Source organism: Nocardioides sp. PD653-B2 (assembly GCF_002117935.1).
Classification (GTDB): domain Bacteria; phylum Actinomycetota; class Actinomycetes; order Propionibacteriales; family Nocardioidaceae; genus Nocardioides.
The window spans coordinates 1-115,343 of the sequence record NZ_BDJE01000004.1 but is presented as its reverse complement, the minus strand read 5'-3'; the positions used below and the strand labels follow the sequence as shown (position 1 = coordinate 115,343).

General features: G+C 68.2%; 103 protein-coding genes, 2 tRNA genes and 3 pseudogenes. 55 read left to right on the top strand and 53 right to left on the bottom strand.

Annotation, left to right across the window (positions count from 1 at the left end):
* Positions 1–802: 802 nt before the first annotated feature.
* The gene (locus PD653B2_RS01245) at positions 803–2,167 is read right to left on the bottom strand and encodes an aminomethyltransferase family protein (protein ID WP_207559291.1); all 1,365 of its coding nucleotides are present in this window, start codon (positions 2,165–2,167) and stop codon (positions 803–805) included.
* An 890-nt stretch (positions 2,168–3,057) separates the two neighbouring features.
* Between PD653B2_RS01245 and PD653B2_RS01235 the strand changes: the two genes are divergently transcribed.
* Positions 3,058–3,498, top strand: a complete 441-nt coding sequence (locus PD653B2_RS01235; RefSeq protein ID WP_133058913.1) for a hypothetical protein — start codon at positions 3,058–3,060, stop codon at positions 3,496–3,498.
* A gap of 281 nt (positions 3,499–3,779) precedes the next feature.
* On the opposite strand, the gene PD653B2_RS24695 is transcribed toward PD653B2_RS01235, so the two are convergent.
* The 5 genes from PD653B2_RS24695 to PD653B2_RS01210 are packed head-to-tail and all read right to left on the bottom strand — an operon-like array spanning position 3,780 to position 8,612.
* Positions 3,780–4,022 carry a hypothetical protein gene (locus PD653B2_RS24695; protein ID WP_165763274.1) on the bottom strand — a complete coding sequence of 81 codons (243 nt, stop codon included), beginning with the start codon at positions 4,020–4,022 and terminating at the stop codon, positions 3,780–3,782.
* Positions 4,023–4,040: 18 nt separating this feature from the next.
* A complete protein-coding gene (locus PD653B2_RS25815) occupies positions 4,041–4,484 on the bottom strand; it encodes a helix-turn-helix domain-containing protein (protein WP_278247428.1) in 444 nt (147 codons plus the stop codon).
* A 42-nt stretch (positions 4,485–4,526) separates the two neighbouring features.
* Positions 4,527–5,732: an L-2-hydroxyglutarate oxidase gene (gene lhgO / locus PD653B2_RS01220; RefSeq protein WP_085870499.1), complete on the bottom strand. Its 1,206-nt coding sequence runs from the start codon at positions 5,730–5,732 to the stop codon at positions 4,527–4,529.
* A 17-nt stretch (positions 5,733–5,749) separates the two neighbouring features.
* Positions 5,750–7,144 carry a dihydrolipoyl dehydrogenase gene (gene lpdA / locus PD653B2_RS01215; RefSeq protein WP_085870498.1) on the bottom strand — a complete coding sequence of 465 codons (1,395 nt, stop codon included), beginning with the start codon at positions 7,142–7,144 and terminating at the stop codon, positions 5,750–5,752.
* 13 nt (positions 7,145–7,157) lie between these two features.
* The gene (locus PD653B2_RS01210; protein ID WP_414689148.1) at positions 7,158–8,612 is read right to left on the bottom strand and encodes an NAD-dependent succinate-semialdehyde dehydrogenase; all 1,455 of its coding nucleotides are present in this window, start codon (positions 8,610–8,612) and stop codon (positions 7,158–7,160) included.
* 194 nt (positions 8,613–8,806) lie between these two features.
* On the opposite strand from PD653B2_RS01210, the gene PD653B2_RS01205 reads away from it, so the two are divergent.
* The 3 genes from PD653B2_RS01205 to PD653B2_RS01195 all read left to right on the top strand — a co-directional run bounded on the left by PD653B2_RS01205 (position 8,807) and on the right by PD653B2_RS01195 (position 14,051).
* A complete protein-coding gene (locus tag PD653B2_RS01205; RefSeq protein WP_085870654.1) occupies positions 8,807–10,981 on the top strand; it encodes an alpha-ketoacid dehydrogenase subunit alpha/beta in 2,175 nt (724 codons plus the stop codon).
* A complete protein-coding gene (locus PD653B2_RS01200; protein WP_085870496.1) occupies positions 10,981–12,360 on the top strand; it encodes a dihydrolipoamide acetyltransferase family protein in 1,380 nt (459 codons plus the stop codon). Before PD653B2_RS01205 ends, PD653B2_RS01200 begins: the two co-directional genes overlap by 1 nt.
* Before the next feature lie 284 nt (positions 12,361–12,644).
* Complete coding sequence (locus PD653B2_RS01195; RefSeq protein WP_085870495.1) at positions 12,645–14,051, top strand: NAD-dependent malic enzyme; 1,407 nt, start codon at positions 12,645–12,647, stop codon at positions 14,049–14,051.
* A 229-nt stretch (positions 14,052–14,280) separates the two neighbouring features.
* On the opposite strand, the gene PD653B2_RS01190 is transcribed toward PD653B2_RS01195, so the two are convergent.
* Complete coding sequence (locus PD653B2_RS01190) at positions 14,281–15,621, bottom strand: FAD-dependent oxidoreductase (protein WP_085870494.1); 1,341 nt, start codon at positions 15,619–15,621, stop codon at positions 14,281–14,283.
* 854 nt (positions 15,622–16,475) lie between these two features.
* Positions 16,476–16,814, bottom strand: a complete 339-nt coding sequence (locus PD653B2_RS01185) for a hypothetical protein (protein WP_085870493.1) — start codon at positions 16,812–16,814, stop codon at positions 16,476–16,478.
* A gap of 556 nt (positions 16,815–17,370) precedes the next feature.
* On the opposite strand from PD653B2_RS01185, the gene PD653B2_RS24560 reads away from it, so the two are divergent.
* Positions 17,371–17,706, top strand: a complete 336-nt coding sequence (locus tag PD653B2_RS24560) for a hypothetical protein (RefSeq protein WP_133058914.1) — start codon at positions 17,371–17,373, stop codon at positions 17,704–17,706.
* Positions 17,707–17,857: 151 nt separating this feature from the next.
* Here PD653B2_RS24560 and PD653B2_RS01180 read toward each other — a convergent pair whose 3' ends face one another.
* The 7 genes from PD653B2_RS01180 to PD653B2_RS25510 form a co-directional block, all read right to left on the bottom strand.
* On the bottom strand, positions 17,858–19,954 hold the full coding sequence (locus tag PD653B2_RS01180; protein ID WP_133058915.1) for a chorismate-binding protein: 2,097 nt from the start codon (positions 19,952–19,954) through the stop codon (positions 17,858–17,860).
* Positions 19,929–20,729 carry a dihydropteroate synthase gene (gene folP / locus PD653B2_RS01175; RefSeq protein ID WP_085870491.1) on the bottom strand — a complete coding sequence of 267 codons (801 nt, stop codon included), beginning with the start codon at positions 20,727–20,729 and terminating at the stop codon, positions 19,929–19,931. The genes PD653B2_RS01180 and folP overlap by 26 nt, the downstream gene beginning before the upstream one ends.
* Before the next feature lie 543 nt (positions 20,730–21,272).
* Positions 21,273–22,160 carry a formyltetrahydrofolate deformylase gene (purU, locus tag PD653B2_RS01170; RefSeq protein ID WP_085870490.1) on the bottom strand — a complete coding sequence of 296 codons (888 nt, stop codon included), beginning with the start codon at positions 22,158–22,160 and terminating at the stop codon, positions 21,273–21,275.
* 33 nt (positions 22,161–22,193) lie between these two features.
* Entirely contained in the window at positions 22,194–23,462 is a 1,269-nt protein-coding gene (locus PD653B2_RS01165; RefSeq protein WP_085870489.1) for an aminomethyltransferase family protein, read from the bottom strand.
* Positions 23,463–24,030: 568 nt separating this feature from the next.
* The gene (locus tag PD653B2_RS01160; protein WP_242665075.1) at positions 24,031–24,390 is read right to left on the bottom strand and encodes a hypothetical protein; all 360 of its coding nucleotides are present in this window, start codon (positions 24,388–24,390) and stop codon (positions 24,031–24,033) included.
* Positions 24,391–24,554: 164 nt separating this feature from the next.
* Entirely contained in the window at positions 24,555–29,846 is a 5,292-nt protein-coding gene (locus PD653B2_RS01155; protein ID WP_242665074.1) for an SNF2-related protein, read from the bottom strand.
* A gap of 50 nt (positions 29,847–29,896) precedes the next feature.
* Positions 29,897–30,049, bottom strand: a complete 153-nt coding sequence (locus PD653B2_RS25510; RefSeq protein WP_242665073.1) for a hypothetical protein — start codon at positions 30,047–30,049, stop codon at positions 29,897–29,899.
* A 454-nt stretch (positions 30,050–30,503) separates the two neighbouring features.
* Between PD653B2_RS25510 and PD653B2_RS01150 the strand changes: the two genes are divergently transcribed.
* The gene (locus PD653B2_RS01150) at positions 30,504–31,787 is read left to right on the top strand and encodes a DUF1173 domain-containing protein (protein WP_085870487.1); all 1,284 of its coding nucleotides are present in this window, start codon (positions 30,504–30,506) and stop codon (positions 31,785–31,787) included.
* Here PD653B2_RS01150 and PD653B2_RS01145 read toward each other — a convergent pair.
* The 7 genes from PD653B2_RS01145 to PD653B2_RS01125 all read right to left on the bottom strand — a co-directional run bounded on the left by PD653B2_RS01145 (position 31,780) and on the right by PD653B2_RS01125 (position 36,871).
* On the bottom strand, positions 31,780–32,697 hold the full coding sequence (locus PD653B2_RS01145; protein WP_207559293.1) for a hypothetical protein: 918 nt from the start codon (positions 32,695–32,697) through the stop codon (positions 31,780–31,782). The two genes, PD653B2_RS01150 and PD653B2_RS01145, sit on opposite strands and share 8 nt — an antisense overlap.
* Positions 32,698–32,890: 193 nt before the next feature.
* Entirely contained in the window at positions 32,891–33,049 is a 159-nt protein-coding gene (locus PD653B2_RS24685; protein ID WP_165763285.1) for a hypothetical protein, read from the bottom strand.
* 20 nt (positions 33,050–33,069) lie between these two features.
* Positions 33,070–34,122, bottom strand: coding sequence for a DUF4192 domain-containing protein (locus PD653B2_RS01140; RefSeq protein ID WP_085870652.1), 1,053 nt, complete (start codon positions 34,120–34,122; stop codon positions 33,070–33,072).
* 174 nt (positions 34,123–34,296) lie between these two features.
* Complete coding sequence (locus PD653B2_RS01135; protein WP_133058916.1) at positions 34,297–34,728, bottom strand: hypothetical protein; 432 nt, start codon at positions 34,726–34,728, stop codon at positions 34,297–34,299.
* Between the two features lie 118 nt (positions 34,729–34,846).
* Positions 34,847–35,524 (bottom strand): hypothetical protein, encoded by a 678-nt coding sequence (locus PD653B2_RS01130; RefSeq protein WP_085870485.1) that lies wholly within the window; start codon positions 35,522–35,524, stop codon positions 34,847–34,849.
* A complete protein-coding gene (locus PD653B2_RS24680) occupies positions 35,521–35,685 on the bottom strand; it encodes a hypothetical protein (protein WP_165763284.1) in 165 nt (54 codons plus the stop codon). The genes PD653B2_RS01130 and PD653B2_RS24680 overlap by 4 nt, the downstream gene beginning before the upstream one ends.
* Before the next feature lie 130 nt (positions 35,686–35,815).
* Positions 35,816–36,871: a tyrosine-type recombinase/integrase gene (locus PD653B2_RS01125; RefSeq protein WP_165763283.1), complete on the bottom strand. Its 1,056-nt coding sequence runs from the start codon at positions 36,869–36,871 to the stop codon at positions 35,816–35,818.
* Positions 36,872–37,222: 351 nt separating this feature from the next.
* On the opposite strand from PD653B2_RS01125, the gene PD653B2_RS01120 reads away from it, so the two are divergent.
* Positions 37,223–37,283, top strand: a tRNA-Ser gene (locus PD653B2_RS01120).
* A gap of 213 nt (positions 37,284–37,496) precedes the next feature.
* Here PD653B2_RS01120 and PD653B2_RS01115 read toward each other — a convergent pair.
* Complete coding sequence (locus tag PD653B2_RS01115; protein WP_085870483.1) at positions 37,497–38,291, bottom strand: MBL fold metallo-hydrolase; 795 nt, start codon at positions 38,289–38,291, stop codon at positions 37,497–37,499.
* A gap of 97 nt (positions 38,292–38,388) precedes the next feature.
* Between PD653B2_RS01115 and PD653B2_RS01110 the strand changes: the two genes are divergently transcribed.
* Complete coding sequence (locus PD653B2_RS01110; RefSeq protein WP_085870482.1) at positions 38,389–39,372, top strand: Ig-like domain-containing protein; 984 nt, start codon at positions 38,389–38,391, stop codon at positions 39,370–39,372.
* On the opposite strand, the gene PD653B2_RS01105 is transcribed toward PD653B2_RS01110, so the two are convergent.
* On the bottom strand, positions 39,369–40,094 hold the full coding sequence (locus PD653B2_RS01105; protein ID WP_085870481.1) for a sterol desaturase family protein: 726 nt from the start codon (positions 40,092–40,094) through the stop codon (positions 39,369–39,371). The two genes, PD653B2_RS01110 and PD653B2_RS01105, sit on opposite strands and share 4 nt — an antisense overlap.
* Complete coding sequence (locus tag PD653B2_RS01100; protein WP_085870480.1) at positions 40,091–40,819, bottom strand: FadR/GntR family transcriptional regulator; 729 nt, start codon at positions 40,817–40,819, stop codon at positions 40,091–40,093. The genes PD653B2_RS01105 and PD653B2_RS01100 overlap by 4 nt, the downstream gene beginning before the upstream one ends.
* 161 nt (positions 40,820–40,980) lie before the next feature.
* Between PD653B2_RS01100 and PD653B2_RS01095 the strand changes: the two genes are divergently transcribed.
* The 4 genes from PD653B2_RS01095 to PD653B2_RS01080 are packed head-to-tail and all read left to right on the top strand — an operon-like array spanning position 40,981 to position 43,950.
* On the top strand, positions 40,981–41,724 hold the full coding sequence (locus PD653B2_RS01095; protein WP_242665094.1) for an SURF1 family protein: 744 nt from the start codon (positions 40,981–40,983) through the stop codon (positions 41,722–41,724).
* A 9-nt stretch (positions 41,725–41,733) separates the two neighbouring features.
* A complete protein-coding gene (locus PD653B2_RS01090) occupies positions 41,734–42,078 on the top strand; it encodes a DUF3817 domain-containing protein (protein WP_085870478.1) in 345 nt (114 codons plus the stop codon).
* Between the two features lie 7 nt (positions 42,079–42,085).
* Positions 42,086–42,934: a patatin-like phospholipase family protein gene (locus PD653B2_RS01085; RefSeq protein ID WP_085870477.1), complete on the top strand. Its 849-nt coding sequence runs from the start codon at positions 42,086–42,088 to the stop codon at positions 42,932–42,934.
* Positions 42,931–43,950 carry a 1-acyl-sn-glycerol-3-phosphate acyltransferase gene (locus PD653B2_RS01080; RefSeq protein ID WP_085870476.1) on the top strand — a complete coding sequence of 340 codons (1,020 nt, stop codon included), beginning with the start codon at positions 42,931–42,933 and terminating at the stop codon, positions 43,948–43,950. The genes PD653B2_RS01085 and PD653B2_RS01080 overlap by 4 nt, the downstream gene beginning before the upstream one ends.
* Positions 43,951–44,047: 97 nt before the next feature.
* Here PD653B2_RS01080 and PD653B2_RS01075 read toward each other — a convergent pair whose 3' ends face one another.
* Positions 44,048–44,671, bottom strand: coding sequence for a DLW-39 family protein (locus PD653B2_RS01075; protein ID WP_085870475.1), 624 nt, complete (start codon positions 44,669–44,671; stop codon positions 44,048–44,050).
* Positions 44,672–44,838: 167 nt separating this feature from the next.
* On the opposite strand from PD653B2_RS01075, the gene PD653B2_RS01070 reads away from it, so the two are divergent.
* Together PD653B2_RS01070 and PD653B2_RS01065 are read left to right on the top strand one after the other, a co-directional pair.
* Positions 44,839–45,351, top strand: a complete 513-nt coding sequence (locus PD653B2_RS01070) for a peptidylprolyl isomerase (protein ID WP_085870474.1) — start codon at positions 44,839–44,841, stop codon at positions 45,349–45,351.
* A gap of 10 nt (positions 45,352–45,361) precedes the next feature.
* Positions 45,362–46,285, top strand: a complete 924-nt coding sequence (locus PD653B2_RS01065; RefSeq protein ID WP_085870473.1) for a rhomboid family intramembrane serine protease — start codon at positions 45,362–45,364, stop codon at positions 46,283–46,285.
* Between the two features lie 313 nt (positions 46,286–46,598).
* On the opposite strand, the gene PD653B2_RS01060 is transcribed toward PD653B2_RS01065, so the two are convergent.
* Entirely contained in the window at positions 46,599–47,108 is a 510-nt protein-coding gene (locus PD653B2_RS01060; protein WP_242665072.1) for a cell division protein CrgA, read from the bottom strand.
* Between the two features lie 49 nt (positions 47,109–47,157).
* On the opposite strand from PD653B2_RS01060, the gene PD653B2_RS01055 reads away from it, so the two are divergent.
* A complete protein-coding gene (locus PD653B2_RS01055) occupies positions 47,158–47,970 on the top strand; it encodes a DUF881 domain-containing protein (protein WP_085870650.1) in 813 nt (270 codons plus the stop codon).
* Here PD653B2_RS01055 and pknB read toward each other — a convergent pair.
* Genes pknB through PD653B2_RS01020 form a run of 7 tightly spaced genes read right to left on the bottom strand, consistent with a single transcriptional unit; the run spans position 47,939 to position 56,595 of the window.
* Entirely contained in the window at positions 47,939–49,741 is a 1,803-nt protein-coding gene (pknB, locus tag PD653B2_RS01050; protein ID WP_085870472.1) for a Stk1 family PASTA domain-containing Ser/Thr kinase, read from the bottom strand. The genes PD653B2_RS01055 and pknB overlap by 32 nt on opposite strands.
* Positions 49,742–49,758: 17 nt before the next feature.
* On the bottom strand, positions 49,759–51,222 hold the full coding sequence (locus tag PD653B2_RS01045) for a serine/threonine-protein kinase (RefSeq protein ID WP_085870471.1): 1,464 nt from the start codon (positions 51,220–51,222) through the stop codon (positions 49,759–49,761).
* Complete coding sequence (locus PD653B2_RS01040) at positions 51,219–52,691, bottom strand: peptidoglycan D,D-transpeptidase FtsI family protein (protein ID WP_085870470.1); 1,473 nt, start codon at positions 52,689–52,691, stop codon at positions 51,219–51,221. The genes PD653B2_RS01045 and PD653B2_RS01040 overlap by 4 nt, the downstream gene beginning before the upstream one ends.
* Positions 52,691–54,094, bottom strand: a complete 1,404-nt coding sequence (locus PD653B2_RS01035) for an FtsW/RodA/SpoVE family cell cycle protein (RefSeq protein WP_085870469.1) — start codon at positions 54,092–54,094, stop codon at positions 52,691–52,693. The genes PD653B2_RS01040 and PD653B2_RS01035 overlap by 1 nt, the downstream gene beginning before the upstream one ends.
* 2 nt (positions 54,095–54,096) lie before the next feature.
* Entirely contained in the window at positions 54,097–55,416 is a 1,320-nt protein-coding gene (locus tag PD653B2_RS01030; RefSeq protein WP_085870468.1) for a PP2C family protein-serine/threonine phosphatase, read from the bottom strand.
* A 4-nt stretch (positions 55,417–55,420) separates the two neighbouring features.
* Positions 55,421–55,888, bottom strand: a complete 468-nt coding sequence (locus PD653B2_RS01025) for an FHA domain-containing protein FhaB/FipA (RefSeq protein WP_085870467.1) — start codon at positions 55,886–55,888, stop codon at positions 55,421–55,423.
* A 2-nt stretch (positions 55,889–55,890) separates the two neighbouring features.
* The gene (locus PD653B2_RS01020; RefSeq protein WP_085870466.1) at positions 55,891–56,595 is read right to left on the bottom strand and encodes an FhaA domain-containing protein; all 705 of its coding nucleotides are present in this window, start codon (positions 56,593–56,595) and stop codon (positions 55,891–55,893) included.
* 205 nt (positions 56,596–56,800) lie between these two features.
* On the opposite strand from PD653B2_RS01020, the gene PD653B2_RS01015 reads away from it, so the two are divergent.
* Positions 56,801–56,883, top strand: a tRNA-Leu gene (locus tag PD653B2_RS01015).
* Between the two features lie 172 nt (positions 56,884–57,055).
* On the opposite strand, the pseudogene PD653B2_RS25505 reads toward PD653B2_RS01015, so the two are convergent.
* Positions 57,056–57,977: pseudogene (locus tag PD653B2_RS25505) on the bottom strand (IS481 family transposase); the annotation flags it as partial.
* 397 nt (positions 57,978–58,374) lie between these two features.
* Here PD653B2_RS25505 and PD653B2_RS01005 point away from each other — a divergent pair.
* Entirely contained in the window at positions 58,375–58,557 is a 183-nt protein-coding gene (locus tag PD653B2_RS01005; protein WP_133058917.1) for a hypothetical protein, read from the top strand.
* Positions 58,558–58,990: 433 nt separating this feature from the next.
* On the opposite strand, the gene PD653B2_RS01000 is transcribed toward PD653B2_RS01005, so the two are convergent.
* A complete protein-coding gene (locus PD653B2_RS01000) occupies positions 58,991–60,151 on the bottom strand; it encodes a glycerate kinase (protein WP_085870464.1) in 1,161 nt (386 codons plus the stop codon).
* 299 nt (positions 60,152–60,450) lie between these two features.
* Between PD653B2_RS01000 and PD653B2_RS00995 the strand changes: the two genes are divergently transcribed.
* The 12 genes from PD653B2_RS00995 to PD653B2_RS00940 all read left to right on the top strand — a co-directional run bounded on the left by PD653B2_RS00995 (position 60,451) and on the right by PD653B2_RS00940 (position 73,965).
* Positions 60,451–62,001, top strand: a complete 1,551-nt coding sequence (locus PD653B2_RS00995; RefSeq protein WP_165763281.1) for a sugar ABC transporter ATP-binding protein — start codon at positions 60,451–60,453, stop codon at positions 61,999–62,001.
* Between the two features lie 110 nt (positions 62,002–62,111).
* Entirely contained in the window at positions 62,112–63,080 is a 969-nt protein-coding gene (locus tag PD653B2_RS00990) for an ABC transporter permease (RefSeq protein WP_165763280.1), read from the top strand.
* A 23-nt stretch (positions 63,081–63,103) separates the two neighbouring features.
* Entirely contained in the window at positions 63,104–64,162 is a 1,059-nt protein-coding gene (locus tag PD653B2_RS00985; RefSeq protein WP_085870461.1) for a sugar ABC transporter substrate-binding protein, read from the top strand.
* A gap of 63 nt (positions 64,163–64,225) precedes the next feature.
* Positions 64,226–65,233, top strand: coding sequence for an amidohydrolase family protein (locus PD653B2_RS00980; protein ID WP_085870460.1), 1,008 nt, complete (start codon positions 64,226–64,228; stop codon positions 65,231–65,233).
* Positions 65,226–65,576: a NifU family protein gene (locus tag PD653B2_RS25985; protein ID WP_085870459.1), complete on the top strand. Its 351-nt coding sequence runs from the start codon at positions 65,226–65,228 to the stop codon at positions 65,574–65,576. Before PD653B2_RS00980 ends, PD653B2_RS25985 begins: the two co-directional genes overlap by 8 nt.
* Positions 65,569–66,528 carry a dihydrodipicolinate synthase family protein gene (locus PD653B2_RS00970; RefSeq protein ID WP_085870458.1) on the top strand — a complete coding sequence of 320 codons (960 nt, stop codon included), beginning with the start codon at positions 65,569–65,571 and terminating at the stop codon, positions 66,526–66,528. The genes PD653B2_RS25985 and PD653B2_RS00970 overlap by 8 nt, the downstream gene beginning before the upstream one ends.
* Complete coding sequence (locus PD653B2_RS25980; RefSeq protein ID WP_085870457.1) at positions 66,525–66,875, top strand: carboxymuconolactone decarboxylase family protein; 351 nt, start codon at positions 66,525–66,527, stop codon at positions 66,873–66,875. Before PD653B2_RS00970 ends, PD653B2_RS25980 begins: the two co-directional genes overlap by 4 nt.
* 22 nt (positions 66,876–66,897) lie before the next feature.
* Entirely contained in the window at positions 66,898–67,650 is a 753-nt protein-coding gene (locus PD653B2_RS00960; RefSeq protein ID WP_085870456.1) for an SDR family NAD(P)-dependent oxidoreductase, read from the top strand.
* Between the two features lie 38 nt (positions 67,651–67,688).
* Positions 67,689–68,450: an SDR family NAD(P)-dependent oxidoreductase gene (locus PD653B2_RS00955; RefSeq protein WP_085870455.1), complete on the top strand. Its 762-nt coding sequence runs from the start codon at positions 67,689–67,691 to the stop codon at positions 68,448–68,450.
* Between the two features lie 42 nt (positions 68,451–68,492).
* Positions 68,493–70,442 carry an FAD-dependent oxidoreductase gene (locus PD653B2_RS00950; RefSeq protein WP_345775735.1) on the top strand — a complete coding sequence of 650 codons (1,950 nt, stop codon included), beginning with the start codon at positions 68,493–68,495 and terminating at the stop codon, positions 70,440–70,442.
* Positions 70,443–70,892: 450 nt separating this feature from the next.
* Positions 70,893–72,317, top strand: coding sequence for a sugar ABC transporter substrate-binding protein (locus PD653B2_RS00945; RefSeq protein WP_133058918.1), 1,425 nt, complete (start codon positions 70,893–70,895; stop codon positions 72,315–72,317).
* A gap of 85 nt (positions 72,318–72,402) precedes the next feature.
* The gene (locus tag PD653B2_RS00940) at positions 72,403–73,965 is read left to right on the top strand and encodes a sugar ABC transporter ATP-binding protein (protein WP_085870452.1); all 1,563 of its coding nucleotides are present in this window, start codon (positions 72,403–72,405) and stop codon (positions 73,963–73,965) included.
* Between the two features lie 17 nt (positions 73,966–73,982).
* On the opposite strand, the gene PD653B2_RS24555 is transcribed toward PD653B2_RS00940, so the two are convergent.
* Positions 73,983–74,177 carry a hypothetical protein gene (locus tag PD653B2_RS24555; RefSeq protein ID WP_133058919.1) on the bottom strand — a complete coding sequence of 65 codons (195 nt, stop codon included), beginning with the start codon at positions 74,175–74,177 and terminating at the stop codon, positions 73,983–73,985.
* A gap of 1 nt (position 74,178) precedes the next feature.
* Between PD653B2_RS24555 and PD653B2_RS00935 the strand changes: the two genes are divergently transcribed.
* Positions 74,179–75,021, top strand: a complete 843-nt coding sequence (locus PD653B2_RS00935) for an ABC transporter permease (protein WP_133058920.1) — start codon at positions 74,179–74,181, stop codon at positions 75,019–75,021.
* A 44-nt stretch (positions 75,022–75,065) separates the two neighbouring features.
* Here the strand turns inward: PD653B2_RS00935 and PD653B2_RS00930 are convergent, their stop codons facing one another.
* The gene (locus PD653B2_RS00930; RefSeq protein ID WP_165763278.1) at positions 75,066–75,746 is read right to left on the bottom strand and encodes a GntR family transcriptional regulator; all 681 of its coding nucleotides are present in this window, start codon (positions 75,744–75,746) and stop codon (positions 75,066–75,068) included.
* Between the two features lie 291 nt (positions 75,747–76,037).
* Here PD653B2_RS00930 and PD653B2_RS00925 point away from each other — a divergent pair, with 291 nt between their 5' ends.
* The 4 genes from PD653B2_RS00925 to PD653B2_RS00910 are packed head-to-tail and all read left to right on the top strand — an operon-like array spanning position 76,038 to position 80,559.
* Entirely contained in the window at positions 76,038–76,982 is a 945-nt protein-coding gene (locus tag PD653B2_RS00925; protein WP_207559296.1) for an amidohydrolase family protein, read from the top strand.
* A complete protein-coding gene (locus PD653B2_RS00920; RefSeq protein ID WP_085870448.1) occupies positions 76,979–77,302 on the top strand; it encodes a NifU family protein in 324 nt (107 codons plus the stop codon). The genes PD653B2_RS00925 and PD653B2_RS00920 overlap by 4 nt, the downstream gene beginning before the upstream one ends.
* A gap of 58 nt (positions 77,303–77,360) precedes the next feature.
* Positions 77,361–78,857: an aldehyde dehydrogenase family protein gene (locus tag PD653B2_RS00915; RefSeq protein ID WP_242665071.1), complete on the top strand. Its 1,497-nt coding sequence runs from the start codon at positions 77,361–77,363 to the stop codon at positions 78,855–78,857.
* Between the two features lie 49 nt (positions 78,858–78,906).
* Positions 78,907–80,559, top strand: coding sequence for an FAD-binding protein (locus PD653B2_RS00910; RefSeq protein ID WP_085870447.1), 1,653 nt, complete (start codon positions 78,907–78,909; stop codon positions 80,557–80,559).
* 69 nt (positions 80,560–80,628) lie between these two features.
* Here PD653B2_RS00910 and PD653B2_RS00905 read toward each other — a convergent pair whose 3' ends face one another.
* Both PD653B2_RS00905 and PD653B2_RS00900 read right to left on the bottom strand, forming a co-directional pair.
* Complete coding sequence (locus tag PD653B2_RS00905) at positions 80,629–82,329, bottom strand: aldehyde dehydrogenase (NADP(+)) (protein ID WP_133058921.1); 1,701 nt, start codon at positions 82,327–82,329, stop codon at positions 80,629–80,631.
* Positions 82,247–82,969, bottom strand: a complete 723-nt coding sequence (locus tag PD653B2_RS00900) for a ribonuclease activity regulator RraA (protein ID WP_085870445.1) — start codon at positions 82,967–82,969, stop codon at positions 82,247–82,249. Before PD653B2_RS00900 ends, PD653B2_RS00905 begins: the two co-directional genes overlap by 83 nt.
* Before the next feature lie 114 nt (positions 82,970–83,083).
* Between PD653B2_RS00900 and PD653B2_RS00895 the strand changes: the two genes are divergently transcribed.
* Genes PD653B2_RS00895 through PD653B2_RS00880 form a run of 4 tightly spaced genes read left to right on the top strand, consistent with a single transcriptional unit; the run spans position 83,084 to position 87,385 of the window.
* Positions 83,084–84,478: an MmgE/PrpD family protein gene (locus PD653B2_RS00895; RefSeq protein ID WP_085870444.1), complete on the top strand. Its 1,395-nt coding sequence runs from the start codon at positions 83,084–83,086 to the stop codon at positions 84,476–84,478.
* A gap of 17 nt (positions 84,479–84,495) precedes the next feature.
* Positions 84,496–85,716, top strand: coding sequence for a CaiB/BaiF CoA transferase family protein (locus PD653B2_RS00890; protein ID WP_085870443.1), 1,221 nt, complete (start codon positions 84,496–84,498; stop codon positions 85,714–85,716).
* 41 nt (positions 85,717–85,757) lie between these two features.
* Positions 85,758–86,597: a mycofactocin-coupled SDR family oxidoreductase gene (locus PD653B2_RS00885; RefSeq protein ID WP_085870442.1), complete on the top strand. Its 840-nt coding sequence runs from the start codon at positions 85,758–85,760 to the stop codon at positions 86,595–86,597.
* A gap of 11 nt (positions 86,598–86,608) precedes the next feature.
* Positions 86,609–87,385: an enoyl-CoA hydratase/isomerase family protein gene (locus tag PD653B2_RS00880; RefSeq protein WP_085870441.1), complete on the top strand. Its 777-nt coding sequence runs from the start codon at positions 86,609–86,611 to the stop codon at positions 87,383–87,385.
* A gap of 115 nt (positions 87,386–87,500) precedes the next feature.
* On the opposite strand, the gene PD653B2_RS00875 is transcribed toward PD653B2_RS00880, so the two are convergent.
* The gene (locus PD653B2_RS00875) at positions 87,501–88,619 is read right to left on the bottom strand and encodes a LacI family DNA-binding transcriptional regulator (RefSeq protein WP_133058922.1); all 1,119 of its coding nucleotides are present in this window, start codon (positions 88,617–88,619) and stop codon (positions 87,501–87,503) included.
* A 98-nt stretch (positions 88,620–88,717) separates the two neighbouring features.
* Here PD653B2_RS00875 and PD653B2_RS00870 point away from each other — a divergent pair, with 98 nt between their 5' ends.
* On the top strand, positions 88,718–89,914 hold the full coding sequence (locus PD653B2_RS00870) for a CaiB/BaiF CoA transferase family protein (protein ID WP_085870439.1): 1,197 nt from the start codon (positions 88,718–88,720) through the stop codon (positions 89,912–89,914).
* Between the two features lie 48 nt (positions 89,915–89,962).
* Positions 89,963–90,730 (top strand): enoyl-CoA hydratase/isomerase family protein, encoded by a 768-nt coding sequence (locus PD653B2_RS00865; RefSeq protein WP_165763277.1) that lies wholly within the window; start codon positions 89,963–89,965, stop codon positions 90,728–90,730.
* Between the two features lie 119 nt (positions 90,731–90,849).
* Here PD653B2_RS00865 and PD653B2_RS24675 read toward each other — a convergent pair whose 3' ends face one another.
* The gene (locus PD653B2_RS24675) at positions 90,850–91,005 is read right to left on the bottom strand and encodes a hypothetical protein (protein WP_165763276.1); all 156 of its coding nucleotides are present in this window, start codon (positions 91,003–91,005) and stop codon (positions 90,850–90,852) included.
* Between the two features lie 177 nt (positions 91,006–91,182).
* On the opposite strand from PD653B2_RS24675, the gene PD653B2_RS00860 reads away from it, so the two are divergent.
* The 4 genes and pseudogenes from PD653B2_RS00860 to PD653B2_RS25495 all read left to right on the top strand — a co-directional run bounded on the left by PD653B2_RS00860 (position 91,183) and on the right by PD653B2_RS25495 (position 93,704).
* On the top strand, positions 91,183–91,422 hold the full coding sequence (locus PD653B2_RS00860) for a hypothetical protein (protein WP_207559297.1): 240 nt from the start codon (positions 91,183–91,185) through the stop codon (positions 91,420–91,422).
* Between the two features lie 71 nt (positions 91,423–91,493).
* Positions 91,494–92,675 (top strand): annotated as a pseudogene (gene mftD / locus PD653B2_RS00855) (pre-mycofactocin synthase MftD).
* 79 nt (positions 92,676–92,754) lie between these two features.
* Positions 92,755–93,039 (top strand): annotated as a pseudogene (locus PD653B2_RS25810) (creatininase family protein); the annotation flags it as partial.
* Between the two features lie 107 nt (positions 93,040–93,146).
* Positions 93,147–93,704, top strand: a complete 558-nt coding sequence (locus PD653B2_RS25495; RefSeq protein ID WP_165763273.1) for a hypothetical protein — start codon at positions 93,147–93,149, stop codon at positions 93,702–93,704.
* A 368-nt stretch (positions 93,705–94,072) separates the two neighbouring features.
* On the opposite strand, the gene PD653B2_RS00845 is transcribed toward PD653B2_RS25495, so the two are convergent.
* On the bottom strand, positions 94,073–94,450 hold the full coding sequence (locus PD653B2_RS00845; protein WP_133058924.1) for a hypothetical protein: 378 nt from the start codon (positions 94,448–94,450) through the stop codon (positions 94,073–94,075).
* 146 nt (positions 94,451–94,596) lie between these two features.
* Here PD653B2_RS00845 and PD653B2_RS00840 point away from each other — a divergent pair, with 146 nt between their 5' ends.
* Both PD653B2_RS00840 and PD653B2_RS00835 read left to right on the top strand, forming a co-directional pair.
* Positions 94,597–95,835: a D-arabinono-1,4-lactone oxidase gene (locus PD653B2_RS00840; protein WP_085870436.1), complete on the top strand. Its 1,239-nt coding sequence runs from the start codon at positions 94,597–94,599 to the stop codon at positions 95,833–95,835.
* Positions 95,832–96,497 (top strand): hypothetical protein, encoded by a 666-nt coding sequence (locus PD653B2_RS00835; RefSeq protein WP_085870435.1) that lies wholly within the window; start codon positions 95,832–95,834, stop codon positions 96,495–96,497. Before PD653B2_RS00840 ends, PD653B2_RS00835 begins: the two co-directional genes overlap by 4 nt.
* Before the next feature lie 3 nt (positions 96,498–96,500).
* Here the strand turns inward: PD653B2_RS00835 and PD653B2_RS24665 are convergent, their stop codons facing one another.
* Positions 96,501–96,665: a hypothetical protein gene (locus PD653B2_RS24665; RefSeq protein WP_165763275.1), complete on the bottom strand. Its 165-nt coding sequence runs from the start codon at positions 96,663–96,665 to the stop codon at positions 96,501–96,503.
* 50 nt (positions 96,666–96,715) lie between these two features.
* The gene (locus PD653B2_RS00830; RefSeq protein WP_085870434.1) at positions 96,716–97,189 is read right to left on the bottom strand and encodes an SRPBCC family protein; all 474 of its coding nucleotides are present in this window, start codon (positions 97,187–97,189) and stop codon (positions 96,716–96,718) included.
* Between the two features lie 108 nt (positions 97,190–97,297).
* Between PD653B2_RS00830 and PD653B2_RS00825 the strand changes: the two genes are divergently transcribed.
* Positions 97,298–97,780, top strand: a complete 483-nt coding sequence (locus PD653B2_RS00825) for a glutathione peroxidase (protein WP_085870433.1) — start codon at positions 97,298–97,300, stop codon at positions 97,778–97,780.
* A gap of 9 nt (positions 97,781–97,789) precedes the next feature.
* Positions 97,790–98,266, top strand: a complete 477-nt coding sequence (locus tag PD653B2_RS00820) for an SRPBCC family protein (RefSeq protein WP_085870432.1) — start codon at positions 97,790–97,792, stop codon at positions 98,264–98,266.
* A gap of 3 nt (positions 98,267–98,269) precedes the next feature.
* Here the strand turns inward: PD653B2_RS00820 and PD653B2_RS00815 are convergent, their stop codons facing one another.
* Together PD653B2_RS00815 and PD653B2_RS00810 are read right to left on the bottom strand one after the other, a co-directional pair.
* Positions 98,270–100,630 carry an MMPL family transporter gene (locus tag PD653B2_RS00815; protein WP_085870431.1) on the bottom strand — a complete coding sequence of 787 codons (2,361 nt, stop codon included), beginning with the start codon at positions 100,628–100,630 and terminating at the stop codon, positions 98,270–98,272.
* 47 nt (positions 100,631–100,677) lie between these two features.
* On the bottom strand, positions 100,678–101,271 hold the full coding sequence (locus PD653B2_RS00810) for a TetR/AcrR family transcriptional regulator (RefSeq protein ID WP_089503859.1): 594 nt from the start codon (positions 101,269–101,271) through the stop codon (positions 100,678–100,680).
* Between the two features lie 130 nt (positions 101,272–101,401).
* On the opposite strand from PD653B2_RS00810, the gene PD653B2_RS00805 reads away from it, so the two are divergent.
* Positions 101,402–102,775 (top strand): NAD-dependent malic enzyme, encoded by a 1,374-nt coding sequence (locus PD653B2_RS00805; protein WP_085870430.1) that lies wholly within the window; start codon positions 101,402–101,404, stop codon positions 102,773–102,775.
* A gap of 23 nt (positions 102,776–102,798) precedes the next feature.
* Here PD653B2_RS00805 and ppgK read toward each other — a convergent pair whose 3' ends face one another.
* Both ppgK and PD653B2_RS00795 read right to left on the bottom strand, forming a co-directional pair.
* Positions 102,799–103,545: a polyphosphate--glucose phosphotransferase gene (gene ppgK / locus PD653B2_RS00800; RefSeq protein ID WP_085870429.1), complete on the bottom strand. Its 747-nt coding sequence runs from the start codon at positions 103,543–103,545 to the stop codon at positions 102,799–102,801.
* Positions 103,546–103,600: 55 nt separating this feature from the next.
* Entirely contained in the window at positions 103,601–104,380 is a 780-nt protein-coding gene (locus tag PD653B2_RS00795; protein WP_085870428.1) for an NYN domain-containing protein, read from the bottom strand.
* 66 nt (positions 104,381–104,446) lie between these two features.
* Between PD653B2_RS00795 and PD653B2_RS00790 the strand changes: the two genes are divergently transcribed.
* The 4 genes from PD653B2_RS00790 to PD653B2_RS00775 all read left to right on the top strand — a co-directional run bounded on the left by PD653B2_RS00790 (position 104,447) and on the right by PD653B2_RS00775 (position 109,088).
* Positions 104,447–105,208 carry a maleylpyruvate isomerase family mycothiol-dependent enzyme gene (locus tag PD653B2_RS00790; protein WP_242665070.1) on the top strand — a complete coding sequence of 254 codons (762 nt, stop codon included), beginning with the start codon at positions 104,447–104,449 and terminating at the stop codon, positions 105,206–105,208.
* Between the two features lie 44 nt (positions 105,209–105,252).
* The gene (locus PD653B2_RS00785) at positions 105,253–106,929 is read left to right on the top strand and encodes a vWA domain-containing protein (RefSeq protein ID WP_085870426.1); all 1,677 of its coding nucleotides are present in this window, start codon (positions 105,253–105,255) and stop codon (positions 106,927–106,929) included.
* Between the two features lie 77 nt (positions 106,930–107,006).
* Complete coding sequence (locus PD653B2_RS25805; protein ID WP_085870425.1) at positions 107,007–108,437, top strand: fatty acid desaturase; 1,431 nt, start codon at positions 107,007–107,009, stop codon at positions 108,435–108,437.
* A gap of 75 nt (positions 108,438–108,512) precedes the next feature.
* The gene (locus PD653B2_RS00775) at positions 108,513–109,088 is read left to right on the top strand and encodes a TetR/AcrR family transcriptional regulator (protein ID WP_242665069.1); all 576 of its coding nucleotides are present in this window, start codon (positions 108,513–108,515) and stop codon (positions 109,086–109,088) included.
* Between the two features lie 26 nt (positions 109,089–109,114).
* Here the strand turns inward: PD653B2_RS00775 and PD653B2_RS00770 are convergent, their stop codons facing one another.
* Positions 109,115–109,975, bottom strand: a complete 861-nt coding sequence (locus tag PD653B2_RS00770; RefSeq protein WP_085870423.1) for a GTP-binding protein LepA — start codon at positions 109,973–109,975, stop codon at positions 109,115–109,117.
* A gap of 64 nt (positions 109,976–110,039) precedes the next feature.
* Between PD653B2_RS00770 and PD653B2_RS00765 the strand changes: the two genes are divergently transcribed.
* The gene (locus PD653B2_RS00765) at positions 110,040–111,434 is read left to right on the top strand and encodes an MFS transporter (protein WP_089503852.1); all 1,395 of its coding nucleotides are present in this window, start codon (positions 110,040–110,042) and stop codon (positions 111,432–111,434) included.
* Positions 111,435–111,474: 40 nt separating this feature from the next.
* Complete coding sequence (locus tag PD653B2_RS00760) at positions 111,475–112,323, top strand: methylenetetrahydrofolate reductase (RefSeq protein ID WP_085870421.1); 849 nt, start codon at positions 111,475–111,477, stop codon at positions 112,321–112,323.
* Here PD653B2_RS00760 and PD653B2_RS00755 read toward each other — a convergent pair.
* The 3 genes from PD653B2_RS00755 to PD653B2_RS00745 all read right to left on the bottom strand — a co-directional run.
* Positions 112,320–112,949 (bottom strand): pyridoxamine 5'-phosphate oxidase family protein, encoded by a 630-nt coding sequence (locus PD653B2_RS00755; protein ID WP_085870420.1) that lies wholly within the window; start codon positions 112,947–112,949, stop codon positions 112,320–112,322. The two genes, PD653B2_RS00760 and PD653B2_RS00755, sit on opposite strands and share 4 nt — an antisense overlap.
* Before the next feature lie 100 nt (positions 112,950–113,049).
* The gene (locus PD653B2_RS00750; RefSeq protein ID WP_085870419.1) at positions 113,050–113,706 is read right to left on the bottom strand and encodes a DUF1638 domain-containing protein; all 657 of its coding nucleotides are present in this window, start codon (positions 113,704–113,706) and stop codon (positions 113,050–113,052) included.
* On the bottom strand, positions 113,645–115,343 hold a 1,699-nt coding region (locus PD653B2_RS00745; protein WP_123061209.1), incomplete at its 5' end, for an ASKHA domain-containing protein. The genes PD653B2_RS00750 and PD653B2_RS00745, both read right to left, overlap by 62 nt.

Here is a 115,343-nt window from a genome sequence, read left to right as displayed (position 1 = left end):
TGCGATCCGACCGCGGCCACCATGGTGGCCCTCCGCCAGTACCGAGCAGCACGACCCGCGTCCGTGACTTCGCGTGTGATCGGTGGTACCTCGGCGTCTCAGTGGCCGCCTGCGCCTGACCTTCACTGGCAACGAACGGGCTGGCCACGGCTGCCGCAGCGGCAACGAGCAGCACCGAGCGTCTGGGATGGGCGCCGAGTAGGGAATCCTGACCGTGCACTGACGACTTCCTTGGCTTCCTAGATGAGTGGGCTGGTCCGTACCGTCGCCCGCACCGGGAACTCCTTGTGGTCCTCGGTGCTGGCTCGTAACTGTGCGCCCGTGGGATTGCCCCACACGACGGTCACTCCGTACCGTCGATCGCACGGCCGCGCACTACAACCAAGTCCTGGCCGGCAACGAGCTCATCGGCTTCAGCAACTGGACCGGCTACACCGTCAACCACGGCCACTGGATCTCCCTCGGCATGTTCGACACCGGATCGAGTAGGTCGCGACGGGCGTGGTGGGGAACAGCGCGTGGTCCGGGGCCTGGGTGAAGGCCTGCTTGCAGAGCGCGGCGACGTCGTCGTCGTTCCACACGAGCCAGACCTTCTTCTTGTCGGGCCGCTCCTTGATCCGCTCGAGAGCATCCCGGTCGATGAAGTCGTGATCGAAGTTGACGACGTGGCCGTAGCCGAGGTCGTAGGGGGTGACGTAGTAGTCCTCGACGTTGTTGGGACACGAAGCTGGCGCCCGGGGAGATCATCGCCTCGAACCCGAAAGCGGTGCGGCCGCCCGATAGCATCGAACGGACGGCACACTCAAGACTGCCACTCGGGCGCCGATGTTGCGATCGTCGCTCGGATGGGGATCTGGACGTGGGGCTCGACGTGCGGACGGTGGGAGCCGCCGTTGGCCTCACCCCAAAGAATGGTGACCTCCGCGCCGTCGCGCACCTTGTCCTCGTCGATCATCCCCATTGACGTGAACCCGCGGACGTTACGGCTGTAGGCAGTCCAGGTGGAAGCCCCGACGACGGTGTCGTTGACCAGGACCGCGTCGTACTGACAGGTAGAGTAGATGGGGTTCGGCACAGAGAAGAGCTTGGTCGGCGAGTCAGAGAACAGGCTTCGCGCCCATGTCTGCGTGACGTCCTCGCTATTCCAACGCAGCCAGACCTTCCGACGATGTGGCCGGTCTGCGGCGGCCCGCAAGGCCTCAGCTCCGATGAAGTCGCGATCAAGCTTGATCACCTTGCCGTAGCCGACGTCCCACGGGGTGACGTAGTAATCCTCGATGTTGTCGGAAGCGAAGCTCCCACCGAGTGAGATATTGGCTTCGGGGGCAAGGCTCGGGAGGAACTCCCGGTAGGGCTGCATCTGGTCGCTAGAATAGATGGCCGGAAGAGGCAGCGGGAGCCACCCGTCCGGAACGCCCGTGGTCGAGTAGGAAAGGGCGCCACCCTCCTTCAGGCCGAACTCCTCACCCGCGGCGAACAGCGCCGCCTTGACCTCGTCGCGGTATTCGACCGGCCCGTAGATTTCCAGACCTGTGTCCTCCACGCCGGGCAGCTTGGTCATGGCGTGATTAAGCGCCCTCACCGGATGGCCGGATATGGTGAACTCGCCAATGCGGAAGAACTTGATCTCCGGAAGCGTGCCGGCGGAGGCCTTCCGGATGATCTCCAGAGCGTTCGGACCCTGCACCTGGTAGCGAAAGCCCTTCCTGTTGTAGGTCCCGATCCCTTCGTCCCTCGTGACCTCGACGTCATATCCACCCTTCTGCGCCTGATAGCTCACCCAGTTTGGCGCGAACGGCGTGCCCACCACGACGCACTCATCGTCCTCGAGGCCGAACAAGATCGCGTCCGCGATGAGATAACCATCGTGGTTGCAGGCGATGAGCTGCTTGCCGCGGTTCTTCCCGAAGTTCGACAAGTTGTTGGCCGTAACATCCTCGAGCAGACGCAGCAAGTCGGGTCCCTTGAAGTAGACCTCGAGCATGTGAAACGACAGATCATAGAAGAGAGCCGTCTTCTTCCAAGCCACTTGCTCCTCGACCCAGGTCGAGTACTCGGGCTCCAGGACGGGAAACTCGTAGCGCCCGTACCGCGCACTGCGAAGCATGGGGAGCGGCCCCCCGGCCTGCTGAATCTTGTCCTCGAGGGTCGGCAGTGTTGCGTTCACGTCACAACATCCCTTCAAGCTTGGTCTGTTGCCAGTTGGTTCCTGGCCCGAGTCCTCATTGCACTCCGCTCGGCTAGTGGTCCACATCACAGTGTTGTATCGGTCGAGGTGCCGTCCAATACCGATGTCGAACACGCCCGATACCCCAGCCGCGCGCCATCCTGCACCCACGCGCACTCACATAAGCGGCCGTGGCACGGTGACCAACGTCCACCCCTATCTGAGGCAGCCCTGCGCAAAGCCCCCCGCGCCCCCACTCCCCAACGTCGGCGACAGCCGTCAGGCAAGCATGTCCTTTGCCAGCGGGACGACCTGCGAGCCGTAGAGCTCGATGGACTGGAGGGTGTGGCGGGTGCTCGAGTCCGCCGTAGTCGTACTTCAGGTTGAATGGGTCAACCCGCAGACTTCTCACCGTCGTGACGATCTTCTTTGCGACCGTCTCGGGCGACCCGACATAGAGGACGCCATCGCTCACCTCAATGCTGGAAGTCGGCGCGGGTAGGCCGGCGGCCAGCGTCTCTCGCGACCCATCCTGGCGCGCGATTCAGCCCAGTCGTCGTTGACGGTCTCGTCTGCGTCCTCGGCGCCAAGATCCGCGCCTTCATCGACGGCTGGCACGATCGAGCCCACCCGTTCGTGTGGACCAAGACCGCCGAGCGGATCATCGCGAAGGCCAACCGTCCAACTACTTCAAGTCCGCCGGCACTAGGACCCATCCTTGATTTGTGTAGTATCACCATCACCGTTGGCCCGGTTCGTCACCGGGGACAACACCAGCGAACCACCCGTCCAGGAGGCAATCAGTGAGCACCACGTCAACCTACGCCGCAAGACTTCTCGCCGACGGCCGAGTCTCGTGGACTCGAGCGTTGGTCACCCTAGCCACGGCCGTGGCCCTGCTCGTCAGCCTCACGACCCCCGTCGTCTGGTTGCACCAGCCCGCTGTGCCCGAGGCCAACCTTCCGACGATGAACCTTGACTTCGCAGACCTGCATGACTTCTCCAGCATGCCTGGATCGCCCGGCCTCCAGGAGGCCTACTTCTCGTGGCTGGCCTGGCTCTTGGTGGTGGCGACCATTGTCGTCGCGATCGCTTGGAGCCTGACCTTCGGACGGTCGGGGCGCGCGGTGGCCGGTCTTCTGGCCGTCTTGGCTGCGGCTGGTCTCATTGTCACGACCCTCGCTATCAAAGGCGACATGTCGTGGAGTTGGCTGGGCGATCAACTCAAGAACATCCGGATCGGCGGGTACCTGCTGCTCGTCAGCTACGCGGTCCTGTTGGTCTTCGCCTTCGTCGCTCGCGACCGGGCCCAAGTCCCGTCCAAGGAGTGAGACCGCCACGCGAGTCGACACCGCCCTGAGACTTCACGGTGCCAACGGCCTCCCCGTGGGCTGATCATCGTCACCGCACGGCGAAAGTTGCGCTTCTCCAACGACTTCGCAGTGTGGCCGTCGAGCCTTCGGGTTATGGCTTTCGGAGTGTGTAACGCGGGCCGTAGCGTCGCTGAGCGGCCGCAGCCGCCTCTCTATTGCCTGAGCGCGCTGACCATCTGTTGTGGCGACTGGCTTGTCGACGGCGCTCCAAGGCTGGACAGTTCCGGCGCCGAAGCTGTTCAGTTTTCGAGCGCCGCCGACACTGGCTCCCAGCGGCCAGGATTCGTCTGCCGAAGGAGTTGCTCGTCCATGCAGCCCGCGAATCTTGCCCAGTTGATCGAGCAGGTGGGGGGCAATCCCGCCACGCTGCTCCGCCGGGTCAGCTGGTCGAGGGCCTCACCACGCAGCCAGCCATCGTGCTTGCCGGTCCAGGCATGCCCGCCGTAGTAGACGGTCCCGTGTCGCAGCAGCAGCTTGGACAACCGGTGCCGGCGCCCGCATCAGGTCCCCGCGGCAGTCCTCGCGGGGCCTGGACCAGGTCCCGGGCAGCCTCTTGCTCCACGGCAGGGATCGCCACCGCGGTGAGCTCGTCCGCGCAGCAGCCGCGTGAGATGGATCGCGTCCTTGGCGTCGGTCCTGGTGATGACCTTGTCGACCTGGGCGTCGGTCACCGTACGGGGCCGGCCCGGCCGTGGCTCGTCGAGCAGCCCGTCGAGCCGATCAATCAGGAACCGACATCGCCACTTGGCCACCGTCCCCCGCGCGACGTCGAGCTCCTCGGCGACCACGGTGTTGGAGTCCTCACCGTTCCCGGCCGCACACCGCAGCACGATCCGGGCCCGCAACGCCAGCGCCTGAGCGGTCTTCGGGCGACGCGCCCACGCCCTCAGCTGATCGGACTCAGCCTCTTCCAGAACCAGTGGCGCAAACCTCGAGTCCGGCACACCTCAGCGTATCCACTGCACGCGACCTCTTGACGCAGGACGCTAGCGGATGTCGATGCGTTTCACGACGTACTCGGCGATCGCCAGGCTGGAGGTTGCCGCAGGGGAGGGGGCGTTGCGAACCGCGGTGATGTTGTCGCTCTGACTGATTCTGAAGTCGTCGACCAGAGTGCCGTTTCGATCGACTGCCTGTGCCCGTAGGCCGGCGCCGCTGCGGACCACGTCGGTCGCGCCGATGGCGGGGACGTAGCGTTGCGCCCTCCGCATGTACGCCTTCGTCGACAAGGATCCGCGCACCTCGACGACGCCCGTGCGCCAGTGCTGACCAGCCATGCGCCAGAAGCCTGGCCAGGTGAGCGTGCTGCGCACGTCGGCGGCGTCGAAGGCGCTGCGAGGGTAATGCTGTCCGCTGAGTGAGCGCGAGAGAGCCAGCACTGCGTTCGGGCCGACTTCGAGGTCGCCGTTGACGCGGCGGGTGAAGTGGACGCCGAGGAAGGGATAGCGCGGATCGGGGACGGGATAGATCATTCCGCGCACGAGTTCGCGCTTGTTCGGACGTACTGCCATGTATTCCCCTCGGAACGGGACGATACGAGGTTCGTCGCCGTCTCCGGCGAGACGAGCCACGCGATCGGACTCGAGACCGGGGCAGAGCACGAGATGGTCCACGTGCCACGAATCGTTGGTGGTGGTGACCGCGATCCTGCCCCTGCGTGCGATGCCACGCACCTGCGTCGACGTCTGCACGACGCCGCCGGCCTCTTCGATCTCGCAGCCGAGGGTCCTGCATATCGCGGCGTAGTCGGTGATCGCGGTGTGTGGTGAATGGAGCGCCGCGATGCCCGCTGCGTTCGGTTCGATCTCTCTCAGGCCGGCGGCGTCGACCTGGACCAGGCCCGGTACGGCGTTTTGCGTGGCGGTCTTCGTCAGCGCGTCGAAACGGTGGCGTTCGGAGTCGTCGACGGCAACTACGAGCTTGCCGCACTCGTTGTAGGCGATGTCGTGCTCGGCGACGTAGTCCTTGAGGAGTCCGCGGCCACGTGAGCAGAGATCCGCTTTGAGGCTGCCCGGCTTGTAGTAGATGCCCGCGTGGACGACACCGGAGTTGTGTCCGGTCTGGTGAGCGCCGAGGCGGTTCTCCTTCTCGAAGACCACCACCCGGAGGCCCGGATAACGCTGCGTCAACTCGCGGCCCACCGCGAGGCCCACGATCCCGCCGCCGACGACGCCTACGACGCGCTCAGCCACTTGACGGGATCCTGCAGTCAGTGGACGTGGAGGGGACGCCCGGCAAGGAGCATGTGGGCCTCGCCGATCGCCTCGGACTGTGTCGGGTGGGGATGGATGAGTTCGGCCACATCATCTGCGACGGCCTCCCAAGTGACGATGAGTTGAGCCTCGGCGACGAGCTCGCTGACCCGGTCGCCGACCATGTGGATGCCAATGACGGTGCCGTCCTCGGTGGCGACCAGCTTGACAGCGCCGGCTGTGCCCAGGATCGCGCTCCTGCCGTTGCCGGACAGGTCGTAGACCGCAGTGGTGATCGTCTCGCCATGCCTGTCGCGCGCCTGTGCCTCGGTGAGTCCGACCGAAGCGACCTCCGGGGAGCTGTAGGTGACGCGGGGTACGGCCGTGTAGTCGATCGGCGACGGGTCCAGCCCCGCCGAGTGCTCTGCCGCGAGGATTCCCTCGGCGAAGCCAACGTGCGCGAGCTGGAGTGTCGGGAGCAGGTCGCCGACGGCGTACATGTTGGCGACCGAGGTTCGGCAGAACTGGTCGGCCTTGACGCGGCGACGGTCCAGGGCGATTCCGTGCTGTGCGAAGTCGGCTCCGTCGATCACTGCCTCGCGTCCGATCGCTATCAGGACCACGTCGCCTTCGAGGACCGAGCCGTCTTCCAAGCGCAGTTGTACCGCAGATTCCGTCGTGTGGACTTCTGCCATCCGTGACTTCAAGCGCAAGTCGATTCCGCGACGGCGGAACGCGCGTTCGAGGAGTCTTGAGCTGTGCTCGTCCTCGAGGGGGATCAGGTGGCTGAGCGCCTCCACGATCGTGACCTTGGAGCCCAATGAGGTCCACGCGGAGGCGAACTCGCATCCGATCACGCCACCGCCGAGAACGATCGCCGTGTCAGGAATGCTGGCTAGCGTGAGCGCATCCTCGCTGGTGAGGATACGGAGTCCGTCGGGCTCAACGCCGGGCAGCGTGCTGGGACGCGAACCGGTAGCGAGGACGACGTGCTCTCCGGCATAGGACATCCCCCCGGCCGAAACCGACGACGGACCAGTCAGAGTGCCCCGGTCGCGGACGATCCGGATGTTGCGGCTCTCGATGAGCCCTTCGAGGCCCTTCCAGTTCTTCTCGATGACGCCGTCCATGTAGGCGCGCATCGCTGGCACGTTGATGCCACGAAGGTCTGCATCGATGCCGTAGCTCTCGCTGTGTCGGGCCAGGTCCGCCACTTCGGCCGCGTGCAGCATTGCCTTCGTGGGAATGCAGCCTCGGTGGAGGCAGGTCCCGCCTACCTTGTCTTGTTCGATGAGGATGACGGAGCGTCCCAGCTGAGCGGACCGCAGGGCGGTCGCGTAGCCGCCACTGCCGCCACCGAGAACGATTACGTCTGCATCCGAAGTCACGTGGGCTCTTTTCTGCGTCTTCATTGCACAGCCACGGTCATAGCGGGGCTGCGATGTACTTGCTCTCGAGGAACTCGTGCACGCCGGCGAAGCCCCCTTCCCGGCCAAGGCCGCTCTGCTTCATGCCTCCGAATGGGGCGGCGGGGTCCGAGAGCGCCCCTCGGTTGATTGCGACCATGCCGGAGTCCAGGCTGTCTGCCACGGCGAAGGCCCGTTGAAGATCGCCGCCGTAGACGTAGCCGATCAGGCCGAAGGGCGTGTCGTTTGCCAGCTTGATCGCGTCATCGTCCTCGTCGAACTGGACGATGGGTGCGACCGGGCCAAAGATCTCGGTTTGCAGGATCGACGCGTCTGCCGTGACGTCCGTCAAGATGGTCGGGGGGTAGAAGGCGCCAGCCATGTCTGGGACGGTGCCACCGACGAGGGCTTTCGCGCCCTCGTCGATCGCGTTGTCGACGATCTCCGCGACCTTGTCGCGCTCGTTGATCGAGACCAACGCCCCGATCTGGTGCGCTGCGGGACTCAGGCCGGGTCCCATGGACTGGTCGCCCATGCGGACAGCGAGCTGGTTGCTGAACTCCTCGGCGATGGAGCTGTGTACGTAGAACCGGTTGGCGGCGGTGCAGGCCGCGCCGCCGTTGCGCAGCTTCGCGATCATCGCTCCTTCGACCGCGTCGGGGATGTGGGCATCGGAGAGAACAACGAACGGCGCGTTGCCGCCGAGTTCCATCGAGGTCCGCAGGACCTGGTCGGCAGCTTCCTTGAGCAGGATCCTGCCGACCTCGGTTGAGCCGGTGAACGAGACGTTTCTGACCCGGACGTCGTGGAGCATCTCGCGGACACGTGCCGCGGTCGGGGCAGCGGGGACGACATTCACGACTCCCGCGGGCACTCCGGCCGACAAGAGGAGCTCGGCGATGGCCAGCGCTGTCAAGGGTGTCTCGGACGCCGGTTTCAGGATGGTCGTACATCCCGCAGCCAGCGCTGGCGCCCACTTTCGTGTGGCCATGGCGGCAGGAAAGTTCCAGGGCGTGATGAGCAGCGAGACCCCCACAGGCTGATGGGTGACCACGATGCGCTTATCTGCGGCTGGCGCCTGCCGAAAGTCGCCAGAGATGCGTACCGCTTCTTCGGCGAACCACCGGAAGAACTCAGCTGCGTAGGTGACTTCGGCCATCGAGTCGGCGAGCGCCTTGCCGTTCTCGCGCGTGATGAGGCGAGCCAGTGGCTCACGGTAGGCGATCATCAGCTCGTAGGTGCGGCGCAGGACTTCGGAGCGATCACGCGGCGAGGTCTGGGCCCATCCGGTCGCGCTCGCGGCGGCGGCGTCGATCGCGGCTGCGCACTGTGCCTGCCCAGCGACCGCTATCTCCGCGAACACCTCGTTGCTCGCGGGATCGCGTACCGCGAGCTTGTCCTGCGTGAGTGGCCGTTCCGCGCCGATCACCAAACCTGGGTGGGGGGCGGCGACGCCCTGGTCCGTGACCTGCAACTGCTCCTGCATATCGGATGTGAGCCTTTCGACCGGTGCCGGGACGTGTAGTATGACTGAACACAGCCCTACGCTTCAAGCGTGGTTGCCAACAGCAGCGCTACACATCCCACAGCACTCTCGAACAGTCAGACGGCGAAATGCGGCAGCAGAGCCGGTTGGCTGCGATGCGACTAGAAGACGAGGTTCCCGCCATGCCGACCCACAGGAAGCTCAAGCAGTCCGCCCCTTGGGTCGAGATCAGCGCCAGCGAACGCGACTGGCAGCGTGCCGATCCCGCGCTGCTCGGGACCATGTACACCCAACTGGTGCTGATCAGGGTCTTCGAGGAGTTCGTGCTCGACCTTGCCAGCAAGTCCCTGATCCATGGACCTGCGCACTCCAGCATCGGCCAAGAGGGCGGAGCGGTCGGATCGGGTCTAGCGCTGCGTACGACGGACACGGTCAACGGCTCGCACCGAGGCCACCATCAGTTCCTAGCCAAGACCCTCGGCTACGTAGCACCTGAGGGGCTTGATCCGACCGTCGACTTCTCCGGCGAAGTGAAATCTCTGGCGCTCAAGACGCTCGCGGAGATCTGTGGGCTCGATCGTGGTTTCTCGCACGGACGTGGTGGCTCGATGCACCTGCAGTGGAAGGAGGCGGGGGCGATCGGCACCAACGCGATCGTCGGCGGTGGCGTCCCCCTCGCCGCCGGATCTGCCTTTGCTCACCGATTCGCGAACACCGGCGATGTGGCGGTGACCTACTTCGGGGACGGGGCCACGAACATCGGCTCGACCCTGGAGACCCTGAACCTGGCTGCGGCGTGGGACCTCCCACTGTGCTTCTTTGTCGAGAACAACCTGTATGCCGTGTCGACCAACGTCTCCGAAGTCACAGCCGAACCCCGCCTCTCGGCCCGCGGCCCCGGCTTCGGCATCCCCAGTTGGAAGGTAGACGGCATGGATCCGCTCGCGGTCTACCTGGCCATGTCCGAGGCAGCTGACCTGATGCGCTCGGGAGGTGGACCAACCTTCGTCGAGGTCGACGTCTATCGATACTTCCATCAGAACGGACCCTTTCCCGGCAGCGCGTTTCGCTATCGGACAAAGGATGAAGAGGCCGAGTGGCGGGCGCGCGATCCGATCCAGCGCACGGCCAGGTGGCTGGTCGAGCGCGGCCTGTTCTCGCCGGAAGAGCTCGAGGAGACCACGTCTCGAGCGAAGGCGCTCCTCGAGGAAGTCGGCTCCGTTCTCTTGGAACAAGATCCCGACGCCAAGCCGGGCGTTCTGCGCATCCGTCCCGACGAGTGGCCAGATCCGGGCTGGGTTGACGTAGGGGTCCGGGGAGATCTGAGCGAGTTCGGCGACGCAAAGCTCTTGGACCGCGCTGACTTCACGGGGGAGACGCAGGAAGCGAAGTTCATCGATGTCGTCGCCGGAGTCATGGAACGCCGAATGAGCGAGGACGACTCCATCGTGATCATGGGAGAGGACATCCACCGTCTGGGCGGCGGCACGAACGGTGCGACCAAGGGACTCAAGGAACTATTCCCCGACCGAGTGCTGGGCACGCCCATCAGTGAGAACGCGTTCTCAGGCCTCGCCGGCGGCATCGCGCTCGATGGGCGTTTGAAGCCGGTGGTCGAGTTCATGTATGCGGACTTCATGTGGGTCGCCGCAGATCAACTCTTCAACCAGATCGCGAAGGCCCGGCACATGTTCGGAGGCGATGACGACGTGCCCCTGGTGCTGCGAAGCAAGGTTGCCATGGGCACCGGGTACGGCTCCCAACACTCCATGGACCCGGCCGGGGTGTTCGCGACGTCCGCCGGTTGGCGGATCGTGGCCCCTTCGACACCGTTCGACTACGTAGGGCTTATGAACTCCGCCCTGCGCTGCAACGATCCGGTGCTCGTCCTTGAGCACGTCGACCTGTACAGCTCGGAGGGCGAAGCGCCGATCGACGACTTCGACTACTGCCTCCCCGTTGGCAAGGCGGCTGTGCGGCGCGAGGGCAAGGACGTCACGATCATCACCTACCTGGCAATGACACCTCACGTGCTCGATGCGGTGACAGAGACTCAGATCGACGCCGACGTCATCGACCTGCGGTGGCTGGACCGGGCCAGCATCGACTGGGAGACTCTCGAGGCGAGTATCCGGAAGACCAACAACGTCCTCATCGCCGAACAGGGTGCACTCGGCACGTCCTACGGCGGCTGGCTCGCCGACGAGATCCAGCGCCGCTTCTTCGACTGGCTCGACCAACCGGTGCAGCGCGTGACTGGCGGGATCGCGTCGCCCAGCATCTCCAAGGTCCTTGAGCGCGCCGCGATCGCCCGCAGCGACGAGGTGGTCGCGGCCCTGAGGAAGATGGTCGACTGATGGCCACGATCATGCGGATGCCCGAGCTGGCAGCGAACACCCCCGAGGCCACCCTCGTTGCCTGGCTCGTCCAGGAAGGCGCTGAGGTCCAGGCTGGTGATCCCGTCGCCACCGTCGAGACGGCGAAGGCCACGGTCGACGTTGAAGCAGAAGTGTCAGGAACCGTCTTGCGGCTCACCGCCGAGGAAGGCGACGACGTCACTGTGGGTCGACCGATCATCGTGATCGGGAGCAAGGGTGAGACCGTTGACGAATCTCGGCTCAGCGACTCACCCGAACCGCAGGGCGCGTCGCTGCAATCCGCTGGGGCTGTCCACGCGCCAGACGTGGACACGGCGCTCGACACGAAGGCCGACACGAAGGCCGACACGAAGAGCCCTGTCGAACGCACCGATGACGACCTCGCCCCGGACAGCGCTCCGGGCCTCAGCCCCGTCCCATCCGCGACGCGAGAAGCCTCGGACACGGTGGGCGCCCGGATCTTCGCAAGCCCGCTGGCGCGGAAGATGGCTCGCGACGCGGGACTGGAGCTGACCCAGCTGACCGGGACCGGGCCGAACGGGCGCATCCGTCGGCGCGACGTCGAGGCCGCATTGTCTAGCGTGGCGACGTCGAGTGCGGAGTCCGCGCAGGTCGTTGCCGCGGACGGACAGCCAGGACCGTCGGGGGAAGCTGCCGTCGTACGCACTGCTGTGCCGACAGGGTGGACAGATATCCCGAACAGCAAGCTTCGCAAAGCGATCGCGACACGACTCACCGAGAGCAAACAGACGGCGCCGCACTTCTACCTGCGTGGAACGGCGAACGTCGATCCGCTGCTCGAGCTGCGGGCCCGACTCAACACCGAATCAGGTACGCGAGTCTCGGTGAACGACCTGATCGTGAAGGCCGTCGCGAAGGCACACCAGGCTGTTCCCCTGATGAATGTGACCTGGGGCAGCGAAGCGATCCGCCAATACGAGCACGTCGACATTGCCATCGCCGTCGCTACGGAAAGAGGCCTGGTCACTCCGGTCGTCCGCAACGCCGAAACGTTGAGCCTAACCGCCCTCGCAGAGGCTACCCGTGACTTCGCAAGACGCGCCCGAGATGGTGCACTGCGCCCAGATGAACTCGACGGTGGCTCCATCTCAGTATCGAACCTCGGCATGTTCGAGACCGAGGAGTTCGCAGCCATCATCAACCCTCCCCAGGCCGCGATCCTCGCCGTAGGTGCCGCCAAACATAGACCTGTCGTCATCGACGGCGAGCTAGCAATCGCGCGCACTCTCAAGGTCACCCTGTCTGTGGATCACCGCCCCGTCGACGGAGCAACGGCTGCCGAATGGATGCGGGAGTTCCTTGGCCTCCTTGAGAGACCGCTCCGACTTGTCGTGTAGCCCCTTCCGGCCCGGGCACCGTGCACGCGGCCGCACCCACCGCTCGGTCGAGATCGGCTTGGCCTGCCTCGTTCCTTTGGGTGAGCACGACGCTGGACGCCGCGCTCGGACTCAGAATCTCGGAGAGCATCAGCCGACATATCCATCGTGTCGGCCCAACCCCAGCTCAGCCGACAGGGACCGCACCAAGACTCGGCACCCTTGTCGTCACCCTTGTCGGCGCCTCGGTCGGACCGTCGTCGCGACCGTCGACGTAGTCGGTCTCTAGATACGGAGAAACAGCGATGGCAACGCACCCGAGTGTTTCGTACTCGATCACGGTCCGGTTGGAGGTACCCGCGAGCGGGTCGGCGACAAGTCTTTTGACCGCCGCAGTCGAGCAAGCTGGCGGCTTGGTCACCGCCCTCGACGTGACTGCGTCCGGCGATCATCACCTTCAGATCGACGTCACCTGTTCCGCCCGGGACACAGGCCATTCGCGAGACCTCGTCGATGCTCTCCGTTCCGTTGTCGACGTCGATGTGAAGAAGGTTTCGGACCGCACGTTCCTGATGCACCTGGGAGGAACGATCGAGATGACGACCAAGCAGCCCATTCGCAATCGTGACGAGCTGTCGATGATCTACACCCCCGGTGTCGCCCGAGTATGCCTCGCTATCGCCGAGCAGCCAGAAGACGTTCGCCGGCTCACGATCAAGCGCAACACGGTCGCGGTCGTCACCGACGGCTCAGCGGTCCTGGGACTGGGAAATATTGGACCTGCTGCGGCACTACCGGTCATGGAGGGGAAGTCGGCCCTCTTCAAACGCTTCGGCGACATCGACGCGTGGCCGCTGTGTCTGGACACTCAGGACCCGGACGAGATCGTTGCGATTGTGAAGGCAATCTCGCCAGGCTTCGCGGGCATCAATCTCGAAGACATCTCGGCGCCACGCTGCTTCGAGATCGAAGCTCGGTTGCGCGAGCAGCTCGACATACCCGTCTTCCACGATGACCAGCACGGCACAGCAATCGTCGTGTATGCCGCACTCGTCAACGCTTTGCGTGTCGTGGACAAATCGATCGCAGAGGTTCGGATCGTCATGAGCGGAGCAGGCGCAGCTGGTTCAGCGATCCTGCGTCTCATGCTCGCCGCGGGCGCGACGGACGTCGTTGTCGCCGACGGCCATGGGGTCATTCATCGAGACAGACCCGGCCTCCAGCCAGCCAAGCACTGGATTTCGACCGTCACGAACCGAAGTGGCCGCAGTGGAACACTGAGGGAAGCGCTGAAGGGCGCCGACGTCTTCGTTGGTGTGTCCGCGCCCAACATCGTGAGCGGTGCAGACATCGCCACCATGGCCGACGGCGCGATCGTGTTCGCGCTAGCGAATCCCGACCCGGAAGTTGACCCGGCCGAGGCATCCCAGCACGCTGCCGTCGTTGCTACCGGTCGATCCGACTATCCGAACCAGATCAACAACGTGCTCGCCTTCCCCGGCGTGTTCCGCGGCCTCCTGGACGCTGCGGCGCATCGAATCGACGACACCATCCTGCTCGCCGCAGCGCGGGCAATCGCAGCGACGGTCGGCGCCGAGGAACTCAACGCGCAGTACATCATTCCGAGCGTGTTCAACGCCGACGTCCATTCCGCGGTAGCCACCGCCGTGCGATCAGCATGTAGTCGTGAGAGTCGAAGTGAGTTGTCGTGAGCCGACGTGCCCATACAGCTGCGCCACGGCAGATGGTCCGGCTACTCATTCGGGCGGACGAATGGGGCCATACCACCCACCCACCTGACGCCCCCGAAGATCGTCGGTGGCTTGAAGGAGTTCGTCGATCCGACGTCCGGGTGCGGGCGTCGACCGCTCCGTGGGTATCGGAATGAGACCGGTTTCGGTCCCAGTGGTGCATGAGCGTGTGGATCCCGCGTGGCTCCGTTCAGAGGAGGGCCGCACGGATCATGTCTTCGCGAGGTACGAGCTTGGTTCGTTCCCGCCCGCGCTCGCGGCCGAGTGCGATCTCGTGAGCATCGATGCGGGACCAGTTGTCGGCGTTGATGACGGTAACACCGCCGGCGGCGAGGTGGTCGAGGATGGCGTCGGGGTCGAGAACGTCGCGCGGCCGAAGAGCGTCGAGGTCGTCGAGGAGGCTCGCGGTGGTCTCAGCAGCATCGGACTTCGTGTGGCCGATCAGGCCGGCGGGTCCGCGCTTGATCCAACCGGTGACGTAGAGGCCGGGTAGCAACGAACCGTCGATGTCGAGGACTCGACCGCGGTCGTTGAGCAGTACCCCGGCGTGATGGTCGAAGGGCAAGTCGGGGAGGTGGGAGGAGAGGTAGCCCACGGCGCGGTAAACCGCCTGCACGGGAGTGTCGAGGTACTGGCCAGTGCCGCGGACGGTGCCGTCGCCGCGGAGTTCGGTCCGCTGAGTGCGCAGTCCTTCTACCCGATGGTTGCCCAGGACGCGGACCGGGGATTGGCAGAGATGGATGTGGACCCGATGCGGTGCGCCGGTCGGCTCGCTCTCGAGGTATCTCAAGAGCGTGTCGACCACGAGCCGCGTGCCCTTGTTCGAGCTGATAGCGCTCTGGCCGGCTGCGTCGACCTCGAATCCCTCCGGATGGACGATGACGTCGACCGACGGAGAGTGGGAGAGCTCACGCAGCTCCATGGGTGCGAACCTGACCTGGGCGGGACCACGGCGAGCGAAAATGTGGACGTCGGTGGCCAGGTTGGCACGCAGCCCAGCATAGACATTGGCAGGTATCTCGGTGCCGAGTTGCTCCTCGACCGGCTTGACCAGCATGCGCGCCACGTCTAGTGCGACATTGCCCGCACCGATAACGGCGACCTCACGAGCATCGAGTGGCCAGTCGCGAGGGACATCGGGGTGGCCGGTGTACCAGCTGACGAATTCGGCGGCGCCGTGGCTGCCGGGTAGTCGGATGCCTGGGATCGCGAGTTGCCGGTCGGCCATGGCGCCAGTGGCGAAGACGACGGCGTCGTAGTGACGACGTAGGTCGTCGAGCTTGAGGTCGACTCCGTACTGCACATTGCCAAGGAACCGGATGCGGTCCTTGCCGAGGACGCGATCCAGGGCCTTCACGATGTCTTTGATCCGCGGGTGGTCGGGCGCCACCCCGTACCGGACCAGGCCGAACGGAGCGGGGAGCCGTTCGATCAGATCCACCCGCGCTGAGTCGTGCTCGTTCGTCAGAGTGTCGGCGGCGTAGATACCGGCGGGACCGGCGCCGACGATAGCAACACGGTGGTCTCTCACGGCTTTCCTCTTAGGTTAGGCTTACCTAATGATATCGGCCGATCCATCGGACTCAACGCGCTGAGACCCGGTTCACACTGGCCGGAACCGGGACACGGGACGCGCAGAGATCAGGCCGTTGTCGCGTGGAGAGGGCCTGCATGGCTTGATGAGAAGCGTCGCGGAGGAAGGGTCTGGAAAGGAGGGGACGGCGGCCCGCGCCGAACCTCGTCGGCCCAGTACTAGGGCCCATCTTCAATGCGCTCGAACTTCCGTCAGGTCACGACGCAACTGGACCCAGCCCGAGCGACTAGAGTCGCATCGACCTGTCCAACGTGGCGGTCATCGGGGTGGCGTGGACACGCTCCACGTCACCCCTGTTGGTCGCCAGCCTCGCCTGCGCGGGCAGGTCGGCGGTGCCCACCCGGCGCTCGAGTGACGCTGTCTCGAGTAACTCTGTACAGCCACCCTGCGGCGACTCCCCCGCAGCGATCGACACCGTTGAGGTCGAGAGTGATCCGTGGCAGGTGGCCGATGGCATCACGGTGGAAGGTGCCGGAGCCGGCGCCGCATCGGTGAGCAGTGCAAGCCACGGCTGGTCGCGGAGCATCGGACTGGACCTCCGCCGTTCACGTGCCGGAATTGGCTCGTGAGGCATTGATGCAGGCAACTCTCGCGACGCGAAAGAGGCAGAGCATGCGGAGGCGTCGGGTGGCGGTCGCCAGGTCTGGGCGGATGCAGGCGTCCATCGTTCGCCCGATCGACTCATCGCGACGTGTAGCGGCGTCACGGACGGCTAATCAAACGCCACGAACCTTCGGCGCCCGTTGATGAATGTTCGACCCTGGGCCTTGAACCGGCCCCTGCCGCAGGATTCAACGGCGGCCCAGCCAGAGGCTAATCACGTAGGCCTGCAGGGAGATCCCCAACAAATACGTGCCTGTTCCAAGAAGTCCTGTGGCGAGCCATGCCCAATGATCTCCCTGCAGCAGCCAGGCAGAGAAACCGCATATGCCGGTCGCTGAAAGGAGGGTGAGGAAGTTCGCCGTTGCGACAACGAACGGCGAGCTGATCAGGGGGGCATGGAGGTGATCGAGGCCGCCACTGACCCGCATTCCGACGAATCCCACGGCCGTATAGGCCGAGCAGGCCCCCAGAAGCATTGCGACGATCGATACTCCGTCGGGCAAGCCGTGCTTGTGGCCCGTGATCATAGTCGTCCCAAAGATGAGCAGCGTATATCCATGGGGAAAGGCAACTGTTTGGGAGACAATATGCAGCAACGGAGAGAAGTTCGTTTGCGGGCGGGGGCCTACAGACATATCCGGCGGTTTTCCTCCCCAGGGCGAGGTGTGGCGTCGAATTATACGCTGCTGTTCGGGGCCGCGGCGCGGTCTCTTAACGGGAACGGTAACGGGCCGTCGTGCGCTGCGGATTTCGTCGCGCGTCCCTTGTTGAGTGCGAAGATCCCCAGTTCTGGCGGTCGCGCAAGGGTGCCGGTTGACGCGGCGAAAGCGCGGAATCGGCTGGCTGGGTGCGTTGGTTGGTGGCGCTGCCGGCGAAGGTCCCCGTAGCCGGGCGTCGTCGTGTCTGCCGCGTGTGGGCGCTGGGGGGATCACGGTCGTCGTCAATCCCGACCGGCACGGGGATGGCGCTGCGGACGCAGTCCAAAGGGTCGCGCGATCCGGCATTGCATTCTTCATCTCGCCTGCACGGCATCGCGCAGCCCACCGCCGCTCAATATCGGAAGGCCTGGACCGCCCTCTGAAGTTGGCCAGCAAGTTCCGAGAGTTCGGATGTCGCCATGGACCCGTTCGCGCACTGCTCGTCGCCTCGTCTGTGGCCTGTGAAGCATGCGCGACATTCTCGGCGATCGTCGACGCCCCGTGCGCCGCATCGTCGATGTTTCGTCCCATTTCCAACGTGATCGCGGTCTGCTCCTCAACAGCCGCCGCGATCATGGATTGCGAGTCGCTGATCGAGGTGATGATGGTCGCGATTTCACGGATTGCCGCGACCGCGGATTCCGTGTCCGTTCTGGATTGCAGTGAATCGCTCCGTAATGTCGCCGGTCGCCTTACTCGTTTCCTGCGCGAGTCTCGGTAGTGACAGTGAACGCAGAGAGCGCGGCAACCCTTCATGTGTGTAGCGACGGGTCGCCTGATGGCACATCTCGTTCGCTGAGCTGCATCACGCAGCTAACTGGAGACGAACCTAACCGCCTCAGCAATGACGTCGCGTCTCTGCGTCCTTGGCCCTATCCGACTGCCGTGGTCCGGCCGACGCCGATCGGCTCAGTGCGTGGAATGTCGAGGAATCCGTTGACCAAGTCCTGCCCGTGACTGGTGAGTATCGACTCCGGATGGAACTGAAGCCCCTCGACCGGTCGGGTTTGGTGCCGGATGCCCATTACCAAACCTGACGGGCTGCGGGCGCTGACGTTGAGCGGGCAGCCGCGCAGTGATGCGTCGTCGACGGTGAGCGAGTGGTACCGGCCGCCGATCAGTGGTGTCGGGAGCCCGCGGAAGATGCCGGTCTGGTCGTGGTGGATCTCGACCTGCCGTCCGTGCACCGGCGATGGTGCCCGAGCCACCCTTGCACCGTACGCGACGGCGATGGCTTGATGTCCCAGGCAGACCCCGAGCAGTGGCACCCTGTCTGGGAGTCGCCGAACCAATTCGACACTTACCCCTGCCGACTCCGGACGGCCGGGACCAGGTGAGATGACGACCCGGTCGAACCGCCCCTCATGGATCGCGGCCAGCAGGTCATCGACTGCCATGCTGTCGTTCCGCACCACCGTCACGACCGCCCCGGCGACCTGGCAGTAGTGGACGAGGTTGTAGGCGAACGAATCGTAGTTGTCGATCAGAAGCACCGACGTGTTCCGAGCGTCGCGACTGGACCGGTAGTGAGTGGCAAGGCGACTCTGCTCCGAGCCGAGATCGTCGACCGATGACGGCTCCGTGGCACGGCGCGGGCGAGCAGATGGCGCATCCGCTGGTGCATCCGTGTCGAGACCGCCACCGATCGCCGCGACGAGTGGGGCGGCCTTCACCATGCACTCATTGACTTCGCCCTGTGGATCGGACGCAGAGACGATCCCGCCACCCACCCCCAGCCACACGCTTCCTGGCGCGAACTCGAACGTGCGGATGGCGACGTTGAGTTCTAGGCCGGCCGCCCCGGACCAGCCGATGGCTCCGGTATAGGCCTCGCGACCGGTGATCTCGATGTCGTTGATGATCTCCATCGCTTTGACCTTGGGCGCGCCAGTGACCGAGCCCGGGGGAAACGTGGCCCGGACCAGATCCGAGTCAGTGACGTGGGGATCCAGCGTCGCCTCGATCTCCGAGACCAAGTGCCAGACCCCTGTGTGCTGCTGGACCGTCAAGGCGGCGGGGACCGAGACGCTGCCCGGTACGCTGATCCGCGCGAGATCGTTGCGCATCAGGTCGACGATCATGAGGTTCTCCGCACGGTTCTTCGCCGAGGCGAGCAGTTCCTCGGGGTTGGTGCTCAGCGCCGCGGTGCCCTTGATGGGGGCGGCCGAGACGTGGCGTCCGGATCGTCGTAGGAACAGCTCGGGCGACAGGCTGGCCACCGTGCCCCGGTCACCGCGGACGAACGCCGCGTACGCCGGCGCAAGTGCGTCGACGCCGGCGATGAAGGCGTCAAGCGGGTCGCCGGCGAAGTCGGCGTCGAGCCGCAGACACGTGTTGACCTGGAAGATGTCGCCGGCGGCGATGTGCTCCAGGGCCGTGGCGACGGCGTGCGCGTGATCCTCCCACGGAGGGAAAGCCCGAAACGTTCCCGTCTGGAACGGCAACGGTCGGGCGGCAGGCATGGCGAGGACCTCTTGCGTTCGCTCGTAGGCGCGGCCAATGGCGTCCAAGTCTGCTTGTCTGCATCTTGCCTCGAACCACCAGTCGCCGGTGCCGGCATCGAACCGGATCAGGCGGTCGTAGTAGGCCAGGTCCACGGGTGGCCTGGGATGAGACCTGGGTGGCGGGTCGGGAAGCCGCTCGAACAGCGCACCGAGCTGATAGCTCAGCACCCCTATCCATGCCGCCCCGACCTTGGGGCGCCGGGCGTCCGGCCCGGCGAGTTGGTGGCTATCGGAGCCCGTTCCATTCCGTGATGGGGCGGCGAGGGCGGCGATGTTCTCAGACCGCTTGACGGGATCGAAGGCGATGATCGCACCACCGTCGGCCCATGAGCCCAGCAGGGCGACGAGCCTGTCGCGAGACCGGAATGCGCGCAGAACCTCCGATACATCCAACTCGGTCCGCAGCGGCCACGCCAAGGCGACCTCTGTCTCCTCGCACCTAGACATCCGGTCGGTCCTGTTCAAGTCGGCATGCCACTTGAGCCGCGACGACGTTGGCGCGTACGTCGTGGACCCTGACCCACGCGACAAGCGGGGCGAGGATTGCGGTGAGCGCCGCCGTGGCTGCGTCCAGGTCGCGCTGCCTATTCGGCTGCGGCTGGTCGAGGTCGAGCTCCTTGAACAGGGACTTGCGGGAAGCGCCAATGAGGATCGGGTACCCCAGCGTGCCCAGCTCATGGACGGCCGCGAGGATCTCCCAGCTCTGGCCCGATGTCTTCGCGAAGCCGATGCCCGGGTCCACGATGAGCTGGTCGCCTCGCACACCTGCGGCCAGGAGCGCTTCGATCCGTTCGCGGAGCTCGGTGATCACGTCGTGACGTGCGGCGGCGTAGACGGCGCGATGCTGCATGTTGGCGCTATGCCCTCGCCAGTGCATCGCGACGTACGGCGTCCCGAGCTGTCCGACCGTGGTGGCCATTGCGGGGTCGGCCAACCCGCCACTGACGTCGTTGATCATGGAGGCCCCGGCGTCGACCGCTTTGGCGGCGACCCGCGCCCGCATCGTGTCGATGCTGACGGTGACTCCAGCGCCAGCAAGGCCGCGAACCACGGGAAGGACCCGCTCGAGCTCGATGTGCTCCGGGACGCGCAGGGCTCCGGGTCTAGTCGACTCGCCGCCGACGTCGATGGCGGCGGCTCCCTGCTGCCACATCTCGGTTCCGTGGGCGATGGCCGCTGCGTGAGCGAGGTAGCGTCCGCCGTCTGAGAAGGAGTCCGGAGTTACGTTGACGATCCCCATGATCCGACAAGGCGGGACTGCGGGATCGTCTGGTTGTGACCGGACATGACTTCGGTGACGACGGGGGGTCATCGGTTACGGCCCCAGCCTGCGACCCGAATAGCACCTTCGGTCTCACCCGGAGTGGGCTGGGGCACCCGCGGCCGGTTCGAAGCCCCGAGTGCCGTGGCGGGGTCGACCTCGCAGGGATGGGTTTGGTGTTGGCGCGGGCAGGCTTGTGCCGCTCTTCCAGCTCCTCCACGTTCATCGGCGTCTGCGTTCAGCGACGTCGTCGATAGGCGCGCCGGCGTGGCGTCGGCCCAACGCTCTCCAGGATGCAGCGACCGCGCTGGAGGTAGACGCTGGCGCCATTGCCGTGAGAGCCCGTGACGCCAATGGCCGGCCGCACACGACGCGGGTTGCGCAACTTGTGCTCCAGAACTCCGATGCGCTGAATCGTGGGCTTGATCCGTCATACGCCCGGATCGAGGTTGGCAAGAAGGGGCGGGCCGAGCCAACTTCCGGTCGGGATGTTCTTCGCCCTCGCCGATCGCTGGGCGCGGGTCAGGGAAAGACAACAGTACGGTGACCATCGAGAAGCACGCGGTTCTCGGTGTGCCAAGCCACAGCACGGGCCAGCGCCACGCACTCGTTGTCTCTCCCGAGCTTGGTGACCTCGGCAGCGGACATTGAGTGATCCACCCGGGCCACCTCTTGCTCGATGATCGGGCCTTCGTCGAGGTCCGCGGTCACGTAGTGGGCGGTGGCGCCGATCAACTTGACACCCCGCGCGTGAGCTTGGTGGTAGGGGCGGGCGCCCTTGAAGCTAGGCAGCATCGAGTGATGGATGTTGATGGCCCGACCGTCGAGCTCCTTGCAGAGCTCGTCCGACAAGATCTGCATGTAGCGGGCGAGGACGACGAGATCGACACTGAGATCATCAACCAACTCGAGCAGCCGGTGCTCTGCGGCTGGCTTGGTCTCCGATGTGACCGGCACATGATGGAAGGGCACGCCGTAGTTGGCGGCCATAGCCGCTATGTCGGTGTGGTTTGACACAACCGCGACGACGTCGATATCGAGTCGGCCGTCGCTCGTCCGGAACAGCAGGTCGTTGAGACAGTGGCCGAACTTGCTGACCATGATGAGGACACGCGGCTTGGTTGCGGCGTCGACGATCCGCCACGAGACTGCGGAGGTCTTCTCGGCAACCGGAGCGAACGCCTCGCTAAGCGCCGAACTGGCCAACGGACCGCTGGTCGAGCGGAACTGGACACGCATGTAGAACCGATCGGCCTCACGGTCGAGGAACTGCTGGCTCTCCAGGATTGTGCAGTGTTGCTGAAAGAGGAAGGCAGCGACCTCGTAGACGATCCCTGGCCGTTCGGCACAGGTGAGGGTAAGGATGAACTCCGCGGCGAGGCCGTCGGATGTTGCAGCGGCAGTGGGCATAGGGTTCTCCTCGCTGGGGCCCGGTCTTCCGGCTCAGACCAGCGGCTTGGTGTTGACGGTGGCGCGGATGGTCGACTGGACGTGTCGTTCGACGGTCGGCTTTGCTGATCCACCGTTCGGTTCTCCGATAACGATCTCGACCTCGGTGCCGTCGACTGCGCTGGCCTCGTCGACCATGCCAAGCGAACAGAAACCGTTGACGTTGACGGTGTAGCCGGCGTAGCAGGAGAGGCCGACCAGCTTGTCACCGATCAGTACCTTGTCACGTGGTCCCACTGCGTAGTTGGTAACCGGCAGGTCCATGTACTTGGCGTGCTGGCCGTTCGAGTCGCCGAACAAGCTGCTGGCGATGACAGCGGCGGTATCGTCGTTGCTCCAGCGCAGCCAAACCTTGCGGCGGTGCGGCCGGTCCGCGAGCTTCTCGAGCGCCTCACGACCGAGGAAGTCGTGGTCGAACCTGATCGTGCGGCCGTAGCCGAAGTCCCAGGGGGTCGCGTAGTAGTCCTCGATGTCGTCGGAGACAAAGCTCCCCCCGATAGTGGCGTTGGCCTCGAAACCCGCGGCGGCCAGCCACTCGCGATAGGGCTTCATCTGATCGCCGGTGTAGATGGCCGGGACGGGCGAGGGGATCCATCCCGACTCGATAGCCGTCGACAGGTATGCCCGCTGCCCCCCGAGTTTGAGGCCGAAGTCTTTGCCAGCCTCAAACAAGATGGCCAGCACCTCCTCGGCTTTCTCCGAGGGTCCGATCAGCTCGAGGCCTGTCATCTCCAGCCCAGGTGCGCCGGTCATGGTGTGGTTGAGCGCACGGATCGGCGTGCCCGCGATCTCGAACTCGCCCATGTTGAAGAACTTGATGTGTTCCAGCTTGCGCCCGACCGCCTTGTCGATGATCTTCTGGGTGGCCGGTCCGTTGAGCTGGTAGCGAAAGGTGAGACGTCGGCCCGCGTTCTCGACGCTGCGCTCGTCGCGGGTCACTGCGACGTTGTAGTTACCGGTCTCGGCATGGAATGCGACCCAGTTGGGGATGGTCGGGCGTCCGACGAGGCTGAACTCGTCGTCCTCGAACGCGAACAGGATCGCGTCGCCGATCAGGTAGCCGTCATAGTTGACCGCGACGAACTGTTTTGCCTTGTTCCGACCGAAGTGCTGGAACGAGTTGACGCCAAGGTCTGAGAGGAGCCGCAGGGCGTCGGGTCCCTTGAAGTAGACGTCGGTCATGTGGTGCGACTGATCGAAGAGGACTGCGGTCTCCTTCCAGGCCCTCTGCTCGTCAAGCCAGTTCGTCCACTCGCTGCGCATGGGGTAGACAGGTTGCTGTGCAACCCGGTTGTCGTCGGCGGGCCTGGATCAGGGTTGCCGAAGTGAGCTGGCTCACCAGGGTCGATCAGCGTCACCCGGGGGCCGAAGTCGGCACAGGCCCGGCTGATCGTGACGGCGTCAGTGGCCACGTATACGTCGTCTAGCCACTCTTCGTGGTGGGTGTCGGTCGTAATCCCTCGATCAGCAACGAATCCTGCATGGCACTGACCGCCTGGGGGAAAGACGCGTACGGCCCGACGACCTCGGGTCGTAGATCCGGGGGGGTCGCCGTGCCAGCACAGGGTGATCCACAAACCCGACGCCTCCGGGCCGCCGTGCTCGTTAACGTAGTCGGACCAGGTCGCATCGGCGGGCAGCGGATTGCTCATATCCGAGACAAGCAACCACCACACCGCCAGATCGGACACACTCCGCCGACGCTGGGCGCCCGCAGCCGATGCGCACGCCGCGGGCTCCTCGAGCAGATCGCTCGTGCCCCAGATCTGGTTGCGAGTCCTCCCATCGAAGCCTCAGTTGGAAAGCACAACTGTCGAAACGGAGCCGGTCATCAGTTGCTGGCCGGATGAGGCCCCCGTGCCACGGTTGCGGTGCCTCGCCGCAGCAGCCGACGTGCCGCGTCGATGCGCAGACTGTGCTGGAGGACCTCGGAGTTGGCCAGCAACGTGCCAAGACGCCGGTCGAGGTCGGCCAGCCCTGCACGCAGGTCGATGACGGGGACGTCCACGTAGCAGGCGGGGAGCCGCTGCCCGAAGTCGGTGAGCTCAGCGCGGGCCATGCCCAGGAACGGCAAGACCCCGGCGTGACCTTCACGTCCGGTCGCGGCCTCAAGTCCGGCCAGCAGCGAGACCACGTAGACGAAATCCGGCGTCGCATCGTGGGTCTCACCGGTGCGGTCGGTAGCGGTCACAGCCATCACGTGCGGTCCTCTCTCAGAACGGTGTCGGCGGCGGGTTCGACCTCGCCCACCAGTGGAGCAGGCAACAGGCCGGACACGCGCCTCCCGCGCCAGAACATTTGGACAACTCTCGCCGATGACGCCTGTGGACAGCAGCCGGCCCTCCCCCCCGCGACTCACCTGGACCAACTCAGGCTGCTGGCGGACGGTGAGACAGGGTAGGGCTGCGGCCGCGGGCCAGGTGAGGGCGGCGCAATCGCCGGACGACCCGGCGGGCCTGTCGCCAGGGATACCGAGACGGTTCCGGATGCGCGGGACGGGTCGGGCGGGGATCCGTCGGCCCCGGCACTATCCACGTTCTGCGCGACGGGTGCGTCGGGTGTCTTCTCGGTGCTGTCGGCGGCCAGCTCGGCGGCGAGCCGGTCTCGCGTCGCCCGCACCGTGGCGAGCTCGTCGGCGCGAGGGAACGCATCGACCAGCCCTGCTTGGGCCTTCTCCGCCTCGCGGGTGATCTTGGTGGTGTCCATCTCGACGTCCTCGAGCACCCGCTCCAGGCGACGGGGCAGGTTCTCCACCCTCTGGACCAGCCCGAGGCTGGGCTCACGCACGTCGCTGGTCTCCACCAGCAGGTGCACCCTCGGCACCTCGACCAGCGACACCACGTAGCGGGGTTGGCCCAGCCATGAGTCCGCGGCAACTTGCAGGTGCAGGCCCCCGACCTCACCCAGCGGCTGGGGGTCGCGCTGGTAGGGCTCGATGCCGCGCAGCGCCCACTGAAGCATCGGCGCCGCGTCGGGCCGCTTGGTCACGGTGACGCCGTTGATCCTCATCGAGAACGCATCGGCGTCGGTGGCGCAGCGCACCGGCATCGCCGCCAGCAGTTGCTTCCGGTCGAGCGCGAGTCGCTCCAATCGCGGGCCGGCCTCGCGGATGGTCGCCGCCAGGCTGCGCTGCGCGGCCGACCACGCCCGCTCCAGGCGCTCGAGCTTGGTGGCGTTGGTCTCGGCCTTAGCCAGTTCCATGATCCGCGAGTCTCCTGAGGCCAGCGCTTTGACCTCGGCGTAGGAGAGGGCAGAGTCGCCGATGTCCTCGATCTCGCGCACATCGAGCCGGCCGCGCATCAACTGGTTGATGAACTTCGCCTTCCGCTCCACCGTTTGCCACAGATAGGTGTCGAACGAGGATTCGGTGACATACCGGTACACCCGCACCGTCGAGTTGAGGTTGCCTTGGCGCAGGATGCGGCCGTCGCGCTGGGCCAGGTCCGCGGGCCGCCATGGACAGTCCACGTGATGCAACGCCACCGCGCGGCGCTGCACGTTCGTGCCCACGCCCATCTTCTCTGTCGACCCGATCAGCACTGCCACATGCCCGGTGCGGGCCTGCTCGAACAGCCGTGCTTTCGCGCGGTCGTTGCGGGCCTCGTGCATGAACCGCACCTTCCCCGCCGGGACACCGCGCGAGACGAGCTGGGCCTTGAGCTCCTCGTAGGCGTTCCAGCCCGTCCCGGTCGGGGTGCCCAGATCGCAGAACACCAGCTGCAGGGCACCGGGCTCGGGGTCGGCACCGAACTCCAGGTCTGCGTGGTCGTGGTAGATGGCGGCGACCCGTTCGGCGACGGCGTCGACCTTGGAGGGCTCCCGGTCGAGGAACGCGCCCAGGCCGTCGATCTGGTGGTCGACCAGCCGCAGATCCAGCGCGGCGGCGCGGCCGTGGCCGCTGATCTTGAGCATGTTGTCCTCACTCGGGTCGACTGCGCGGCAGGAGACCAGGTCGGCGCGCTTGGCGAGCAGCGCCATGAAGTCGACCAGTTCCTGGCTCGGCGGCACCACCACCGTCTCCGGTGCCCCGCCATCGAGGTTGGGGATGGGTAGGTGCAGGTCTTCGGCGGTCTTCACATCGGCGACCTGGTGCCACAGCCGCAGCAGTTCGGGGACGTTGCTGAACTTCGCGAACCTTGCCTTCATCCGGAACCCCGTCCCCGACGGGGAGAGCTCCAGATCGGTGATCACCGAGCCGAAGGTGGCCGCCCAGGTGTCGAAGTCGCTGATCCCGGCCGCCTCCAGGTCATCGGGCGCCAGGTAGCGCAGCATCGTGTACGCCTCCGCGACACTGTTGGCGATAGGGGTGGCGGTCATGAACGTTGCCACTCGCCGGCCGTGGCGGCCGCGCAGGTAGGACATCTTCAGGTCCAGGTCGGTGGCCCGGTTCGACCCCTCCACCGCGACACCGGGGATGTTCGAGGCCAGCCGCAGGTTCTTGTACCCGTGCGCCTCATCCACGCATAGGTAGTCGATCCCGGTCGCCTCGAAGGTGATCGCCGGATCCCGGGCGACGTCGCGCAGCTTCTTCAACCGCTCCTCGGCCCGCGCCAGCGTGCCCTCGAGTCGCTTCACCGACAGGCCGCGGCCGTCCTTGGACGCTGCCAGCCATATCCGCAACTGGATCAGCTGGTCATCCAGGTAGCGCTCCTCGGTGTCCTTGGAGACCGGGATCTTCTCGAACGCGGAGCGGGACATGATCACCGCATCCCACTCACCCGTCGCGGCCCGCGCCACGAACAGACGCCGCTTGTCCTTGACTAGGTCCTCGGTGCCACAAGTCAGGACCCGGGCCTGGGGGTAAGCCTGCAACCACTCGCGGGAGAACTGCTCGAGCATGTGGTTGGGCACCACCACCGCCGGCTTGCGGACCAGATCCAGGCGCCGTAACTCCATGCACCCGGTGATCGCCGAGAACGTCTTCCCGGCGCCGACCTCGTGGGCTAACAGCACTGACGGCTGGGCCACCATCCGCGCCACCGCGGCATGCTGGTGCGGACGCAACCGCAGACTGCGGGCCATGCCGGGGTAGTGCTTGTCCTCGTCAACGTCGTAGGAGCGCAGCACGATCGCGTTCAGGGCGTCGTTGTAGCGGCGCATCAGCGCCTGGCAGCGCTCCGGGTCCTCCCACAACCAGGTCGCGAACCGCTCCTGGAGTTCCTCGGCCTTCTCCTGGGCTGCGAACGTGGCGGTCTCGTTCGGGATCCGCCGCCCGTCAGACATCTCGTCGGTGACCCGGATCTGCCGCTGCTCCAGGCACGCCTGGACGATGTCGATCGCGCTGACCCGGTCGGTGCCCCACGTGTTCCGGGCGGCCACCGAGTGCCGGTTGCCGCGCACCGACCACACCGGCCCGCCCGGATGCTCCACCTCCACGGTTCGGTCATCGAGCGTCTCGCGCAGAAACTGCTCCACCGTCTCCGCACTCACCCACGGCACCCCGAGCTGGGCGACGATCTCGGTCGGCCCCAGGTCCTCGGGCAGTACATCGACCAGTGCCGCTTGCGCTGCCTGAAGTCGCCGCAGCATCGTCTGCGCCGACTCCTCCCGGACCGCGGTGGAGTCCTCGGCCACCCGATCGAGGACCGTCTCGACCCGGTTCAGGCGGGCACGCACGTTCCCGGACAAGAACTCCGCGCGCGACACCCAGTCCGCGCGCCACCCCGCCTCGGTGTGCTCGACCGTGTCGGCGTCCACGAAGGCGATCGCCTCCAGCTCGGCCGCCGCCTGGGCCTCGTCGACCTCGAGCAGCCGGGCGATCTCGTTAGTCCGCAGCTCGCCGTACGTGTCCAGGCACAGCGACACGGCATCGGCAGGGGATTCCGCATGGGTGCGGACCACCCGCGGCGCGACCACCCGTTCGATGAAGATGTCGGCCTTGCGTGCCGTCCCGGTCGCCGAATCGTAGTGCTCGAGCGCGAACACCGCCGCGGAATGCGGATCGTCGGCGAACCCACCCTGGCGGGGACGAACCTGCGCGACCACCGGCTCACCGGTCTTGGCATCTATCCGGCCGGTGTTTCGGGCCGTGACCCGATTGATCGGCCCGTACCGAGTCATGTAGGCGTCGTACTGGCGGTTCAACCGCGCACGCAGCGTACCCATCTGCTCCTCACGCTCGGCCACATGCGACGGCGTCCCAGCCCCGGGCGCCTCGTCGGGCAGAGGCGTGGTCGACTCTGCCTCCAGCAGCGTCACCACGGTGTCGCGCAGCCCCAGCAGCATCCGCAACTCCATCGCCTGCGACTTCGGCACCGCCAACGACTCGGACACCCCATCGCAGACCTGCTGCCAGCCGCCCTCGGCGTTGGCGCTGATGTGCCCCTCGGCCCGCACCACCCGGTCCGGCAGCACCAGCGGCTGCTCCCCACCCGCTCGACGTAGGGACGCCCCGGAGACCGGGGAGCCCTGTCCAGTCGAGCGCCGGCGCGGGGTCGGAGTCGCAGGCCGTGGCGCGGCCGGCGTGAACAGCGGCCGGACCTTGGCGTAGCTCGACAGCGACCTGGTCAGCTCCCGGTGCAGGTCCCCGGCTACCCGCTCCGCCAACGTCTGCCCCTCGGCGCTCAGTGGCGGGCTCACCGCAACCTCGGGCCCGAACCGGCCCATTCGCGATGTCAGCCGCCCCAGCACCCGAGCGGGCTGCTGCACGAACACCGAGTTCAAGGTGACCTCGGCATCCTCCAGGCCAGGCCCAGCGCGAAACGACGGCAAGGACTCAACTCCACGCCAGTTCGGCACCAGGTCGAAAGGCTCCTCGCCCTCACCACGACGACGAAACACCAGCAGGTCGGTGATCGCGTCGGTGCCCGCCGCCTGCTGGTGAGTCTGGCCCGGAAGCCGCACCGCCGTCACCAGGTCCGCCATCGACGCGAACGCCTCGCGAGCGGCCGGGTTGGTGGCATCCATCGTCCACCGCGAGGTCAGCACCGCGACCACCCCGCCGGGCCGGACCAGATGCAAGCTCTTGTAGATGAAGTAGTTGTGCAGGCTCATCCGGTCCCGGTTGTACCGAGAGTCATGCGGAACCACGTCGCCGAACGGTACGTTCCCGATCACCAGGTCCCGGCTCGCCGCCGGCAGCCGCGTCTCGGCGAACGACTCCTCACGCACCTCCGCGCCCGGATACAACAGCGCCGCCACCCGCGCCGTGGTCGGATCCAGCTCGACCCCGATCACGTCGCGCACATGCTCGGGCGCGAACCCGATGAACGTGCCCGAACCACACCCCGGCTCCAGCACCCGGCCGCCCGCATTGCGGTCGAACCCGGCCTCGCCCAGCGCCGTCCACACCGCCTGCACCAGCGCGGCGTCGGTGTAGTGCGCGTTCAACGTCGTGCGCGCCGCGGCCGCACGCACCCGTCCCTCCAACAGGTCACGGGCACGCTGCGCGTCATCGGAGTGACGGACGGTGTCGTCGAAGACCTCCGGCAGCGACCCCCAACCCGACCAGCGCGCCAACACACCCTGCTCGGCCCCCGAGGGGAGCCTGTTCTCCGCCTCAAGGTCGGCCAGCAACTCCAAGACCGCGACATTGGCCCGCAGCCGCTCCCGCGACGTTGACGGCGCCAACTCCATCTGCGAGGACGGGCGGAACCGCACCTGCTCACCGGCGGGAACCAGGACGTCGAGCGCCTCCGGCTCACTCAAGCCCGCGCTAGCCCCCTCGGCCGGCCTATTAGCCGTGCCAGGGGTGGCGTTCAGCCCTGGGCCAGACCCGGCTTCATGTACTCCCGGAGGATTGCCGACTCCGCGGTCATCTTCGCCTCCGTCAACCGGCCCAGCCGCTCCACGTACCCCTCCGACGGGCTCGACGGGCCCGCGATCTGGTCGGCCAGCGCCTGGACCTCCAACGAGATCTGCTCCCCGAGCTGGTCGAAAAACCCCTCTGGGTCTGCGATCGCTGCCACCTCGGTCGCCCGATGCCTCGCGTAATGCTCCCGCAACCGCGCCCCATAAGTGTTCATCGTCCTTCTCCTCCGTCACGACCTGCCGAGAACCGGAAACAAGGTCCCGGGGGCCGTGGACCCCGCCGACCGAGTCACCTGGCTCCTCACCAAGATCCCACAGCGCCAACTGGTCCGAGTCGTCAACACTCACACGCCGTCGCACCACGCCCGGTACCTCCAACCCATCTGACGAGGACGCCGGCCACAGCACGATTCCGCGGCACGCCACCGCCCTCACCAGACAAAGGCACCCACCCGCTGTCCGGATCGGACGCCCAGCCCGAATAGATGTGGAGAACGCCGTCAGAGCCGCGACGTGGCGTCCGATCCGACGCCGTGGCCGCTGCTTCTCCCAGCCATGACCACCACACGAGGCCCTGCAGCAGACAGGGCAGACCCCACCACGAACCGCGAGCGCGACCCTGCCGGGGACCGGCAGACCTTCGAGCTCTACGGCCACCGGATCAGCCACACCAACAACCCGGAGACCCAGCAGCTCCTCTCGGCCGCACACACCGACCGCGTCAGGCCCCTGTGCCTGTGCCGCCCCAACGGCGTCGCCATGTACGTCGCCAAGATCGGCCCTGACAAGTACGTCATCAAACGCATGCCCGACACCGGTCTCGCACACACGGTCCGCTGCGCCTCCTACCCGCCACCCCAGGCACTCTCCGGGCTCGGGCAGGTCCTCGGATCGGCGATCACCGAGGAATCCGACAGCGGCCTGACCGCCATCAAGCTCGGGTTCCGCATGTCGAAGACCGAACGCCCAACACCGGCCAGCGCCGGTGGCGGGGACGCGGCCGATTCGGTGGCCGCCGACCCCAACCGGCTCACCCTCCGTGCGGTCCTGCACTACCTGTGGCAAGAAGCCGACCTCGCCACCTGGAGCCCCGGCATGGACGGCAAACGCAACTGGCGCATCGTGTCCTGGTACCTGCGCCAGGCCGCCCGCGGAAAGTTCACCAAGGGCAAGCCGCTCGCCGCACGGCTCTACATCCCCGAACCGTTCAGCGTTGAGAAGAAGACCGAGATCGCCGTCCGCCGCCTCACCGCCTGGGCGCCGCTCCAGCAGCACGGGAGCTCGCAGCAGTTCATGATGCTCATCGGCGAGCTGAAAGAGATCGCGGCTGCCCGGTTCGGGCACAAGCTCGTCATCAAACACCTGCCCGACGCACCACTCATGGTCGATGACACGCTCCTGACCCGTCTCAACAAACGATTCGGAGACGAACTCGAACTCTGGCAGGCCAACGACCAGGGCCACCTGATGGTCATCGCCACCTTCTCCGTCGGCCGCGCCGGCCTGACCACCGCCGAAGAGATCTCCCTGGTCATGACCGACCGCAACTGGCTCCCGTACGAGTCATTAGCCGACAAGCTGCTTCTAGACACCGCGCTCGAGGCGCGCCGCAGGTTCACCAAGTCACTGCGCTACAACCTCGCCCCCGACAGGCCCATGGCTTCCCTCGTCTTCACCGACACCGAATCTCCCACCGCCGCGTTCCTCCTCACCAACGACCACGACCGCGACGCCGCCACCCAAATCGCCGCCGACACCGGAACAGACGTCTGGACCTGGGTCATCACCTCCAACATGCCGGTGCTCCCGCCGGCCAAGTCAACGGCTCCGTTCATCTGATAGCGACGGCGTGCGCCAGCACCGGGCCGCGTGCAGGCTCATCGATGAGCTCTGCGCCAGACGCACTCGACGTCGTCGCGCCTGCCGCTGCCGTGCGGATGCGGTGCACCCGCTCCATTGAGCGAGCACTCAAGCGCCACTGGACGAACTGGATCAGCGGATCAGCGAGACCCCGGCTGGACACGACCCGGTCGGCCTCGCGCTCAACGACTGCGCGCCAGCACCGGTCGGCTGCGGGCGCGATGTAGCTAACGGCGACCAGCGCACCGGTCGCGACCCCCAACGTCGGGCTCCCGCCAGGCTGGAAACCTTGGAAGACCGCGACGACGCCAACCACGATCCGCAGATGCCACGCGAGACCAGCCGCCGGCACCCACGAGAAAGCCCGTGCGATCTGTCGGACGATGACATGAACCAGTGCCCATGGGAACGCCCAGAGTCGCGTCGCCAGGTCGAACCTTGACGGACCGACCCGCTGGCTGGCAACCGCGTGCCCGATCGCGGTTGCGGCATCGGCGACCGTCAACCGACGCTCGAACAGACCCTCCAGCAGCCACGGCTCCACGATCACGGTGACGCGCCCGATCGGCACCACCAGCAGATCGTCGCTGTCAACCAACCGCACCAGCACCCGCTCAGGGGCGAGATCGAGCTTCTCCACCAGCCGCAGAGCCGGCTCCAGCACCGCCTTCTCGCCGGGTCGCGGCCCGCGGGAGAACCCGAACAACCGCGCTGCCGGTCCCTCCAACGCCCCGAGCGCCAGGACAAGAAAGGTCGCCACAGTGCCCAGAAACGCCAACACCAGGCCGGCTCCTGGAAGGAAGCCCAACCCGATGACCGCGATGAAGCTGCCGGCTACACCAGCCGGCATAACAGCGATCAGACGGAGCACCTTCGTCGATGCCTGCATCGTCCTCACCCCTTTGACGGGGGCCGGACTCCCGATGAACCCGACACCCCGGACGCGCGCCGCAGAGCGCGTCGACGTCCTTCCCTGAGTGTGCGACGAACCACCGACAGTGCAACCGAGCCCGCTCCCATCTGTGGAGAGCGCATCGTTGTCCACAGGGCGCGGACTGGGCCCTTGACAACGCCGGGGTGAACTACTCGCGGAGGCTGCCGTCCAAACGGTCCTGCGCGGCGTTGTCGGGATAGACCAGGTCGATCTCCGGACGGTCGGCCGCGGCCGGGGCCGGGGCCGGGGGCGTGGCGGCAATGAGCCGGGCAAGGCACTTCTCCAGCGCCGAAAGAAGGTTCCTCACGGTCCTGTCTCCGTTTCTTCTCAGCAGCCCGGCGCCGACGATGCCGGACCGTCAACCGCCCGGGCCTGGTACTTGTCCAGCTGGGTGCGCTCGTGGGACGCAGGGGCACGAAGCGCTGCCTGTTGCATCAGCGCAGCCGGCGCGACCTGGTGGAGCGCCCGCTCGAACTCGCGGGGGTGGATCGCCTGCTCCAGAGCTGTGGCTAGGAGGTCAGCAATGGGCGGACGCGCTTCGGAGATCTGATCGAGCGCCGTCCAGGCCTTCGCGCCGTGGCCTTCTAGGTAGGAGCTGAGCGCGAGCAGTGCGGCCGGTGTATCGCGGACCTGATCGGGCGCGCGGCGCACGAGATTGTGCCAGAACTCAGAACAGACCGCCGCATTCGCACGGGCCATCCGGATCTCGGCTGCATTCCTTGCGCTGCTGTCGTGGATCACGGCCAGCACGCGAGCCGCATCGACATCGGAGAGCGGTCGACGGTCCTGGAGGAACTCGTCGAGACGGGACCCGAGCCACTCGACCTCCCCCTTGCGGGCGCCCAGATCCATGGCGGCCTCACGCTCCTGCGCCGCCGGCAGGTGCTTGGCAACGGGCGCTGGGTCACCTCGCATCGCGGTCGCCAGGTCCTCCCTGCGGCCGGTCGGCATGACGTGTCCCATCAGCGCGAACTCTGCGTCCATCCGGGCCCGAGTACGCGGGTCGACGCGGCCGCTGGTGTCCTCGAGGACGTCGAACCACTCGTCACCGTTGACCCACAGCATCGGACCAACATCAGGTCCGCGGTGGTCGCTGACCAGTCGCTCACCGAGAGCTGAGAGTGCCTCCAGACAGGTACGGCCGTTCTCACCGAATGCGATGAGCGCGAGCCGCGAAATGGAGTGGCGCCGCAGGTAGACATCGGTCAGAGCGTCGAGGAACTGCCTCTTCGCATCAGGGGAGTCCGGCAGGTCGACGCGGGAGGTCGGGCCGCCGCCGAAGGGAAGGCAGATCATGCTGTTCTCGGGAGCGAATCCCAGTGCGTGCGGGACATAGGAGATCAACTCGTCATGCGATCCGATCTTGAGGGTGTTGACCATGGAGAGCACCTACTCGGGTGAAGGAACTGGCTGCCAGGGATAAGCAACCGACCCATTGCCAGATCGGACAGCCGCCGGCTACCGATCAGGCGAAGTTGTTTGCGGGGCTTGCCCGGAGGCGTTCTCTGGCAGCCACCGTGAGGGCCCGCAGGCGAGCTGGTTCAACGCCATGGCCTATAGCGGCGCCGACCCGGGTGAGGGTTCGCGGGGCAGCACGATCCCGTTGTTGGCTGCGGCGAGTGCCTCGAGGGCCTGCTCCCACGTCAGCCCCGTCTCGTGGCGCAACTGCACCAGATCGCTGCCATGCTTGGCGGCGAGCCGGTCAACCTCCAGGCTGGTGAAGACAGCCCGACCGTAGGCGTCGCACTCGGCACTGAACCGGCCCAGGTCCGGGTGGTGCAGATGGAGTTGCCCGAGATGTTCGTACGCAGGGTCCTCCCACACCTTCCAGGCAGCCTGGTCGGGGAACTCGTCGGCGATCTCGTCGCTCGACCCGACCGAGCTCTCGATGCGCGAACAGCACACACCGAGCTCGAGCTCGGTCAGCCTCGGGTCGGCCAGTGAGTTCGGCGAGTGGGCGCCCCCGTAAATGTCGTACGTCTCCAACGTGTCGAGTACGGCAGCGACGAGGTCGGGTGGACAGGAGTAGATGACGACCTGGATTGGTGTGCGATCGCCCATGACAGGTGCCTTTCGCAAGGTGCGGAAGGGAAAGGGGTCGGGTTCAGATGGCAATGTCGGGGCCTGGCTGCGGCGGCGACGCCGTCGAGGAGGGATGAGTGGCGGCGTAGTGGAGGGAACCAGCCAGGGCCGCCGAGCTGCGCGCACGGGAGTGCGCGCTCTCGATGATGTTGCGCATCATCGCCACGCCTTCGTCTGCGCGACTGACCTCCCGTCCGGCGTCGTGAACGCGGGTGTCCAGCAGCATCAGCGCATCGGTCTCCCTTGAACACTCAGCCGCGCAGACCGCGTGCCGCCTGATCTCCATTGCGACTGGCCCGGCGAGGGCTACAACCTCGCCGAGCACGTCGATGTGTGTCCGCAGGGCTCGTGCTTCGTGGTTGACCTCCTCGAGGCCATCTGTGTCGCTCAGTTCGCGTCCGGCCTCCTCGATCGCGCTGCTCGCAGCTGCGAGATGGCGCACGAGGTCCTCTCCGAGTTCTGTCATCACCTCCGACCTGCTGCGAAGCCGGCCCAAGTGAGCGCCTGCGGACTCAAGGTAGAAGGCGCGGCGGTCGTCTTGGTGGGCGTAGAACGAGTCCATCGCGGCATCGTCGAGTACCCGGAGTGACGACGCCGCTACGTCGCCCAACTCCTCGACGGTGTCCGCCGCACGCTGTAGAGCTTGCTCGGCGCCATAGACCGCCTCAGCGGAGGCAGGCAGTCCGCTCTGGCCATTCATTGGTGATCGCCGGCCTGCTCGCCACCCTTGTCGGCGACCGCCAGGAGGGATCGAAGCAGGCGGGCAGCGTCTAGGGTCTGGGCGAGGTGATCACGCAAGACGATCGCCGGATGCGCCCGCAGCTGGCGGTTGGCGTCACGAGGTGTCGAGAACTGATGCATCAGGTGTGCTCCTCCGAGGTAGCGCTCTACCAAGGGAGAAGCAGCAGAACGGCCCCAAGAACGGACACCGTCGGGTGACGTTATTGCTCAGTAGGCAAGGGGAACCGACTCTTGACCTGCTGCTCGCAATCTACTCAGGCTCAACGAGAAGGTGCGCCCAGGCACCGGAGGCGGCGACAGTCTCTCCGAGCCTGTCGGCAAGCTGCCGGTCGCGGTCGGCAGTGGCGTGCTGATAGATCGCCATGGCCGCCTGCGAGGCGTGGCCCGCACGCGCCTGGAGTTCAGCGCCGGTGGCGCCGTGCTGCCCGGCCAAGGTCAACGCGGAGTGGCGGAGGCCGTGGATGGTGAGGTCTGAGCGGCCGGCGGCCTTGCGGGCGATTGCATACCGGTCGAGGAGGTAGCGAGCGCTCATGTGGTCTTTGCGTTCGCCGGGAAAGAGCAGGCCGTCGGCGCCGGGCGCTGTGTGGGCGAGCAGGTGCGCGCGGAGAAGCGGCAGGAACGCCGGTGGCAGATGGACGACACGTGTGCCCTTCTCCGTCTTCGGCGGTCCGATTACTCGGCCGCAGTTCGGGCATGCGCCATCGGCCTGCGGGTCTGCGTCCTTCTCGATCTTGCGGGTGACCGATATCGAACCCGAGGTCGACCTAATGTCGCTGCGGCGGAGCTCGAAGATTTCGCCCTCCCGCATGCCCGCGAACGCAGCAAGCACGATGAACAGACGCAGCCGCTCGGGCATGTTGTCGACGATGGTTGCCATCTCGTCGACGGGGGACGGCTTCTGCGGATTCTTCACCCGGGCGGTCGACGCCTTCTGAATACGCACCGGGCTGCGGTCGATGAGTTCGTCGTCCTCAGCTGCGTTCATGACCGAGCGAAGGAGGCGGTAGGCCGCGGCGTTCGCAGCAGGCGTTTTTGTTGGCAAGGCCGCATGCCAGGCGCGGACGCCCTCGCGAGTGATCGCCTTCAACGGGGTCTCGCCGAAGGCGGGGACCAGTGTGCGATCGAGCAGTCCGCGGTACTCCCGAACCGTCTTTGGCCGAAGGTCCCGCGACATGAGATAGCGCTCCGCGTACACGGCGAAGGTGTTGGCCGCATCGAGCCGGGCTCGCTCCTTCGCAGCTTCGAGGCGTGCCTGGGCGGTGATGTAGGCGGAGGGATCCTCCATCAGGGCCCGTTCGGCCTTCACCCACTCCTCGGCGTCGATCTTCGCTTTGAAGGTCGAGGGAGCGGTTATGGTCGCGCCGTTGGGCGCTGTGACCCGAGCTTGCCAGCGCCCGTCGCAGCGGCAGCGCTGAGCCTTTGGGCATGGCTTCTCGTGTGTGCCGCGCCCTCCGCACGTGCAGGTCTGTCGGTGGATGCAGGAGCGCAGATGAATCTTGCGGACGCTGCCCGCGGCGGCCCTACCAGCCATGATCGCCACCCCTTTCGGCCGATGCCAGAATACCTCAAGCGGTGCCAGAGTGGTGCCAGATAGACGGGCACCCATGTCTACCTCTGTCCCCAAAACGCAAGGTCAGAGGGATCTACCGCGAGTGTGGGAGCATGGATCACCCTGCTTTGCAAGCAGGGGGTTAGGGGTTCGAGTCCCCTAGGCTCCACAACGGGAACAGGCCCGGTGTGAACGGAGCCGAGCCGTCGGTTCTGCATCTCCGGCGCGCAGCGCCCGCGCCGTGCCGAAGCGACGGCTCGGCGATCCCCGCGCGTGCCGAAGCGACGGCTCGGCGATCCCCGCGCGTGCCGAAGCGACGGCTCGGCGATCCCCGCGCGTGCCGAAGCGACGGCTCGGCGATCCCCGCGCGTGCCGGGCGACCTCAACCCGAGAGCGCCGCGAACTCGTCACCGTCGTGCGCACAGAAGATCGTGACGTCCTCGGAGTGCGAGCGGTGCAGCTCGCGCAGGCGCTCCTGGTTGGCCCGCCGGCGCTTGTTGTCCACGCCCATCAGGACCTGGAAGACGCGCAGCCCGACCGGCGGCGCGGGCGGCGTCAGCTTCTCGGAGGAGTGGAAGTAGGAGTCGCCGGCGTGCAGCAGCCAGCCGCCCTCGGCCCGTCGTACGGCGACGCCGCAGTGCCCGCGGGTGTGACCCTGCAGCGGGATCAGGAGCACGTCGTCGGCGAGCGCGCTCACCGAGTCGAAGCCGAACCACGTGTCGCCGGGCACGTCGTGGCGCACCCAGTCGGGTCCGTGCGCCCGCTGCACCGGGAGGTAGCGGGCCTTCTCCTGGAACGTCGGGTGCAGCGCCGCCTCGAGCTCGTCGGTGAAGACGTGCACCCGGGCGTGCGGGAAGTCGGCGAGACCGCCGACGTGGTCGAGGTCGAGGTGGGTGAGCGCGATGTCGGTGACGTCGGCGGCGTCGTACCCGAGCGCCTGCACCTGGGCGAGCGCGGTCTCCGACTGTCGGAGCTCGGGCCGGACGATCGCCCGGAAGGGCTGGCCGAGGCGCTTCGGGTCGGCCACGTCGGCGGTGCCGAAGCCGGTGTCGACGAGGAGGAGACCGCCCGCGCGCTCGACGAGCAGGCAGTGGGCGACCATCGCGGCCGGTGCCACCCGCCCGCCGAACGAACCGACGGGGTGCATGGTCGCGCAGTTGAGGTGGTGGACGGTCATGACCGCATCCTGCCGTGTCCAGACATGGGGGAGCGGGATCGAGCGAAGCCGACTAGCCTGCCGGCAATCGTCTCGGGCCTCCTGCGAAAGGACTCCCGTGCGACCCGTCCGCGCTCTCGCCGCTCTTGCCGCCGTGGTCACCGCTCTCGGTGCTGGCCTGGGCGCCGCGCCCCCGGCCCAGGCGGCCGGGACCGGAACCCTGAACATCCACGTGGTCGACGAGCACGGCGACCCGATGCCGGGAGCGATCCTGGTCATGTCCGACGTCGGCGGCTTCGGGGCCCAGGTGCAACAGGTGTCCGAGAACTCGGTGGAACTGCCTCCGGGTGACTACGCCGTGCTCAGCCTGTCGCCGTGGGGCGGGGTCCTCTGCGCAGGCATTGACCCGTGCGACTACCTCTCGATCGGGACGGGAGTGGCGCACCCCGACGGATCCCTGGTCGTGGTGGAGGGCCACGAGACCGACGTCGAGCTCGCGGCAGCGAGGCCGATGAGCCTGGCGGGCAGCGGACGGGTCGGCACCCCGCTCGTCCTCGAGTACTCCGCCGGGCTCACCTCCATGCTCACCTACCTCGGGGCCGTCGGTGGCGGGGCCTTCAGCCCGACGATCGAGTGGCTCCGCGACGGCACGCCGATCTCGGGCGCGCACGACACGACGTACCTCCCCACGTCCCACGACGTGGGGTCGAGGATCGCGGCCCGGTTGTCCTACCTTGGCCTGGCGGGTGCGCAGTTCGCGGAGCTGACGGGCCAACCCGTCACGCCCCGCTCCACGAAGTCGGTCGAGGTCGGCAAGGTGCCGACCTCGACCTTCACGCGCCTGCTCAGGTCATCGATCACCACGGCCCAACGGGGAGTCGCGCGGGTCGACGCCACCGCCAAGAACATGATCGTCACGGGCCGGGCTACGGTGAGCGTCGGCGACTGGAGCGTGACGCGGGCGCTGCGCAACGGCCGGATGTCGGTCCGGCTGCCGGCGTTGAAGCCCGGGACCTACCAGATCGTGTCGACGTACGCCGGCACGCGTGTCTTCAAGGCCTCGACCGCCCCGTCGCGGACCCTGGTCGTCACGAGGGGCTAGAGCCCCTCGCGGGAGTGCAGTGACCGCACGGTCGGTGACGTCTTCACCGACGCCGGGTCGGGGTGGGTGCCGAACAGCCGGTCGGCCGTGCCGGCCGAGGTGACCGTGAACCAGTAGTGCTCGTTCTTGTAGTGGTGCAGCCGGTGGTTGCGCCACACCGAGCGGAACCACCGCGACTGCGGCCGGTAGTCGCTGTGCACGAGGTAGTGGGTCCACTCGTAGCCGAACTTGATGCCGTAGACCGACACCAGCAGCGAGAGCGCGCTCGCGGTCGTCGGCATCACCAGCCACGCGACCGCGACGTACGCCGGGAGCAGCCAGGCGAGCGCCTGCCACGGGATGAAGACCAGCGGGCTGTCGCGCGGGTCGGCGTGGTGCTCACGGTGCTTGCGGGCCAGCAGCGAGTCGACCTCGACCGGGCCGAGCCGGCGCGGTCGCCAGTGCAGGATGCAGACGTGGATGACCCACTCGATGACCGGGAAGAGGGCGACCAGCGCCGCCGGGATCGCGAGCTCCCACCAGGAGCCCCGGCCGACCACCACGCGGCCGGCCACGGAGGCGAGCAGGAACGACGCGATCAGCCACGGGCTCGGCGCCCGCCAGAACGAGCGCCAGGCCCGCCCGAGCGAGACGTTGGTGCGACGGGAGCCGGTGATCTGCTCCTCGTCGGCCGCGAGCCGCTGTGCGGCGAGCTTCTCGATGTCGGGCGCTGCCTTGGTCATGGCGACTCCTCCGAGGTGAGTGCGGCAAGGGCGGTGAGCAGGCTGGTGGTGGCCGGCCGGAGCACGCGGTCGGCCGCGGCCCGGGCGGTCTCGGGGTCTCCGGCACCGATCGCGGAGGTCAGCAGCCGGTAGGCGCCGACCTGGCCGACCTCCTCGGCCATCAGCGGCGCGAGCGCCACCAGCGCGGGCTCGTAGGCCGCGCGCAGGCTGTTGAACATCAGCCGGAAGACCATCGAGTCGGCGGCGTCGACGACCTGGTCCCAGAACGTCAGGGCGTGCAGCTGCTGCTCGACGCCGTCGTTGGTCGCGCCCAGCGCGTCGACGGTGCCGGTGAGCAGCGCCTCCAGCGCGGGGCCGCCGCGCTCGGCGGCTAGCGCCGCGACGCCGGGGCCGACCACGAGCCGGGCCTCGAGGATGCTCCGGGCGACCGCGGGGTCGAGGTCGCCCTTGCGCACCAGCAGCCGGGGGAGCAGGTCGAGGCCGCCGAACCTGCGGAAGTCGCGGACCGTGGTGGCTCCTCCGTGCCGGACGTCGAGCAGCCGGGTCTGCGCCATCCGCTGGAGGGCCTCGCGCACGGCGGGCCGCGAGACGCCCAGCACCTCGGCGAGGCGACGCTCGCTGGGCAGCGCCTCCCCGGCCTCGATCTCGCCGTCGACGACCTCGGCGAGCACCTGGTCGAAGACCTCGTCGGGCACGGAGCGGCGGGTCACGGGCTGCAGTGGCATGCGCTTCACCGTAGGTCGAGGCCGGTCATTGGTCAAGAGGTATGACCAGTGAGCCACGAGTAGCGCGGGCTGCGGGGGTCTCGAGACAGCGCTGCGCGCCTTCTTCAACCACCGGGCGGAGCGCGTGCCGCGGTGCGCCGTACGCTGAGGACGTGCCCAGAATGCTCGCTCCGCGGTTCTGGGGCGCACACCTCCTGGCCGTGGTCCTCGTCGGCACCGCGGTCGGGCTCGGCCTGTGGCAGTACGACGCCTGGCAGGCGCACCGCACCGCGGAGGCGGCCGACCTGACCAGCCGCGACCCCGAGCCGATCGCCGACGTGATCGGCCCCGACGACCCGTTCCCGGGGACCCAGGTCGGGCAGCCGGTCGAGGTGTCCGGCACCTGGGTGCCTGCAGGCACGGTCTATGTCTCGGGGCGGGTGCACGACGGCCAGGACGGCTACTGGGTCGTCACGCCGCTGGCCGTCGGGGGTGCCGACGCGCCCGCGCTGCCGGTGGTCCGCGGCTGGGTGGCCGACCCCGGGGACGCACCCGCGCCGCCGACCGGGGAGGCCCACGTGGTCGCCTGGCTGCAGCCCCCGGAGGGGAGTGGCGAGACCGACACCGACCCCAGCGACGACGTGCTCCCGCAGCTGCGCATCGCCGACGTCATCCAGCACGTCGACCAGGACCTATACGGGGCCTACGGCGTGGCTCAGCAGCCCGAGCCGGGGCTCGCGGCGGCCACCCTGGAGCAGCTGCCCGACGCCGGCACCTTCACCGGCATCCGCAACCTGCTCTACGCGATCGAGTGGTGGTTCTTCGGCGCCTTCGCGGCGTTCATCTGGTGGCGCTGGGTGACGGAGAAGACAGCGGAGGAGGACGCCGCGCCGCCGGCGGCCGACCGCACGACGGTGGGTCCGTAGGCTGGCGGCGTGAAGCTGTTCAACGCCTACCGGATCCTCGCGCTCGTCGTCGGGGTCCTGCTCGCCTTCTGCGCCCTTGTCGCCGCACCGCTGAAGTACCTCGCCACCGAGGGCAGCAGCCTCCAGCAGTTCGGCGAGTCCGCGAGCATTATGTGGCTCTTCCACGGCTGGATCTTCATGGTCTACGTCGTGGTCGCGTTCCTGCTGTCGCGCCAGCTGCGCTGGTCGGTCGCCTTCACCGTCGTCGCGCTGGCCGCCGGGCTGATCCCGCTCCTGATCTTCTGGGTCGAGCACAAGGTCACCCAGAAGGTGCGCGCCGAGAACCCCGAGGTCGCGGGATCGTCACCGGTGTGAGCCAGCCATGACGACCGCGTTCGTACTCGGGGGCGGGGGCGTCCTCGGGGCCGTCGAGGTCGGCATGCTCCGCGCCCTCCTCGAGCGCGGCATCGCGCCCGACCTGGTCCTCGGCACGAGCATCGGCGCCCTCAACGGCGCGATGGTCGCCCGCGACCCGAGCCTCGGCGTGATCGAGAAGCTCACCGAGCTCTGGAAGGGTGCCGGGTCCTCCGGTCACGAGGTGTACGGCGACAGCCCGCTGCGCACCGTGCGTCGGGCCGTCTCGACCGGCACCCACCTCTGGTCGTCGAAGCCGCTGCACCAGGCGCTGCTCGACGAGTTCGGCGACCTGACCTTCGAGGAGCTGCCGGTCCGCTTCCAGGTCTGCGCGGCGAGCATCGAGCGCTCGGCCGAGCACTGGTTCACCTCCGGCCCGCTGGTCGAGGCGGTCGTCGCGAGCGCCGCCGTACCGGGACTGCTGCCGCCGGCGAAGGTCGGTGACGAGCACTACCTGGACGGCGGCATCGTGAACTCGATCCCGCTCGGGCGTGCCGTCCAGCTCGGCGCGAGCCGGGTCTTCGTGCTCCAGGTCGGCCGGATCGATCGGCCGCTCACGGTCCCGAAGCGGCCGTGGGAGGTGGCCCGGGTCTCGTTCGAGATCGCCCGCCGGCATCGCTTCATCCGCGAGCTCGAGGAGCTCCCCGCCGGCGTCGAGGCGCACGTGCTCCCCGCGCGGGGCACCTCGGGCCGCGACGACTCCCTGCTGGGCACCCGGGACTTCTCCGGCGTGCAGCAGCGGATCGACGAGACGTACGCCGCGTCCGTCGCGTACCTCGACGACCACCTCGGGCCGGTGTCAGCGAGCGGCACGTGACCCGCGCGCTGCGGCGGCTGGTGATCGCGCCGCTCGTCGTCGCGCTGACGGTGCTGCTGTGGGTGACCCTGCCGCTGTGGCTGATCGGCGCTGCCGCGCTGTCGCCGATCCTGCCCGGCCGGCTCCGGGCGCTGCGCATCATGTGGGTCGCGATCCTGTACCTCACGTGTGAGGCGATCCTGCTGGTCATCCTGTTCGGCCTGTGGGTCGCGTCCGGCTTCGGGTGGAAGATGCGCACCCCGTACTTCGAGGGCATCCACTACGACCTCGTGCAGGGCACGATGTGGGTCTTCTTCCGCGAGGCCCGGAGGGTGCTCCGCCTGACCATCGCGACCGAGGGCCCGACGCCGGCCGCGCACCCGGGCCGGCCCATCCTGGTCTGTTGCCGGCACGCGGGCCCGGGCGACTCGTTCGTGCTGATCCACACGTTGATGGCGTGGTACCACCGCGAGCCCCGGGTCGTCCTCAAGGACACCCTCGCCTGGGACCCGGCGATCGACGTGCTCCTGCGGCGGATCCCGGCCCGGTTCATCACCCCCAACCCGGGGGAGGGCGCCAAGCTCGAGGACCAGATCGCGCAGCTGGCCACGGGCCTGGACGAGAACGACGCGTTCGTGATCTTCCCGGAGGGCGGCAACTTCACGCCGCAGCGGCGACAGCGGGCGATCGACCGCCTGCGCCGGCTGGGGATGGACCGGATGGCGCAGCGCGCCGAGCAGATGATCCACGTGCTGGCCCCGCGTCCGGGCGGCTTCCTGGCGGCGCTCGACGCGGCACCCCAGGCGGACGTCGTGCTGGTCGCGCACACCGGCCTCGACCACCTGGTGACGGTCGCCGACATCTGGCGCGAGCTGCCGATGGACAAGCAGATCGTGATGCGCTGGTGGCAGGTGCCGCGGGCCGAGATCCCGGCCGGGCGCGAGGAGCGGATCGACTGGCTCTTCGCCTGGTGGGAGCAGATCGACGCCTGGATAGCAGAGAACCGGCCGGAGGATGTCTCCTCCGGCCGGTCCTGATCAGTCGATCGGTCTACACGCCGGTCGCGACTTCATTCCTCAGTCGCGCGGCTCGCTCGAACACCCTCAGCGAGTCCGCTGAGGCGTCCTCGCTGCGCTACTTCTTGTCGTCCACCTCGACGACGTCGGCCGGGTCGTCCGGCGTGGTCACCGGGTGCGGTGCCTCCGCCTGGTCGGCCAGGGCCTCATCGGGTGACGAGCCACCCTCGTCCTCGGCCGGCCTCTGCGGTGCTGCCGGTGCCGGGGTGGGCTTGTACGACGACTGCCAGTTGTCGCTCTGGCTGCTGCCGCCCTTCAGCTTCTTGGCGACGAACGCCGCGGCGGCCGCGAGGCCGGTGATCAGGAGCAGCTTCTTGAGCTTGCTGCCCTTCTTCTTCGGGGCCGCCACGTCGGCGACCTTGTCGGCCGCCGCCTGCGAGGCCACGGCGGTCCTGTCGGCCGCGTAGGCGGCGCCCGAGGCGATCTTCTCCGCGGCGATCGCGGCACCCGAGGCGACGGCCGGGCCGGCCTTGGCCTTGGCGTCCGCGATGACCGGAGCTGCCTTGGCGCGGGCGTCGGCGATGACGGGGGCTGCCTTGGTACGGGCGTCGGCGATCACCGGTCCGGCCTTGTCCTTGGCCGTGGCCATGGCGGACTCGAGCTGCGGCTTCACCTGCTCGACAGCCTGGTCGACGTAGTCGCTCGCCTGGTCCAGGAGGGACTTCTTCTTGCGCAGACCCATCTTCTGGCACTTCCTCTCGTCGTGTCCTGCTTCATTCGATCATGGCACTCGGGCCCGCACCAGAACACCGGTCGCGGGGTGGACTGCTTGTGGCCCATGGGAGGATCGGACGGCACAACCAGCTCGAGGTGCACCCGTGGTGTACCCATCCAACGCGAGAGGCAGTCATGGCTGACCAGCAGGCCATCTTGAAGACCAACCGGGGCGACATCACGATCAACCTGTTCCCGGACCACGCGCCGGAGACGGTCGCCAACTTCACGGGCCTCGCCGAGGGCACCAAGGCGTACGACGCGGGCAACGGCAAGACCGGTCCGTTCTACGACGGCCTCGGCTTCCACCGCGTCATCGAGGGCTTCATGCTGCAGGGCGGCTGCCCGCTGGGCACCGGCACCGGCGGCCCCGGCTACACCTTCAAGGACGAGCCGCACCCCGAGCTGGTCTTCGACAAGCCGTACCTGCTCGCGATGGCCAACGCCGGGCCGGGCACCAACGGCTCGCAGTTCTTCATCACCGTGGCCCCGACCACCTGGCTGAACTTCAAGCACACGATCTTCGGTGAGGTCGCCGACCAGGCGTCGCGCGACGTCGTCGACGCGATCGGCAAGACCCCGACCGGCCCCGGCGACAAGCCGCTCGAGCCGGTCGTCATCGAGACCGTCGAGATCGTGCGTTCCTGATCCAACGCCCGTGACCGACCAACCGACTCCGGCGATCGGGGTGCCCGTCTGCTACCGGCACCCCGACCGCGAGTCCCACATCCGCTGCCAGCGCTGCAACCGGCCCATCTGCCCGGACTGCATGCGCGACGCGGCCGTCGGCTTCCAGTGCCCCAGCTGCGTGGCGGAGGGCAAGAAGTCCACCCGCGCGGGCCGGACGGCGTACGGCGGACTGCGTCCGTCCAACGCGAGCATCACGTCGTTCGTGCTGATCGGCATCAACGCCGTGGTCTGGCTGATGATCGTGGTGACCGGCGGCACCGGCAGTCGACTGGTGGACTGGCTTGCCCTGCGACCGAACGGGCTCTGCCTGAGCGGTGAGCAGGCCTTCGACCTCAGCCAGAGCACGTGCACGGCCCACGGTGGCACGTGGCTGCCCGGCGTCGTCGACGGCGCCTACTGGCAGCTGATCACCAGTGCGTTCGCGCACGTGGAGCCCTGGCACATCGGCTTCAACATGCTCGCGCTCTACGTGCTCGGCCCGCAGCTCGAGATGGTCATCGGACGAGCCCGGTTCCTGGCGCTCTACCTGCTCTCGGCCCTGACCGGCTCGGCGCTCGTCTACTGGGCCGCCCCGGAGTTCCAAGCAACCCTCGGCGCCTCGGGTGCGATCTTCGGCCTGATGGGCGCGTTGCTCGTCGTGGCGTTCAAGGTCCGCGCCAACGTCCAGCAGATCCTGATGTGGATCGGCATCAACTTCGTCTTCACCGTCGTCGTCAGCAACATCTCCTGGCAGGGCCACCTCGGCGGCTTCGTCGGCGGCATCCTGATCGCCGGCGTCCTCGTCTACGCGCCCAAGGGTCCTCGGCGCTCGATGTTCCAGGTCTCGGGTCTGGTCGTCATCGGTGCGCTCACTGCGCTCGCGATCATCGCCCGCACCGCCGCCCTCGCCTGACCCGTTCCCCCGCGCCGCCGCTGGGTCGTCCGCCTCTCGCGCGCCTATGGCTAGCCCTGAGGCGGACGACCCGTCGTGCACAGGTGGGGATAACCTGTGGAGAACTACACGCGTGTAGTTATCCACATGCCACTCCACAGCTGTGGAATGAAGAACGCCGGCCGCCCCGAGGGGCGGCCGGCGTTCGTGGTCCAGGTGGGTGGCTGGCGGTGGGGTCTCGATACGCCGGTCGCGAGCTCGTTCCTCGCTCGCGCGGCGAGAGAGACCTGGCTGCCGGATCCCCGCCTTCGCAAGCTCAGGCTGGGGCAGCTCATCACTCCCACCGGGTGGCGAAGGTGAAGCCGACCGCCATGAAGCCGATGCCGACCATCAGGTTCTTCTGGCCGAGGTCGTTCATGAGCGGGATGCCGTTGGCGTCGGGCTGGTTGCTGAAGACGTAGAACGTGCAGATCCACAGGAGGCCGATCAGGAAGCAGCCGAGCATGCCGATCACGACGCCGCGGCCGCGGCCGAGCGGGGTCGACGGGTGCGCCGCGATGACGAGGCCGACCAGGATCAGGCCGAAGCCGATGAAGTAGTTCCAGTTGGCGAGGTCGGCCATGAACTTCGGCTTGCCGGGGTCGGGCGCCGGGAACGCGCTCGGGTCGACCCGGACCACGACGTAGTAGTACGCCATCCATGCGATGCCGAGGGCGATCAGCACCAGGAAGACCACGAACCGGGGGGTGACCAGCGGTCCCCGGACGGGGGCGAGTGGATCGTGCTTGGCCTTGGACACGGGTGGCTCCTGGGTGTTCGTGCGGTCGATCGTGATGCGCGACATGGCGGCGTCCGTGACGAGACGCCACGGGCTCCGGGCTACCTTAGTGGGCGTGAGTGGTGGATCCCACGCCCGGCCCGTCCGGCCGGGCGAGCGCGAACGCCGGTGGGCGCGGCTGCGCCGCCGGTCTCCGCGTCGACCCTGGAGCGCCTGGCGGCTCGGGACCCCGGCCGTGGTGCTGCTCTGCGGGGGCCTCTTCGTGGTCAGCGCCGCCAACAGCGACGGCACCGACCTGCGGCCCGGCCGCTACACCGACCTGGCCTCCCTGGTGAAGGACGAGGCCGACCAGTACGCCGAGCTGCGCGACCGGGTCGCCGACCTCAACGGTCAGGTGGCGGTGCTGAGCGCCGCGATGAGCGACCGCGACGTCAACCGCTACCACCGCGCCATCCAGAGGCTCAGCGACCCGGCCGGGCTGACTCCCAAGTCCGGTGCCGGGATCTCGATCACCCTGTCGGACGCCCCCGAGGACGTCATCAACTCCACCACCGGCGACGTCAACCCGCTCCTGGTCCACCAGCAGGACATCCAGGCGGTCGTCAATGCGCTCTGGAAGGGCGGCGCGACGGCCGTCACCGTCGCGGGTCAGCGCATCGTGACGACGACGGGCATCAAGTGCGAGGGCAACGCCGTACAGCTGCAGGGCGTGCCGTACCCGCAGCCCTACGTCATCGAGGCGGTCGGTGACCCGGCCACGCTGAGTGCCGCCATCGACAACGACTCGTACGTCGACGGTTACCGCGAGGACGCCGACGACCCCGACATCCAGGTCGGCTGGGACATGCAGTACGAGCCCGTGATCACGGCGCCGGCCTACGACGGCCTGCGCGACCTCAACTTCGCCCAGCCCCTGACGGGGAGCTGAGCACCCCCGGAGGCACGACCCGCCCGCCCACCGGCGGGATCGTGGGCGACTCCGTCGGCGTCTCCGTGGGCGTCTCGGTGGGCGTCTCGGTCGGCTCGGTCGGCGGAGGCTCGTAGCTCGAGACGACGATCGTGACGGTCGAGCCCTCCGACGGCGTCTCGCCCGCGGCCGGGCTCTGGTCGATCACCGTGCCCGCCGGCTCCGTCGTGTCCGCGGACGGGATCACCCGAGGCTCGAAGTTGGCGGCGCGGATCCTGTTCTTCGCCTGGCCCTGCTTGAGCCCGATCACGTCCGGCACCTCCTCGGGGCCGTCGGAGTAGAAGACGGTGACGGTGGCGCCGACCGCGGCCATCGTGTTGGCCGTCGGGGCGGTCTCGACGACCTGGCCCGCCGGCAGGTCGGACTCCTTCTCCTTCAGCTCGACCACGAACTGGTAGGGCTCGCCCTCGAGCTGGGCCTGGGCCGCCTCCTTCTCGAGGCCGACCACCGAGGGCACCTGCACCTCGGGCTTGCCGGTCGAGACGACGAACGCGACCGCCGTGCCGGGATCGACGTACGTGTCCGGCTCCGGGTCCTGGCTGATCACCTTGCCCGCGGGCACGGTGTCGTCGGGCTGCTGGTCGATGGTGCCGACGCGCAGCTCGGCGTCGCCGATCTCGGCGCGTGCCTGCTGCTCGGTCATCCGGATCACGTTGGGGACGGCGATCTGGTCCGGCGCGCTCTCGAAGAGCCGCGGCATCAGGTACGCCGCGCCGGCGATCAGCACGATCAGCAGCAGCCCGAGCGCGACCAGCAGGCCGGTGCGGCCCCGCGAGGAGTCGTCGTCCGGTGGGATCGCGGCGGCCGTCGCGGTGTGGTCGGGGTACGTCGGCGGCGGGGTCGGCGGCAGCGGCGGCGGGATCGGGGCCTGGACCGGGCTGCCGGCGAGGTAGCGCTCGATGTCGCTGCGCATCGCGGCCGCGGACTGGTAGCGGTCCTCGACCCGCTTGGCGAGCGACTTCATCACGATCGCGTCGATCTCGGGCGGCAGGTCGGTGTCGTGGTCGGACGGCGGGAGGGCGGGCTCGCGCACGTGCTGGTAGGCGACCGCGACCGGGCTGTCGCCGACGAACGGCGGTCGGCCGGTGAGCAGCTCGTAGAGCAGGCACCCGGCGGAGTAGACGTCGGAGCGCGAGTCGACCGTCTCACCCCGGGCCTGCTCGGGGGAGAGGTACTGGGCCGTGCCGACGACCGCGGCCGTCTGGGTCATCGTCGACGAGGCGTCGCTGATCGCCCGGGCGATGCCGAAGTCCATCACCTTCACGTCACCGCTCGGCGTGAGCATCACGTTGCCGGGCTTGATGTCGCGGTGGATGATCCCGGCCCGGTGGCTGTAGTCCAGGGCCGAGAGCACGCCGCTGGTGATCTCGAGCGCCCGCTCGGGCAGGATCTTGCGGCCCTCGCGCAGGATGTCGCGCAGCGTCCGGCCGGCGACGAACTCCATCACGATGTAGGGCTGGGAGACGCCGGATCCGTCGGCGGCGGGCTCCTCGCCGGTGTCGTAGACCGCGACGATCGCCGGGTGGTTGAGCGACGCCGACGACTGGGCCTCGCGGCGGAAGCGGGCCTGGAACGTCGCGTCGCTGGCCAGGTCGGTGCGCAGCCTCTTCACGGCCACCACCCGGCCGAGCCGGGTGTCGGTGCCCTTGCGCACCTCGGCCATGCCACCTCGGCCCAGGAGCTCTCCGAGCTCGTAGCGCCCACCGATCAGGATCGGCTGTTGGTTGCTCATCGACGGTTGACCTTGCCTTAGCTGCTCGGGGACGCGGTGTCGCTGGGGCTGGAGGTGTCGGACGGGGTGGCGGAGGGCGTGTCGGACGGGGTCGCGCTGGGCGTCGGCGACTCGGCCGGCGCCGGGCCCCAGTAGCTGACCGTGATCGTGTCGCCCTTGTTGACGGTGCCGGTGGGGTTGACGCTCTCGACGTCGCCCTCGATCTGGCCGCCCGGGTTGTCGATGCGCACCTTGTCGACCTTGAGCCCGAGGTTGCCGAGCTCACGGGCGACGTCGTCGACCGGGCGGTCGAGGTAGTCGCTCTCGTCGAGCACCACGGTGGTGTCCTCGGTGGTCGCACTGGTGGTGGGTTCGCTGGGCGACGACGGAGCGGACGACGACTGCGTCGGGGTCTCGGTCAGGCCGTCGTCGGGGCCGGGCCCGGTGCCGCTCCGGGTGATCACCAGCACGACCAGGACGACCAACGCCACCAGCAGGAGCACGCCGAGGATCACCCAGATCGGGTTGCTGCGGCGCTGCTCGTCCGGGGCGTACGGCGTGGGCGTCGGGTCGGCGACGACTCCGGCCAGCACCTGGGTGCGGTCGGGCACGGGCACCGGGACGGGTGCGCCGGCGATCCGGGTGGCCGCGGTGGCGGGGTCGCGGAGCGCGGCGGCGAACGCGGCGCCGTCGCGGAACCGGTCCTCGGGCTTCTTGGCCAGCGCCGTGGTGACCACGGTCGCGAGGTCGCGGGGGACGGCGGGGGGCAGGTCGGGCACCGGGTCGCGGAGGTGGGCGAGGGCGGTGGCGACGGCCGTGTCGGCGACGAAGGGGCGCCGGCCGGTCAGGCACTCGAACGCGACGACCCCGAGCGAGTACACGTCGGACGCCGGCGTGGCGGTGAGGCCCTGGGCCTGCTCGGGCGAGAGGTACTGGGGGGTGCCCATCACCTCGCCGGTCTGGGTCAGGCCGATGCCCTCGGCCGCTCGGGCGATGCCGAAGTCGGTGATCTTGACCCGGCGGTCGGGCGTCACGAGGAGGTTGGCGGGCTTCACGTCGCGGTGGACGATGCCGGCCGCGTGCGCGGCGCCCAGCCCCTCGGCGGCCTGGGAGAGCAGGTCGCGGACGGCCGCCGGGTCCATCGGTGAGCCGGGCCGGATCAGTGCGGAGAGCGGCTGCCCGTCGACGAGCTCCATGACGAGGTAGGGACGGTGCACGCCGGAGCCGTCGGCGGACTCGGCCTCGCCGAAGTCGTAGACGGTGGCGATGTTGGCGTGGTGCAGCGACGCGGCGTGCTGGGCCTCGACCTCGAAGCGGGTGCGGAACGACGGGTTGTCGGCGTACTCGCTCTTGAGCACCTTCACCGCGACCTCACGGTTGAGCGACGTGTCGGTCGCGCGCCACACCTCGCCCATGCCGCCGGTGGCGATGCGCGCGTCGAGCCGGTAGCGCCGGGCGTCGTCGACGAAGCCGAAGTCCGGGGTGGGGGGCTGCTCGCTCACTTGACCACCGCTTCCATGACGGCCTTCGCGATCGGGCCGCCGTAGACGCCACCGGCGATCTCGCCGCGCGGGATGTCGGCCTTCTGGATCATCACCGCGACCGCCACCTCGGGGTTGTCAGCCGGCGCGAACGAGATGTACCAGGCGTACGGCGGGACGTCGTCGATCCCGCTCTGGGCGGTGCCGGTCTTGCCGGCGACCGAGATGCCCGGGATGGCGCCCGGCGAGGCGGTGCCCTCGTTGACCGTGTCGACCATCAGCTTGGTCACCTCGCTGGCGGTGGTCGCCGAGACCGCCTGCGAGAGCTCCTCCGGATCGGTCTTGTCGACCACGTCGAGGTCGGCGTCCTGCTGCTCGTCGACCAGGTACGGCTTCATCACGGTGCCGCCGTTGGCGAGGCCGGCCGCGACCATCGCCATCTGGAGCGGGGTGGCCGCGACCTCGAACTGGCCGAAGCCGGTCTGGCCGAGCTCGGCGGTGTTGATGTCGGTCGGGAACACCGACACGGCTTGGGGGCTGATGTCGTCGAAGTAGTGCTGGTTGAAGCCGAAGCCCTCGGCCGTCTTGGCCATGTCCTCGGCCCCGACCTCGCCCGCGAGGGCGGCGAAGGTGGTGTTGCAGGACTGCTCCATCGCCTGGCTGAAGGGGATCCGGGTGCCGTTGGCTCCGCAGCTGCGGCCCTCGTTGTCGATCAGGCCGGAGTCGTCGCGGGTGAGCGGGAGCTGGTAGGTCACCCCGCCGGGCACGGTGTCGCTGGCCGTGTAGAGGCCCTTCTCGATCGCGGCGGCGGCGGTGACCACCTTGAACGTCGAGCCCGGAGGCAGCCGGGTCTGGATGCCCCGGTTGAGCAGCGGCTGGGCGGGGTCCTTGTCGAGCCGGTCGTAGGTGTCGCTGGCCGCGGACAGGTCGTGCGAGGCGAGCTTGTTGGGGTCGTAGGTCGGCAGCGACACCATGGCCAGCACCTTGCCGGTGGAGGGCTGGAGCGCGACGACCGAGCCCTGCACGCTGGGCCCGAGCGCCTTGAGCCCGTCGTACGCCGCCTGCTGGGCGTCCGGGTCGATCGTCAGCTGGACGTTGCCGCCCTTGGTCGGGTTGTTGCTCAGCAGGTCGACGAGCTTGGTGACGAAGAGCCGCGAGTCGTCACCGGAGAGCACGTCGTTCTGGCTGCGCTCGACGCCGGTCTGACCGAAGTAGGAGAACCACCCGGTGATGGGGGCGTACACGAGCGGCTTGGGGTAGGTGCGCTGGAACTTGTACTCGTCGTCGCTCTCCACGCTCTGGGCGACCGAGGTGCGACCGACCAGGATCGCCCCGCGCTCGCGTGCGTAGGACGCGACCAGCACCCGGCGGTTGCGCGGGTCGTCGTTGAGCTTCCCGGACTTCCAGTACTGGAGATAGGTGGCGTTGAGCATCAGCGCCAGGAAGAGCAGGAGGCAGAAGATGGAGATCGTGCGGATCGGCTTGTTCATCAGAGCTTGACCACCTGGGTGGAGTCCATGTCGATCGCGGCCGTGTCGTCGGAGAGCTGCGGGACCGGGCGTCGGGCCTGGTCGGAGATCCGCAGCAGGATCGCGATGATCACCCAGTTGGCGATCAGCGAGGAGCCGCCGTACGAGAGGAACGGGGTGGTGAGGCCGGTGAGCGGGATCAGGCCGGTGACCCCGCCGATGACCACGAACACCTGGAGGGCCAGGACGCTGCCGAGACCGGTGGCGACCAGCTTGCCGAAGCCGTCGCGGCAGATGAGCGCGGTGCGCAGCGCCCGCTCGACGAGCAGGCCGTACATGAGGATGACGGCGATCACCGCGGTCAGGCCGAGCTCCTCGCCGATGGAGGAGAGGATGAAGTCGGAGTTGGCGTAGGGGACCCGGTTGGGGTCGCCGTCGCCGAAGCCGCGGCCGATCAGGCCGCCCCAGCCCATGCCGAACATCGCCTCGACCGGCTGGAAGGCCTGGTCGCTGGTGCCCTCGCCGTAGTAGTCGAACGGGTGCCGCCAGATGTCGAAGCGGATCCGGACGTGGCCGAAGAGGTAGTAGGACAGGGTGGCGCCGCCGAGGAACAGCAGCCCGCCGACCACCAGCCAGCCCGGTCGCTCGGTCGCGACGTACAGCATGATCAGGAAGAGGCCGAAGAACAGCAGGCTGGACCCGAGGTCGTGCTGGAAGACCAGGATGCCGAGGCTGACCAGCCACATCGCGAGGATCGGGCCGAGGTCGCGGCCTCGGGGCAGGTCGACGAAGAGCACCCGGCGGCCAGCGAGCGCGAGGGCGTCGCGGTGGAGCACGAGGTAGCCGGCGAACGCGATGACGAGCAGGACCTTGGCGACCTCGCCGGGCTGGAAGCTGAACGGGCCGAGGTGGATCCAGATCCGGGCGCCGTTGATGGTGCGCCCGATGCCGGGCAGCATCGGCAGCAGCAGGAGCACGATCGCGGCGAGCCCGCTCGTGTACGTGAACCGCTGGAGGACCCGGTGGTCGCGGATCGCGACCAGGGTGACGACGAAGAGGAGCACGCCGAGCGACATCCAGATCAGCTGCTGTTGCGCGAAGCCGGCGCCGTCGCCGGCAGCCTCCTTGGCCAGGTCGATCCGGTGGATGACCGCCAGTCCGAGCCCGTTGAGCGCGGCCACGACGGGGAGCAGCACCGGGTCGGCGTACGGCGCGACGAACCGGATCACCACGTGGGCGCCGATGATCAGCGCGGCCAGCCAGCCGCCGTACGGCACGAGGTCGGTGGGCACCTCACCCTCGACCCCGATGCCGACGGCGGCGTACGCCCCGACGCCGACCGCGAGCGCGAGCACCAGGAGGAAGAGCTCGGCACCCCGGCGACGCCGGTGCACGAACCCCATCAGTGCGTTGGTCTGGGCCATGCTCAGCCGCCCGCCGGGGCTTCCTCGGACGTCTGCCGGGCGGCCAGGTCCTGGACCTTCGCCTCGGCGTCCTCGATGTTGTCGTAGGCGATGCCCTCGCGCACCCGGTCGGCCTCGATCTCGCTGAGCAGGTCGACCTGCACGTCGGAGGTCTCGAAGAGCGTGTTCAGCGAGACGCCGGGCAGCTCGGCGTTGACGCCGCGGAAGATGACGACGGCGCCGTCGTCCTCGCCGACGAAGTACTGGTCCTGGCTCCACGACCAGGCGGCGGCGAGCACGAGCCACAGGACGCCGACCAGGGCCACCAGCGCGCACAGCCGCTTGAGCCAGACGAACCGGCGCGGCGGGCGAGGGGCGTAGCGGGCCTGCTCGGGGTCGATCGGGTCGTTGGTGATCGCCCCGTCGGGCAGGTCGGCGGTGATCGGCTCGAGCTCACCGGTGTCGCCGGCCCGGTGTCCCCGGAAGAGCCCACCCATCCCGCCGCCCGGCCGCTGGCGGGGCAGCCGGCGCTCGGCCGCCGCACCGACGACGATCGGCTCCGGCTCCTCGTCGTAGGGCCCCTCGAGGACGTCGGCGACGACGCAGGTGACGTTGTCGGAGCTGCCGGCCTCGAGGCTGGCGCGGACCAGCTCGACGGCGGCGAAGTCGGGGCCGCCGGTCGCGAGGATGTCGGCGAGCCGGCCGTCGTCGAGCACGCCGCTTGCGCCGTCGCTGCAGAGCAGCAGCCGGTCGCCGACGGCGAGCTCGAGCACGAAGAGGTCGGGCTCGCTGTCGCTCACGCCGTCGATCGCCCGGAGGATGAGGTTGCGGTGCGGGTGGACCCGCGACTCCTCCTCGGTGATCCGGCCCTCGTCGATCAGGCTCTGGACGAACGTGTGGTCGGAGGTGAGCTGGGTGATCTCGCCGCCGCGGAAGAGGTAGGCGCGGCTGTCGCCGACGTGGCCGACGCCGATCCGGGAGCCGTCGAAGAGCGTGAGCGTGGCGGTGGTGCTGGTGCCGCTGAGGGCGGGGTCCTCGTCGACGAGCTCGACGATCCGGTCGTGGGCACGGTGCACGGCGCCGGCGATCCGGGCGAGGAGGTCGTGGCTGGGGTCGCCGGTGCTCGGGACGCTGTCGGGCGGCTCGTCGAGGCGGCGCAGCTGCTGGATCGCGGTCGCCGAGGCGATGTCGCCCCGGGCGGCACCGCCGACGCCGTCGCAGACCGCGAGCAGCCAGGGGCCGGCGTACCCGGAGTCCTGGTTGTCCTTACGGACCCGGCCGACGTCGGAGGTCGCGGCGAACTGGAGGCGCAGACCTGCGGTCGCTTCGGGAGAGTCGGTCATCCGGCTACTTCCTGAGCTCCAGGATCGTCTTCCCGATGCGGACCTGCGTGCCGATGGTGATCGTCGTCGGCTGGGTGATCCGCACCGTCCCGACGTAGGTGCCGTTGGTGGAGCCGAGGTCCTCGACGAACCACTGGTCGCCGGACGCGGCGATCCGGGCATGGCGGGTCGACACGTAGTCGTCGTCGAGCCGGATGGCGGCGTCGGTGCCGCGCCCGATCAGGACCGGGCCCTGCGAGAGGTCGGCGCGCTCGCCGGCGCTGGAGCCCTCGGTCACGAGCACGTGGGTCGGGGAGCCGCGGCGCTTGGCGGGCTTCGCCGGTTTGGGCGCCTTGCCCGTCGTACCGCGGGCAGCCTCGGGCACGCGCGCGCCGAACATGTCGGAGCGGATGACCGAGATCGCCGAGAGAACGAAGATCCAGAGGATCGCCAGGTAGGCGACCCGGATGAGGAACAGCGTCAGCTCGGACATCCTCAGCCTTCCTCGACGACCCGGACGGTCATCGTGGTGTTGCCGATCTTGACCTGCGAGCCGTCGCGCAGGCCGGCCTGCGTGATCCGGTGGCCGTCGACCAGCATGCCGTTCGTCGAGCCGAGGTCGTGGACCTCGATCGCGATCCCGGACTCGCCCCCGGTGACCGTGAACTCGATGTGACGCCGGCTCACCCCCGGGTCGTTGATACGGATGTCGGCGTCGGTGCCGCGGCCGATGACCAGCCCGGGCGGCTGCAGGGGGTGGCGGGTGCCGTTGACCTCGAGCACGGCCCGGGCGCGACGGGTCTGGGTGTGCGTGGCGCTGCCGGTGACCTTGGCCTGGGCGCGGCTCCTGATCCGGAACCGGCCGGTGGTGAGGTCGTCGGCGGCCTCGAAGGCGATCGTCACCGGGCCCGGGAAGACGTAGCTCTGGTGGTCGGCGTGGGCACGCAGCTGGGTGACCAGCTCGTCGGCGACCGCCGAGTCGTACGGCGCGAGCCGCTCGAGGTCGGTCGGGGACAGCTCGACGTGGAAGTCGTTGGGGACCAGCCGGCGATCGCGCGAGAGGATCTGCGCGTTGTTGTCGCACTCGCGCTGGAGGGCGGCGGAGATCTCCACGGGCTGCACCGCCGAGCGGAAGGCTCGGGCGAACGCGCCGGAGATCATCTGCTCGAGCCGGAGCTCGAGCTTCTGGAGTCCGCCCACGTCGCCTCCTTCCGTCCACGTCCGGTGGGTCGTGCCCGCTGCGCGGTCGGTCGAACCGCTGACGGCAGCGCGTGCCACCCCGGCCGGCGGCCGGGCTGCGACCGATCGTAACGGGGTCGTCAGAGGGGGTGCGGGACGCCCACCCGACCCCCCGGGCCCGGTTTGGGACAAACCAGCGCGCTGGGATACCGTTAGCCCGCTTCACGCGCGAGTGGCGGAACGGCAGACGCGCTGGCTTCAGGTGCCAGTGTCCGAAAGGGCGTGGGGGTTCAAATCCCCCCTCGCGCACGTGAGTAGCCCCGGGGATGACCTGGGGCTTTACTCATTTCCGGAGTTAGCCTGAACGCCCAAGGGCGCACGAAGGGTGCACCAGCCTCTACTCGGAGAGGTTTGGACATGGCATACATAGAGAAGCGACGCCGCACCGACGGCCGGATCTCGACGTGACTGGGCATCACAAGTGGATCCATGCTGGCAGAGCCGCCAACCGGGCGGACTCGAAGTTGTAGAACTTCTTGAACGCCCAGCCATCGACCAAAGTCCGATGGAACCTCTCGATCTTGCCGTTGGTCTGCGGCCGGTAGGGCCGGGTGCGTTTCGGCGTGATGCCAGCTCGGCGCAGGTGTCGCGCCACAGGTACGACCGATAGGCCCCGCCGTTGTCGGACAGCACCCGTTGCACGGTGACGCCGCGCTCTGCGAACCACGCCACGGCGTTGCGCAGGACTTCGGCCGTGGTCTCTTTCGTCTCGTCGTCGCGTGCTTCGACGTAGGCGACACGTGAGTGGTCGTCGATCGCGGTGTGCAGGTAGCAGGTCCCGATCAGCGGCTTGGAGTACTTGCTGTTGGCGGCGCCCGTTCGAGCCGCGGTGGCCGCACGGTTGCACCATCCCTGTTCTCGGCCGGTGTAACGCCAGCCGCCGCCGTGGGGGACACGACCGAGCTTCTTTACATCAACGTGGATCAGATCACCGGGACGCTCGTGCTCGTAGCGTCGGATCGGCTCACCGGTGGCACGGTCGATGTGGGTGAGCCGATTGAGCCGGCACCGCCGAAGGACTGCGTACACGGTCGAGGACTGCATCCCGAGCCGATCGGCGATCTCGACCGGACCCAGGCGCTGCTTCCACCGCAGGTGCACGATCTTTCGCACCACGGAGGCCGGGGTCCGGTTGGCTTGGTGGTGCGGGCGTGAGGACCGGTCGAGCATGCCTGCCGGCCCCTCGGCTCGTATCGGTCGGCCCACTTCCTCGCAGTCCTCCACGACACGTCGAAGCGCTCGGCGGCACGCGCTGGTGGCCATTGGTCCTCCGCGATGAGCTTGGCCATCTGCAGGCGGGCACGTGGGGTCAAGGCAGCGTTGGCGTGGGTAGCGTGGGACATGAAGGCCTCCTTCGGTGGCGGAGCGGTCAACAGCTCCACTCCACACCGGGAGGCCTTCACCCATCTACAACTCAGATCGCGTCATCGCACGATCTCGACCAACGTAACTGGGCATCACAACTAGGAGGCTCCCGTGACGGCGCGATAAAGCTCGAGGTTTCAGTGCTGGCACCGACGCGCAGAACCTCGCACGGGCCGACGGCTTCAAGAAGATGGTGGAGGCTGCTGGCCAGCGGTGGCCGGCCGGCTGGGTAAAGGGCGAGGGCTTCGTCCGGCCGGTCGGCGAGGCGGATCCGCTAACTGAGCCGCCGCGGTTCGTTGATATCGGCGAGGAGTACGTCCGCCAGATCGTCGACCGCTCGTCCGGCCAGCGCAAGCGGAATTGGGCCACCTCCGCGTGCTTGAAGAGACCAGGATCCGAGGCTCGCTGATCTTCACGAAGCCGGTGACCGCGATCACCGAGGCAGACCTCAAGGACTGGTTGATCGATTGGGACCGGTCACTCAAGACGAAGGCGAACTATCACGGCCTGATCTACGGAGTCTTCGGATACGCCGTCGTGGCGCGGTTGAAGCCGTAGACGTGTTCGCGGGCCGCCGTCGCGTACTCGCTCGCCTCGCGCTGGTCGCTGCCATCCAACTGTTCTTCCTCGGCCTAGGTGGGGGTCGGCGCATGAAGTGTCACCGATCGAACCCGCGTGCGCGCGCCACCAGAGTGGCAGGGCTGGATAACCCGCAGGGGTGTCCCATGGGGTTGCCGCGTGCGGGCTTCCAGAGCTTTCTCTGAACCTGCTCATCGAGCGAGCCGCCACCAACTCCGACGATGCCCGTCGACTACGGTTGCCATGCCGGCGGAAGCTGAGCCAACTGGATACGGCTGGTTCACCCCTGGGGCGCACGGAACGAGGAAACGGGAGGCAACCGGAGGCAACCGGACCCTGGTGGTTGCACCCCACCCGTTCTCGGTCGTCTGCGCTGGTCGGCACAGGCACCGGGCGGTCGCTGGGATGCGAGTCAGGCCGACCGCACGACATCCGCCCGGAGCCTTGTCGAGCAGAGCTCGCGGAGCAGGCTCGCCGCGTTTCTCATGCACCTCTCCTCGTCCGGTTCCAGCTCCATGAGGGAGTAGGCGCGTCTGATCCCAGCGTCATTGAGCTCAGCCAGACTCGCCTCCAGCCGGCCGCAGACGGCGATCGTGGCGACGCCTGCCCTGGCGGCCGCGCGGGCGACGCCGACGGGTGCCTTGCCATGGAGGCTCTGGGCGTCGAGGGATCCCTCTCCAGTGATCACCAGGTCGGCACCTCGGACGACCTCGTCAAAACCGAGGAGGTCCAGCATCAGCTCGATACCAGGACGTGCTTCTGCCTGGAGGACGGACAGCGCGGCAAACCCGACGCCACCCGCCGCCCCGGCGCCGTGCATGTACCGGGCATCGAACCCGACGGTCCCGGCGACCGCCTCGCCCCATGCCTCGAGCGCGTCCTCCATGCGCACGATCTCCTGAGCGCTGGCCCCCTTCTGAGGGCCGTAACGAATCGCTGCGCCATCCGGTCCGATCAGAGGGTTGTCGACATCAGAGGCCAAGACGAACCTGGCTTCCCTGAGTTCCGGAGCGAGCTCAGCCACGCTGATCATCCGCACATCGCCAAGGCCCACGGCTCCGTCGCGCACTGCGGTGCCATGGGCGTCGAGTGCGCGCAGCCCGAGCGCCTGCAGCATGCCGGCTCCACCGTCGGTGCTCGCGCTCCCCCCGACCCCGAGAACGATGGTGCGCGCGCCCATCCCGAGCGCGTAGAGAATGGCCTCACCGAAGCCTCGGGTGGTCGACGTCATGGGACGCAGGATCCCGTCCGGGAGGCGCTGCAGCCCACACACAGTCGCCAGCTCGAGGATCGCGAGATCGTCCCGTATGGCGAAGTAGGTGTCATGGCGTGCCCCGGTGGGGCCGGAGACGGTCATCGGCACCCGTCGAAAGCCCGCGGTCAGCGCGGCGTCGACCGTGCCGTCACCACCATCGGCCACGGGAAGAGACGCTGCCGAGACGGCGTCGCCCAGATCGCCCAGTCCCAGGCTCAGCGCGGCGCAGACGTTGACTGCCGACAGCGACCCCTTGAACTTGTCCGGCGCCAGCACCACTCGCGTCACGTCCCGCACCCCTGAGACCTCCGTATCCATCGCGTCGAGTCCCGGGCGGAACCCGGGAGGCGAACTCTCCAGATGTCCAGCCAAGTCTAGAACAACCGATTGCGCAACCGTTGACTTAACCGCCGAGGGCTGAGTATGGTCTCCGTCACACCCCCGCGGGGGTGCTCTCCCCGCAAGCGCGACGACACGGCCGCTCGACGCACGATCATCACAGGAGGACGCTTCACGGCCGGACCTGCACCCCGCGGCTGCTCGACCAGGACAGCCGACACGACACACCCCGCCGGACCGCTTTCCAGCAACCGAACTTTGTACTTCGAGGAGCCACCGTGAAGCCAGGATTGGCGCAACCGCCCGCGCGGAACGAGTCGAGACAGCTGGTGCTGGAGACGATCGGCCTGACGAAGCGGTACGGAGCGGTCACGGTTCTGTCCGACGTCTCGCTCCAGCTGGGGCGGTCGTCGGTGCTCGCGCTCGTCGGTGAGAACGGCGCCGGCAAGTCGACGCTTCTCAAGATCATTAGTGGAGCGGTGTCAGGTGACGGAGGACGAATCCGAATCAACTCCGAAGATGTGAGCCTCGACTCGCCGTCATCGGCGAACTCTGCTGGCGTGGCCACGGTTTACCAGGAGCTCAGCCTCCAACCGGATATGACGGTCGCGGAGAACCTCTTTCTCGGCGATTATCCGAGACGAGCTGGGCTCATTGAGTGGAAGAGCGTGCGGCGCGGCGCAGCGGCAAGTCTGGACGAGCTCGGAGTGCAGGTTCCGCTCGACACCGCGGTGGGCCGGCTGAGCTTGGCCGAACAATACATCGTCGAGATCGCCAAGGCGGTCAGGCATCAGCCGTCGATCCTCATTCTGGACGAGCCCACCGCTGCCCTAGATGCAGACGACTCGGAACGAATCTTCCGCCTCATGGACGACCTCAAGGCCCGCGGGACGAGCATGATCTTCGTCTCGCACCGCCTGTCGGAGCTCTATCGAGTCGCCGACAGCTTCGTCGTTCTCCGGGACGGACGTGAGGTGGCGTCAGGGCGCATGGAGGACGCGGCCCCGGACGACCTAGTCGCCAACATGCTGGGGCGACGGGCTCAAGCGACGTCGCCGGCGCGTGACGCGGCTCGCTCGGCGCGTGTCACGCCGACCGGGACGTACGCGTTGGAAGTGCGCGACCTGGCGACGCAGCAGGTGAACGGCGTCTCCTTCAGCGGGCGCGCTGGGCAGGTCATCGGCGTGGCCGGGCTGCGTGGGTCGGGACAGTCGGACCTCTGCCGGGCGCTCGTCGGCGCTGAGCCGCTGACCGGCGGAACGATGAAGATCCAGGGTCAAGATTATCGACCGCGGACCCCGTCGCAGGCACTGCGATCAGGCGTCGCTTTCGTGCCGGTCGACCGAAAGACCCAAGGGATCTTCGCGAATCTCAGCGTGGCCCAGAACATCTCGATGTGCCAGACCGTCAAGACCGCACCGCGCGTCATTGCGCGGGGTGACGAGCGTCGTATCGCCGAGGCGTACCGCGACAGTCTGTCGATCAAGCTGCCCGAGGGTCGCGTGGAGTCATCGATCACGGCACTTTCCGGCGGGAACCAGCAAAAGGTGGTTCTGGCCAAGTGTCTGGCGTCGGCCCCTTCGGTGGTGGTTCTCAGTGAGCCGACGCGAGGCGTCGACATCTCGGCCAAGATGCAGATTCACACGGTGATCAAGCAGCTTGCCGACGAAGGCATGTGCGTGATCGTGAGCTCCCCCGAGATCGAGGAGCTCACCAGCTTGTGCTCCTCGGTCGTCGTCATGCACCGCGGCGAGATGACGGCTTATCTGGAGGCAGACGAGATCAACGAGCACAACATTCTCCGATTCGCATCCGGAACGGAGTCGTAATGCGACCGATAACGAGTCGGACAGGAAGGTCAAGCGAGATGCCGACGGATACAGAGACGATGCCGCAGAGAACGGCGACAGAAGTTCAGGTGGACCGACCCTCACCCCTGATGGAGTTCCTCAACAGGTACAAGGTCTTGGTGTTCTTGGGCCTCTTGCTGTTGGTGCTGTCGATCTTCTTCGTTCCGGAATTCCTGAGCTCTCGCAACCTCCTGAACGTCCTCCAGCAGATGGCGATCGTGGGAGTGATCACGCTCGGCATGCACTTCGTCATCGTCACGGCCGGTATCGACCTCTCGGTGGGCTCGACCCTGCAAGTGACCACCGTGACGTTTGCGCTGTTCTTGGCAAGTGAGACCTCGTTGCTGATTGCGCTCGTGGCGTCCTTGAGCGTCGGAGCGCTCATCGGCCTCATCAACGGTCTGGGAATCGTCCTCCTCAAGGTGCAGCCGTTCGTCATCACCTTGGGCACGCTCGCCATCGGGCAAGGCGTGGCGCTCTCGCTGTCGGACGGCCAGCAGGTAACTTACGAGAAGGACTCCGAGCTGCTCCGGTTCCTCGGGCGCGGTGGAGTCGGTGATCTCTCTGGTCAATTCATCGTCTTCGTGGCCCTGGCCATCGTCGCCTGGGCCGTCCTTCGCTACATCCCCTTCGGCCGCTACGTCTATGCCGTGGGCGGCAACGCGGAAACGGCGAGACTCTCCGGAATCAACGTCAACCGCGTTCTTCTGACCGTCTATGTCATCAGTGGATTGTGCGCGGCGCTCGCGGGGATCATGACGACAGCCACTCTGTCGGTCGGCGTCCCGACTGCGGGTGCGCTGGCGAACCTGGATGCGATCGCGGCCGTCGTCATCGGTGGCACGAGCTTGATGGGCGGGAAGGGCAACATCTGGGGCAGCGTTGCCGGCGCCTTCATTCTTGCGACGATCGCCAACTTGATCGTCTTGGTCGGGGCGGGACCGTACCAAGCCTACATCGTCCGCGGCACGGTCATTATCGCCGCGGTCGCTCTGGCCTCGGTCGAATTCGGGCGGCTGCGGCGGCAGGCAAAGCTCAGTGAATCCACTGTGGCTTGAAACCTTACCGAGAGGTGCACGACATGAAGAAGCACATCCTAGTAGCTGGGGCGGCCGTGGCCGTGGGTCTGGCTACGGCGGGCTGTGGTGGCAGTGACAGCGGTGGTGAGAAGAAGAGCGCGTACACGATCGAAGAGATCCAGGAGGGGATGGGCAAGTTCTGCGATTCCGAGTGCAAGGACCAGCTGACGCTCGAGGCCGACCCGTCGTCCATCGACTGCTCGATCGCGGCCATGTCGCCGACCACGAGCAACCCGTCGAACGCAGAACTCATCAGCCTGTTCGAGGACCGCGTGAACAAGTGGTTCCCGAACGTCAAGGCCAGCACCACGAACGCCAACTCTGACCCGGTCCTGCAGGCCAGCCAGATGGACACCCTCGTGGCCAAGGGCGTCGACGTGATCATCATCAGCGTTGCCGACACCGAGGCGCTGGCCCCGGCCGTCGAGGCCGCCCAGGCCCAGGGCGTCAAGGTGGTCTCGGTCGACCGGAAGGTGCCCACCGAGGTGACCACGACGGTGCAGCCCAACAACTACGACATGGGCGTCCAGCAGGGCGAAGCGGTTGCCGAGCGCATGGGTGAAGAGGGACGGGTGGCCATCGTGTACGGCACTCCCGGTGTGACCGAGTTCGGCGAGCGGACCGATGGGTTCATGGATGCTGTCGAGCCCTTCCCCGGGATCCAGGTCGTCGCCCAGGTGAACGGCGACAACCAGACCGACACGACCTACAACGTCACTCAGAACCTCCTGACCAAGGAAGGCTCGGCCGGGCTGGACTGGATCGTAACGCAGTCCGACGTCATGGCGCTCGGCATCGTGCGCGCGCTCGAGGAGAGCGGCCAAGACGACGTCAAGGTGGCGGCCATGGACGCCCACGACCCCATCATGACGGAGATCAAGAAGGAGACGGTGGAGTTCACGATCCCCTATCCCCAGACCGTACTGCACGGCCTCGTGGCAGCTGCCAAGGTCTGTGCGGGGGAGCCAGTTGACAAGACGATCGGGATCGCCCACCCCCTCATCGACAAGTCCAATGTCGACGAGTACTTCGGAATGAACGGAATCGGCGAGAAGCCCTGACTTCGTTCGGGGCACCGCCACGCCACACCCTGGTCACCCAACGCAAGCGACGAACGGAGCGACGTGAAGGACGGGAAAATCGTCTTCGACGCCGTCGTGCATGTGCACGACTACCGCGACGAGATGTTGATCAACGATGATGGGTACTTTCTCAAGAAGACCACTCGGGCCGATATCGAGGGTACCCGTAGGAATGGTCAGGAAATCTCCGTAGAGGCGACGGAGAGGCCACCCGACATCGCATGGTCGAACAAGGTCCTCTTCGAGGACTCTGACACCGATTTCGCCATGGTCCAGACCATCCCTCTGTTCGGGGTCTTTCGTGACGGGATGGCGCCCGCCGCTGGTTCCCACCGGCTCGCGGCGTCGAACCCGGAGCGCTTCGTGTTCTGCGGGGGTGTCGACCCGATCCACCAGGGCGTGCGCGGTGCGTTGTACGAGATGGAGCGACAGGTCGCTGAATGGGGCGCCACGAGCTTCAAGTTCTACCAAGCGCAGTCGATGCGGCACTGGTGGACGGCCGACGACCGAGAACTGGCCTACCCTCTCTTCGAGAAGGCGCAGGAACTCGGCGTGAAGATGGTTCAGTTTCACAAGGGCCTGCCGCTCGGGCGGCAGCGCGTCGAGACGCTCCGTCCTAACGACATCCAGCTTGCGGCCTACGATTTCCCGGACCTCAACTTCGGACTTCACCACCTCGGCGATCCTTACGTCGACGAGACGATCAACATCGCGGCGCGCTTTCCGAACATCTACCTCGTGCTGCCGGTGCTGTTCAACCAGTACTTCGTCCAACCGACGCCCATGCTCCATCGGCTCGGGCAGGCGCTGCTCATGGTGGGCGAAGATCGGCTCTGCTACGGCACAGATGCCTTCTTGTGGCCCAAGGTCCAGCTCTACATCGACCTGCTCGCGACGCTGCAGTTCCCCGAACAGCTGCAGGACGAGTTCGGCTACCCCGAGATCACCGAAGCAACACGCGAAAAGATCATGGGGAAGAACTTCGCCGAGGGCTTGGGACTGGATCTTCCGGCCATGGCGGCTCGAGCGGGTCTGACGAGCAATGGCTGATCCGGCTGAGTCGGCACCCCATGACGTATCCGCCGTCGCCAGGCGTCCCGAGGTGGTCGACCTGAGTCGCCGCTTGCGGGGACACGGGGGGGACTTCCATCTCGTCAGCCTCGATGAGGGTGACCTTGGGATCGAGTTCTTGGGTGCGTGCCGCGGCTGTCCGGCAGCGACGTTCACTTTCACGGCGGTGGTCGAGCCCACCCTCCGCGCGATCCCAGGCGTCGACAAGGTGAGCGTCTCGGGAGCTCACGTCTCGAAGTACGTCGCACGACGAGTGCTCTCGCTTCAAAGCGCGGACTCGCACTGCCATCACCACGGAGCGGAAGGAGCACAACATGGCTGACCAGAAGACCATCACGGGCGTGATCCCGGCCGCGCTCACGCCCTTCGACACCGACGCGAGGATCAGCAAGGGTGACCTCACCGCGCACCTCACCTATCTCGCGAGCGTCCCCGGCGTTGCGGGCGTGACGGTCAACGGCCATGCCGGCGAGGTGGCCTCGCTCAGCCACGCCGAACAGCAGTTCGTGCTGACGGCCGCGCGCGAGGTCGTGTCGGAGCACCAGACGCTGGTCGCGGGCATCTACGCCCACTCGACGAGTCAGGCTCGGGGGTTGGCCGCGATGGCGGCAGACGAAGGCGCCGACGCGGTCCTCGTCTTCCCGCCGGAGGTGTGGGAGTTCGGTATCGCTGATGACCCTCGGCAGGCGTTCCGCTACTACGAGGCCATCGCCGAGGCGTCGAAGCTGCCCGTCGTGGCGTTCGTGTACCCCAGCTCGTCGCCGGTCCATCTGTCCACCGACACGATCATCTCGCTCTGTCACGAGGTGCCGCAGATCGTTGCCGTCAAGGAGTGGTCGAACAACATTTTCGTGTACGAGGGCACCCTGCGGCGCCTGCGGGAGGAGCACCCGCACGTGAGCCTGCTGTCGAGCCACAGCCGCTCGCTGCTGCCCACCCTGGTCTTGGGAGCGGACGGCATCCTCTCAGGTCACGGCAGCCTCGTTCCTGAACTGCACGTCGCTCTGGTGGACGCCGTTGCGACATGCGATCTGGACCGGGCGAGAGGCCTCGCGCTCACACTCCATGGCCTGACGAAGGAGTTCTACGCGTCCCCGATTGCTGACGGCTTTACTCGCATGAAAGCAGTGTCGAAGATGCTCGGCAGGATCGAGAGCGACATCGTGCGGGAGCCGCTCCTCCCGCTGGGGAGGGAAGAACTCGACCGGCTCGCCACGTGGGTGCCGACGCTCGAGGACATCGGCAAGCTCCCCCCGGGCGGCGATCTCCGATGACAGGAGACAACCGGTCCTCAATGGAGTATCTCTCCGAGAGATTCCCCGAGGTGGCTGACGCATATCGAGATCAGTTTCGTCGCACCGTCGAGCTGGACGGACCCCTGAGTCCTCGCATCCGAGAGCTGGTCTTGCTCGGGGCATACGCAGCAACCCGACAGCCGCGTGCATTTGCCCTCCACTGCGAGCGAGCACTGCGATCGGGATGTGACGTCGACGAGGTGCGCCAGGCGGTCCTTCTCACGCTCGGTGCGTCCGCGACTCTGGAGTGGGTGGTCGACGCGCTGCGTTCGGTTGACGAGATCCACCAGCGAGTGACAGACGGAGAAGCAGTTGTCCCGGAATAGCGCGCAGAAGACGGAGCGAAGCATGTTCGACCTGAAGGGATCACGCGCTGTGGTCACCGGGGCCTCGGGCGGAATCGGAAGGTCCTGCGCGTTGGCGCTGGCCGCCAGTGGTGCTGAGCTGGTGCTGTTCGACATTCATGCTGAGCGGCTCGAGGACACAGCAGAGCAGCTCCTCGACGTGGGGTGCAGGGCCACCGTAGTCGTCGGCGACGTCACCTCGGAATCGGATCGGGCCCGATTGTCCGAAGTGACGCTCGATGGTGGAGCACCCGACGTACTCGTCAACTGCGCCGGGATCATCAAGAGACAAGACATCACCACGATGGCTCTCCTGGATCTGGACGTGCTGTGGGACGTGAACGTTCGGGGGACGGTCGGCATCACCCAGTCGTTGCTGCCGGCCATGATCCAGGCAGGCCGGGGCAAGATCATCAACCTGGGCTCCCTGGGTTCGGTGACGGGGCTCGACCGCCGGACCGCATATGCCACCACCAAGGGCGCGGTCGCCCTCTACACGAAGAGTCTGGCCCGTGAAGTGGGTCAATATGGCATCTGCGTCAACGCCATTGCTCCCGGGTATGTCGACACGAGCATGACCAGCGAGTGGATCCTCGGTGACTCCATGCGCACAGAGCAGTTGCTCTCTCGCATCCCGCTGGGCAGGTTCGGCAGACCCGAAGATGTGGATGGCCTCCTGATCTTCTTGGCGTCCGCCGCATCCGACTACCTCACTGGTCAAGTGATCATGCTCGACGGCGGGTGGACGACCACGTGAGCACTCTCAGTCATCTCATCCAAAGGAGCACATGAGAAATGGACATCCGGTTCACCAACTCCCGGGTTCTCGTGACCGGCGGCGGCAAGGGTATCGGCGCCGCAGTCGCCGAGGCTTTCGCCGAGGCGGGCGCCACGGTCGGCGTCCATTACCACCAGGGCCGCGAGGACGCGGACCAACTGGTCGAGCGATTGACGGCCAGGGGCTTGGCTGCCTTCTCCCTGGGTGCGGACCTCACGGCGGACGAGGCTCCGTCGAACCTGGTGAAGGATTTCGTGAAGCTGGCGGGCGGTGTTGACGTCTTGATCAACAACGCAGGGGGCCTGATCCGGAGGTCGCCCGTCGAAGACACCGATGACGCATTGTTCCGCGACGTCGTGCAGCTGAATTTTGGCTCCGCATTCGCCATGACCCGTGCGGTCATTCCCTACCTCAGGGCCAACGGGGGCGGGAGCATCGTGAACATCTCCTCTGTCGCTGCGCGAACAGGGGGCGCCGGTAACGCGGTGGTCTATGCCGCATCCAAGGGTGCGCTCACGACCTTCAGTCGAGGTGTGGCCAAGGAGGTAGTGGCTGATGGCATCCGCGTCAACAGCGTCGAACCGGGGCTCATCGATACGGCATTCCACGCCAACACCACACCGTCGGCGTTCCAGACCATGGCCTCGGGAGTGCCGATGGGGCGTGCCGGTCGCCCCGCGGATCTGACGGGGGCCGTTCTCTTCCTTGCAAGCGATGTTCACGCCGGCTACATCACGGGCCAGTCGATCGGCGTGAACGGTGGCCTCTGGGTCGACTGAAAGCCTCGTCCCAGCGCAATTGTTTGTATAAAGGAGTAGATCTTGCTTTCTACATCAGATTCGACGGCCCAGCCGATCACCTTGGCAACGCCGATCGACCTGGGTCCCATGCATCTGAAGAACCGGATCGCCATGCTTCCGCACGGCCTCATGTGGGCTGCCCGCCCCGACTTCCTGCCGAACGCTCGGCATCGTGAGTACTACGCGGCGCGGGCACGAGGCGGAGCTGCGCTCATCTGCCTGGAGAGCTCGGTGATCTCTCCAGACGCACGTTCGGTGCACTCCCTCGTCCACTCCGGCGACCCGGCGTGCGTCCCCGGCTACGCGGCTATCATCGACGCAGTGCACGAGCACGGGGCCAAGATCTCCGGCCAGCTGGTCCACTACGGCAACGAAGGCTCGACGTCCTACAGCCGTGCGCCCCTGGTGGGGCCCAGCGCTGTACCCGACCCCGTGCTGCGCCAGCAGTGCCTCGCCTTGGACAGCGCGGGGATGGCGAGAATCCTCGAGCAGCACGTGGCGGCCGCCAAGAACTTCGCGGAGGCCGGTTTCGATGCGATCGAGCTCAAAGTCGCGCACGACGGCTTGTTGAGGCAGTTCCTATCACCCCTCGCCAACACGCGCGAGGATGAGTACGGCGGATCCGCAGAGAACAGGATGCGTTACATCCTCGAGATCTATCGGGCCATCCGGGCCGAGGTCGGCGACGAGATCGCTCTCAGCGTCAGGTTGGACATCGACGAGCGCGTCCAGGGCGGGTGGGACCTCTCAGATGGCATCGCATTCAGCCAGATCTTCGAACGATCGCAGCTCGTGGACTACATCAGTGCCGACGAGGGCATCATCGCCAGCCTCGACAGCGTCATCGCACCGATGGCGTTCTCGGAGGGGTACGCCGTCGAGAGAACGGCAACGGTGAAGGCTGCGACCTCCCTCCCCGTGATCGCCTTCGGACGACTGACGAGCGCGGACTACGCCCAGACGATCGTGCGCGAAGGCAAGGCCGACGTGGTCGGCTTTGCTCGGCAGATGCTGGCGGACCCCGACTTCGCGAACAAGGTTCTCAGCGGTGATGGCGCGCGGGTGCGCCCGTGCACCGCCTGCAACCAGCTGTGCCTGGGCCACTCCGAGCGCGACATCCCGGTCAGTTGCGTGGTCAACCCCTTCGCGGGGTTCGGCGAGCACCGCGTCCGCCGTTCGAGCGTCGGGAAGCGTCTCGTCGTGGTGGGCGGTGGCCCAGCGGGACTGGAGGCGGCCCGGGTCAAGGCTGAGGACGGCTACGACGTCACGCTGCTCGAGAAGAACGGGACTTTGGGGGGCGCGCTCGCACTCGCAGCGAGCGTTGGCGGCCGCTCGGGCTGGCAGCCGTACCTCCACTGGCTTGAACGTGAGGTCGCCCGCCTCGGTGTGGAGGTGAAGCTCAACACCGAAGCAGATGCCGAGCTCGTCGCGAGTCTCGAGCCCGACCTCGTCGTGATCGCTGCAGGCGCAGCCTCGTTCTCCCCGGACGTGGGCTCCGGTCTCCCAGTCTTCACCGTGGAGGACTTCGCGGCTGGGGCGCCCGTCGAGGGCCGTGTCGCCGTGGTGGATCAGGGATATCCGTCCGTCGCACTCTGGTTCTCGGCGCTGGAAGCCTTCGCCCGCGGTGCCCGGGAGGTGGTGGTCGTCACCCCGGAGCCGATGTTCGGTAGCCGGTTGGACTCCGCCACCCGACTCAAGCTGAATCGCGATCTGGCACCCCATCCGGTGAGGGTGCTGCCTGATCATCGACTGATCGAGGTGACGCAGGAGGGGATCGTCGTCCAATCGGTGTTCGGCCCGCACACCACCGAGCTGGGGGTGGACGCCGTCCTGATCAGCACGGAACGGCAGTCCGAGGGTGGCGCTCTGGTGGAGCAGCTGCGTTCGAGGGGCTACCGGACGATGGTGGTGGGTGACGCTCTGGTGCCCCGCGATGCCGCGGCGGCGATTCTGGAAGGCAGCGGTATCTGAGCTCGCGCTGGGCCACGGACGCCTGACGCGGTGAGCCGAGCTGGCTCGTGCGGCGTGGGCGGAGGAGCCCTGCCATCGCGCGCGACGTCGCTGCACCGAAGCGCGACGACCCGGTTGCGAACGCACGTCGTGGACACGCGCCCGGATCGCCACGGCGGGAAGTGGGCGGCGTCGCCCCATTTGATGGCCCGCACGGGTGGGAGGGCCCGCGCCCGTCCGCTGACCGATCTACGACCCGAGGCGCGGGCCGGTCGAAAGGCTCCCATCCGACCGGCTCGGCCTCAGCCCAATGCCCAAGCAGAGGTGGGGATTGCGCCGTCCGCGGCCCCGTCTCGAGGACTTTCGACATCGACAGGTAATGCGCCGACGAACCTGTTGACGCTGCCGACATAGTGCGTTAACGTCCCGATTGTTAACGGTCAACAATCTCGGATGGACTAGGAGTTCGACGTGGCACCGAACCAGATTCCGAGCAGCCCGCTCGCAATGCACCCCATCTCTCGCCGTGGCTTCATGGCCAGCTCGTCCGTTGCCGCACTCAGTCTTGCGATGGCGTCATGCGGCCTGGGAGACGGAACTGAGCCGACCGGCGACGGCAAGGACGCGGCAGCTGTCGCCGGCCGCAACGGCATGGCCCAGTACGTCCTCAACAACACGTGCCTGCAGTCCATGAGCGTCGGAGCCATGGCCGCATGGAAGGCGCTGGGACAGGGCGCCAAGTCGCAGGGCTTCGACGGGTCGAACTCTCAGCAGTGCCTGCAGCAGGCATCGCTGGCTGGCGCCAGCGGTCTGGACGAGTTCGTCAGCGGGCTGGCCGACGACGCCATCTGGGACCGGTTCATGACCACGCTGGCCGACCAGGGCGTCTACGCCCACTCCATGTCGAGCATGATCCCCTGGGCGATTCCGGTGGAGCCGAAGTACAAGGGCTTCAACGTCGGCCAGCTCTTCGGCCCTTTTTGTGACGAGAGCTACCACACCGCCCGCGCCCTGTTCGAGAAACTGGGCGGCGAGGGCGACATCATCCAGCTCAAGGGCACCCCCGGATTCGCGGGAGAGACCATGCGGACCTACGGATTCAACGCTGCTCTGGCGGAGTATCCGGGGATCAACGTGATCGCCGAGGCGTTCACCAACTGGGACCGCGTGACCGCGGCGACCGTCACTGAGCAGCTGATCCAGGCCCATCCCAGCGCCCGTGCGATCTTCGGGAACAACGACTCCATCGGCGCCGGCGCCGTCACCGCCCTCCGGTCTCTTCACATGAAGAACGTCCTCGTGACCGGCGTGGACGGGGACCCCGAGTTCGTCCAGATGATCGCCGACGACGACGGGCTCGCCTTCTGCACGTCGGCCGCACGGTGCGATCTCAACGGGATGTACATGGCTGTCCGCACGTTCGATCGAGCGAATGGAGTCGAGTACGACCCGGCGGAGTCGCTGATCGTCGTGGGCGACGTCTTCATCGACACCCCGGATGCGGCACGCAAGATGCAGGAGCTCGTGGGGACGGTCGGAGACGAGCCGCCCTACGACGCGAAGGCGGCTTCCCGCTTCTATCACCCCGACGACTGGCAGGTCCCGTGGGAGATCGTGGTGCTGGATCCCTTCCGGGAGTGGGCGCCGGGTGGCTGGACCCAGGCTCTGGACAACTACGAAGCTCCCAGCCAGATTCCGGACAACGTTCCGGCCGAGTACCTGGAATCGATCAAGCCGGAGAACGCGGAGCGCCTCAACAAGCGCTACGCCGAGGCGAACACCCACTTCTTCAAGCCGGTGCAGGAGCTCTCGAACTACCAGGAGCCGATCCTCTACACGCTGCCGCTGCCTCCCACGGTGCCCGCTCCCTACACGACCCCGCCTGAGTGGGCGTGAGCACCCAACGTGCGGTGAAGAGAAGCTGAGTACCGGGTGGCGAGTCGCCGTGCGGGCAGCGCAACCCTGACAGAAAGGCGGTCCCATGGTCGAGGTGCATGAGGACCTCATTGTTGAGCTGCAGGATGCTACGCAGACGTTCGGTGTGGTGCGTGCCCTTGATGGAGTCTCGATCAAGGTCGGGAAGGGCGAGTTCGTCGGGCTCGCTGGGGAGAACGGGGCAGGCAAGTCGACCGTCCTCAGCGTCCTGTCCGGACTCATCCGGCCAGACGCTGGCACCATCCGACTGCGTGGACACGAAGTCCCCCAGCGGGATTGGAGCTTTCACAAGGCCAATCTCGCCGGGGTCTTCCGGATCTACCAGGAACAGGCGCTCCTGCCGAACCTGAGCGTGTACGAGAACATGTACCTCGGGCACGAGAACCTGTTCTCGCGTGCAGGAACGATCAATCGACGCCGGATGCGAGCTCTGGCGCGTCAGCACATGGAAGAGTTCGTGGGCCGGTCCATCGACCCGGGCGCCTTGGTCGGCGGCCTGTCATGGGGCGAGCGCCAACTCGTAGAAATCGTGCGAGCCTTTGCCATCGCTTCGCTTCTCGAGATCCGGTCGCCCTTGATCCTGTTGGACGAGCCAACCGCCGCGATGACGCATGACGACCTCGAGGCGTTCTACTCCTTGCTCGGCCGGATGCGAACTCAGGCGACCTTCGAAGAGGCGTCCTTCCTGCTCGTCTCACACCGCTTGGACGAAGTTCTCAGGCTGAGCGACCGCGTCTATGTCATGAAGGACGGGCGCGTCGTGGACGAGGTGACCGATACCGGGAGCGTCGACGAGGCTGATCTGCACGCTGCGATGGTGGGACGTGCGCGCGCCCACAACTACTACTGCGAGGACCGACAACGCTCTAGCTTCGGACGCGAGAGCATCCAGCTGCGCAACCTGTCGGTGAAGAACGCCTTTCAGGACGTCAGCTTCGAAGTCCATGAGGGCGAGATCGTCGGAGTTGGCGGGGTGACCGGGTCGGGCAAGTCGGAACTCGGCCGTGCTCTCGCCGGACTGTCGCCGATCGACTCGGGCACCCTCGGGATCCACGGCCACGACGTCACAAATTCATCCGTGGGCGAGCGCATCGGAAAGGGAATCGGATACGTACCGCTGGACCGCCACAGCGAAGGCATCATTCTCTATCTGCCGATCGATCTGAACATGACGTTGTCTGCGCTCCGGCAGTCTGCAACAACAGGGCGGTTCATCCTGTCGCGGACCAAGGAGAGAGCGACTGCAACGCAGGCCATGAAGCGCTTTGCGATCCGAGCGCCCAACTGCACGGTAAAGCCGGCGGACTTGAGCGGCGGCAATCAGCAGAAGGTCGTCATGGCGCGCTCGCTCGTGGCAGATTCGACGGTCCTGATTCTCGACCACCCGACCCGCGGCGTCGACGCCGGAGCGAAGCACGAGATCTACCAGCTGCTGCGAGACCTGGCGGACCGTGGCGTTGCCATCATCATGATCACCGACGAATTGCCGGAGCTCATCGGTCTGAGCAACCGCATCGTCGTCATGCGAGGCGGCGTCGTCACTCAGGAGACCCTGTCGCCCGCGGGAGCGAAACCGTCTGAGGAAGACATCGTCAAAGCACTGGTGTAGTTCGCGCCAGACCCTATTCAGCAGGAGCTTTCCTTGACCAACTCCCACGTCTCCACCCCGGTTGACCGAAGCAGCGAGCGGCCTCCCGAGCACGCCGCGATCAGCTCGAGGGCGAGCCGGCTGCCGCGCCCCGCCGTCCGGCAGCTGGTCCCGTACGCGGCGCTCGTGGCGCTCTTGGCCTTCTTCACCACCCAGTCGGCGAACTTCCTCACCGTGACCAACATCCTCGTGATGGCGCAGAGTGCCTCGATCCTGATGGTGATTGCGCTGGGGGCAACTCTCGTCGTCGTGGCCGGAAGTGTCGATCTCTCGGTCGGAGCAGTGGCCACGATCGTGGGGGTACTGGCGGCGCACCTGAGCCAGCAGGGACACACGTCGTCGATCTGGCTGCTGGTGCTCGTGGGTGCCCTCTGCGGACTCGTCAATGGCATCCTCGTCGCGTACGTCCGATTGCCGTCGTTCCTCGTCACCCTCGGCACGATGTTCATCTTCGGAGGCATCGCCGCGAAGATCACCGGCGGCTACTTCGTGTCGCTGAACTACCCGTCGCTGAGCGAGGCCGTCAACGGCAAGCCGATCGGCCAGATTCCTGCAGGACTCCTCTGGATGGTCGTCGCCATCGCCGTCTCGGCGTTCCTTGCCTACCGGACGGTGTTCGGTCGGCGGGTCTATGCGATCGGGGGCAACGAGAAGGTCGCCAAGCTGGCCGGCCAGCCCGTTGAGAGGACGAAGGTGTGGATGTTCGTCTTCTCAGGGCTCCTGGCCGGATTCGGTGGCCTCATGCTGGTCGCGCGCGCAGGCGGGTCATCCCCTGACATGGGCGAGCCGTTTTTGTTGACGGCCATCGCGGCCATCGTCATGGGCGGCACTTCGCTCAACGGAGGTGTCGGAGGACCCGCTCGAACGATCGTCGGCGTGGTCATCATCGAAGTCCTCACCAACGGACTGATCATCATCGGCGCAGACCCCTATTACCAGAACATCGCCCTGGGAAGTGTGATCATCTGCGCCGTCATCGTCACCATCAAGAGGTCGGAGATGGCCGCCATCAAGTGAGTGGTCGGCCTGGTCGAGGGAGCGTGCCTGACGCTCGACCTCGGTCAGGCGCGGACGCTCGCGGCCGGGTCGACGAGGTTGTTCCACCGGAAGTAGCAATCCTGAGTGGCTCTCACGTGGGCCCGCATGATCTCCATCGCCTGGTGCGCATCCCCGGCTTCGAAAGCGTTGACGAGTGCCTCGTGCTCATTCCACGCCTCGCGCGGACGTTCCATCGCCATGGGCCAGAAGTACCAGCTCAGCTTCTTGGTCAGCTGACTCGTCAGATCCTTGAGGATGAGGTTGTCGGCGAGCTCGTACACGAGCCGGTGGAACGACGCGTTGCTCTCGACCAGTTCTCGTTGCGCTCCTGCCTTCAAGGACGCGCGCGCTGCCTTGATCTCCCGCCGCATCTCGTCGATGACCAAGGGGTCGGAGTGTTGAGCGGCCAAGAAAGCTGCGTCGCACTCGAGGAGCTCTCGCACGTGGAAGAACTGCTGCGCCTCATCGACCGAGGGTCGATGGACGAACGCTCCCTGCCGAGGCCGCAGGTCCACCCACCCGTGCAGGCTCAGGTGGTACAGGGCCTCTCGAATGGGGCCCCGGCTGACTCCGAGCCTCGCGGCGATGTCGGTCTCCACCAGATGGGCGCCCGCGTCGTAGGTCCCGTCGATGATCAGCGCCTCGAGACGCAGCCGCACCTGGTCGCGCAACGGGGGTTGCTGCGCCAGCCGCTCATCGCTCACACCCAATATTCCCGCCACTCTTCCTCCACCAGGCTGTGCGCCTCAACACGCTCTAAATTAACAGTCTACAGGTCCTCGCCGACGCGGCGACGGTGCGCGCCGACGCTAGACAGGTCGAGAGAGCGACTGTAGACTGTCAGCAATCTTCACTCGCCCCGGACATCGGTCGACGTGACACGCCCGGACCCTCGCAAGCCGGAACGGAGCGCGCGGCCGAGAGGAGTTCACATGAAAGACGGAGCCGTCGTCTTCGATTCGGTCGTCCACGTTCACGACTTCCGGAACGAGGTGATGATCCACGACGACGCGAGGTTCCTTCGCGAGGCGACGCACGCCGACCTGGATGGGACGGCGAAGCGCGGACAGCGGGTCTCGCACGAGGCGGCGGAACGACCAGCCGAGATCGAGTGGGCCAATCGCGTCCTGTTCGAGGAGTCCGACACCGACTTCGCGATGGTGCAGACCGTCCCGCTGTTCTCCCTGTTCAAGGACGGGATGGCGCCCGCGCGCCTGGCGTACGAGCTCGTTCAGTCGGCTCCCGACCGGTATCTGTTCTGCGGCGGTGTGGACCCGCTGTATCAGGGCATCCGCGGGGCCCTCGACGAGATGGAGCGGCAGGCCACGGAGATGGGCGCGGTCAGCTTCAAGTTCTATCAGGCGCAGACGATGCGGAATTGGTGGTCTGCCGACGACATGCAGCTCGCGTATCCGCTGTTCGAGAAGGCCCAGGAGCTCGGGATCAAGCTCGTCCAGTTCCACAAGGGCCTCCCGCTGGGCCGCCAGCGCGTGGAGCACCTTCGCCCCAACGACATCCAGCAGGCGGCCTACGACTTCCCCGACCTCACCTTCGGAATCCATCATCTCGGCGACCCCTACGTCGACGAGACGATCAGTATCGCGGCACGCTTCGAGAACGTGGTCCTGGTCCTCCCCCTGCTCTTCAACCAGTACTTCGTCCAGCCCACGCCCATGCTCCACCGACTGGGCCAGGCGTTGCTTCATGTCGGGGAAGACCGTCTCTGTTACGGGACCGACGCATTCCTGTGGCCGGGGGTCCAGATGTACATCGACCTCATCGCCAACCTGGACATGCCCGAGAGCCTTCAGGACGAGTACGGCTACCCTCCGATCACCGCGGACACTCGACGCAAGATCCTGGGCGAGAACATGATCCGCACCCTTGGCGTGGACCTGGACGAACGCATCAACAAGCTGCGTGCCGGGACAGCACGGTGACGACGGCGGCCGGCCAGTCCGTCCTCGCCCAGGACACCGTTGCCGCCAACGTCGAGACGGAGCTGGAGAAGGTCCGTCAGCGGCTGCGCTCGCACGGGGGCGACCTGCGGCTTCTCGAGCTCACGCCCGAGGGTGAGGTGTCGCTCGAGTTCGTGGGTGCGTGTCGGGGATGCCCAGCCCTGGGCTTCACGTACTCCGCGGTCGTGCAGCCCGCCGTCGCCGGAGTCGCCGGCGTCGCCGAGGTCAGCTGCGGACATGCCCACCTCTCTCCTCATGTCGCCCGGCTAGTCGGCGAGCTGGCCCGGACCCCGAAGCAGTGAAGCGACCGGAGCCGTTCGTCCGGTCCGCCCTGTTGACCTTCACCACACTGGAGACGCTGTGAATACTGCAATCGCCTCCGACTCCGGCCCCAGGGCCGAGCGGATCGACGAACTCATGCTCATCGGCGGCAGCTGGCAAGCCGCGGAGGACGGCCGGACGCTCGAAGTCGAGGATCCGGCGACTCGGCAGTTCGTGGGATCAGTTCCCCGGGCATCCGCGGTCGACGTCGATGTCGCCGTGTCGAGTGCCCATCAGGCGTTCCAGCAGTGGCGGGATGTTCCCGGTCGCGAGCGAGGACGGATGCTCCTCGCGGTCGCTGACCTGCTGGAGCTCCACGCGGAGGAGATCGCCCGTGTTCTCGCGCGGGAGACGGGGAATGCGATCTCGCCTCAGTCTCGTCCCGAGATCAGGACCGCCGTGGATGTCTTCCGCTACTTCGGCGGCCTCGGCGGTGAGCTGAAGGGTGAGACGATCCCGCTGGGAAACCACGTGCTCTGCTACACCCGCAGGGAGCCGCTGGGCGTGGTGGGCGGCATCATTCCGTGGAACGGCCCGGTTCTCCTGGCGGCCGTCAAGATCGCTCCCGCGCTGCTGAGCGGAAACACCATGGTGCTCAAGGCGGCGGAGGACGCACCGCTGGCGGTTCTCATGCTGGGGCGGCTCTGCAACGAGGTCCTCCCCCCTGGCGTGCTCAACGTGATCACCGGTCTGGGGGAGGAGTGCGGTGCTCCGCTGGCGCAACACCCCCTGGTTCACAAGCTCTCGTTCACCGGATCCACGGCGGTGGGCAAGCAGATCATGCGGACGGCGGCAGACCGAGTGGTGCCGGTGTCGCTGGAGCTCGGGGGCAAGAGCCCGGTGCTCGTCTATCCCGACGCGGAGGACGATCCTCGACTGATCCCCGGCATCGTGACCGGCATGAGGTTCACGCGGCAGGGGCAGTCGTGCGTCGCCGGGTCTCGGCTCTTCGTGCATGAGTCCGTCTTCGACAGCGTGTTGGACCGGCTCGTCGAGAAGGTGGCCAGCATGCGTGTGGGCGATCCTCTCGACGATGACACCGACATCGGAGCCATCAACAACAAGAAGCAGTTCGAGACCGTATGCCGCTACATCTCCGAAGGCCTCCACGAGAGCCAGGTGGAGGTGCTGACCGGAGGCATGCCCGAAACGGACGGATCGCTCTCGAGCGGCTATTTCGTCCCGCCCACGATCTTCGCCAACGTTGCGCAGTCGTCTCGGCTCATGCGCGAAGAGATCTTCGGACCCGTGCTGATCGCGACACCATGGTCGGACGAGGCGGAGCTGATGCGCCTGGCCAACGACACGAACTACGGCCTGGCGGCCTACGTGTGGACCCACGACGTCGGCCGCGCGCTCCGGGCGGCGAACGATCTGGAAGCCGGATTCGTTCAGGTGAATCAAGCCCTCGGGCAGTTCCCTGGTCAGCCCTATGGCGGATACAAGGACAGTGGTCTCGGGCGCGAGTACTCCCTGGAAGGAATGCTGGAGAGCTTCACGCAGGTGAAGACAGTCACGGTCAATCTCGAGATGTGAATGCTGGAGGTTGCGCGACCTCAGCGATGTGAACAAGAAAGGGATTCAAGTGTCGATCTTCGCCCAGAGCTGGGAGGCCGCGGACGAGCCCGCGACCGGCGACATCTCGATCGCGCCCCCCGAGGAGCTGTCCGTGGACGTCTTGGTCGTCGGCGGCGGCGTCGGGGGTCTGATGGCGGCGTACCGGGCAAGGACGGAGGGCGCCAGGGTGGCGCTGCTGAGCGGCTCGAGCGGTGCCTCTGACCGGATCAGCAGCATGAACACCGCTCTCGGGTACGACGCCGACGACTCACCAGCCGCTCTCTTCGATGACATGTACCGTGCCGGCGGCTACGTCAACGACCCCTCGGTGGCGGCGGCACTCGCGCGGCGGATCGGACCTGAGGTCCTTGAGCTGGAACGCCTGGGCGTTCCCTTCCATCGCGCGGGAGAGCATCTCGCCAGGCGTCAGGCGGCGGGAAGCACCTCGACGCGTGCCGTCTACACGCTCGGCCTCGTGGGGGTCGACGTGGCCCGCACGCTGCTGCAGGTCCTCAGCGCGTCCGAGGGGAACTTCGTCCGCCTGGCCGGCGCCAAGGCCGTGGACCTGCTTCGGGACGACGACGGCCGCGCTGCCGGGGCCCTCGTCTATTCTCCCCGGGAACGACGCTGGCTGGTCGTCCATTCCGCCGCGGTGGTGTTGGCAACCGGTGGTGCTGGACAGCTGTTCGCCCGCACCACCAATCCCCGAGGCAGCGTGGGCACCGGCCAGGCGATGGCGCTGGAGATGGGTGCGCAGCTGGCCGACATGGAGTTCGTCTCCTTCGAGCCCTTCGTCACGAGCCGCGACACCGGTGCTGCGTGGCACGATCTTCCGACGACCGTCCTCCGCGAGGGTGCGCGCATCCGCAACGGGCTCGGCCAGGAGTTCCTCGACCTGGGCTCGCCACTGACCAAGGACATCATCTGCCGCGCGATGGTGCGCGAGGTGATGGAGGGTCGCGGGACTCCCACAGGTGGTGTTCTCTACGACATCCGGGAGATGGACCCCGAGGTCGTCGACCGGTACGTCCAGGTGAAGGAAGCCCTGCGCTCGTACGGTGTGTCCGCGAGCGCCGCGCAGTTCGAGGTCAGTCCGGCCCAGCACTTCTTGATGGGTGGAGTGAAGATCGACTCCACGGGCGCCACCACCGTGCCCGGCCTGTTCGCCGTCGGTGAGGTCGCGGCGGGAGCGCACGGTGCCCATCGGTTGGCGGCGGGCGGTGGCATGGAGGTCGTAGCAGGAGGTGCCATCGCCGGCCAGAATGCCGCGCGGTGCGGTCTGGACGCGGGACCGGGGGCGAGCGTCGCTCCGGCGAGTCCCCGCCCAGCCGTACTCGCAGCACCCCAGAGTGCCCGTTCGGAACGACTTATGACCAGGATCCGCACGGCCCTCGATCACGGGTGCGGGATCCTTCGCACGGGTGCGGCCCTCACGGAGACGGTGGCCGAGCTGTCCGAGATCCAGAGCGAGCTGACCGGCGCCGACGAGGACACGTTCCTGCTTCGCGGTACCCGTGTCGCCATGGCCGTCGCCGAGTCCGCTCGCCTTCGCGAGGAGAGCCGCGGAGATCATTGGCGAGTCGACTTTCCGCAGCGCGACGACGTCGAGTGGCTCTGCAACCTCGTGGCCACGCTCGACGACGACGGCAACGTGTCGGTCAGGCCGACGGCGCGAGCCTGAGGGCACACACGGACGGGGCGGGCGCCAGGAGCGCCCGCCCCGTCCGCGTATCGGGATCGCGGCGGTCCGTCAGCGGCGCAGAGGGCGACTGGTCAGCTCGCCATCGACCCTGCGGGTGATGCCGAGAGGGTTGGCGTCCTTCAGTGGCGCGGGAAGGGCCTCATCCGGGAAGTTCTGGTACGTCACCGGGCGTTGGAAGCGGCGGAGGGCAGTCCACCCGACGGACGTGTGCGCCGATGAGCTCGAACCCGGGTACGGGCCACCGTGGTGCATGCTGCCGGCCACCGTGACGCCCGTGGGGAACTGGTTCCAGATCAGTCGGCCCACCCTGCCTCTCAAGGTGGTGATCAGGTCGTCGACCTGGGGCGACTCGTCGGGCTGCGCATGGATCGTCGCCGTGAGACCCGACGGGAGCACGTCGAGGACCGCAGACAGCTCCTCAGATGAGTCATACACGGCGAGCACGCACGCGGGACCGAAGTGCTCGTCGAGCACCTGGGGCGTCGTGGAGACATCACGGGCGCGGAGAAGTGTCACGATGCCCGGAGCGGTGATCCCGTCGGCCACGGAGCCGCGCCAGACGCGCCCGGCTGGGAGCTGCTCGAGATGACGGTGGGCGTGATCGAGGAACCGCTCCCGGATCGATTCGCTTAGGAGGTAGTGGGGGGAGGCGTCGGAGGTGACCAGGTCCACCACGAGGTCCACGAACGCTTGGGTGTCAGCGCCCTGAGGCAGCAGGACGAGCCCGGGCTTGGTGCAGAACTGGCCCGCGCCGAGCAACACCGACGCGGCGAGTCCGCGCGCGATCTCGGGCGCGCGTGCGGCGAGTGCTGCCGGCGTCACGACGACAGGGTTGAGGCTGCCCATCTCGGCGAAGACGGGGATCGGGACCGACCGCTCCATCGCGAGCTCACACAGGGCCCTTCCTCCCGCCTCGGAGCCGGTGAAGCCGACGGCGCAGACGCCGGGGTGCAGCACCAGCCAGCGCCCCGGTGCGTGATGAGCCCCTTGCAGCAGGGAGAACGTGCCGCGCGGCAGTCCGAGGGCGTCGACGGCGTTCGCGATGGCGTAGGCCGTCAGCTCCGACGTCTCCGGGTGTGCCGCGTGGGCCTTCACGATCACCGGGCACCCGGCGGCGAGGGCCGAGGCGGTGTCGCCGCCCGCGACGCTGAAGGCCAGCGGGAAGTTGCTCGCACTGAACACGGCGACGGGACCGACGGGGACGGTCGTCCGCCGAAGATCCGGTGCCGGGGCGGGCAGCCCGTCCGGCTTGGGCGTGTCGATGATGACGTCGAGGTGGAGCCCAGCCCGGATGACCTCAGCGAACTGGACTAGCTGATCACACGTCCGTGCCCGCTCACCGAGGAGCCGGGCCCGGGGTAGCCCGGTCTCGCTCTCGGCCACGTCGATCAGGGCGTCGCCCAGCTGCACGATGTTGTCGGCGATGCGCTCCAGCAGATCCGCTCGCCTGCTGTCCGGAACCGCCGCGAGGTCGTCGAAGGCGTCGCAGGCCAGCGTGACAGCCAGGTCGACCTCGTCCTCGGTGGCGTCGGCGAACACGAGATCGCGGGGCCGTGCCGTACGCGGATCAACCGCGCGGAAGGGGCCATCCCCCCCGGCGCTGGCGACTCCACCGATGACGCTCGCACCCTGGGCGGACGTGGTCATCCTCGGTGCACCGGTTGCGCTATCCGCGATTGCGCCGTTCGAATGCTTCATACTCTGCCCTCGTTTCCTGGTTGGGGGGGTAGACGCCGATGATCGAGGCACCCGCACGGACCTTGTCCAGCAGGAAGTCCTCCAGACGTTCCTGCGCTTCTGCGGCGACGGCCACCTCCTCCGCCAGGTGCCGGGGGATGCACACCACCCCCTCGAGATCTCCCACGAGGACGTCACCGGGGAACACCGCAACGCCAGCGCACGCGATGGGGCGTTGGAAGTCGACGGCGTGGTGCATCGTCAGGTTCAGGGTGGCCGACGGGCCCTGAGCGAAGGTCGGGAAGGACATCGTCCGCAGTCGCGGCGAGTCCCGGAAGGAGCCGTCCGACACCACCGCCGCCGCTCCCAGCTGCTGCAGTCGGGTGATCAGGATGTCGCCTCCGGTCGCGGCGCGGGCCACTCCACGCGAATCCATGACGAGGACGTCCCCGGGACCGACCTGCTCGATGGCCGCGCGTTGCGGGTGCTCGGGGTTCTCGAACGACTCCAGCACGTCGAGATCCTCGCGGGCGGGGATGTACCGGAGCGTGACGGCGGTGCCGACGAAGTGGGCATGCTCGGGGTTGAACGGCTGCAAGCCGTGCAAGAAGGTGTTGCGAAAACCGCGCTTGAACAGTTGCGTCGTGAGAGTCGCGGTACTGACCCTGCCCAGGGCCGATCGGACCTCGTCTGCCAGCGGCGTCGTCTGCATGGCTGTTCTCCTTCGGTGACGTGCGTCGACCATACTGCAGACTGTTGACAATCGGCAAGCCGATCTCTACTGTGGGCGGCGCACACGTCGAACTGATACGAGAATGGATTCTGCATGTCTCACACGAGCGAACTCGCCGACTTCGCCGCAGGGCTCCGATACGACGATATCCCCGAGAGCGCACGGGCGATGGCGAAGCGCGTGACCCTGGACCTGGTCGGAGTAGTTCTCCCGGCGGTGCACTACGGCCCTGGACGCATCATGAACGACTACGTGCGAACCCAGGGCGCAGGACCCCGAGCGACCGTCATCGGCACCGACGTCGTGACCGCCCCCTCCTTGGCCGCGCTGGCGAACGGCACCATGGCGGCCGACATGGAGCAAGACGACGTCCACCCGCAGGCGGGGACGCACCCCAGCAGCATCTTCGTCCCCGCACTCCTCGGGGTGGCGGAGGACGTGAAAGCCACGGGCGAGCAGTGGATCACCTCGCTCGTCGTGGCCTATGAGGTCGGATCCCGCCTGAGCATCGCCATGGACCACGCCCGCTTGTACTCGAAGGGCTTCCATCCCACGGCGATCACCGGGACCTTCGGCGCGGCTGGCGCCGTCGCGACCATGCTGGGACTCGACTCCGCGGGCGTCAACAGCGCCATCGGGCTCGCCGGCTGTCAGGCCGCGGGTCTCATGACCTGGGAGATGGAGCAGGAGCACTTCACGAAGTCCTTCCAGAGCGGGGTGCCTGCCCGCAACGCGGTCACGGCCGGCGAGCTCGCCGCGTTGGGGTACCAGGGCGCCCTGGACACGCTCGACGGCAAATACAACGCCTTCGATGCGTTCTCCACCCACCGCGACTTCGAGCGACTGACCGCGGGACTCGGCGAGTCCTACGAGATCGAGCGGACCGGGTTCAAGTTCTACTCCGCGTGCCGGAACATCCACGCCACCCTCGATGTCGTTCTGGAGCTGGTCCAGGAGCACCAGTTCGAGGCCGAGGACGTCGAGTCCATTCACGTCTGGCTTCCTGAGACGTTGGCGCCGATCGTCGACAACAACGTGCTGACGACTCACAACCTCCAGTTCGTCGTCGCGGTGGCGATCTTCGACGGCGAGGTCGGGCGCGCCCAGACCAGCGCGGAGCGCCGCATCGACCCCGACGTCCAGGCGCTGGCCTCGCGGATCACGCTGCGCGCAGATGCGGAGCTGCAGAAGATCTTCCCCGAGCACTGGCCCACCCGCGTGCACCTGACGCTCAAGGACGGTCGGCGCTTCGAGGTCGAGAGGGAGGACCCTCGTGGAAACGCGGCCCGGCCAGTGACCGACGGCGACATCGAGGAGAAGTTCATCCGGATGGCCAGCCAGACCCTGCCCGCCGCCGAGGTGCAGTCGGTCCTCGCTTGTGTGCAGAAGCTGGAGACCCTGTCCTCGATGCACGAGCTGACTGCACTTCTCCGCACCAGCTCTCGGTCCCAGACCGGCGAGCCGTCGCAGCGCCTCGCGCGCCGATGAAGAGGAGACCGCCCCCGATGACTCAAGCCACCGCCTCTCTTCCGCTGGACGGCATCCGGGTCGTGGATGTCACCCGAGCGCTGTCGGGTCCCTTCTGCACGATGCTTCTCGGGGACCAGGGTGCCGAGGTGATCAAGGTCGAGCGGCCGGGCGTTGGGGACGACACCCGGCACCAGAGCAATCCGATGGTCGGCACGGAGAACAGCGCGTTCCTCGCTGTCAACCGCAACAAGAAGAGCATCGAACTCGATCTGAAATCCGACCGGGGAGCTGACCTCGCCCGTCAGCTCATCGCACAAGCGGACGTCTTCGTAGAGAACTTCCGTCCCGGAAAGGCGGACGCCTTGGGTCTCGGCGCAGCAGACATGTTGCGTCTGAACCCGCGCCTCGTCTACTGCTCCATCTCCGGATGGGGGGGAGATGGGCCCTACGCCGACCGAGGTGGGTATGCGTCCACCGCGGAGGCGCTCGGAGGACTGATGAGCGTGACGGGGGAGCGCGGCCGAGGACCGGTGAAGGTCGGGGTCTCCATCATCGACAACCTGACGGGCCTCTACGCCAAAGATGCCATCACGGCCGCACTGCTCGAACGTGAGCGCACCGGAAAGGGCCAGAAGCTCGAGACGTCCCTGATGGAGAGCACCGTCTCCATCCTGAGTCTCACCGCATACGCGTGGCTCATGGGGGGCCACGTCGCCGAACGCTGGGGCTCGGAACACGAGTGGCATGTGCCCTGGAAGAGCTTCGAGACGACTGACGGGCACGTTGTCATCGCGTGCAGCAGCGAGGCGCAGTGGACAAAGATCTGTGAGGCCCTCGACGCTCCGGAGCTCCGTTCCCACCCACACTTCTCCACGATGTCGTTGCGCAAGCAACACCGGGACGAGCTCTACGCAGTGCTGGATCCCATCATGCGGGAACGCTCGACAGAGGTCTGGATGGCGAGGTTGTCCCAGACTGGCGCAGCGGCGGCTCCCATCAACACGATCGACCAGGTATTCCAGGACCCACAGGTGTTGCACCGCGACATGGTCCAGAAGGTCATGCACAGCACGGTCGGCGAGATCCCCCAATTGGGACACGCCCAGAAGTTCTTCGGCTCACCGCTCCAGATTCGCCTGCCTCCGCCGGTGCTGGGCGAACACACCGGGGAGGTTCTGGGGAAGATTCTCAATATTGGAGAAGCGGAAATCGAAGAGCTGCGCACGCTCGGCGTCATCGGTCCCGCCATGGCTTGAGAATCCGCGGAGCTGAACTGTTACCAACTAGTGGAGGTGTCATGCGTCGTTTCGAGAACAAGGTCGCATTCATTACCGGGGCTGCCCGGGGGCAGGGGCGCAACCACGCGGTTCGACTGGCCGAGGAGGGCGCCAGCATCATCGCTGTGGACATCGCATGCCAGATCGACTCCGTCCCGTATTCGTTGTCGTCGGCGTCCGACCTCGACGAGACGGCCCAGTTGGTCAAGGCCGTCGGGGGGCGCATCGTCGTTGCTGAGGCCGACGTGCGCGACTCGGCTGCGCTGGAGCGTGCCGCGGAGATGGGGGTCGAGGAGTTCGGCCGGCTGGACATCGTCGCTGCCAACGCGGGGATCTTCTCGAGTGGTCCGTCGCACGAGCTGACAGAGGAAGCGTGGCGCGACATGATCGACGTCAACCTCACCGGCGTGTGGAAGACGACCAGGGCGACGATTCCACACATGTTGGCCGCCGGGAATGGAGGATCGATCACGATCACGAGCTCCGTTGCCGGCCTGAAGGGGTCGCCGAATGCCTCTCACTATGTCGCCGCCAAGCACGGGGTCGTGGGTCTGATGAGATCCCTAGCCAACGAACTGGCCCAGCACATGATCCGCGTCAACACGATCCACCCGACGCAGGTGGACACGGCAATGCTCCAGAACAGTGCGATGTACAGGCTGTTTTGTCCTGATATCGAGGCTCCGACGCGAGAGGATTTCGCGCCCCGCTCGCAGAATCTCAATGCGTTGCCGATTCCCTGGGTCTCCAAGTCCGACATATCGAATGCGCTGCTTTTTCTGGCCTCCGATGAGGGACGCTTCATCACCGGGGTCACGCTTCCGGTGGATGCCGGAGCAGACGTTGCGCTCGGATTCTAGGTGACGACGGCATGAACAGCGGGCTCGAGGTCGAACACTTAGAGGGCCATGTGGCCTCGATTCAGGTACGTCGACCGCCGGTGAACGCTCTGTCCAGCACGCTGATCATCGAGCTTGGTGCACTGCTCGACGACCTGCTGACGGCCGGGGACGCTCGGGTCGTCATCTTGTCAGGGCACGGCGGCCGGTTCTGTGCCGGGTTCGACATCAACGAGCTCCTCGCTTCCGACCCGCGCGGAGCGATTGCTCGGAACAGTCCTCTGATCGCCGTACTGCAACAAGTGGAGGACTACCCGCTTCCGGTGATCGCGGCGATCGAGCGCTACGCGCTCGGCGGCGGGTGCGAGCTCGCCATGGCGTGTGACGTGCGCGTGTCAGCCAGCGACGCCTTGATCGGACTTCCGGAGATCAATCTCGGCGGTCTTCCTGGCCTCGGGGGAATGCAGCGCATGGCGAGACTCGTGAGCCCGGGGAAGGCGAAGCAGCTCGTCTTGACCGGCTCCTCCATCACGGGCGAGGAAGCCTGGCGCATCGGCCTCGTCGATGAAGTGACCGAGCCCGGAGGTGCCCTGGGGAAGGCCTATGAACTCGCGAAGGTGATCGCGTCGCGCGCCCCGCTCTCGGTTCGGGCAGGCAAGCGTGCGATCAACGCCGGCCGGACGCTCCCCACGGCGGCCGCCATCGCTCTGGACCTGGAGGCGATCGGCGCGATCAGTGTCACCGAGGATCGGGCGGAGTCCCTGCGGGCCTTCGTGGACAAGCGCGCCCCCACGATCGTCGGTCGATGATGCGCCACGGGGTCGTGTCCAGGTTGTCCTGCGAGCGGCCCTCCACCGAGTAGAAACGTGCCGCGATCGCCGTTCTGCGGGCACGGGCCAGTTGTCCGACGACCCCGAGTCCGCGCTAGGAGGGAAGGACGCGAAGCGCTGCAGTGCTCTGCCGAATGCGGAGTTGATACGGCAGTACCTGGGAAGCGGGCACGGGGCGACCGTTGAGCATGTCCACGATCATCTGAGTGGCAAGGGAGCCGAATTCCCACACGGGGAAAGTGATGCTGCTCAGTGCTGGCTCGACCATCTGAGACAGCGGGCTGTCATCACACCCCATGATGGCGACCTGGTCGGGAATCGTGAGGCCGGCCTCTTTGAGGGCGCGCATGGCACCGAGAGCCGCGTAGTCACTGAACGACATGATCGCGTCGAAGGAGAGTCCCGCCCGCAGCGCACTTTCCACTGCCTGTTGGCCTCCGTCGATGCTCAGGTCGCTGGGCATGACCAGGCTTTCGTCATAGGTGATCCCGGATTCCTCCAAGCCCGCGCGGTAGCCGGCCAGCCGCTCTTGGTGGATCAGCCACCCGGGTTGCCCGCCCAGGCATGCGATGCGGCGGCGGCCACCGGCCACGAGGTGCAGGACAGCGGCCTGGATGGCACCTCGGTCATCTGCGCCGATCGAGGGGTAGGACAGCCGGTGGGGGCCGATGGCGACGACCCGGGCCTGCTCATGCAAGCGGTCGGCCAAGTGGGTGTCGCCGTCGACACCGCCACCGGTCAAGATGACTCCGTCGACCCTCTTCTCGTCCAGCAGGTCGACGTAGGTGAGCTCCTTCGAGGCGCTCCGGTCGGTGTTGCAGAAGATCACCGTGTAGCCGTGCTTCATGGCAGTGTCCTCTGCCCCACGAGCGATCTGGTGAAAATACGGATTACTGATATCAGGAATCATCAGTCCAATGGTTTGACTGACTTTCTTGCGCAGCGCGATGGCCATCGAGTTGGGCTTGTAATTGAGCTCGCGCGCGGCCTCGAAGACGCGAGCCTTCGTGGCGTCGGAGAGCAGGTCCGCCTTGTAGTTGAGAACGCGCGAGACCGTCGTGGTCGAGACCCCGGCCAACGCCGCGACCGTCTTGACCGTAGGACGCGCCGTTAGGACGGCGGGCTCCGCAGGCGCTGGCGGGAGTGGCGAGGTGGTGGCCTCGCCGGGCGACTCGGCTGCCCCCTCGTCGGGCTCCCTAACGTGCGGGTTCATGCAGTCGAGCCTATCCGATGCGTCGGCAGTGAACAATCGATTGCGTTCGTTTGTCGAGCCCGCTACGGTGAGACCCTCTTCCTGAGTCTGGAGGCCTTGTGGCGAGTGCAGAACTGAAGTTGTTGTCCGGGATCCGTGTGCTGAGCTTCACCCATTTCATGCTGGGGCCTGCGGGAGTTCAGTATCTGGCGGACATGGGTGCAGATGTCATCAAGGTGGAGCCTCCGCGGCGCGGTGCCTGGGAGCGGAGCTGGGCAGGGGGCGACACGTTCCCAGGAGGCGAGAGTGCCTTCTTCATGCTGGCGAACCGCAACTGCCGCAGCATCACGCTGGACTTGAAGACCGAAGCCGGGCAAGAGGTGGCACGTCGCCTCATGAGTGAGGCTGACGTGATCGTCGAGAACTTCCGGCCGGGAATTCTCGCGCGATTCGGCCTCGGCTACGAAGAAGCAAAGAGAATCAAGCCTGACATCATCTACGCGTCGGGAACGGGCTATGGCGCAGAAGGGCCGTACCGCGACCTGCCTGCGCAGGATCTCTTGATCCAGGCGATGTCCGGGCTTGCCTCGGTGACGGGTCGCGAGGGGCAGGCACCGGTACCGAGTGGCGTCGCGGTCGTTGACCAACACAGTGCGGTTCTTCTCGCCATGGCGGTTCTGGCCGCGCTGGTGCACCGCGAGCGCACCGGTGAGGGGCAGCGCCTGGAAGTGATCATGCTGCTGGCTGCCCTGGACCTCGGAGTCGAGCCGATCGTCTATTCGCTCAACGGCGGAGAGGTGAAGGTCCCGAAGGAGCGCCTGGGTTCGGCGTACCACGCTGCGCCGTACGGGATCTATGAGACGCTCGACGGACATGTAGCGGTGTCCGTCTCCCCCGTGAAGCTGGTACGGGCCGCATTCGACGGCGCCGAGGAGCTGGCCCAGTTCGAGGACCCGGCGATTGCCTTTGAGCGACGCGAGGACATCAGGGCGGCGCTGGACCCGCACTTCCGTTCCCGCAAGACAGGCGACGTCGTCAAGCTCCTTCGGGAACACGGGGTGTGGTGCACTCCGGTCCAGGACTACGACGAGGTGTTCGACGATCCCGCTGTGGTGAGCTTGGATCCGTTGATGGAGATCGACCACCCGCGAGCCGGGAAGGTCAAGCTCTTGAAGCACCCGGTGCGCTACAGCTCGGGAGAGCCCGCCGTTCGTTACCTACCGCCCACTCTGGGCGAACACACCGCATCCGTACTTGCGGAAGCCGGTTACACCGAAGCCGAGATCGCTTCGCTCGAAGACTCAGGTGTGGTGTAGCCCGGTGAGCGCCCGCTCGCAGACCCCCGCCGCGTGAGGAAGGAAGCCGTGTCCGCTGAATTGACTCTCGAGGTGACGGATTCCGTAGCGATCCTGACGCTGAGGAACCCTCCACTAAACCTCCTCACCTCCGAGCTCCGTGAGGCCCTGACCGACCAGGCGGGCCGGATCGCGGCCAACCGCGAGATCCGAGCCGTCGTTCTCGCCGGGGGAAGCTCGGCCTTTTCTGCCGGGTCGGACATCCGCGAGTTCCCGCCCGACGCACAGGCGGGCCTCGAGCTGGCCCGGCGAGAACATGCGTGCTGTCAGGCGATCGAGTCGATGCCCCAGCCCGTGGTCGCCGCCCTCGAGGGCCATGTCCTGGGTGGAGGTGTCGAGCTCGCCGTGGCGTGCGACTTGAGGGTCGCCTCGACCGAGGCGGTGTTCGGGCTACCGGAGGCGCGGCTGGGTGTGTTCCCTGGAGAGTGTGCTGCGTCGCTGCCGCTCCTCATCGGACCGTCTCGGGCCAAGTGGCTGATGCTGATGGGCGAGCCTGTGGCAGCGGCTGAGGCGCACCGTATCGGGTTGGTCGACGAGCTGACGGCGCCCGGGTCAGCCCTTCAGCGTGCCGTCGAGGTCGCGAACGTCATCGCTGCGAATCCTGCTCTGGCGGTCCAAGCCATCAACGCAGCGGTCGATGCCGCTGTTCACGGGTCGGCCGAATCGCGGAGAGCCGAGGACGAGCAGACGATGTCCAGCATGTTCGAGTCGTACGACGCGCGCGAGGGTGTCCAGGCTTTCCTCGACAAGCGGCCTCCGGTGTTCCGTCACCACTGAGCACTCCTGTCCCACCGCGGTGGTGCGGCGGATCGCCGCTCCTGTCAGCCAGGGCTGGTGGACAGGGCTCGCCCGTGGTCTCTGCTCCGGCAGGCGCGCCATATCGTCGACCAGCGGGCTCACGGTGCCGACGGGGTCCAGCCCAGTGTCGGCAGCACCTGCTCGACCACGCCGCTGAGCAGGGCTATGTCGGAGTCGACACCCTGCAGGTCGGGGAGGGCCAGCAGGAGCCAGTCGGCGGCAGCCACTGCGGGGGCCGCGGGAGAGCCGCTCACCGAGTTCCTCGGGTGGTCCGACGTACCGCTCACCGGACGCTTGCCCGACGGCAGGGCGAAGTCGCTCTGCCGTCGGAGGCGTCGGGACGACCCCAGTCGAGATGACCTGACGAACGACAGCCACCTGTGGCTCACCCGGCCATCCGCTCGGCGACTGACTCCGCGGTAGGACCGGATGTGTCCGGCCTGCCGCTGGACGGGCCGGATCCCGAGTGCGTGCAGGGCCACGGCGAGCAGGCGCTGGCCGGAGAGCGCACCGTCCCGGCCGCGAGCCAAGACCACTCCAAGGCCACCCCGACCCGCAACCGGCCCGTGATGCTGCAGCTGCTCACCCGGCGGCCGATCAGCGGAGCCGGCAGCGTCTCGGCACCGGTCTCGGCCTGCGCTGAGAGCCCGCTGGCGGGCTTCACCCCCTGATCCCCGGGCCGCCGTCCAGCCTCCCGCGGCGGCGGCCTGCCCGGTCACCAACCCTCCGAGAGCAGGACAGTTTGAAGCTCGAGAACCCCTGGAAGCAAAATCCCTGGTTCAAGTCGGTCGCGGTCGCGCAGGAGCGGGCCCGCAAGCGGCTGCCGGAGCCGGTCTACGGCGCGCTCGTCGCCGGCTCCGAGCGCGGGCAGAGCGTCGCCGACAACCAGGCGGCCTTCGTCGAGCTCGACCTGGCCCCCCACGTGGTCGGCCCGTGCGCCGAGCGCAGCCAGGCCACCCCCGTCTTTGGCCAGGCGATTAGCTCGCCGGTCATCATCAGCCCGACCGGCGTCCAGGCCGTACACCCCGACGGCGAGGTCGCGGTCGCCCGCGCGGCCGCGGCCCGCGGCACGATCATGGGCCTGTCCAACTTCGCCTCGAAGTCGGTCGAGGAGGTCACCGCCACGGGCGCGACCACCTTCTTCCAGATGTACTGGACCGGCGACCGCGACACGATGATCCAGCGAACAACCCGCGCACGCCAGGCCGGGGTCAAGGGCCTGATCGCGACGCTGGACTGGTCCTTCTCGACGGGCCGCGACTGGGGGAGCCCGGAGATCCCCGAGAAGGTCGACCTGAAAACCATGGTGCGGATGGCGCCGAAGGTCGTGACGAAGCCGCGGTGGCTGTGGCAGTTCGGCCAGCAGTACCGCTAGACCGGCAGGCTCCCTGACCTCACCGCCCCAACCTCGCCCATCCCGGCGGTGCGGCGCCCACCTTCTTCGGCGCCTACTACGAATGGATGACCACCCCGCCTCCCAGCTGGGGACGACGTCGCGTGGATGCGGGAGACCTGGCACCAGATCTCCGGCACCCCCTTCGTGCTCAAGGGCGTGTGCCGCGTCGACGACGCACTGCGAGCGGTCGACGCCGGCGTCGCGGGGATCTCGGTCTCCAACCACGGCGGCAACAACCGGGACGGTAGGCCGGCCGCGATCCGCATGGTCCGCCCCATCGCGCAGGCGGTCGGCGATCAGGTCGACGTCGTCATGGACGGTGGTGTCCGTCGCGGGTCCGACGTGGTCAAGGCCCTCGCCCTGGGCGCCCGAGCCGTGCTCATCGGCCGCGCCTACCTGCGGGGGTTGGCGGCCAACGGCCAGGCCGACGTCGAGAACGTCCTCGACATCCTGAACGGCGGGATCGACTCCGCGCTGCGCGGCCTCACGATCCGTCGGTCGGGGGTCTCACCCCCGACCACCTGCTGATCCCCGAGGGCTTCGACCGGGCGCTCGGCGTACGCTCACCGGCCAGCAGCGCAGCCGGGCACGTCGGCCGGGCCTGACCGTGTGGCTCGCCAGCGCCACGTCGCACGGGCTCGCGCCTTCACCGACGGTGCTCGTGCCCGTCGGTTCGATCGAGCAGCACGGACCGCACCTGCCCCTCGACACAGACACCGTGATCGCGATCGCCGTCGCACAAGGAGCCGCCGCCGCGCTCCTCGCGTCGGACCACCGGGTGCTCATGGCGCCCGCGCTGTTCTACGGCTCCAGCGGTGAGCACCAGGACTTCGCCGGCACCAGCTCCATCGGCAACACCGCGTTGCGCCAGGTGCTGATCGAGCTCGCTCGTTCGATGGGCACCTGGGCGCAGCGCGAGCGACGACGCCAGGTTGGCTTGCTCGCAAGTTCATCAACGGCAGCGGCGGCGCAGGCCTCGCCGCCCGGCACGGTGACAAGGTGGCGCCCGCAATCCTGTCGCTCGGCATGGGCCTCAGCGCCGCCGCACTCCTCGCCCGTCACCGCTGGGCACTCCCGCTCGCCGCCTTCTCGGTCACCCCCACAACTCGGTCCCTGCGGCAGAGCCTCCCCCCTGTCGCGCAGGGTCGCATCGCCGCCGGGCTTGCCGTGCGCGGCCTCGGCTGGGCAGTTCGGCAAGAGGCAAGACTCCTGCTGCGCCACTGGTGGCCGCTCACGGCCCTCGCTCTCCCCTTCAGCCGCTCCGTACGCCGGGCCGCCGCGACCGCCGTGCTCCTCGACGTCGCGCTGTTCCTCCGCGAGCGCCCCGGCGTCGACCCCGCGACCGCACTCGTCGCCCGCCGCCTCGACGACCTCGCCTTCGGCGCCGGACTCTGGTGGGGGCCATCCGCCGACGCGACCTACGGCGCCTCGCGGTGCGGCGTCCCCGCCGCCGCACGCGGCGGTCATCAGGTGGCGGAACACATCCAGCGTTGCCGGATGCGTCCGACCCCGGACGTTGTCGCTTTTCTCGCGGGTCGTAGTCGCGCCTTCGTGTAGCAGGGACCTCGTGCGGTGTCCGTCTCGGACCCTTGTGTGATCGGGACTAAATAACCGGGCAGGCAGCCCGATCGGGTGGTCGGCTACGGTTTGCTGAGGCCGGCCGGTGGGCCGGTCCAACTGAACAATGGCTGGTGCACCCCTGGGGTGCACGGACCCAAGGAAACGAGAGGTAACCGGAGGTAACGGGGCGACGGTTTCACGCTCAGGACGGTGGTTCGGGCGTGATCGAGCCTGGTGGTCCTACGGTTCAAATCCCCCTCGCGCACGTGAGCAAAGGCCCCGACGACACGTCGGGACCTTTGTCGTTCTCGGGGTGGTTCGAGGCTCAGGCGCAGGCGCCTTCGCACCCCGACCACGGCGGTCGGTCAGCTGGGTGCGGGCAGGATCCAGGCGGGGGCGAAGGGCTTGACCGAGAACGACGCGCCCTCGGTGAAGAAGATCCGCACCAGCTGGACGTCGAGCGTGTCGAGACGGTCGTGCTCGACCCGGGCGACGAGCCCGTGTTTCCACTCCCCGAGGCCGAGCACGTAGGCCCAGACGAACACCAGGTCGCCGTCGCGCACGTCGACGGCCTGGCAGCGGCCGAAGGTGCGGGTGTCGGTGAGGCCGGCGGCCTCCAACCGGTTCTGCGCGGCGACGGCGATCCGGCGCCAGTGGTGGACGCGCACCACACACCACACGGTCATCGCGGCCACCAACCCGAGACCGGCGATGAACACGACTGTGCTCGCTTCGTACCTCATCCCCATCACCCTCGGCGGACGCCCCCATCCGCCCCTCTCGCCGACCGTACGACGCGGATCGCCGTGGTGGAACCCTTTCGGCCCGATCACCGGAACCGTCGCGGACGACGACACCACGCCGACCGCCGTTCGGCTTGAATGAACCAATGCTGACGAACTGGGCGGGCAACCACACGTACGGCGCACCCCGCGTGCACCACCCTGCGACGGTCGAGCAGCTGCAGGAGGTCGTCGCCGGTGCCAGGCGGGTGCGTGCCCTCGGTTCGCGGCACTCCTTCACCGACGTCGCCGACACGGAGGGCGACCTGGTCTCGACCCTCGACCTCCCCGGCGACGTCGAGGTCGACGCGGACCGTCGTCAGGTGCGCGTCGGGGGCGGGGTCCTCTACGGCCGGCTTGCCGAGGAGCTCCAGCGGCAGGGCTGGGCGCTGGCCACCATGGCGTCGCTGCCGCACATCACGGTCGCGGGCGCCGTCGCGACCGGCACCCACGGCTCGGGTGACCGCACCGGCTCGCTGGCGGCGGCGGTCGCCGGCATCGAGTACGTCGGCGCCGACGGCGCCCGGCGCAGCACCACGCGGGGCGAGCCGGACTTCGACGGCCAGGTCGTCGCCGTCGGCGCGCTGGGCATCGCCACCCACGTGACGCTCGACGTCGAGCCGTCCTACGACGTCCGCCAGGACCTCTGGACCGGGCTGCCCTGGGACGCCGCGCTCGAGCACTTCGACGCGCTGACCTCGAGCGCCTACAGCGTCAGCCTCTTCACCGACTGGACCGGCGACCGGATCGACCAGGTCTGGCTGAAGAGCCGCGACGCCGAGCCGCGACCCGAGCTGTGGGGAGCCGTCGCCGCGACCGGGACGCTGCACATGCTGGCCGGCGCGGACACCCTGGCGGTGACCCGCCAGGGCGGGGTGGCCGGGCCGTGGAACCGGAGGCTGCCGCACTTCCGGATGGAGTTCACCCCGAGCCGCGGCGAGGAGCTGCAGAGCGAGTACCTGGTGCCGCGCTCCGAGGTCGCGACGGCCATCGAGCGGGTCCGCGCGCTGGCGCCGACGTTCGGCCACCTGCTGCAGGTCAGCGAGATCCGCACCATCGCCGCGGACCGGCTCTGGCTCAGCGGTGCCTACGGCGCGGACGCGGTCGGCCTGCACTTCACCTGGGTGCGCGACGTCGAGGGGGTGTACGCCGTGCTGCCGGCGATCGAGGACGCGCTGCTGCCGCTCGGCGCCCGGCCCCACTGGGGCAAGGCGTTCGTCGCGGACGCCGCCCGACTGCGGCCGGCGTACCCGCGCTTCGACGACTTCCGCGCACTCGCCGACCGGCTCGACCCGGAGCACACGTTCCGCAACGCCTGGCTGGCCCGTCACCTCGACCTACGGTGACACGACGGGTCCGGACCTGGCTGCTGCTGGTCCTGCTGGTGGTCGTGGTGAACCTCCCCCTCGTGCACAGCACGTGGACGAGCTCCCGGGTCGACGGTGCGGGCATCGACGTGACCGCGCAGGTCACCCGCCACGAGGTCCGCGACGGCGGGCACTGGGTCGAGTTCACGCTGCCCGAGCGCGTCGACCCCGACCGGCGGACCTGGTCCGCCGAGCTGGACGAGCCGGCGTACGACGAGGCCGTCGCCGCGGGCGAGGTGGGGGTCCGGGTGCTCGAGGACGAGCCGTCGGCGTACCGGGTCGACGGCGCGGTGGCGGGTCACGGCGTCCTGGTCGTGACGCTCTCGGTCGACGCGCTGCTGCTCGTCGCGCTCCTGCTGCTGTGGCGCTTCCGTGGCCGCGTGGGGCCGCTGCGGACGGAGCTGCGGGCGGTCGCGCTCGGTGACGTGGTGCGCTGTCCTCCGGGGGCGGTCTTCGACCGGATCGCCGGCGAGGACTACCTGATCCAGGGCGAGGTCGTCGAGCTGGAGCCCGGCACGATGGTGCTCGACGTCGGCGACCGGCGGGTGGTGGTGCTGCTCGACGGGCACGCCAACCCGGTCGGCTACCAGCAGCCGGCCCGGGTCCGGGCCCGGGTGATCGGCTCGTCGGGCCGGGGCTGAGGACTACGCGACGGCCGGGACCTCGACGGGCTCGGTGACCAGCTCGTCGACGGTCTCGGGAGAGACCTCGCGGCGGGCCAGCCCGGACACGAGCACGGCGACCATCAGCGTCGGCACCAGGAGGACGAAGGCCGTCAGGCCGGCCATCAACAGGAACGCGATCGTCATGATCGATAGGTATCCGCCGGCGACCCGGTCGAAACCTGGGTGGACGTGTTCTAGGCAACACCGAGGGCGGCGGGGTCCTCGCAGGCCCGGGCGAACGCCGCGATCCGGGCCCGGATCTCGCGGCCCAGCAGCCACCGGCCGATCGGGTCGGCGACCGGCGCCAGCCACCCGGGACGTGCCGACCACGTGTACTTCCAGACCGCGCGGGTCCCGGCGACGCCGGCCCGCTCCTCGGGGGTGAACCGCCAGCCGCCGCCGAACGACGCGAAGAACCACGGCCCCTTCTCCATCGTCATCCCGACCGACGTGGGCGGGCGGTAGGAGACGTAGCGGCTGATCATCGTCGGACCGATGCGGGCCTTCGTCAGCGTGCGGACGCCCTTGCCCGGCGTCTCTGCGTCGATCAGGTGCTGGTGGCGGATGAACGGGTCCCAGCGCAGCCGGACCTCGCCGGTCGTCTGCGAGACGGCGAACGCGGTCCCAGGAGGCACCGGGACCCATGCTTCTGCTGTCACCTGGGGCATGGCTACACCCTGTCACGACGGCGGGGTCGAGGCGTCCTCGAACGCTGCGGCTGTGGACCGGGTCACCTCGGGGTGTGACCGCGACGGCGTCGGGGCAGGCTGGCGCACATGCCCGGACTCGCGAACTTCTCCGCCCGCGCCATCGACGGCAGCGACGTCGACCTGGCGACGTACTCCGGGGAGGTCGTGCTGGTGGTCAACACGGCCTCCCAGTGCGGCTTCACCCCGCAGTACCAGGGCCTCCAGCAGCTCCACGACGAGTACGCCGAGCAGGGGTTCGCCGTGCTCGGCTTCCCGTGTGACCAGTTCGGCGGCCAGGAGCCCGGGGAGGACGCCGAGATCGCGGGGTTCTGCGAGCGCAACTTCGGCGTGACGTTCCCCCTCTTCTCCAAGGTCGACGTCAACGGCGACCGAGCTCACCCCGTCTTCCAGTGGCTGCGCGCCCAGAAGGGCGGCCTGCTCGGCAGCAAGATCAAGTGGAACTTCACCAAGTTCCTGGTCGGCCGCGACGGCCAGGTGCTGGCCCGGTATGCGCCGACGACCAAGCCCGAGAAGATCGCCGGGGACATCGAGAAGGCGCTGGGCGGGTAAGGACCGGTCATGACCCGCTTCTCTGCTGACACCCGCGCCGAGGCTGTCGTCGCGGCATCGCGCGCCGACATCTGGGCCGCGCTGACCGACCCGGCTCTCGTGGGCGAGATGACGCCGTTCGTGAAGAGCATCCGTGCCGACGGCGACCACTGGCTGTGGCAGATGAGCGGCCTCAAGGTGCTCGGCATCGGGATCGCGCCCGCCTTCACCGAGCTGATGGCCTTCGACGAGCCCGAGCGGATCGAGTTCCGCCACCACCCGCCGGAGGGGACGACGGAGAAGTCCGGCGTCGAGGGGTGGTACGAGCTGACCGAGGTCGACGAGGGCACGCGGCTGGTGACGTCGCTGGAGATCACCCTCGACCTGCCGCTGCCCAAGGCGTCCGGCCGGGCCGTGAAGGCGACCATGAACGGCGTGATCGCGCAGATGGGCGAGCGGTTCTCGAAGAACCTGCTCGCCCACCTGGGTGCCTCGGAAGTCGCCTGACGGCTAGACCCGGACGGGCTCGTCGTCCTCCAGCTCGGCCAGGTCCTCCTCGAGCAGACGGCCGACCAGATGCGTGCGCTGGAGCTTCTCGCCCTCCACGTCGACGTTCGGCAGCACCCGGTCGAGCCACGCGGGCAGCCACCAGGCCTTCTCGCCGAGCACGTAGAGCAGGGCGGGGATCAGCACCATCCGCACGATGAAGGCGTCGAACACGACGGCGGCGGCGAGCGCGAAACCCATCGACTTGGCGATCGCGTCGTCTTGGAGGATGAACGCCGCGAACACGGCGGTCATGATCGTCGCGGCCGCGGTGACGACCCGGGCGCTGTTGCGGAACCCGTCGACGACCGCCTCGCGGGTGGACATGCCGTGCACGTGCGCCTCGCGCATCCGCGACACCAGGAAGACCTGGTAGTCCATCGCGAGCCCGAAGACCACACCGATCAGGAAGATCGGCATGAAGCTGACGATCGGCTGACCCTCCATCAGGCCGAACGTGCCCTCCTGGAAGATCAGCACGGTGGCGCCCAGGGTCGCAAGCACGCTGACCAGGAAGCCCAGCGTCGCGGTCAGCGGCACCAGGATCGAGCGGAAGACGACCATCAGCAGGAGGAACGCCAGCCCGATCACGATCGCGAGGTAGATCGGCAGCGCGCTGCTGAGCCGCTCGGACACGTCGGTCTCGATCGCGGTCTGGCCGGTGATGCCGATGTCGGTGCCGGTCTGCGCCTGGATGCCGGACTGGCCGTCGCGCAGGTCCCTGAGCAGGCCCTCGGTGGCGGCGTCGTCCGGCCCGGAGGCCGGCGTGATCTGCACGAGCGCGCCCGTCGCCGGGGTGGTGACCTTGCCGTCGGCGTCGCGGACGGCGTTGGTGGCGACCACCTGCGCGTTGGCGACGTCGTCCTGGCCTGCGGCCCAGGTCGCGACGTCGGTGAACGCCTGCCCGCGGTCCCGCTCGTCGGCGATGCCGCGACCGTCGACGACGGCCAGCAGCGGACCCTGGCGGCCGGGGCCGAACGCCTCGGTCACCAGGTCGGAGGCCTTGCGCTGGGTGGTGTCGCTCGAGGCGGTGCTGTCGGTCGGGAACGCCAGGTGCAGGTCCTTGAGCGGGATCGCGAGGGCACCGAGGCCGACGACGACCAGGAGCGCGAGGGCCACCGGGCGCTTGCCCACGAACCGGGCCCACCGGACCCCGTTGTTGAGGATCCGCCCGTCTTCGTCGCGGGTCGGCTGGTAGCGGCGGACGGATCCGCCGAAGGCCTTCGACTTGAGCATGCCCAGCACGGCCGGCAGCAGGGTGAGCGCGACCAGGACGGCGATGAGCACCGTCGCCGCGGCCGCGAGACCCATGGCGGTGAGGAAGGGGATCCCGACCACGGACAGCGCGGAGAGGGCGATCAGCACGGTGAGGCCGGCGAACACGACGGCCGAGCCGGCGGTGCCGACGGCGATCCCGACGGCCTCCTCGCGGTCGTCGGTGTGGTGCAGCTCGGTGCGGTACCGGGCCAGGATGAAGAGCGTGTAGTCGATGCCGACCGCGAGGCCGATCATCGTCGCGAGGATCGTCGTGCTGGAGCTGACGTCCATGAAGGCGGTGAGCGCCGTGATGCCGGTGAGGCCGACGCCGAGGCCGAAGACGGCGCTGACGATCGGGAGGCCGGCGGCCACGAACGAGCCGAAGGTGAGCAGCAGCACGACGAGGGCGATGGCGATGCCGATGAGCTCGGAGGCGCCGCCACCGATCTCCTGGGTCCGCGAGCCGGAGCCGTTGGCCTCGACGGTGAGGCCGTTGTCTCGAGCCTGGTCCATCGCGTCGGTGAGCGCGTCGATGGTGGTGGGCTCGACGTCGGCGACGGTGTCGACGTGGAAGGTGAAGCTCACCGTGCCGACCCGGCCGTCCTTCGACAGCGGGGACAGGGCGTCGGCGTCGGCCTGCGCCTGCGAGGGCGGCGTACCGCTCTGCTCGGCGGCGTCGAGGATCTGCTGGGTCTGGGTCCTGGCGGCGTCGACCGGGTGGACGATCGGCGTGTCGGGTGCCATCTGCGGCAGGGCGCCGAGGTCGCTGACGAGGGCGTCGACCGCCTGCGAGTACTCGGGCTCGGAGAGCCGGTGTCCGGCGGGCGCGGCGACGACGACGGACACCGAGGCCTCGTCGAGGGCGTCGGCCGAGCCCGGGAAGAGCTCGGACCGGAGGTCCGCCGCCTTCTCCGACGGGATCCCCGGGATGGTGAAGGAGTCGGTCATCGGCTTGGAGAAGCCGGTCGCGACGGTGATGACCGCGATCAGCAGCACCAGCCAGCCGGCGATGAAGTACGGCCAGCGTCGGTAGGCGGTTTTGCCGAGTCGGTGGAGCAGGGTGGCCATGGGCGGGGTCCTGGTTCTCGGGTGAGGAAGGGGTGGTGGGTGAAGGGTCAGCCGAACAGGGAGCGCGCTTCGCGCATCTGCTCGTCGAAGTGGTCGCCGATGGTGCGGTCGCCGTCGTCCTCACGGAACGCCATCAGGGCGGAGTCGAAGATCCCGACCAGGATCCGCAGGGCCAGCTGGGCCCGGCGCAGGCTGAAGTCGGGGCCCTCGCGGTCGGTGACCAGGACGACGAACTGCTCGGTGATCTGCTCGAAGCGCTCGTGGACGGCGACGAGGAGCCGGGGGCTCGTGGTGAGGACCTGGTGGCTCAGCCGGAGCGTCTCGCGGTCGGGCTCCTTGACCCCCACGAGCGCCTTCGCGAGCTCGCCGAGGTCGTCGAGGAGCTTGCCGTGGGGACCACCGGTGTGGAAGGTCGCCAGGGCCGCGGGCGGCAGGTCCGGGACCGCGCCGAGCACGGCGTCGACCTTGCCGGGGAAGTAGTTGAACAGGGTGCGCCGCGAGACCCCGGCGGACTCGGCGAGCTCGTCCATGGTGAAGCCGTCCAGGCCGCGGTCGAGGGTCAGCCGGAGCGCGCACGCGGTGATCCGGTGGCTGGTGTCCCAGCGCTTCTGCTCCCGGAGGTTCGTTGCACTTTCGCTCATGAAGTGCATGATTGCACTATCGACTAGTAAGTGCAAAACAGTGGTGGGCGTCACACCCCCAGCCCGGCGGGCGGGAGGTGGGGCGACGCCGACTTGCTGGTAACCGAGCCTCGGGAGGAAGGTGCAGCACATGGCCGCCACCACCTCGTCGTACTCGATCACCATGCGCCTCCACACCGCGCCCGACCACGGCATCGTCGGGGCGGTGGCGACCGCGATCGCCCAGGCCGGCGGCATCGTGACCGCGATCGACGTCGCGGAGTCCAGCCACGAGCGGCTGGTGGTCGACGTGACCTGCTCGGCCAGCGACGCCGACCACGCCAAGGAGCTGGAGAAGGCCGTCGACGCGGTCGACGGCGTCAAGGTCTACAAGACCAGCGACCGCACCTTCCTGCTGCACCTCGGCGGCAAGATCGAGGTCACCTCCAAGGTGCCGCTGCGCAATCGCGACGACCTGTCGATGGCCTACACCCCGGGGGTCGGGCGGGTGAGCATGGCGATCTTCGAGCACCCCGAGGACGTCTGGCGGCTGACGACGAAGGGCAACACCGTCGCCGTGGTCACCGACGGCTCGGCGGTGCTCGGCCTCGGCAACATCGGCCCGGGCGCAGCGATGCCGGTGATGGAGGGGAAGGCCGCGCTGTTCAAGCGGTTCGCCGACATCGACGCCTGGCCCATCTGCCTGGACACGCAGGACACCGACGAGATCGTGCGCGCCGTCGAGATGATCGCGCCCGGCTTCGGCGGCATCAATCTCGAGGACATCGCCGCGCCCCGCTGCTTCGAGATCGAGCGCCGGCTGCGCGAGAGCCTGGACATCCCCGTCTTCCACGACGACCAGCACGGCACCGCGATCGTCGTCCTCGCCGCGCTCACCAACGCGCTGCGGGTGGTCAAGAAGGAGCTGACCGACGTGCGCATCGTCGTGTCCGGCGCGGGTGCCGCGGGGACCGCGATCGTGACGCTGCTGATCGCGGCCGGCGTGCCCGACATCGTCGTCTGGGACCGCGAGGGCTGCCTGTCCAGCGACGACGAGTCCCTGCCGCCGGCCAAGAAGCAGCTCGCCGACGTCACCAACCCGCGCCGGGTCCGCGGCACGCTGCACGACGGGCTCCGGGGGGCCGACGTGTTCGTCGGGGTGAGTGCGCCCAAGGTGCTCGACCCGGAGTGGATCAAGGACATGGCCGACGACGCTGTCGTCTTCGCGCTCGCCAACCCGGACCCCGAGGTCGACCCGGCCGAGGCCGAGAAGTACGCCGCGGTCGTCGCCAGCGGTCGCTCCGACTACCCGAACCAGATCAACAACGTGCTGGCCTTCCCGGGGGTCTTCCGGGGGCTGCTCGACGCCCGGGCCTCGGAGATCACGATCGACATGCTGCTGCGCGCGGCCGCGGCGATCGCGCTCGTCGTCAAGGACGAGGAGCTCAACCCGAACTTCATCATCCCCACGGTCTTCCACCCCGACGTCCCGAAAGCCGTGGCGGCCGCGATCCGGGGGAGCTGAGCTCCGGCGCCCGGCGCACCGGATCAGCCGGACTCGGTCGCGTAGAGCGCGGCGCCGACCACGCCGGCCTTGTTGCGCAGCTGGGCCGGGATGATCTCGGTCTCGAGGTCGAGCAACGGCAAGAACGCGTCGGACTCCTTGCTCACCCCGCCGCCGACCACGAAGAGGTCGGGGGAGAAGAGCATCTCGAGGGTGCGGTAGTACGTCGTGAGCCGCTTCGCCCAGTGCTCCCACGACAGGTCCTCGCGGGTGCGGGCGCTGTTGGCCGCGCGTGACTCGGCGTCGTGGCCGTCGATCTGGAGGTGGCCGAGCTCGGAGTTCGGCACCAGCACGCCGTCGTTGACCATCGCCGAGCCGATCCCGGTGCCGAGGGTCGTCACGATGACCAGCCCGCGGCGACCCTTCGCGGCGCCGTAGCGCACCTCGGCCAGGCCTGCGGCGTCGGCGTCGTTGACGACGTGGACGTCGCGACCGGTCGCCTTCGTGAAGAGGGCGTCGGCGTCGGTGCCGATCCAGGCCTTGTCGATGTTGGCGGCCGAGTGGACGACGCCGTGGCGGACGACGCCGGGCACGGTCACGCCCACCGGGCCCTGGCAGTCGGGGAACTTCGCGAGCAGGTCGACGAAGATCTGGGCGACGCTGTCGGGCGTGGACTTCTCGGGGGTCCGGAACCGCTCGCGCTCGGCGGCGAAGTCGCCGAGCGCGAGGTCGACCGGCGCCCCCTTGATGCCGGTGCCGCCGAAGTCGATGCCGAAGGGTTGCTCTGCCATGGGCCCCAACCTACGACGCGCCGAAGGTCGACGGGCTCGCGGCCGCGCCGACCGGTCAGCCGCGGGCGGCCTTCGGTGCCGCCGTCTTCGCGGTCGCCTTCTTGGCCGTCCGCTTGCGCGCGGGCTGGCGGGCGGCGACCCGCACCCGCGGCTGACCGCCGGCCGGGTGCTCGAACTCGAGGTAGTCCTGCCCGTTGACGAGCAGCCCGAGCCGGGAGAAGCCGTAGTGCCGCGGGTCGAACGCGGCGTACGCCTTGCCCAGGTAGTTGCTGACGCCGCTCAGCGACGACCACCCGTCGTCCTGGGCGGTCGCCTTCACGGCTGCTTCCAGGATCTGGCGCAGGTCGGGCAGCGAGTCGCCCTCGTCGCGGCCGTCGTCCTCGGGCGCGGCCTCGTCCTGCAGCACCTCGAGGAAGATGAACTTGTCGACGGCGGCCTGCAACGACGCGGGCGTACGCCGGCGGCCGAGCCCGTAGACCGTCTTGCCGGACTCGCGGAGCCGGGTGGCCAGCCGGGTGAAGTCGCTGTCGCTGGAGACGATGGCGAAGGCGTCCAGGCTGCCCGAGTAGAGCAGGTCCATCGCGTCGATGATCAGCGCGGAGTCGGTCGAGTTCTTGCCCACGGTGTTGGCGAACTGCTGGATCGGCTGGATCGCGTGCCGGGAGAGCTCGGTCTTCCAGCCGGTGAGCTGCTGGGTCGTCCAGTCGCCGTAGGCGCGCTTGACCGTGGGCACGCCGTAGCGCGCGAGCTCCGCCAGCAGCGCGGCGGAGTGGGTCGCGGAGACGTTGTCCGCATCGATGAGGACGGCAAGACGGATGGCGGCGGGCTCGGTCACGCACCACTCCTATCACTCCGAGGTAATCCAGGTGCCGCCCGGCGCGCGAAGTGTCACGCTCGGGGGGTGCCCACCGAGCTCCCCATGACCCGTCACCTCGACGGCCTGCGCGCCGCCATGGTGGCGTTCGTGCGGTACGCCGACCGCGCCGGGCTGCGGGCGCCGGTGCCGACCTGCCCGGACTGGACGGTCCGCGACCTGGTCGCCCACCAGGGCATGGTGCACCGCTGGGCCGCTGCGCTGCTGCGCGGCGAGGCCGAGGTCGACCCGGACGCGTTCGAGGCCGCGGGCCGCGACTGCGTCGACCCGCTGGAGTGGCTGCGCGACGGGGCCATCGACCTGGCGGAGGCGCTCACCCGGGCGCCGGAGGACACGGAGGCCCTCGTGTTCCTCCACGACGCCCCGGCGCCGCGCGAGTTCTGGGCCCGCCGCCAGTGCCACGAGACGACGGTGCACGCGGTCGACGCGCTGTCCGCGGCGCTCGGGCGGATGCCGCGGGCCGACGAGACCTGGATCGAGACCGATCTCGCGGTCGACGGGATCGACGAGCTGCTCGGCGGCTTCCTCACCCGCCCGCGCTCGCGGCTGCGGTGTGAGGACGAGGGTGCCCTCGTGGTGGCGCCCGACGACGCTCCCGACTGGTGGCGGGTCGACATCGGCCCGCACCCGGCGGTGACCTCGCGCCGTACCGGACCTCGCGAGGCGGGCCACGGCGACTGGGAGCTGGAGGGGACCGCGGTCGACCTCTACCTCTCGCTGTGGAACCGCACCGGGCGCGAGGGCCTCGACGGCGCCTGGCGCGAGCGCGCGGCCGTCACCTGGAGCTGAGCCGCCACCAGGAACCGGCCACGGCTGGTGCGCGTCCGAAGGACATGCAGCCTCTCGGACGCCTCGCCGTCGCCGCCGTCTCCGGGTCGCTCGCCGGGGCACTCGTCCTCACCGGATGCTCCGGCTCCGACGACCTCCGGCCCGCGCCGCCGCCACCGAGCACCACCAGCCGCGGGATCGACGCGGCGTCGTACGTCGAGGACTACCCGAGCTCCGAGACCGAGGACTACGCCAGCGGGTCGATGAGCGGCACCGCCTCGATGCCCCTGGCGGCCTCGGTCCGCGGCGGTGGCCCGGCGATCCCCCCGATCGGTCCGGTCACGCCCGGCCCGCTGGACGACGACACGTTCGTCGACGCCGGCACCAGCGGCTTCGTCGACACCGCCGCCGACGCGCTGTCGACGTTCGCGCTGGACGTCGACACCGGGTCGTGGGGCGTGGCCCGGACCCTGCTCCGCGACGGCTACCTGCCGCCGCCCGCGTCGATCCGCGTCGAGGAGTGGGTCAACGCCCAGCCCTCCGACCTGCCCGAGCCCGACGGCACCGTCGGGGTCAGTGCGGACTCGACGCTCGCGCCGTCCCTGACGGACGGCACCCAGCTGGTGCGCGTCGGCGTGAACACCCGCGCGGCGACCGAGGCCGACCGGCGGCCGGTCAACATCACCCTGGTGGTCGACCGCTCCGGCAGCATGGACATCCGCGAGCGGCTCGGCCTGGTGCAGTCGTCGCTGGCGCTGCTCGCCGACAGCCTGCGCGACGACGACACCGTCTCGGTCGTGTCGTTCGAGGACGAGGCCAGGCCGATCCTGGAGCCGACGCCGGTCTCGGACACCGACGCGATCCTGGCCGCGATCGACGAGCTGAAGCCGGGCGGCAGCACCAACCTCGAGGCCGGGCTGCGGCTGGGCTACGAGGAGGCGCGCACATCGTTCCGTGCCGACGCCACCAACATCGTGCTGCTGGCGTCGGACGGCGTCGCCAACGTCGGCCGGACCGGGCCCGGCTCGCTCGTCGACGAGATCCGCTCGGAGGGCACGAAGGGCATCCACCTGGTGACGGTCGGCTACGGCATGGGCAACTACAACGACCACCTGATGGAGCAGCTCGCCGACCTGGGCGACGGCTTCTACTCGTACGTCGACGACTTCGCCGAGGCCGAGCGCCTCTTCCGCGACGAGCTCGCGACCTCCCTCGTGCCGGTCGCCGCGGAGGCCCGGGCGCAGGTCGAGTTCGACCCGGACGTCGTGTCGTCGTACCGGCTGGTCGGCTACGACAACCGTGACATCGCGGACGAGGACTTCGACGACCAGTCCGTCGACGCGGGTGAGCTCGGCGCCGGGCACCACGCGACGGCTCTCTACGAGGTGCGGCTGGTCGACGGTGTCGAGCCCGGAGCGCCGATCGGCACCGCGACCGTGCAGTGGACCTCGGTCGAGGACGGCGGCACCGAGCGGACGAGCACGGGGCTCGTGGCCGCGGACGGCGCACCGCCGGAGGGCGGTCTCGCGCTCGAGGCCGCGGTGGCCGACCTGGCGCAGCTGCTCAAGGGTGCGGCGCCCTACGCCGAGCGCGACGTGACGCTGGGCGACCTCGCCGAGCGGGTCGACGAGCTGGTGGACGCCGGCGTGCCGGGGGCCGCGGGCGTCGCCGCGTTGATCCGGTTGGCCCAGCAGGGCCGCTCCCAGCCGGCGCAGCCGGAGGTCGCCCCGCCGATCCGCTGACTTTACAAACCCAACCCTCTTGTCAACGTGGTGTACAAACGTTACCGTCCTGTAAACCACGTTTCGGAGGGTGACACATGGACACCGTCGTCAACAGCACCGTCCCGCAGGGGTCGACCGACTCCTGGAAGGACAAGAAGCGCTACCTCTGGCTGATCGGCCTGGTGGTGCCGTCCCTCGCGTTCATCGGCTACGGCATGTGGGCGCTGACCGGCTGGGGGATCTGGTTCTGGATCGGGCCGGTCGTGATCCTGGTGGTGGTCCCGGCCATCGACCTGATGGTCGGCCTCGACCGGTCCAACCCACCCGACGACGTGATCGAGCGGCTCGAGCAGGACCGCTACTACCGGTGGATCACCTTTCTCTTCCTCCCGATCCAGTACCTCGGCTTCGTGGGCGCGCTGTGGCTGATCGGCGGCGGCGCCGACCTGACGACGTCCGACAAGATCGGCCTCGCGGTCTCGGTCGGCTGCATCGGCGGCATCGGCATCAACACCGCACACGAGCTCGGCCACAAGCGCGAGGCCAACGAGCGCTGGCTCTCCAAGATCGCCCTGGCGCAGAGCTTCTACGGCCACTTCTACATCGAGCACAACCGCGGCCACCACGTCCGCGTCGCGACGCCCGAGGACCCGGCGTCGTCGCGCTTCGGTGAGAACTTCTACCAGTTCTGGCCGCGCACGGTCGTCGGCTCCCTGAAGTCGGCCTGGCGGATCGAGAAGCGCCGCTACGCCCGCAAGGACCAGCACCCGTTCCGGATCGGCAACGACGTGCTCAACGCGTGGCTGATGTCCTTGGTGCTGTGGGCGGCGCTCACGGTCTGGCTCGGCCCCGAGATCCTCCCGTACCTCGTCATCCAGGCGGTCGTCGGCTTCTCGCTGCTCGAGGTCGTGAACTACATGGAGCACTACGGGATGCTGCGCCAGAAGGTCGGCGTCGGTGAGCGGCAGCGCTACGAGCGGGTCGACCCCACCCACTCGTGGAACTCCAACAACATCGCGACCAACGTCCTGCTCTACCACCTGCAGCGCCACAGCGACCACCACGCGAACCCGACCCGGCGCTACCAGTCGCTGCGCGACTTCGAGGAGTCGCCGGTGCTGCCGACCGGGTACGCCGGGATGATCGTGCTCGCGATCGTGCCGGCCGTCTGGCGCCGGGTGATGGACCCGCGGGTGCTCGCGCACTTCGACGGCGACCTCAGCCGCGCCAACCTGTCGCCGCGCAAGCGGGACAAGATCCTCGCGAAGTACCCGCCGCCGGCGGCGACGGTCCCCGGCGATCTCGAGACGGCCGCCGGAGCGTCCTCCTCGACCACCGGGGTCGACGAGGTGCTCGCGGCGCGCTGCCCGGGCTGCGGCTACACCTACGAGGTGGCGGCCGGTGACGAGCACGAGGGATTCGCCGCCGGCACCGCCTGGGCCGACGTGCCCGACAGCTGGTGCTGCCCCGACTGCGGCGTTCGCGACAAGGCGGACTTCGTGCCGCTGACCGAGGCCGTGGCCTGACGGTCGTCCGTGTTCTCCCGGCCGGCGGTGTTCCCCCGCACCGTCGGCCGGGGACCCCTTCCTAGGATGGTGGTCGTGACCACGACCCCGACCCCGACGATGCGCGCGCGCATCGTCGAGGCGGCGGCCGCGATGACCGCCGAGTACGGATGGTCCCGGGTCACGATGGGCGCGCTGGCCGAGCGCGTCGGCGTCAGCCGGCAGACGGTCTACAACGAGATCGGCACCAAGCCGGGGCTCGCCGAGGCGATGATCCTGCACGAGCTCGACCGGTTCCTCGGGGCCGTCACCCGTGCCTTCGACGAGCACCCGAGCGACCTGGTCGACGCGATCCGGGCCGCGTCGGCCGGCGTGCTCGAGCTCGCCCAGGACAACCAGCTGCTGCACGCGGTCGTCTCGGCCACGCACGGCGCCGACACCGAGCTGCTGCCGCTGCTCACCACCCACGCCGAGTCGCTGCTGGCCGCCGCCAAGCTGGTGGTCGCCGAGCGGATCACGCCGTACGACCTGGGTCTCGACGCGCCGCACCTCGACGCCGCGATCGACATGGTCGTGCGGGTCGTGCTCAGCCACGTCATGCAGCCGTCGGCGTCCCCCGCCGACACCGCCGACGGGATCGCCTGGATCGCGGCGCGGGTGCTGCGGAGCTGAGGTCGACGGGCGGCACCGCCCCCCGGCTACGCCGCCTCCCGCACCCGTGCGAGCTCGACGGCCTCGCGGAAGGCGCGGGCGATGTACGGCGGGACCCGCAGGCCGCGGTGGTGGGCCCAGAGGAGGTCGTGCTCGACGCGCGAGATCTGGCGGGCGAAGTCGTCGACGTCCCGGTCGATGCCGAGGGTGTGCAGCATGTCGCCGAAGTCGGCCTTCTGGGTCGCGTCGTTGGCGCCGACCGGGGCGAAGGAGAAGCTCCGCATCCGGCGGACCATCCAGCGCTGCCACCCGGTGAGCTGTGCCCACAGCCCGCGCGCGGACAGCTGGTAGAAGGCGTAGTGGCCGGGCTCCTGGCGGCGGATCGGCGCGATCACGGTCTGGGCGACGGCGTCCTCGCCCATGTCGAGCACTCCGTCGTACAACAGGTTGTAGGCGAGCACCGCGGAGCGCTCGGTGGCCATGCCGGTCAGGTAGTAGAGCATCCGGCAGACGTCCTGGAAGGCGTCGAGGTGGGCGAGGGCGCCCAGGACCTTCATCTTGACGCCGAGCGACGTCAGGTCGGGCTCGGCCGCGGGTCGGCCCAGGTGCACCTGCAGCTCGTCGAGGATCAGGCCGTGCCGGATCTCCTGCGGCTGCCAGACCTCGGCGTAGAACCGCCGGTCGACCTCGGGCGGGTCGGGCAGCAGCGTCGTCAGCTCGAGCACGTTGCGGTCGACCTCGAGCTCGACGCGGGCCATGTAGTCGAGGACATGGCCGTAGCGCTGGTTGAACTCGACGGGGCGGCGTACGTCGTAGTCCACCGACGCGAGGTCGATCGGCGGGTGCTCCAGGCCGAGGCGGTCGACGTGCGCGACCAGGCGCGCGTCATTGTCGGACACGATCGGCATGGTGAAATCCTAGGGGGCTGGTCGGGACGGTCCTGAATCGGGGAAGACCCCTAGGCTGTTCGTCGTGAGTGGGGTCACCGGATCGAGTGGCGTACGTCTCGGTACGGCGACGGGTCGCGCGGTGGTCGCCGCTGCCGTCCTCGGCTCGGGCATGACGATGCTCGACGGCACCGTCGTCAACGTCGCCCTCCACACGATCGGCGAGGACCTCGATGCGTCGCTGGCCCAGCTGCAGTGGATCACCAACGGCTACCTCCTCAGCCTCGCCAGCCTGATCCTGCTCGGCGGCTCGCTGGGCGACCGCTACGGGCGACGCAGGATCTTCGTGGTCGGCACGACGTGGTTCGCGCTCGCCTCGATGCTCTGCGGGCTGGCCCCCAACCCCGAGGTCCTGATCGCGGCCCGGGTGCTCCAGGGCGTCGGCGCCGCCCTGCTGACCCCCGGCAGCCTCGCGATGATCCAGGGCGCGTTCGTCCGCGACGACCGGGCCCGGGCGATCGGCGCCTGGGTCGGGCTCGGCGGCATCGCGGCGGCGATCGGACCCTTCGTCGGGGGGCTGCTCGTCGACTACGTGAGCTGGCGCTGGATCTTCCTCATCAACCTCCCCATCGCCGTGGTCACGGTGGTGATCGCGCAGCGGACGGTGCCCGAGACCCTCGACCCGAACGCCCCGAGGCGCCTGGACTTCACCGGTGCCCTGCTGGCTGCCGCGGCGCTCGGCGGGCTGACCTACGCCCTCATCGAGTGGGGCGGCGCCGGCGCGCCGTGGGCGATCGGTGTCGCCGTGGTCGCCGCGGTCGCGTACGTCGTGGACGAGCGCCGCAGCACGCGGCCGATGCTGCCGCTCGGGATCTTCGCCGACCGCACCTTCGCCGCCGCGAACGCGATGACGCTGGTCGTGTACGCCGCCCTCGGCGCGGTGCTGTTCTTCCTCGTCCTCCAGCTCCAGACCGTCGGTGGCTACTCCGCCCTCGAGGCCGGCATCGCCACCCTGCCGCTCACGGTCTGCATGCTGCTGCTCGCGTCGAAGGGCGGCGAGCTCGGCAGCCGGATCGGACCGCGGATCCCGATGACGGTCGGCCCGGTCGTGATGGCGGGCGGCTCCCTGCTCCTGATGCGCGTCGGCGCGGACGTCGACTACTGGACCGACGTGCTGCCCGGCCTGACGATCTTCGGCCTCGGCCTCTCGCTGATGGTCGCGCCCCTGACGGCGACCGTCCTGGCCGCCGCGCCCGACGAGCACGCGGGCATCGCGAGCGGCGTCAACAACGCGGTCGCGCGGGCCGGGTCGCTGCTCGCCGTCGCCGCGCTGCCCGTCGCCGTGGGCCTCGGCGGCGACGAGTACGCCGACCCGGTGGCCTTCGACTCGGCGTACGGCTCGGCGGTCCTGATCTGCGCGGTGCTGCTCGCGCTGGGCGGCGTGATCTCGTGGGTGACGATCCGCGACCCGGGGGTCTAGACTCGAGGCTCTCGATGCGCATCACGAAACGAGTTGCTCAATGCGCAACAAGCTGTCGAACGCCCTGACCCTGGTCCGACTGCTGGAGCAGGCCCGGTACGAGGTGCTGCCCACGGCGACCACCGAGGACAAGGTGCTCGCGCACGTGCCCCGCGACCTGGCCGTCACGGTCACCGCGTCGCCGAGCAAGGGGCTCGAGGCGACCCTCGACCTGGCCGAGCGGCTGACCGGGCACGGGTACGCCGTGGTGCCGCACCTCGCCGCCCGGATGATCAGCGGCCGGGCGGAGCTCGCCGAGATCTGCGCCCGGCTCACCGGGAAGGGGATCACCCGGATCTTCGTGCCCGGCGGCGACGCCGACCCCGCCGGCGACTACCGCGACGCGCTCGGCCTGCTCGAGGACCTCGCCGACCTGGGCCACCCGTTCTCCCACGTCGGGATCACCGGCTACCCCGAGTCGCACCCGACGATCCACGACGACCTGACCGTGCAGGCGATGTGGGACAAGCGCCACTTCGCCACGCACGTCGTGAGCAACCTGACCTTCGACCCGGCCGTCATCCGGGACTGGGTGCACCGGATGCGCCGCCGCGGGATCACCATGCCGCTGCTGCTCGGCATCCCCGGCCCGGTGGACCGCACCAAGCTGCTCTCGATGGCGACGAAGATCGGCGTCGGGGAGTCGACCCGCTTCCTCGCCAAGCACAAGGGCACCTTCGCCCGGCTGGCGGCGCCCGGAGGCTTCACCGGTGAGCGCTTCCTCGAGAAGTGCGCGCCCACCCTCGGCGAGCCGACCGCGCTGGTCGAGGGGCTGCACGTCTTCACGTTCAACCAGATCGCCGAGACCGAGGCCTGGCGCACCGGCTTGCTCGACCGGCTGCGCCGTTAGTCGGTCAGCCGCCGCACCGACGCTGGCACGGGCAGGTCGACCGACCACGGCGCCGGGACGGCGGGGTCGAGGACGGTGCGCACCGGGACCAGCCCGCTCCACACCCCCGGGTCGGCGTCGGCCTCCTCGGGCGTGGCCGGCCAGCCGTCGGACACCTTGAGCAGCCACCCGTCGTCGGTGATCGGCAAGGCGAGGGCGAGCGTCGCGGCCAGCTCCTTGCGGCTGGAGGGCCGCACCTCCGCCGTACGACCCGGCACGACGACCTCGGCGAACCGGTCGAGCGCGGCCTCGCGGTCCTCGTCGGAGAGTGGCGTCAGCGCGCCGCGGACCGTCGCCGAGCGGTCGTTGACCGAGGACTCGAAGGTCGTCGGGGCGACGACGAGGGCGTCCAGGGCGACGACGGTCAGGACGGCGGGCGCGCCGGCGGCCACCCGGCGCAGCGCCCCGGCTCCGGTCGAGCCGTGGATCAGGACCCGGTCGCCGTCGCGCGCGTAGAGCATGGGGACGGCCAGCGGCCGGCCGTCGGCGACCGTCGAGAGGACTCCCACCCACTGGGAGTCGAGGAGCGCGTCGAGCGCGGCCCGGTCGGTCACGCCGTACTCGGTCAGGCGGTGCAGCTGGTCCACGCGGCCATCAGATCATGGTCACCCGATGAGTTGCCGGTGACCACGTCTTCGTGGTGACCCACGAGCCACCGACCGACTGGGAGGTCGCCGGCGTCCTTCCTCAACCACCGACGATGCCGGCGAGCGCGGCCTCGAGCCTCGCGTCGCCGGTCTCCACGACGGTGAGCGGCAGGCCGATGCGGTCGGCCGCCTGCTCGGCGAGCGCGCGCAGCTCGTCGTCGGGGTGCTGCGCGAGCCAGACCACTCGCGTGTACTGGCCGAAGTAGGTGTCGCGCAGGTCCGGGTAGCGGTCGAGGCCGAGCTCCTGGATCACGGTGCGCGCGAACGAGCGGACCAGGAAGTCGGTGAGCAGGTAGGTGCCGGGCTGATCGGCGAAGAAGCGCTCGACCCGCGACGGACCGGCGTACAGGTCGTAGCAGTGCAGGCCGGGCAGCCGGGCGAGCCCGAGCTCCGCGCAGACGGCGTCGAGCGCGCCGTAGGTGCCGCAGTCGGCGTACCCCACCACGACGGAGGCGTACGACGCGCCGAGCCCGGTCGCCAGCCGCCGCACCTCGCCCGCGATCAGCTGGGGCTGGTTGTGCAGCAGCGGCGGCAGCGGGTGGACGTCGACCGGCCAGTCGTGGCGCTCGACGATCTCCTTGCAGGGCTGGGCGATCGCGCCGCAGGCGACCAGGGCGACCCTGCCGTCGAGCTGGTCAGAAGGAGAGCTGGTCGACGAAGCGGTCGTTGAAGTCGGGGCGGTCGGAGAGCTCGACATAGGTCACCTCCTCCAGCAGGGCCTGGGCTCCCGCACGCTCACGCACCGAGAGCAGGGCCATCTTCGCGCCCTCGCCGGCGACGTTGCCGGCGGCGACGATGCGCAGCACCGGCAGCTGCGGCACCAGCCCGATCCGGACGGCGGAGGCCGCCGACAGGTAGCTGCCGAACGAGCCGGCCAGCAGCACCTGCTGCACGTCGCGGTGCTCGAGCCCGAGCTCCTCGAGCAGCAGCGTCCAGCCGGTGGAGATCGCGGCCTTGGCGAACTGGAGCTCGCGGACGTCGCGCTGCGACAGCACCACGCAGTCCTCCAGGGCGGCGTCGGGCGTGGGCCGGTGGAGCACGAAGACCCGCTCCTGGCCGATCATCGTCAGCCGGTCGGCGAGCGCGGGGGTGAGCTCGGCGGCGGCCTCCTCGGGGATGAACCGGCCGGACGCGTCGAGCAGGCCGACCTTCACCAGCTCGGCCACGACGTCGACGAGGCCGGAGCCGCAGAGCCCGCGCGGCTCGACGTCGCCGATGACGCCCAGCTCCACGGGGTTGTCGGGGTCACCCAGCCGCACCGTCTCGATCGCGCCGTCGGCGGCGCGCATGCCGCAGCGGATCGCACCGCCCTCGAACGCCGGCCCGGCCGGCGCCGCGGTGGAGAGGATCCGGTCGCCGTCGCTGACGACGATCTCGCAGTTGGTGCCGACGTCGATGAAGAGGCGGGTGCGCTTGTCGCGGTCCATGCCGGTCGCGAGCATGCCGGCCACGATGTCGCCGCCGACGTACGCCCCGAGAGCGGGGAACATCGCGACCCGGGCGCGGGGGTGGAGGGTGAGCCCGAGGTCGGTGGCCAGCACGGTGGGCGGCTGCGCCGAGCTCATGATGAACGGCGCGACGCCCAGCGGCTCGGGGTCGATCCCGAGGACCAGTGCGGTCATCGTGGCGTTGCCCGCGATCGCGACCTCGTAGACCTGGGCGGGGTCGACCTCGGCCTCGCGGCAGACCTGCTCGGCGAGCTCGGCCAGAGTGTCGGAGGCCGCCTGCTGCAGCCGGCCGAGGGTCTCGGGATCCATCATCACCGCGCTGATCCGGGTGATCACGTCGCCGCCGTACGGCTGCTGCTTGTTGAGCATCGACGCCACCGCCATCGGCGTGCCGGTGCCGACGTCGAGCAGCGTCGCGACCACGGTGGTGGTGCCGAGGTCGAAGGCGATCGCGTACTGCGCGCCGGTGGTGTCACCGGGTTCGACGTCGATGAGTGCCTCGTCGACGATCACGGCCGTGACCTTGAAGTCCGCGGCCCGGAGCACGGCCGGCAGCCGGCGCAGCAGGTGGAGGTCGGCCACCGGCTCGAGGTCGTCGATCGCCGCGAGCAGCCGGGCCAGGTCGGTGCGCTGGTCGGCGAGGTGCGGCTCGTCGAGCTCGACGTACCGCTTCTGGATCGCCGGCCGCAGGATCACCTGGCGCCCGACACCCACGGTCGCCGCCTTGGGCCGGGTGGTGAGCGGGGGTACGTCGACGCTGAGGTTGCGGGTGGCGGTGACCAGGCAGGCGAGCCGCCAACCGTCGTCGAGCTGGTCGCGGGTGAAGGTCTTGGCGTCGTGGCGGGTGATCGGGCTGGGGGTTCGAGACAGGCGCTGCGCGCCTTCC

Excerpts from the sequence above, each read along its gene's own strand:
- PD653B2_RS01140 (WP_085870652.1), bottom strand. The coding sequence starts at position 34,122 with ATGGTCAACACCCTCAAGATCGGATCGCATGACGAGTTGATCTCCTAT.
- PD653B2_RS00925 (WP_207559296.1), top strand. The coding sequence starts at position 76,038 with ATGATCCACGACGACGCGAGGTTCCTTCGCGAGGCGACGCACGCCGAC.
- PD653B2_RS01025 (WP_085870467.1), bottom strand. The coding sequence starts at position 55,888 with ATGTCCGAGCTGACGCTGTTCCTCATCCGGGTCGCCTACCTGGCGATC.
- PD653B2_RS01035 (WP_085870469.1), bottom strand. The coding sequence starts at position 54,094 with ATGGCCCAGACCAACGCACTGATGGGGTTCGTGCACCGGCGTCGCCGG.
- PD653B2_RS00900 (WP_085870445.1), bottom strand. The coding sequence starts at position 82,969 with ATGCAGACGACGCCGCTGGCAGACGAGGTCCGATCGGCCCTGGGCAGG.
- PD653B2_RS00890 (WP_085870443.1), top strand. The coding sequence starts at position 84,496 with ATGACTCAAGCCACCGCCTCTCTTCCGCTGGACGGCATCCGGGTCGTG.
- PD653B2_RS25805 (WP_085870425.1), top strand. The coding sequence starts at position 107,007 with ATGGACACCGTCGTCAACAGCACCGTCCCGCAGGGGTCGACCGACTCC.
- PD653B2_RS00990 (WP_165763280.1), top strand. The coding sequence starts at position 62,112 with ATGGAGTTCCTCAACAGGTACAAGGTCTTGGTGTTCTTGGGCCTCTTG.
- PD653B2_RS00885 (WP_085870442.1), top strand. The coding sequence starts at position 85,758 with ATGCGTCGTTTCGAGAACAAGGTCGCATTCATTACCGGGGCTGCCCGG.
- PD653B2_RS01095 (WP_242665094.1), top strand. The coding sequence starts at position 40,981 with ATGCTCGCTCCGCGGTTCTGGGGCGCACACCTCCTGGCCGTGGTCCTC.
- PD653B2_RS00845 (WP_133058924.1), bottom strand. The coding sequence starts at position 94,450 with ATGAGGTACGAAGCGAGCACAGTCGTGTTCATCGCCGGTCTCGGGTTG.
- PD653B2_RS00970 (WP_085870458.1), top strand. The coding sequence starts at position 65,569 with ATGGCTGACCAGAAGACCATCACGGGCGTGATCCCGGCCGCGCTCACG.
- PD653B2_RS00880 (WP_085870441.1), top strand. The coding sequence starts at position 86,609 with ATGAACAGCGGGCTCGAGGTCGAACACTTAGAGGGCCATGTGGCCTCG.
- PD653B2_RS01105 (WP_085870481.1), bottom strand. The coding sequence starts at position 40,094 with ATGACCAAGGCAGCGCCCGACATCGAGAAGCTCGCCGCACAGCGGCTC.
- PD653B2_RS25980 (WP_085870457.1), top strand. The coding sequence starts at position 66,525 with ATGACAGGAGACAACCGGTCCTCAATGGAGTATCTCTCCGAGAGATTC.
- PD653B2_RS01070 (WP_085870474.1), top strand. The coding sequence starts at position 44,839 with ATGGCTGACCAGCAGGCCATCTTGAAGACCAACCGGGGCGACATCACG.
- PD653B2_RS01200 (WP_085870496.1), top strand. The coding sequence starts at position 10,981 with ATGGCCACGATCATGCGGATGCCCGAGCTGGCAGCGAACACCCCCGAG.
- lpdA (WP_085870498.1), bottom strand. The coding sequence starts at position 7,144 with ATGAAGACGCAGAAAAGAGCCCACGTGACTTCGGATGCAGACGTAATC.
- PD653B2_RS01100 (WP_085870480.1), bottom strand. The coding sequence starts at position 40,819 with ATGCCACTGCAGCCCGTGACCCGCCGCTCCGTGCCCGACGAGGTCTTC.
- PD653B2_RS01130 (WP_085870485.1), bottom strand. The coding sequence starts at position 35,524 with ATGAATGGCCAGAGCGGACTGCCTGCCTCCGCTGAGGCGGTCTATGGC.
- PD653B2_RS24680 (WP_165763284.1), bottom strand. The coding sequence starts at position 35,685 with ATGCATCAGTTCTCGACACCTCGTGACGCCAACCGCCAGCTGCGGGCG.
- PD653B2_RS01030 (WP_085870468.1), bottom strand. The coding sequence starts at position 55,416 with ATGACCGACTCTCCCGAAGCGACCGCAGGTCTGCGCCTCCAGTTCGCC.
- folP (WP_085870491.1), bottom strand. The coding sequence starts at position 20,729 with ATGGGGATCGTCAACGTAACTCCGGACTCCTTCTCAGACGGCGGACGC.
- PD653B2_RS25985 (WP_085870459.1), top strand. The coding sequence starts at position 65,226 with ATGGCTGATCCGGCTGAGTCGGCACCCCATGACGTATCCGCCGTCGCC.
- PD653B2_RS01165 (WP_085870489.1), bottom strand. The coding sequence starts at position 23,462 with ATGCGCAGCGAGTGGACGAACTGGCTTGACGAGCAGAGGGCCTGGAAG.
- PD653B2_RS00825 (WP_085870433.1), top strand. The coding sequence starts at position 97,298 with ATGCCCGGACTCGCGAACTTCTCCGCCCGCGCCATCGACGGCAGCGAC.
- PD653B2_RS00805 (WP_085870430.1), top strand. The coding sequence starts at position 101,402 with ATGGCCGCCACCACCTCGTCGTACTCGATCACCATGCGCCTCCACACC.
- PD653B2_RS01040 (WP_085870470.1), bottom strand. The coding sequence starts at position 52,691 with ATGAACAAGCCGATCCGCACGATCTCCATCTTCTGCCTCCTGCTCTTC.
- PD653B2_RS24665 (WP_165763275.1), bottom strand. The coding sequence starts at position 96,665 with ATGACGATCGCGTTCCTGTTGATGGCCGGCCTGACGGCCTTCGTCCTC.
- PD653B2_RS01205 (WP_085870654.1), top strand. The coding sequence starts at position 8,807 with ATGCCGACCCACAGGAAGCTCAAGCAGTCCGCCCCTTGGGTCGAGATC.
- PD653B2_RS00750 (WP_085870419.1), bottom strand. The coding sequence starts at position 113,706 with ATGTCGAGCTCTCCGACCGCCCCGACTTCAACGACCGCTTCGTCGACC.
- PD653B2_RS01150 (WP_085870487.1), top strand. The coding sequence starts at position 30,504 with ATGACCACCACACGAGGCCCTGCAGCAGACAGGGCAGACCCCACCACG.
- purU (WP_085870490.1), bottom strand. The coding sequence starts at position 22,160 with ATGCCCACTGCCGCTGCAACATCCGACGGCCTCGCCGCGGAGTTCATC.
- PD653B2_RS00770 (WP_085870423.1), bottom strand. The coding sequence starts at position 109,975 with ATGCCGATCGTGTCCGACAATGACGCGCGCCTGGTCGCGCACGTCGAC.
- PD653B2_RS01085 (WP_085870477.1), top strand. The coding sequence starts at position 42,086 with ATGACGACCGCGTTCGTACTCGGGGGCGGGGGCGTCCTCGGGGCCGTC.
- PD653B2_RS00785 (WP_085870426.1), top strand. The coding sequence starts at position 105,253 with ATGCAGCCTCTCGGACGCCTCGCCGTCGCCGCCGTCTCCGGGTCGCTC.
- PD653B2_RS00955 (WP_085870455.1), top strand. The coding sequence starts at position 67,689 with ATGGACATCCGGTTCACCAACTCCCGGGTTCTCGTGACCGGCGGCGGC.
- PD653B2_RS00810 (WP_089503859.1), bottom strand. The coding sequence starts at position 101,271 with ATGAGCGAAAGTGCAACGAACCTCCGGGAGCAGAAGCGCTGGGACACC.
- PD653B2_RS01145 (WP_207559293.1), bottom strand. The coding sequence starts at position 32,697 with ATGCAGGCATCGACGAAGGTGCTCCGTCTGATCGCTGTTATGCCGGCT.
- PD653B2_RS00830 (WP_085870434.1), bottom strand. The coding sequence starts at position 97,189 with ATGCCCCAGGTGACAGCAGAAGCATGGGTCCCGGTGCCTCCTGGGACC.
- pknB (WP_085870472.1), bottom strand. The coding sequence starts at position 49,741 with ATGAGCAACCAACAGCCGATCCTGATCGGTGGGCGCTACGAGCTCGGA.
- PD653B2_RS01060 (WP_242665072.1), bottom strand. The coding sequence starts at position 47,108 with ATGTCGCGCATCACGATCGACCGCACGAACACCCAGGAGCCACCCGTG.
- PD653B2_RS01000 (WP_085870464.1), bottom strand. The coding sequence starts at position 60,151 with ATGGATACGGAGGTCTCAGGGGTGCGGGACGTGACGCGAGTGGTGCTG.
- PD653B2_RS01075 (WP_085870475.1), bottom strand. The coding sequence starts at position 44,671 with ATGGGTCTGCGCAAGAAGAAGTCCCTCCTGGACCAGGCGAGCGACTAC.
- PD653B2_RS00760 (WP_085870421.1), top strand. The coding sequence starts at position 111,475 with ATGCGCAACAAGCTGTCGAACGCCCTGACCCTGGTCCGACTGCTGGAG.
- PD653B2_RS00895 (WP_085870444.1), top strand. The coding sequence starts at position 83,084 with ATGTCTCACACGAGCGAACTCGCCGACTTCGCCGCAGGGCTCCGATAC.
- PD653B2_RS00960 (WP_085870456.1), top strand. The coding sequence starts at position 66,898 with ATGTTCGACCTGAAGGGATCACGCGCTGTGGTCACCGGGGCCTCGGGC.
- PD653B2_RS00985 (WP_085870461.1), top strand. The coding sequence starts at position 63,104 with ATGAAGAAGCACATCCTAGTAGCTGGGGCGGCCGTGGCCGTGGGTCTG.
- PD653B2_RS00940 (WP_085870452.1), top strand. The coding sequence starts at position 72,403 with ATGGTCGAGGTGCATGAGGACCTCATTGTTGAGCTGCAGGATGCTACG.
- PD653B2_RS01195 (WP_085870495.1), top strand. The coding sequence starts at position 12,645 with ATGGCAACGCACCCGAGTGTTTCGTACTCGATCACGGTCCGGTTGGAG.
- PD653B2_RS00815 (WP_085870431.1), bottom strand. The coding sequence starts at position 100,630 with ATGGCCACCCTGCTCCACCGACTCGGCAAAACCGCCTACCGACGCTGG.
- ppgK (WP_085870429.1), bottom strand. The coding sequence starts at position 103,545 with ATGGCAGAGCAACCCTTCGGCATCGACTTCGGCGGCACCGGCATCAAG.
- PD653B2_RS01115 (WP_085870483.1), bottom strand. The coding sequence starts at position 38,291 with ATGACCGTCCACCACCTCAACTGCGCGACCATGCACCCCGTCGGTTCG.
- PD653B2_RS00840 (WP_085870436.1), top strand. The coding sequence starts at position 94,597 with ATGCTGACGAACTGGGCGGGCAACCACACGTACGGCGCACCCCGCGTG.
- PD653B2_RS00875 (WP_133058922.1), bottom strand. The coding sequence starts at position 88,619 with ATGAACCCGCACGTTAGGGAGCCCGACGAGGGGGCAGCCGAGTCGCCC.
- PD653B2_RS01185 (WP_085870493.1), bottom strand. The coding sequence starts at position 16,814 with ATGATCACGGGCCACAAGCACGGCTTGCCCGACGGAGTATCGATCGTC.
- PD653B2_RS00820 (WP_085870432.1), top strand. The coding sequence starts at position 97,790 with ATGACCCGCTTCTCTGCTGACACCCGCGCCGAGGCTGTCGTCGCGGCA.